Origin of the sequence: Marinobacter adhaerens HP15, from assembly GCF_000166295.1 — a bacterium.
Lineage (GTDB): Bacteria > Pseudomonadota > Gammaproteobacteria > Pseudomonadales > Oleiphilaceae > Marinobacter > Marinobacter adhaerens.
Map to the genome: position 1 here is coordinate 4,292,809 of NC_017506.1, position 114,224 is coordinate 4,407,032.

Consider the following 114,224-nt stretch of genomic DNA (forward strand, 5'->3'; position numbering starts at 1 on the left):
CCGGTACTGGTGCAGAAATTCGTCATCCAGGCCAAGGGCGACGCCCCGTTCCAGTTGCCTTAGCCGATCAAGTTGATGGTGAAGGGCCTTGGGAATGTCGCTTGCAGGATCGTCCCCCGCGGTTCTGGCTCTCTTTTTAAGCTTTCGTTCGAAGTGGGCGTAGCTGTAATCCTTTGGCGTTATCAGAGTCACCAGTTTGCCCTTGCCGCGACCAATCTGGCGCCAGTGTTTGATCGAAAGCCGGATGTGAATAACGCTGGCGGTGGGTAGCTGTTCTGGGGGCTGCTTCAGTAGGGACTGGGCCAGTTCCAGTAACGCCGGGTTGTGGCCGACCAGGGTAATCTGTGGAGCGTCCGCCTGCTCTTCAAGCCATGCGAGTAGTCGCCGATAGTCGAAGGTATATAGCGCACTCAGGGTATGGTAGCGCTCGGCTGCGACTGTGTCGGGCAGTATGCCTTGCAATGTCGCGACGGCCCGCCTGGCGCTGCTGCTGTATACCTCGCCTTCGAACGCGCCGACAGATTTCAGGGCATTTCCCAACGGCGCCAGTTGGCTGACGCCCCGTGCACTGAGGGGGCGTTCCCGGTCAGAAAGTGTTTCATCGGCCCAGCTGGACTTGGCGTGGCGTACCAGAAACAGGTGCTTCATTGGCCTACCTTCGTAGTGGTCCTTTAGTCTGATTCCCGCTCAAGACAATCGGGTTACTGCCGTTACTGTACCTAGCTGAAAATAATGGTGGAAGGTTTGTCCGTTGGCAGGCGGCTTGGCGAATCAGTACGCCTGCTGAAACCTGCCTTAACAAACTGGAACAGATCACGCCAAGTGGTCCGTGGATAATCCTCACCAACGGAAATTCCCTGGAGAGTTCGGAAAAATGAATGTCTTGAGTAAAGTGAAAATACGCTCGCGCTTGCTGGTGGCAGTACTTGTGCCGGTACTCGTTACGGCGGCAACATTGGCGTGGATCACCGCCAGTCAGATTCAGGCCAATGGTGAAGATGAGCTCAAGCGTCTTGAGAACAGCCTCCTGGAAGCACGGAAGGCTGGTTTACAGAATCTCATTGATGCCGCAGAGGCCGTGGTTCTGGAGGCCAAGAATGACCCATCGATGACGGAGGCGGAAGCGAAGGAGGCGGCAGCGGCGCGCCTGCGCTCGATCCGTTTTGATGAGACGAACTACGTGTTCGCCTATACCAGGGATGTATACAACCTGGCCTATGCCCCGGACCCTTCCAAAGAAGGACCGACCAAGAATCCGGTTGTCAGGGGGTTGGTGGCCGATCTGTTCGCCGCTGCCCGCGGTGAGGGCTTCTACGGCTATGACTGGATGAACCCTGCCTCCGGCAATGAAGAACCCAAGATGTCCTATTCCACCATTATCCCGGACTGGGACTGGATGATCGGTGCTGGTGTCTACATTACCGATATTGACCGGCAGGTCGCTGCTGCTCGCGAGGACATTGAAGCGGGTATGGTGGAGGCCTTGGGCTTTATCCTTCTGGTGACGGTTGTGGTTGTCGTAATTGCTTTGGTGATCGGCGTATTCGTTGGCCGTAGCGTGACCCGGCCGCTGAAGAACGTCAGCAACATGATGCAGGAAATTGCTGATGGTGAGGGCGATCTCCGCCAGCGGTTGCCGGATGAGGGTACCGACGAGCTGGCCGAGCTCGGTCGTCGTTTCAATGCCTTTGTTGTGAAGATTCAGGACACCATGCGAGAAGTTGGCGCCACCACGGATCAGGTGGCGTCCGCGGCGGAAGAGCTCAGCCGGGTCGCGAATGAAACCCGGGCCTCGGTTCAGGAACAGGGCTCCGAGACTGACCAGATTGCCTCTGCGATCAATGAAATGGCCGCGACCATCCAGCAGATTTCCGGCAATGCCAATGAGGTTGAGAGCTCGGCCTCGGACGCCGACCGCATGGCCCGTGAGGGTGGTGAAACCATTAGCAGTGCCCAGGGCGCGGTGAACAAGCTGTCCGAGGAGATCGAGGACACGGCCCGCAGTATCAACGCCCTTGCGGAAAAATCCGATGAGATCCAGCAGGTACTGGATGTCATTCATGCGGTAACTGAACAGACCAACCTGCTGGCTCTCAATGCGGCCATCGAAGCTGCACGGGCTGGTGAGCATGGCCGAGGCTTCTCGGTGGTTGCTGATGAAGTACGCCAGCTTGCAAAACGCAGCGCCGAGTCCGCTGATCAGATTCGTACCATGATTGACGGCTTTGTGACTGAATCCAAGGCATCGGTGGAGCGGATGAACAAATCACGCAACCGTTCAACGGAAACGGTCGAAAGGATCAATCATGCAACCAGCGCGCTGCGAACCATCGAGACCTCGGTTGGCAAGATTCATGATCAGGTAACTCAGATTGCAACAGCCTCGGAGCAACAAAGCCAGGTTGCCGAAGAGATCAACCAGAACGTCGTGCGGATCGTTGATGCTGCCCAGCGCAGTGATACTGGCGTAACCCAGACCAACGAGGCCAGCCACGAACTGGCGCGTCTGGGTGAGAGCTTGCGGGATCTGGTAGGGCAGTTCAAAGTCTGAGCGCGGCTCAGGGTGTTCTGCCGATTGGCGGAACACCATGAGGAAGCTATGATGGTCACGCGAAAGAAATACCTGTTTTCATACCAACAATAATGGAAGCCAACACAATGACAATCCGGAAAACACTGCTTGCGGCCATGGCCGCTGCAGCGACTGTGTTCAGCGTGTCCTCGGTGGCCGAGGAAAACTATACCTTGCGCCTTGCGCAAACCTGGGGGCCCAACTCTCCGGTACTGGGAGAGACAGTTCAGCATATGGCGGACATGGCAGAAACCATGTCAGACGGCCGCTTGCAGATTCGCATAGATCCGTCCAACAAGCACAAGGCGCCTTTCGGGATTTTTGATCTGGTGCGCAATGGCCAGTACGACATGGGCCATACCGCGTCCTATTACTACAAGGGCTCTATCCCGAACGCCATGTACTTCACCACCATTCCGTTCGGGCTGATCGCGCCCGAGATGTACGCCTGGTTCTACCACGGTGAGGGCATGGAGCTGATGCAGAAGGTGTATGAGCCCTACGGCATGCTCTCCTTCCCGGGTGGTAATACCGGTAATCAGATGGGTGGCTGGTTCCGCAAGGAGATTAACTCCCTTGAAGACCTCAAGGGCCTGAAGATGCGCACCCCCGGTTTTGCCGGCGAGGTTATGTCTGAACTGGGCGTTGCCGTGACCAACCTGCCGCCAGGTGAGCTCTATACTGCCCTCGAGCGTGGCACCGTGGACGCCGTTGAGTGGGTCGGCCCTGCCCTCGATTTCCAGATGGGCTTTCATCAGATCGCCAAGTACTACTATTCGGGTTGGCAGGAGCCGGGCGCGGAAGTCCAGTTCCTTATCAACAAGAAGACCTGGGAAGAGCTGCCAAAGGATCTGCAGGAGATCCTGCGGGTTTCCATGCGCACCGCTGCCTATGACATGTACATCCAGAGCACCCACCAGAGTGGTGTCGCCTGGGATCGCATGAAAGAAGACTATCCGGATGTGACTCACAAGGTATTCCCGCCGGAAGTCATTGATGCCCTGCGCAGCACCACTAACCGGTTGCTGGCCGAAGCCGCTGAGAAAGATCCGCTTGCGAAGGAAATTATCGATTCACAGCGTGACTACCTCAAGCAGGTTCGTCAGTGGACCAACATTTCCGACAAGGCCTATCTGAACAGTGTGGCTGAAGACTGAAGCCTGACAATACCTGAGAGCCCGTCGAAGGCTTGAGGGCTTTGTCAGTCAAAGGGGTGCCGGGGCTGTAATACTCCGGCGCCCCTTTTTGTTTGCGTCGGTTTCTGGAAAAATAGGCCGCTCATTCTTTGGGCAGCGCCGATGAAACAGACACTGCTATCCCTGAGCAATCTTTCCAAGCAATTCGGTGGCAAAACGGTGCTCGACGGTCTGGATCTTGAGATCTACGACGGCGAGTTCATTACCCTGTTGGGGCCTTCTGGTTGCGGTAAGACTACGCTGCTGCGCCTGATGGCGGGCTTTGAGCATCCTGACGAGGGCACCATTACCCTGGCGGGAGAAAATCTCACTCACACCGCCCCGGAAAACCGGCCGCTGAATACCGTTTTCCAGCACTACGCGCTGTTCCCCCACATGTCAGTGTTCGACAACGTGGCCTACGGCCTGAAGATGGAAAAACGTCCCAAGGACGAGATTCGCCAGCGTGTCGATGAAGCCCTGGCCATGGTGCAGTTGCAGGATTTTGCCCGGCGCAAACCCCATCAGTTGTCCGGCGGACAGCAGCAGAGGGTCGCCATTGCCCGCGCGGTGGTCAAACGCCCACGCCTGCTACTGCTGGATGAACCCCTTTCGGCCCTCGATTACAAACTGCGTCGCACCATGCAGGTGGAGCTGAAGCGACTGCAGAGAGAGCTCGGCATCACCTTTGTCTTTGTGACCCACGATCAGGAAGAGGCGCTGTCGATGTCGGATCGGGTGGTGGTGCTCAAGGATGGCCTCGTTCAGCAACTGGGAACGCCCCGGGAAGTCTATGAGCGACCGGCGAATCTGTTCACCGCGCGGTTTGTGGGTGAGACGAACTTTTTTCCGGGCACCGTTGAGTCGGTTCAGGACGGTTCCATTAAGGTGGATGTGTTTGGCCTCAAGCGAACACTGCGTCGTCCGGATTTTCCGGTGCAGGCCGAGCAGTCCCTGCATGTCCTGCTGCGACCGGAAGATATCCGGGTTCTCGAGCCTGACGACGAGAACGGCGTCGCAGGCAAGATTGTCGAGCGCAATTACAAGGGCAGCACGCTGGATTCGGTCATCCATCTCGCCGATGGCACCGAAGTTCTGGCCAGTGAATTCTTTGATGAAGATGACCCGGCGTTTGATTACCGGCTTGGAGAGCCCGTAAAAGTCAGCTGGGTTGATGGTTGGGAATGGCTGCTTCCAGAAGAAGCCAGCCAGAGGAGCGAAGAGGAACTGCCGGCCGATGCATAGCATTATGCAGCAGCCGTTCAAAAACGCTGTCCTGATTCTGGTCTGGGGCTGGCTCCTGTTCCTGGTACTGGCGCCGAATCTACTGGTGGTAGGCGCCAGTGTCATGACCCGTGACCCGGTCTCGTTTCTGTCGCTGCCCCTGAACCTGGATGCCTATCGCCAGCTGTTTGATCCGCTGTATCTGGACGTCTTCCTGCATTCCCTGTACATGGCGGCGATGACCACGCTGGTGTGTTTGCTGATTGGCTATCCGTTTGCCTGGGCCCTGTCCAAAGTGGGCAAGCAACGTCAGCTGGTCCTGATCTTCCTTCTGATCGTGCCGTTCTGGACCAACTCTCTGGTGCGCACCTACGCACTGAAGCTGATCCTCGCCACCAATGGGCTGCTGAACAGCGCCTTGATGTCGATCGGGCTTATCGATGAGCCGCTGCAGCTGCTTTACACCGAGGGCGCAGTGATCATTGGCCTGGTGTATCTGCTGTTGCCGTTCATGATCCTGCCACTGTATTCGGTGTTCGAGGATCTGAAGCAGGAGCTGCTGCTGGCTTCTCATGATCTGGGCGCGGGGCGGCTTTCCACCTTTGTGCACGTAATAGTGCCGCTCACATTGCCCGGAGTGCTGGCCGGCGTGATGCTGGTCTTGCTGCCGGCCATGGGCCTGTTCTTCGTTCCGGATATTCTGGGCGGTTCAAGAAACCTGCTGGTAGGCAACGTGATCAAGAACCAGTTTCTCGATGCCCGCAACTGGCCTTTCGGGGCTGCCGCCAGCATCGTGCTGACCGTGACCATGGCGTTTCTCATGTTTGCCCACCGGTTGAGCAAGCGGCGTATCGGTGAGGAGGGCGCGTGATGACAAAGTGGCTGCCCCGAACCTATCTCACACTGGTCTACCTACTGCTTTATGTTCCCATCGTGGTGCTGGTGGTGTTCTCGTTCAACGAGTCCCGCACCGGCTATGCCTGGGGTGGCCTCAGCCTGCGCTGGTACGAATCGCTGTTTAACAACCGGGCCATGGTCACCGCCATGTGGAATTCGCTCTGGCTGGCGCTGTCTGCGGCCACTGTGTCCACGGTGATAGGTGCCCTGACCGCCCTGGCCCTGCACCGGTACCGGTTCCGGGGCAAAAAGCTGCTGAACGGCATGCTGTTTGTGGTGATGATGTCTCCGGAGATTGTCCTGGCGATCTCCCTGCTAGCCCTCTTCCTTCTGGTAGGGCTGCAGCTGGGTTACGTTTCCCTGCTGCTGGCCCATGTCACCTTCTGTCTGCCGTTTGTGGTGATCACGGTCATGGCCCGGTTGAGTGGTTTCGATGAGAGCCTGCCCGAGGCCGCCCGGGACCTGGGCGCTTCTGATTTCACGATGACCCGCACCGTGTTGATCCCGGTGATCATGCCGGCGTTACTGGCAGGTTGGCTGCTAGGGTTTACACTGTCCCTCGATGATGTGGTGGTCAGTACGTTTGTCAGTGGCCCCAGCTATGAAATTCTGCCCCTTCGCATCTACTCAATGGTGCGCGTGGGCCTGAAACCCGAGGTGAATGCCCTGGGCACACTGTTGCTGGTGTTTTCACTGGTTATGCTGATGTTGTCTCAATGGATTCTGATAAGGAGCAAACGATGAAGAAACTGGCACTTGCCGGCTTGCTGGCGGTGGGGTTAACGGGGTGCAGTTCCGAGGAGCCCCAGGTTCTTAACCTCTATAACTGGTCTGAATATATGCCTCAGGAAGTCCTCGACCGTTTCACCGAGGAAACCGGCATCCAGGTGGTCTACACCACCTACGACAGTAACGAGGCCATGTATGCCCGTTTGAAACTGCTGGATGACAGTGCGGCTTATGACCTTGCGGTGCCGTCGACCTACTACGTTAGCAAGATGCGCCAGGAAGACCTGCTGCTACCGATTGATCGCAGCAAGATCGAGGGCTTCGATAACCTGGATCCGGAGCTGGTGAACCTGGATATCGACCCGGAGAACCAATTCTCCGTGCCTTATCTCTGGGGCACCACGGGTCTGGCCGTGGATACTGCAGATATCGAAGGTGAGCCTGTTACTGCCTGGGAAGACCTGTGGGAAGATCGCTTCGATGGCCGGGTGATGCTCACCAACGACATGCGGGAAGTTTTCCACGTTGGCCTGCGGGTGCTGGGCTATTCCGGCAACAGCACCAATCCGGACGAGATCGAGGCAGCCTATGAAAAGCTTGCCGAGCTGATGCCTTCGGTTCGCACCTTCAACTCCGATGCGCCCCGCATGCCCTACCTGGAAGGTGAGGCCGACGTGGGCATGATCTGGAACGGCGAGGCCGTGATGGGCAAGGACACCATGGAGTCGCTCGAATATGTCTATCCGGAAGAGGGTATCATTGCGTGGCTGGACAGCTTCGTTATTCCGAAAAACGCCAAGAATCCGGAAGCGGCCCATCAGTTCATCAGTTTCGTGCTGCAACCTGAAATCTCTGCGCTGATCAGTGAGGAAATCGGTTACGCCACACCAAACCTGGCGGCGCGGGATCTGTTGCCGGACGAGGTTGCAAATAACCGTGCGAGCTATCCGAACGCCACCGACATGATCAATGCCGAGTTCCAGACCGATATCGGCGACGATGCCCTGCAGGTGTATGCCAAGTACTGGGAAATGCTGAAGTCCGGTCGCTAAGGGCGCGGATACCGCATCGCGCTACGGAAAACGGAGGCTTCGGCCTCCGTTTTTTGCATCGGGTTTCACAAAACTGCAATACATGGTCTATAACTTCCTGATAACAAATGGTTAGCAAACTCTTGAACTTGCCATCAGTAAGGACACGTTATGATCATGCCCTCTCGCTCGACACGGAACCGTGCTTTTTTGCTGTCTGCAGCCCTGGCCTCTGCCAGCTTCTCTGCCAACACCCTGGCTGAAGAGCTGCGCCTGATTACCTGGGGTGGCTATGCTCCCGATGATGTGGTCGCCCAGTTTGAGGAGGAGACCGGCATCGATGTGAAAGTAACCCTCTCCAATAACGAGGACATGATCTCCAAGCTCCGAGCCACTGGCGGAGCGGGTTTTGATCTTGCCCAGCCTAGCCAGGACCGCATTGTTGGCGTGCAGCGTCAGTTCAATATCTACAAGCCCATTGATTTCAGCCGCGTTAACACCGATCAGTTGCAGCCGTCCATGGTCAAGGCGACCCAGGACTCCACTGAACTGGATGGCAAGTTTTATGGGGTGCCTTCGGTGTGGGGAACCAGTGGTCTGATCGTCCACAGCTCGGTGGCCGATACCGTGACTGATTATATCGACCTCTGTGATACCGCTGTTGAAGGCCAGGTCAGCTACCGACTCAAGCGGCCGACCCTGATCGGTTTTGCCTTTGCCATGGGGATGGACCCGTTTGCGGCCTATGACAATCGCGACGAGTACGAGACCATCATGACAAAGGTTGAGGACAAGCTGATTGACTGCAAGAGCAATGTGAAAACCTACTGGACCGGCGGCGACCAACTGCTGGCCCTGCTGCGCACCGGTGAAGTGAAAGCGGCCATGGCCTGGGATGCCGGCGGCTGGAAGCTCAACGCCGAAAACCCGGACATCCGGTTTGTGGCCCCCGAATCCGGTGCCCTGGGCTGGATTGATACCTTTGCGATTCCACGTCGCAGCGAGAACGAAGAAGCCGCCTACAAGTGGATCAATTTTGTGATGCAGCCGGAGATTGCGGCCCGTATCACCAATGCATCGGGCAACTTCACCGCCTCGAAAGGTGCCGATGAGTTTGTCAAAGCCGATCTCCGGGACGCTTACCGCGAAAGCTTTGATGACGCCGCCATCAACAATATCAAGTGGTATCCGCCGGTTCCGCCAGGCCTGGAAACCATGGAAGGTCAGGTGCTGGATCGCGTCCAGGCCGCGAACTGATTCCCATGGGAATGGATTCGGACCTGTTCTGTGAGGGACTGGTCCGCCGGTTCGGCAGCAATGCCGCGGTGGATCATGTGTCCTTGGACGTGCCTGCGGGCACGTTTTTCTCGATTCTGGGACCCTCCGGTTGCGGCAAGACCACGTTGTTGCGACTCCTCGCCGGGTTCGATAAACCCGATCAGGGAGACATCCACATCCGTGGCGAGCGTATGAACGATGTGCCCCCCAACCGTCGACCGGTGAACATGGTGTTCCAGCATCTGGCCCTGTTTCCCACCATGACGGTCGGTGACAACATCGCCTATGGGCTGAAGCGCCGGAAAATGCCTCTGGTAGAGCGGCGAAAGCGCATTGCCCGGGTGCTGGAGCAGGTGGGGCTGCCAGATCTGGAACACCGTAACCCCCAGGAGTTGTCCGGTGGCCAGCGACAGCGGGTGGCCCTGGCGCGCTGCCTGGTACTGGAGCCCACGCTCCTGCTACTCGACGAACCCCTCGGCGCCCTTGACCTGAAACTCCGTGAGCAGATGAAGGTGGAGCTCAAACACCTCCAGAAACAGTTCGGCACTACCTTCGTGTACATCACCCACGACCAGTCGGAAGCCATGGTAATGTCGGACCAGGTGGCCGTCATGCGGGACGGTCGATTCGATCAGGTCGCGCCGCCGGAAGAGCTCTATCGGGAACCGGCGACCCCGTTTGTAGCGGGATTCGTTGGCGATAATAACCGTCTGTCGGGAGAGCTTGTCTCGGTTCGCGACAGCCTGGCCGAACTCCGTCTGGATGATGGTGTACTGGTTCAGGGCAGAGTGGCATCGGACAACCTTCAGGCTGGCCACCGGGCTGAACTGTACATCCGGCCTGAATCTCTGGTTCTCTCCGGGGATGCGCTCAGTCCCGGATTCTCGTCGATGCAGGCGAAAGTGCGAACCACCCTGTTCGATGGCGCCAATAGTCGGGTCGAGGCTGAGACCTGCGGGCAACCGGTTTATGCCCGCCTGCCTCAGGATGGCTCGGCACCAAGGCTGTCTGTCGATAGTTCCATCCGGCTGGCCTGGAACCCGTCATTGGCCAGGGTCTTTGGAGCCGAGAGCCTGTGAGGTCCTCAGTCAGTCGCCTATCGCTCTGGTTATTGCTTACCCCGTTCCTGCTCTGGATCGTTTTGCTGGTGCTGCTGCCCCACCTGCAGATGCTACGGGTATCTTTCCTGGTCCGGGAAAGCTGGGACACCCTTGCCTGGGGCCTTGAGCAGTATCAGAACTTCTTTACCGAATCCTATTACTGGCGGACCTTTGTACGCACCGGGGTGATGTCGCTGTTCACGACCTTTCTGACGCTGATCATCGCCTTCCCCATTGCCTGGTATATTGCACGACTAGCCCGGGGCCGCTCCAAGGGCTTCCTGTTTCTGGCCTGCCTGATCCCATTCTGGGCGAGTGAGTTGGTACGTACTTACGGTTGGATGATTCTGCTGCGCGAAAGTGGGCTGTTCAGTTCCTGGCTTCAGGCCCTGGGCTGGGCGGATGGCCCGGTGGAGATGCTCTACAACGATGTGGCGGTCATCATCGGGCTTGTCTACAACGGCCTTCTGTTCATGGTTGTCCCACTGGTGACAACCCTTGATGGCATGGATGAAAACCTGGTGGAAGCCGGTTACGACCTGGGTGGCGGTCACGGCACTGTGTTGCGCGAAATTGTGGTGCCCTGGGCCATGCCCGGTATCGTTTCCGGATGCATCGTGGTGTTCATGCTCACTCTTGGCAGCTATCTGACGCCGGTACTCATGGGGGGCAAGGACAGCGCCTGGTTTACCGAGCAAATCTTCACCCAGTTTATCACCCGTTTTAACTGGGAGCAGGGGGCTGCACTTGGTGTGCTGCTATTGGTCCTGTCGTCGGTCATCGTGTGGCTGGGGCTGAAGATCTCGGGTCAATCGCTGCGAAAGGTGATGGGATGACGTTATGATTCGTTCGGTTCCCCGCTCCCGGCTCTTCGATAGCCTCTATCTGGCCTATCTGGTGGCATTTTTCGTGTATCTGGCCTTACCCCTGGTGGTCACCGCCGTGTTTGCCTTCAACGATGCGCCTTTTCCGTCGCTGCCATGGAAAGGCTTTACCCTGGACTGGTATTTCGCCGATGGCAGTGAGGGCCGCACCGGGCTTTTCCACGACGATGGTCTGCTCACAGCGCTCTGGGTCAGTGCCAAGATCGCCTTCTGGGTGACTCTGGTGAGCGTCGCCCTGGGGTGCGTCAATGCCGTGCTGTTTGAACGGGTACAGTTCCGGGGCAAGGAGTTCCTGTACCTGCTCATGTTGCTGCCACTGGTGATTCCCGGGGTCATTCTGGGGGTATCCATTCTGGTGTTCTACAGTGGTATGGCCAATGATGTTTCATCGGCCTGGGGTATCGAGCTGGATCTTTTCCGGCCTGGTATGACCCTCGTGGTGATGGGGCAGGTCACTTTCATCGCGACCCTGAGCACCCTGGTGATTGCGGCCCGGTTACGCAAGTTTGATCCCCAGCTGGAAGAAGCTGCCCTGAACCTGGGCGCTACGCCACTGGTGGCCTGGTTTACCGTAACCTTGCCCTGGCTTTTGCCGTCCATTTTCGGGGCTGCCGCCATGGCGTTCCTGATGTCATTTGAAAACTTCAATACCACCGTTATGCTCACAGGTAGTGACACGCCGTTGACGGTGGCACTGTTCAACCGTCTTCGGGAGGGGTCGACGCCCGTGCTCAATGCGGTGGCCCTGCTGCTGATGGTTGGATCCGCGCTGTTGGCATTGCTGGTGATGGGGCGTTCCTCACGTTAACGTTATCCGCCGCGCAGACGGGCAGCGAGACCGGACTCAACAGACAGCCGTCGGGAGGTCTCATGAAGTTCATTTTCGAAGTGCATATCCGGGAGGGGCACACCGCTGAGGAATACGCGGATGCCTGGGTCAGAGCCAGCGAAATCATTCAGCAGGCGCCCGGAGCCCGGGGTACCGAATTGCATCGCAAGATTGGCGACCCCAATACGCTGATTGCAATTGCCTCCTGGGAGAGCAAAGAGCAGCGCGACGCCATGGAGGGGCAGCACAACCCCGATGTGGCCGCCATCATCCGGAGTGCGGCGCCCTTTGTCGATATCAAGCCCATTGGTGAGTTTGAAGACCCGGAATGGGTGGTGAAGCCCAGAAAAGACTGATCAGCAGGCTTAGCAGCCCCCACCTTTTCAGCGTGCTGGGCTATAATCAACTCTCATCGCCAGATAACGCGGGTTCGCTTTCCTGATGTCATTGATAAGCCTGCTGCGCCTTTCAAGTGTGCTGCTCCTGGTTCTCCTTATGCCCGCGTTGGCTAACGGTGCATCGCAGCCGGTAACTCAGGGTTGGGAATACCGCTGGGGTGACTCTCCGTTTACCTCTGAAGGTGTTCCCCAGTGGGTGTTGCAGGATGCGCCGGAAAAGTGGAACAGCATTGGTTTCCCGTCCAATCCTCCTGGCCGCGAAGATCGTGAAAACGTTTGGTTCCGGGTGACTTTGCCCGCAGGGGAGTGGCAGGAGCCCGTTCTTTATATCTTCAGTGTCGATCTGATCGTGCAGGTCTGGGTCGACGGCGAGAAAATCTACCAGTATGGAGAGTTCGACGCCGAGGGTCGTGGCCGCTTTGAGGGCTGGCCCTGGCATGAAATCTTCCTGCCTGAGGGGTATGAGGGCAAGCCCGTATACTTCCGTGTGTTCTCCAACTACACGGACATTGGGCTGTGGGGGGAAGTCTCCATCATGGACCACCCGGACCTGGTGTTGTACATCCTCAAGAATTCCCTCGAAGCTCTCGCAATCGCAGGCTTCGCTACCCTAATTGCGCTGCTGGCGATCATTTTTGCGTTACTCCAGACGGAAAAGAAGACGTTTGCCAGTATTTCACTGTTCACCCTCGCTTCGGCCCTGATGCTGGTGTCAGAAAGCCAGGCCAGCCTGCTGATTGCTTACCAGCCGTTGATGTGGGATTACCTGGCCGCCGGTTCCTACTACATGCTGCCGGTGGCCCTGGCGCTGCTGCTTGAGCAATGGTTGACCAATCATCGCCCCTGGGTCATCAATCTCATCTGGAAAGTACATCTGGTATACCTGGTGGGTGCATTGCTCGGCGCGCTTGCTGGCGTGTTTGATCTGTCCTCGACATTCCCGCCATTCGATGCCCTGTTCCTTGTTTCTCTGGTGATCATTTTCGCCGTGGTGCTGCGTCGTATCCGTCGGATGTTGCGGGAACAACAGATATTGCTACTGGCCTTTGGCATTTTCTGTGTCTTGCTGATTGTGGATATGGCAGTTGCCCACGGGGTACTGCCGTGGGGACGAGTGCCGGTTAGCTGGGGTATGCTCCTGTTCTCCCTGGCGGTCGTGGTTATCTCTCTGTGGCACTATGCGGGAACCCAGGAAGCGCTGAAGCGGTTGAACGTGTCTCTGGAGGAAAAGGTGGCTGAACGTACCGCCAAAGCAGAGGCATTGGCCCGGCGTGAGCAGGCACGGGTTCGGATGCTGACCTTCGAAAACGAGAAAAACAGGATTCTGGGCGACGTTCTTACCGAACTCCAGGACTGTCTGGGCCTGAAGCAGGCGTTCGGTCTGCTTGTACGGGCGCTCCCGGATATCTGCAGCCCACTGAAAGGCGCCTTCTATCAAAGGGGTTCAAGCGACCGGTACGATCGCGTCGCTGTCTGGGGATTCAGCCGCCCAGTCCCTCTGCCGGTGTTGCTGGACGCCCGCAAAGGTCTGCCGGAACCCTCCAGGCTGCCGCAACTGAGACAGTGGCATGGCGCCGAAGGGGTAGATAGAGAAGTCGAGAGTGCCACGCTTTGCTTCTGGGTGAACGTGGAGTCAGCCAGCGCGGGTAACGTCACTGAAGGCATTCTGCTGCTGGAGGGGGATGGCGTTTTCGATAACGCAGAGAGCGAGTATGGTTCGGCCCGTCTTTTAGCGGCACTGGATCAGGCCATTCAGAGAATCAGTATTACTCTCTCCAGCATTGCTCTTCGGGAAGAGTTGCAGAAGTTTTCGTACGAGGATGGACTAACCGGGCTTAAAAACCGCCGCTACTTTGATCAGCTTTTCGAGCATGAGAGCGCTGTTGCACAGCGCAACGATCTTCCGCTGTCGCTGTTGATCATCGATATCGATCACTTCAAGAAGTTCAACGATACTCACGGTCATGAAGCTGGAGATAACGCCCTGAAAATAGTTGCGGGTATCCTCCAGAAACAGTTCCGTGAGAGTGATCTTGTTTGCCGCTATGGCGGTGAAGAGTTCGTGGTGGTGATGCCTGGAGCCACATCAGAAGCGGCAATGGATAAGGCAAGCCAGCTCAGTAGCGCAGTGAGGGACGTGGCGATCATTCATCGGGAGAAAGATCTTGGCGCACTGACAGTCTCGGTGGGTGTTGCCAGTTGGCCGGAAAGTGGCGAGAAACCGTTGCAGATTCTGACCCTGGCCGACAGGGCGCTCTACCGCGCCAAGGAAGCCGGCCGTAACAGGGTCGAAGTTTTTGGTTAGACGGTTAAACCACAAGAACCGGGCATTTCGCGTGAGATGCTACCCGATGTGAAACACTGCCCAGAAACAGGCCATCCTTGTCACTGTGCGTACCCTTGGTACCGATGACGATCAGGTCCACACCCTTCTCTTTCGCGAACTCCACAATGACTCTTGATGGTTTGCCGGCCTTGACGAAGCCGCGGACGTTTTTGCCGCCGCGCTCCGCAGCCAGTTGTTTCGCGTGATTCACCACATCCTTGGCGTACTCTGAAAGCACTTTATCCGGGATGTCCATTTCAGCCGGCCGTCCGATCGACAGGGATGCCTCAAAGAGGCTGTGATGCTTGTACACGCAAAGCAGGTAGATCTCTGCATCCGTCAGTTCTTGCAGCTCAATAGCCTTGCTCAAGGCCTCGAAGGAGGTCATTGAACCGTCTACTGCCACCAGAATCCGTTTGAACATGTCGCTCTCCTTTGTATTCACCCTCCAGGGTGGTCAGATCACCTGAAGGCCAGGTCGCGCAGGAACAATGCTATTTGCGGGAACGCAATCAAAAGCCCGGCAGCAGCTATCAGCATGAATACGAACGGCGGCGTGCCCCGAATAACCTCCAGGTAGGGGCGCTTGAAAATCGCGATGGCAGTGAAGATGTCACAGCCGAACGGCGGTGTCGCCGAGCCGATGGCCACCTGCAGGGTGATCAGCACACCGACCAGGACCGGGTCCAGGCCTGAAGCCTGGATTGCTGGCGCAAAGATTGGTGTAAGCACCAGAATCACCACGATCGGATCCACGAACATACAGGCAATAAAGAAGGCGACACAGATCGTAATCATCACGCCAACCGGTCCCATGTCGCTGATCCCGACTGAATCGAGAATCGCCTGGGGAATCTGGGCAAAGGATATAATCCAGGAGAAGCCGGTGCCCACGGCGACCAGGATAAACACGACTGCGGTAATCAGGCCGGTGGACTTTGCAATCCGGTAGATGTCAGCAAGCTTCAGTGATCGGAACACCACGAATTCCAGCAGGAAAGCGTAGAGCACGCAGACGGCCGCCGCCTCTGTCGGGCTGAAGATGCCACCGTAGATCCCGCCGACGATAATGACCGGGAAGAATAGCGGCCATAAGGCCTCCCGCATGGCCACGGCTCGCTGGCCCCAGGTGGACTTCTCCTCGGTGGGAAGCTTGTTGACATGGGCGTAGATCAGGCAATAGATCGAAAACATGAACAGAATCATGATGCCTGGCCCAATACCGGCAATGAACAGTTCCGCAATGGAGGTCTCGGAGATAACCCCGTAGATGATGAAACCGATGCTGGGCGGAATCAAAAAGGCGATGTCGCTGGAGTTGATAATCAGTGCCAGCGAAAACGAATCCGAATAGCCGGCTTTCAGCAGTTTTGGCCGCAGGGGGGAGCCAACAGCCACGACCGTGGCCTGGGTAGACCCGGACACAGCACCGAACAGGGTACAGGACGTGGCGGTACTGATGGCCAGACCGCCTTTTACGTGGCCGATGAACGCCATGACCATGTTGATCAGCCGGTCAGCGGATTGACCACGGGTCATGATGTCCGCTGCCAGAATGAACATTGGGACCGCAATCAGCGAGGCGGGCCGGATACCGCCCATCATCTGCTGGACGAAGGTGCCCATCTGGCCGAAGCCATCGAACATCATTACAAAGCCGACCACCGCACCTGTGATCAGCGGAACCATCATCGGGAAGCCCAGCAGCAGCAACCCGATCATGATCAACATCATTATAGTTGCCATGATTTCCTATCCTTCCTTAACGTCAGCTGCAGGGTTCATACTTCCGATTCTGTATCCGCGTAGCCGTCGACAACCCCAGTGGAAAGATAAACATCCTTGCTGGTGAAGTTCTTGATGGCCGTCAGGAGGTACTGAATACCTGTAATGGCAAAACCGATCGGGACCCAGATATAAATCCACCAGATCTCAAAGCCCAGGGCGGGCAGAATACGCCCACGACTGTAAAGGGTTTCTATGTATCCGAAGGAGTGGTAGCAAAGAAAGAACATCACAAGAGACGTGAACAGGGCGATGATGATCATCAAAACCTTGCGGCCCTTGACTGGCAGTGCGTCGTAGATTGCGGACATCCGGATGTGCCTGCCGTGGCGGGCTGCATAGCCGATGCCGGCAAAGGTGATGAGTATAATCAGGATCCGGTTGATTTCACCTGAGAAAAAGAGGCCTTCACCGAATACATACCGCGCAATGACATTCACACAGGTATTGATTGCCATCAGGATGACGCCAGCGGCCAGCATGAACGCCTCGACCTTGGCAATGATTTCATCGATGGTCCCCAGAAATCCGGGCAGGCCGGACTCGTAGGTGCCGGTGTCGTCTTCAAGATCCGGGGAATTCTCGGACATGGGGTCTGCTCCAGAGCATGTCGCTCCCTGCCGGTAGGGAATCCCCGGCGGGGCGGGGTTAGCACAGCTGCCCGCCGGCCGGAGCCGGCGGGAGTGGTTCCTCTAGTCTTAGTTGTTCTGAACTGCTTCCAGGTCTGCTTTGAACTGGTTCAGCAGTTCTTCGCCACTGTCGCCAGTCATTTCGATGAACTTCTCTTCCACCTGGGGCGCACGGGCCTTGAAGGCTTCGATCTGTTCGTCGTTCAGACGGGTGACGGTGACTTCATCGCTGGCTTTCTGGATCTTGGCCAGGGCTTCGTCTGCCAGACCATCGATGTGCACAATGATTTCTTCAAAGGCAAAGTCTGCAGCGTCCTGAACCAGTTTCTTGTCGGCGTCAGACAGGCCATTATAGAAATCCTGGTTGGCCATCATGGCAGTGGTGAACCAGCCGTGCTTGGTGAAGACCAGGTTCGGGGACACTTCATAAAGACCGCCGGACTCGATCCAGAAGATCGGGTTTTCCTGCCCCTGGATCATGTTGGTCTGCAGCGCACCATAGACTTCACCCCAGGGCAGCGGGGTCGGTGTCGCGCCGAAGGCAGAATAGGTTTCTGACAGAAGCGGGTTGGTCATGACCCGGATCTTCTTGTTGTTGAAGTCCTCGGGCTGGGTGACCGGCTCGTCAACCGTTACAACCATTTCCCCTTCCGGATACATCTTGAGAAGCTCCAGACCCTTCTCTGCGTAAAGCTCCGGGAAGTCTTCATTGATGGCTTTACTGGTGCGGAAGAATTCGATCACCGTATCCATGTCGGTCGGCATCAGGTAAGGAATAAAGAAGATCTGCGCTTCCGGAATCAGCGAGCCTGTAAAGCCGGGCGACTGGTTAACAAAGTTCAGAATACCTGCCTGGGTTTGCTCCATGATGTCGTCAGACTCACCCAGCTCGCCGAAACGGTATACCTGCAGGGTGTGGTCAGAGTTATCCTCAATGTATTCCTTGAACTTGTAGGCGAATACGTCCTGAACGTCGCCTTCGTACTCTTCGTGCGCATAGCGCCAGTTAGCGGCGTTTACAGAGTTCGCCATGGTCATCGCAGCGAATGCGAACGCTGAAATTCCGGCCAGTTTCTTGAACTTACTCATGCTGCTCATCGGGTTTTCTCCGTTCGTTTTTTTGCTGAAATTTATTGTTACATTAATAAAGACTGGCAAAACAAAGTGGTTTTCGCAAGAAAATGGCCAAAACAATCGTTTCAGCAGAGATGGTTTTGACCGTTTCGCAAGTTCATGAAATCACGGTCGATTCATATCTGAAAGGCAGGTTTGAAGGAATTCGCGGAATTCACTGACGACCCGATCAAGACTGTTTTCCAGTCGGTGCCCATCCGGCAGGACCAGAATCGGAAGGCCCTGATCACGGGCCAGATCAAGCACCGGCGCTACCGGTACCACGTCGTCATCCCAACCATGAATGATCTGACGGTGGTCCGCCTGGATCAGCGGGCTGGATTGGGGATACCGGGCCATCGCCAGGGCTGGCGCCAGCATGAAGCATCCCAGAACAGGCGTTTCCGAGGATGTCTGGGCGCAGACCCAGCCCCCCATGCTCGAACCGGCAAGGATGGTGTTTTCCGGCTTGGCATTGCATTCAGCCATTGCCTCGCGCATCTGGGCCAGCCGTGTCGCTGGATCCCGGGTGCTACTGTGATCAATCGCGTGGGCCTGAATGCCCGGAAAGGTTTCCGACTCGGCTTTCATGGCCTGGATCTTGGTGCTGCCAGGGCCGCTCTCCAGGCCGTGGGAAAGGAAGACGTGGATCGGGGTGTCTGTCATGATGAATGTTGCTCCGGTGCTGAACGCTTTAATCACCTGAATGATGAGCAGCAGGGCCTGCTCTGTCCACCGTGCTGGCTGAGCCATCGGTCCGGTTGCGGCGTATAAATGAAACTTAGTTGAACAGGGAATCCGGATCCATGAAACAGGTAAAACGAGGTCTGATAATTACCGCTTTGATTCTCGGTCTTTCAGGAGCGCAGGTAGTCATGGCGGACAGTTGTCCGGCGTTTCTCGATCATGAACAACGCAAGCTTCACTCAACAGACACGGTAAACCTGTGTGATCTCGCGGCTGGCAAACCCATGCTGGTGGTCAACACCGCCAGCCGTTGCGGATACACAGGGCAGTTCGAGGGGCTCGAGGCCCTGCACAAACAGTATTCGGAGAAAGGGCTGGTTGTGGTCGGCTTCGCCAGCGACGATTTCCGGCAGGAGGCAGATTCCGAAGCCGAGGCGGCCACCGTCTGTTTCAAGAACTTCGGAGTGACCTTCACCATGATCGCACCAGGAGCGGTGACCGGAGCCGAGGCCAACCCGGTGTTCCGGGCCATCAATGAGCAGAGCCAACCCCCGCGCTGGAACTTCACCAAGTATGTGATTGATCGTTCCGGCACGGTCGTCGACTCCTTTCCGAGCCGGGTGCGCCCACAGGATCCGGAGCTGATCGACGCGGTGGAATCTGTGCTTTAGGACAATGCCAGCCCGGCATTTCTGGTTTGCGCCAGGATGTCGAGCGCATGCCGGCGCCTCTCGGGGTCGTAGATATCCACCGTGAACATCAGCTCCTCGACCTCAATGTCCGAGAGAATTTGTCGCAGCTGTCTCCCGATCGTTTCGGCATCGCCAAGCAATTGCAGACCCAGAAAATCCTTCACACTGGCTTTCTCGCCTGCGTTCCAGAGCCCGTCCATGCTGTTTACAGGCGGTTTCATCCACAGCGGTTGTCCGCGGAAGAGGGCGAGAATGCGCTGGTAGCTGGTGGTAGCAAGAAACTCTGCCTCCTGAATGGAATCGGCCGGGACGGCTGGCAGGGCAAGCATGGCATAGGGTTGTTCAAGTGTTTCCGAGGGCTGGAAGTTGTCGCGGTAAACTTTGAGCGCTTCCCTGTAGAGTCGGGGTGCGAAATGTCCGGCGAAGGCATAGGGCAGACCGCGCATGGCGGCCAGCTGGGCGCTGTAAAGGCTTGATCCCAGCAGCCAGAGTGGCACATTGGTGCCCGCACCGGGAATGGCCTTCACGGGCTGCCCTGGCTGCAGGGGGCCAAGCAGGGACTGAAGCCGGGCGACATCCTCAGGAAACTGTTCAGCACCCAGGCCGTCGCGCCTCAGGGCCCGCGCGGTCACCGGGTCAGTGCCCGGCGCGCGGCCCAGTCCAAGGTCAATCCGCCCCGGGTACAGACTCTCCAGTGTTCCGAATTGCTCGGCAATGACCAGTGGCGGGTGGTTGGGCAGCATGACACCACCGGAACCGACCCGAATAGACTTCGTTTTGCCTGCGATGTGTCCGATCAGGACAGACGTCGCGGAGCTGCTGATGCCTTCCATGTTGTGATGCTCGGCCAGCCAGAAGCGCTTGAAACCGAGTTTCTCGGCCCGTTGGGCATAGGCCACGCTGTTGGCAAGCGTGGTGCCTACCGAGTCGCCTTCGCGGACGGAGGCCAGTTCGAGCAAAGAGTAGTCAGGACAGTCAGGCATGGAGCTCCCGCAGTAAAAGTGGAGTTTGAGAGATAGAAAACATGGTGTCTGCCGGCGCCTGTTTCAAGATAAGCCGCGAACGGTGCTACAGATCGATCACAATCGGCGGGTTCAGCGGTTTGAAACTGCCGTTACAGGTGCTGGCGTTTACGCACAGGCAATCGCCAATCTGTTCTTCGCCGTGGCCTTCGTGAATATGGCCAAAGATATGGAGTTTCAGGGACAGTCTGGCGATCCGCTCGGCCAGGGCCTCACAGCCAGGGCGCACGATGCCAGAAGGAGACTCGATTCGGTCGAGAATACCCGCGGGAGGTCCGTGGGTGATGAGGACATCGGTGTCTCCGGGGATGCGGGCCCAGCGCTCGGCAATGGCATCGCCCCGTTCCAGATTGAATGCCCAGTTGAAGAACACTGGCGTCCACGGGCTGCCCCAGAACTTCAGGCCGGCAAGCTCCAACGGGCTGTCCTGCAAATAATGAGCGTTACGCACCAGTTCCCGGGCCTCTGCCGGTTCGTCCTGGAAACACCAGTCGTGGTTTCCGGCAATCAGTATCTTGTTGGTATGGGGCAGCTCCGAGAACCACTGGTCCAGATCCTCGAGTTCGTCCAGTGTGCCAACCCCGAGGGAATCGCCGGCGTGAATCAACAGGTCGCCGTCCGGAACCTGGATCTGGCGGTGCATGCTGTGGGTGTCGGAGATGCAGACAATTCTCATGGTGTTGGCGGTTCCGGTCAGTGACATTCGCACATTTTTGTTTTGTCTAAGATAGCATTTACCGCCCGTTCAGCCTTCATGCTTTTCGAGTAATGCCATGCGATTGATCCTCAGCCGAAAAGGATTTGATTCTTCTGCCGGTGGATGTCCCAGCCCGGTCCTGCCGGATGGCTCGCTGTGCGTTTTGCCTATTCCTGATACCCGGTCCCGAATCCGCTATGACGATGTGGTTTTCGACAAACGCAGGCTCGGCAAGATTGCCCGGGATCTCACCGGTGGCCGAATCCGGGGTAGTCACGGTGCCCACCTGGATCCGGATCTGATAGCGGGTGCCTACCCCCGTGGAGAAGGCTGGCGACCTCTGCTGGGTCAGACTGGCTCAGCCCAGGGACACCTTCGCAATCAGGGCGTTGAGCCGGGAGATCTGTTTCTGTTCTTCGGCGTTTTTCGCCACGCCGAAATGCATAACCGGCGCTGGCGGTTTGTACCCGGATCCCGTCCGTTCCATGCCCTTTGGGGTTGGCTCCATATTGACCAGGTTCATACTGTTGACGAACTGGGTCCGGATGCCCTGCCATGGGCCCAGTATCATCCGCACCTCCACGGCGAGCCGGATCCAGGCAATACGCTCTACACGTCCTCACTGTCGTTTCCATTGGCAGGCGGCGCAGAGGTTTGGTCCGGCAGTGGCGTGTTTCCGAAGCTTCGCGAGGACCTGGTCCTGACCGCCCCGCAGAGCCGCCTGCCCACGCGGTGGCGCCTGCCCGCCGGGTTTTATCCCGGCGATAAACGGCCTCCCCTGAGCTATCACACCAGGCCGGACAGGTGGTGCCTGGAACCGCCCTGGTGCTATCTGTCTTGTGCTGCCAGGGGGCAGGAATTCGTGCTCGATCTCGACGCTTATCCCGAGTTGACGGACTGGCTTACGGGATTGCTCAGAACTGGCCGTGGCGGCCAGCACCCTCTTTGAATTTCCTGGCCCCGGCAATGGCCTCCTCAAAGACCACCGGATAGCCTCCGGCGCCTTCGGCTTCGAGGGCTTCCGGAGTCTCCAGGTCCCATTGGTGTATAGCGGATGCACGGTCTGCCCTGAGGCACTGTTGGGGGAATCCGGCCAAGGTCATCGCAAGTTCCTGCGCGGCTTGCAGTGCAGAGCCGTCCGCCACTACCCGGTTTGCCAGGCCCATCTCCAACGCTTCCTCTGCCGCGACGGGGCGCCCGGTGAGAATCATATCCATGGCCCGGCCGTGGCCCACGATTCGGGGCAACCGCACGGTTCCGCCATCAATCAGGGGCACGCCCCAGCGCCGGCAGAAAACGCCGAACACCGCGGACGCTTCCACTACCCGCAAGTCGCACATGAGCGCCAGTTCCAGGCCACCCGCCACCGCGTAGCCGGAAACCGCAGCAATCACCGGCTTGGATAAGTGCATTCGGGTGGGCCCCATTGGGCCATGACCTGTGCCGTGAGGATCAATCCGGTTTCGCCGCTGTTCATCACCGATCGCTTCCAGATCGGCGCCGGCGCAGAAATTGCCTCCGGCGCCACAGAGTATCGCCACCTTCAGGGCATCGTTCTCCTCAAATTCGGTGAATGCCCTGCGCAGAGCGTCGGCGGTTGGTCCGTCCACGGCATTGCGCCTGGCTGGCCGGTTTAGGGTGATGGTGAAAATGCCATCGTTGGCGCTGGTCAGAACTGCGTCATTGCTCATTGCTTTATCCTGCTCATTGATCTGTCCGGGTGATATTCACCTAAGATAGTAGAAGAGCGAATCTCAGGGAGAAGGGAATGTATCGGTACAGTCTGGGAAACCGGCGCTGGCAGTTTGCAACGCTGGCCGAGTTAATGGCGAAGGCAACCCCCGCGCGCTCTGGTGACCGGCTGGCCGGCGTCATCGCCCATACCGCCGAGGAAAGGGTGGTGGCCCAGATGGCTCTGGCCGAGTTGCCCCTGAAGACCTTTCTGACTGAAGCCCTCGTCCCTTACGAGCAGGATGAGGTTACCCGGTTGATTCTCGACGATCACGATGTCGGGGCCTTTGAGCCGGTTTCCCACCTGACCGTGGGCGACTTCCGGAACTGGTTGCTGAGCGATCTGGCCACGCCTGAGATCCTGGTACGCATCCGCGCCGGGATAACTCCGGAGATGGCGGCGGCTGTGTGCAAGATCATGCGCAACCAGGACCTGATCCTGGTCGCGCAGAAATGCCAGGTGCAAACCGCTTTCCGAAGCACCGTCGGCCTGCCGGGGCGGATGTCGACGCGGCTCCAGCCCAATCATCCCACGGATGATATAACAGGCATTGCCGCCAGCATTCTGGACGGATTGCTTTATGGCAGCGGCGATGCGGTGATCGGAATCAATCCTGCCACGGACAACGTGGCCCAGAGTGTCCGGCTGCTGCAGTTGATGGATGAGGTGATCCGCAAGTACGAGATTCCCACCCAGTCCTGCGTACTGACCCATGTAACCAATACCCTGGAAGCCATCGAGAACAGGGCTCCGGTAGATCTGGTGTTCCAGTCCATTGGCGGCACCGAAGCCACGAACAGGAGTTTCGGGTTTGATCTGGCCACTCTGGCCGAGGCCCGGGACGCAGCGCTGTCTCTCAACCGCGGCACGGTGGGTAAGAACGTGATGTATTTCGAAACCGGCCAGGGTAGCTCGCTGTCGGCCGATGCCCATCACGGTGTCGATCAGCAAACCTGCGAGGCCAGGGCGTACGCCGTGGCCCGCAAATTCGAGCCGCTTCTGGTGAATACCGTGGTCGGGTTTATCGGGCCGGAATACCTGTATGACGGCAAGGAGATCACGCGGGCCGGGCTGGAGGACCATTTCTGTGGCAAGTTGCTGGGCCTGCCAATGGGGTGTGATATCTGCTACACCAATCATGCCGAGGCCGATCAGAACGACATGGACAACCTGCTGACTTTATTGGGCGTGGCCGGCTGTAACTTCATCATGGGTATACCCGGCTCCGACGACATCATGCTGAACTATCAGACCACCTCGTTTCACGATGCCCTTTACGTTCGCCGGGTGCTCGACAAACGGCCGGCGCCGGAATTCGAACAGTGGCTCACCCGCATGCAGATTTTCCAGGATGGCGCGGGCAAGGTGCCCGCAGACGGGTTACCAGAAGCCTTCCGGAAAAGCCTGGCCAGTTTGCCCGGAGGGGTCGGATCATGACTGACCATAAGCCATCAGTAATCGCCAACCCCTGGCGCCGGCTCTCAGCCTGGACCGATGCACGGATTGGTCTTGGCCGGGCCGGTATCAGCCTGCCCACGCATGAGATGCTGGCGTTTCAGCTCGCCCATGCCCAGGCAAGGGATGCGGTCCATCTGCCACTGGATACCTCAGCGTTGATGAAGGACCTGGCCGAACTGACCGAGCGGAGAAAAGCGTTATTGCCCCATGAGCCGGTTCATCTGCAAAGTCAGGCCAGCGACCGGATAACCTACCTGCAACGCCCGGATCTCGGGCGCAGGCTCAGCCAGAAATCCTGTGAGGCGCTGGACCGCCAGGGCCACACCGGTGATTCACCGGTCGACCTGGCTCTCGTGGTCGCAGACGGCTTGTCCTCCTATGGCGTACAGGAAAACGCCGTGGGGTTTCTCGAGGCGCTGCTGGCGAATCTTGAGGCCGATGATCAGACCTGGGAACTGGCGCCCCTGATCGTTGTCTCTCAGGGACGGGTTGCGATTGGTGATGATGTCGGTAACCGGCTTAACGCCCGATGTGTTGTGGTGCTGATTGGTGAGCGCCCCGGCCTGAGTTCTCCAGACAGCCTCGGGCTTTACCTGACCTGGGCGCCGGAGCCCGGACTGACTGACGCCAGCCGAAACTGCATATCCAATATCCGCCCGGCGGGGTTGTCGTTCGAAGAGGCGAGCCGGCGGCTCGGGTATTTGCTCAGGGAGGCTCGCCGTCAGGAGGTTTCCGGCGTACCTCTCAAGGATCGCTCGGAAGAGACGGTTATTGATCAGGGTATTGGCAACTTCCTGTTACGCTAGATGAAGCCGTTGAACCATTCAGGGTAGGAGAATTCTCTTGCAGCAAGCCGAGTACTATGAAAACGACACCACACTCGCCCAATACCTGGAATTTCACTTTGGCGAGCGGTGGCACGGAGAGGCCAACTTCCCCAAGGCGCTGGCGGATGCTGCCATGCATGCGATGGATGGCAGGCCCCTGGATCGTGCGCTGGATATTGGTTGTGCCGTGGGCCGCACCAGCCTTGAGTTGGCCCGCCATTTCCGGCACGTGGACGGCATTGATTTTTCCAGGGCGTTCGTCAACAAATGCCAGGAAGTCGCTCGCGACAGAAGGGTGCGTTATGCGCGCCCGGAGGAGGGGGAGCTGGTAACCTTTCAGGACCAGTCTCTTGCGTCCCTCGGGCTGGAGGAGGCCGCTGAGCGCGTGTCTTTTCATCAGGGCGACGCCTGCGATCTGCCATCGCAGTTCACCGGGTATGATCTGGTACTCGCAGGCAACCTGATCGACCGGTTGTACCAGCCATCTCTGTTTCTGGAGACCATTCATGAGCGGATTAACGAACTCGGGCTTCTGGTGATTGCCTCACCCTATACCTGGCTGGAAGAGTACACGCCGAAGGAACACTGGGTTGGCGGGTTCAAGAAGAACGGAGAAGATTTCTCGACATTCGACGGCCTCAAGGAGATGTTGGCGCCCCATTTCCGGCTGTTGTTCGAACCCTGGAGCCTGCCGTTTGTCATCAGGGAAACGAGAAACAAGTTCCAGCACAGCTTCTCCGAGCTGACCGTCTGGGAGAAAGTAAGCCAGTAAGGATGCGGGAATTTTGAGGATGGCCTGAAGGCTGTCATCAAACTGTCACCGGGAAAGCATAGCCTGAAAACTCATCAGGACGACATGCATTGTGTTGTGCATCGTGTGAATGCTTTAACCGGGGACTTCCCCGGTTTTTTATGCCTGGATTAAGGGATCTGACAGGATGAGGACCATTGCGTTTTACAGTCTGAAGGGCGGTGTTGGCAAAACCGCCGCCGCCGTGAATATCGCCTATCTGGCCAGCCAGGCCGGCTATCCCACACTGCTCTGGGATCTTGACCCCCAGGGCGCCTCCAGCTGGTATCTGGCGGGGGCTGATGAGGTGAAAGGGCACAAGCTCTCGCACTTGCTCAAAGGCAAGACGCCCATCGCCGACTTTATCCATCAGAGTGAATACGAAAACCTCGACTTCATCCCGTCTCACACCAGTTTCCGCAACCTGGATGTAAAGCTGGATCAGGAGGATGGCAGCAACCTGATCAAACAGTGGCTGGCGCCGCTGTCTGAAGAAACCAGTCTCGTGGTACTGGATTGCCCGCCGTCGCTGTCCCGGCTTTCCGAGCAGGTGCTGAAGGCGGCCGACGAGGTGTTCGTGCCGGTGATTCCCACCTGGCTGTCACTTAACAGCTGGAAACAGCTGCAGGAATTCGCCAGGGACAAGAAGCTGAAGCCATCGAAGCTGCACCCGTTCTATTCCATGGCCGACCGCCGGAAGGGCCTGCACCGGGAACTGATCAATGCCCAGGATGAGATTCTGCCCAAGGGCCTGAAAACGATCATCCCGAACGCCAGTGTGGTGGAAAAGATGGGTGAGGAGGGCACGCCGGTGGAACTGCTGGCGCCCGGCTCGGTGGCCGCCGACGCCTACCGCCGGTTGTGGAAGGAGATCAATCGCCTGCTCTGAGGCCCTCATCGCATGCGCTCAGGATCGGGCGAGCTTGTCCCTCCGCAGGGAGCGCTCCAGTCGGCGGTGGCTCTCACTGCGTTCTGAGAGTACTTGCTGAACGTACTGGATGTGCTTGCCGGCCAGTTCCCGGGCTTCCTCGGCCCTGCCTTCAGAGATGGCTTCGTACAGCATCCTGTGCTGTTCCACCAGACCCTGCCGGGTCTCCGCCTCTCTTCGATACATGCCACCGATGTTGGTAACCACGTTGCTTTTCAGCATGTTGAACAGGTTTCGAATGGTGTGCAGGAGAATCACGTTATGGCTCGCCTCGGCAATCGCCAGGTGGAACCGGGCATCGGCTGCCCCTTCGGCTTCCAGGTCCCGGTTCCTGTCGCTGCCATAGCAGGCTTGCAGTGCCTCGTAAGCGGTTTTCAGGTGAGCCCTGTCGACCTCTGTCGCTCGCAAGGCTGCGTAATAGGCGCAGTCCGCCTCCAGTGTGCGGCGAAATTCCAGTAGATCCCGTTGTGCGTCTGGCCGGTTTTCAAGCAGAGGAATCAGCGGATCGCTGAAACTGCCGCCGAGGGACTCAGTGACATAGTTTCCTCCGCCCTGGCGGCTGATCAGCAGGCCTTTGGCGGTCAGCCGCTGAATGGCCTCCCGCAGGGAAGGGCGGGACACGCCGAACTGCTCCGACAATACCCGTTCCGGGGGCAGCCGCTCGCCCGGTTGCAGGGTGCCTTCCAGAATCATCGTTTCCAGCTGTTCCACGATGGTGTCCGCGAGTCTGCGTGGGGCGATCTGTCCGACGTCCATAAGAACGAATTTCCTGTCCAAGAATTTATTGGTAATACCAATACCACAGGGCGCGATTCAGGCCAAGTCCCGGTGTATCTGCGATGGTTAGACTGAAGTCTGCTGCGGAAAACTTTGACATCAGCAAGCGGTCTCGAATACCTTGGTTATTATTGTATGTCAATTGGTATTACCAATTTTCAGTTTGTCTGTCTGAGACTGTCTTGAGGCGCAATCAATGAGTCAGCTGTTTTACGATGCCGCTCCCAATGCCACCCGGGTATCGCCCGAGCGGGAAGCCGACCGGCATTACCCGGAGAAGCCGGAAGCGGTCACTCTGTTCGGTACCTGCGTGGTGGATCTGTTCTTTCCTGAGGCCGGGCTGGATACCATTCGCCTGCTGGAGCGGGAAGGTGTTCGCGTGCATTTCCCCCAGGAGCAGAGCTGTTGCGGGCAGCCCGCCTGGACTTCCGGATATCGGGATGAGGCCAAGGCAGTGGCCCGCGCCCAGCTGGATATCCTCGATCGATCGGGTCTGCCGGTCGTGGTGCCGTCCGGCTCCTGTGCCGGGATGTTCCGGCACCATTACCCGGCGTTGTTTGCCGATGAGCCGGACACGCTCAAGCGGGTAGAAGCGCTCGCCGAGCGCACCTTCGAGCTGACCGAGTTCCTGCTGAAAGTCTGCCGGGTGCAGCTGGCGGACCGGGGCGCGCCCAGCAAGATTGCACTGCACACCTCCTGTTCGGCCCGCCGGGAAATGAACACCCACCTGCACGCCCGCGAGCTCTTGCAGCAGCTTGAAGGTGTCGAACGTATCGATCACGACCATGAAAGCGAATGCTGTGGGTTTGGCGGCACCTTCTCGGTGCGAATGCCGGAAGTTTCAGGGGCCATGGTTAAAGACAAGACCCGTTCGCTGATCGACTCCGGCGCGGTTGAAATGGTGACCGCCGACGGCGGCTGCCTGATGAACATCAACGGGTCGCTGGAGAAACAGAAAGAGAGCTTCCGGGGGCGGCACCTGGCCAGTTTCCTCTGGGAGCGCACCAACGGCGACAACGCAGGGGAGGTGGCATGAGTCAGCGTATTCCGGTTACCGAGCTGACCCCGGACTTCCGGGGCCGCGCCGAAGAGGCCCTTGCGGACGGTCAGCTGCGCAACAATTTCCGTGTGGCCATGGACTCGCTGATGACCAAGCGGGCCAACGCCTTTCCAGATGCCGACGAGCGTGAAGGCCTGAGGGAACTGGGTAACCGGATCAAGGCCGGTGCCCTTTCCCGTCTGCCGGATTTGCTGGAGCAGCTTGAACAGAAGCTCACTGAAAACGGTGTCAAGGTCCACTGGGCGGAGACCGTCGAGGAAGCCAACAGCCTGGTGCATGGCATCATCGAAGCCCGCAAGGGCAGCCAGGTGGTGAAAGGCAAGTCCATGGTCAGCGAAGAAATGGAGATGAACGACTACCTGGCGGAGCGGGGCGTCGAATGCCTGGAATCCGACATGGGGGAATACATTGTTCAGCTCGACAACGAAAAGCCCTCCCACATCATCATGCCGGCGATCCACAAGAACGCGCGGCAGGTGTCCAAGCTGTTCCACGACAAACTGGGCGAGCCGGAGACCGAAGACGTTAACCAGCTGATCCAGATTGGTCGCCGGACCCTGCGCCGGAAATTCATGGAAGCGGATGTGGGTGTGTCCGGAGTGAACTTCGCCATCGCCGAAACCGGCACCTTGCTGCTGGTGGAAAACGAAGGCAACGGGCGCATGAGCACGACGGCGCCGCCCGTGCACATTGCGGTAACAGGCATTGAAAAAGTGGTTCCGAACCTGAGGGACGTGGTGCCCCTGGTGTCCCTGCTGACGCGCTCGGCCCTCGGCCAGCCCATTACCACCTACGTGAACCTGATCTCCGGCCCCCGCAAGCCCGACGAGCTGGATGGTCCGGAAGAGGTGCACCTGGTGCTGCTGGATAACGGCCGCACCGGCGCTTTTGCCGATGCCCAGATGCGCCAGACCCTGAACTGCATCCGCTGCGGCGCCTGCATGAACCACTGCCCGGTGTATACCCGGGTGGGCGGCCACACCTACGGTGAGGTCTACCCAGGCCCGATTGGCAAGATCATCACACCTCACATGGCCGGCCTGGACAAGGTGCCGGACCACCCCAGTGCGTCTTCGCTGTGCGGAGCCTGCGGCGAAGTCTGCCCGGTCAAGATTCCCATTCCTGAACTTCTGCAGCGCCTACGTCAGGAGAACGTGAAAAACCCGGAGCAACCGCAGCAGGTGAAAGGTGGCGGCGCCAAATATTCCCGGACGGAACGGTGGATCTGGCGTGGTTGGCAGATGCTGAATACCCGGCCGGCGCTGTATCGCAGTTTTCTCTGGGCCGCGACCCGATTCCGGGCGCTGGCCCCGAAAAAAGCCGGCCCCTGGACCGAGAATCACAGTGCGCCGGTGCCCGCCCGCCGCTCCCTGCATGATCTGGCGGCCCGGCACCTTGACCAGAACGGAGGTCGGCCATCATGAGCGCCCGCGCGAACATCCTTGGCAAATTGAGAAACAGCCTCGCCGGCACGACGCCCCGCCCCGACGAGTTTGATGAGCGGCTGGTTACAGCCCCCTGGCGGTACGCGCCGGAAGACCGGATCGAACGGTTGCGTAGCCTGATGGAAGCGGTCCACACTGAAGTGCATCCGTGCCGGTCTGACAACTGGCCGGAATTGGTGGCCGAACTTCTGAACAAACGCAACCTCACCAACCTGTTGTGCGCCCCGTCGAAAGAACATGGCCGGGCGCTGCAGGCTTACTTCGAGGCCACGGAGCAGAAGGTCGAGTTATTGGCCTACGATCAGCCGGTGGAAGCCTGGAAAGAAGAGCTGTTCTGGAGCGTGGAGGCCAGCCTGACCGGCACCCTTGGCGGTATTGCCGCCACCGGCACGCTCGTGCTCTGGCCGGATTGCCATGAACCGCGGCTGATGAGCCTGGTGCCGCCGGTACATATTGCCCTGCTCAAGGCCAGCGAGATTCACGACAATCTGTATGACATGATGGTGGCTCAGGACTGGGCGGCCGGGCTGCCCACAAATGTTCTGCTGGTGTCTGGCCCGTCCAAGACCGCGGACATCGAACAGGTGCTGGCCTATGGCGCCCACGGCCCCCGTGAGCTCATTGTGCTGGTTCTGGAGGATGCATGACTTTTACCCCGGAAGTGTTGGCCAATATCCGGCAACGGATTCCCGAAAACCGGGTCTTTAACGATCCGATGTCCACCCTTGCGTTCGGAACCGACGCCAGTTTCTACCGCCTGATCCCAAAGGTGGTGGTGCGGGTTCAGGATGAAGCAGAGGTTGTCGATCTGCTGGCCATCGCCCGCCGCCACAAGGTGCCGGTGACCTTCCGGGCCGCCGGTACCAGCCTTTCCGGACAGGCGATCAGTGATTCGATCCTGATCGTTCTGGGCGATCAGTGGAACGGCCACGACATCCGGGAAGAAGGCCGCCAGATTCGTCTGCAACCGGGTGTGATCGGCGCTCAGGCGAATGCCTGGTTAGCACCCAAGGGCTTCAAGATCGGACCGGATCCGGCGTCCATCAACGCCTGCAAGATTGGCGGCATTGTTGCGAACAATGCCAGCGGTATGTGCTGTGGTACGGCCCAGAACAGCTACCATACGCTGGCCGGAATGCGGCTGGTGCTGGCCGACGGGGCAGTGCTGGATACCGAGGATCCGGCAAGCGTTTCGGCGTTTCGCGACAGCCACGGTGATCTGTTGGCGGCCCTGAAAAAACTGGCCATCAATACCCGGGAGAATCCCGAGCTGGCGGAGCGTATTCGTCATAAATACCGCCTGAAAAACACCACCGGCCTGTCCCTGAACGCCCTGGTGGATTTTACCTGCCCACTCGACATCCTGACGCACCTGATGGTGGGCTCCGAAGGCACGCTGGGTTTCGTCAGCGCGGTAACCTACAACACCGTTCCCGAATATCCTGACAAAGCCACGGCCCTGTTGGTGTTCCGGGATGCGGAGAGCTGCTGCCGGGCAGCGTCGGCGCTGCGCTCACAACCGGTGGCGGCGGTGGAACTGCTGGATCGACGCAGCCTTCGTTCGGTGCAGTACAAGCCGGGCCTGCCGGACTGGATTCATGATCTGTCGGAAAGCGCCTGCGCGCTGCTTGTGGAGACCCGGGCGTCATCTTCGGAGATTCTGGATGAACAACTTACCCGAATCAGGCAGGCCCTCGCTGAGTTTCCGCTGGAGCAGCAGGTGGACTTTACCCGCGACGCCAAAGTGTCCGACCAGCTCTGGGCCATTCGCAAGGGCACATTCCCCGCCGTAGGCGCGGTGCGTCCGAACGGTACGACCGTAATCATTGAGGATGTGACCTTTCCTATCGATCAGCTTTCCGAGGGAGTCACCCGTCTTCAGGCGCTGTTCGTCAAGCATGGCTATGACGACGCGATCATCTTTGGCCATGCCCTTGAAGGAAATCTGCACTTCGTGTTCCCCCAGGGCTTCGATGACCCAGCGGAAGTCGCTCGCTACGAAGCCTTTATGCAGGATGTGGCACAACTCGTCGCCGTGGAATTCGGCGGTTCTCTGAAAGCGGAACATGGCACCGGTCGCAACATGGCGCCCTTCGTGGAACTGGAATGGGGGCATGATGCCTGGCAGTTGATGTGGCAGATCAAGCGGCTACTGGACCCGGAGAACCTGCTCAACCCGGACGTGGTGCTCTCGGAAGATCCGCAGATCCACCTCAAGAATCTAAAGCCTCTGCCGGAGGCGGATCCGCTGGTGGACAAGTGCATCGAATGTGGCTTCTGTGAGCCGGTGTGTCCGTCTGAAGGGCTGACCCTGTCGCCTCGTCAGCGCATCGTGATCTGGCGGGACATCCAGGCCCGCCGCCGTGTCGGTGAAGATACTGCCGAGCTGGAAAAAGCGTATCAGTACCATGGCCTGGATACCTGTGCCGCGACCGGTCTCTGCGCCCAGCGATGCCCGGTGGGTATCAATACCGGCGATCTGGTGCGCAAGCTGCGCAGTGAAAAGGCCACCGGTCAATCCATGGCCAATCAGTTGGCAAAGCATTTTGCCGGCGCCTTGAAAGCCACCCGTTTTGTGCTGGCCAGCGCATCAATGGCCGAAAGACTGCTGGGTGCGCCACTGCTGACCCGGCTCAGTGGCGGCGTTCGCAAGGTGTCTGGTGGTCGGGTAGCCCAGTGGGATCCGAGTCTGCCCCAGCCGGTGCGGTTTGTTTCACCGAAAGCGCCGGAACCGTCCGATGGCCGGCCCCGGGTGGTGTATCTGGCGGCCTGTGTGTCCCGGACCATGGGCCCGGCGCGGGGCGATAAGGCGCAGGAGCCGCTGATCGATGTCACTCGACGGCTGCTGGAGAAGGGCGGCTACCAGGTGGTGTATCCGGAGGCCCTGGACAGCCTGTGTTGTGGCCAGCCATTTGCCTCCAAGGGCTATCCGAACCAGGCGGCGACCAAGAAAGATGAGCTGATTTCGGCGCTGTTGCGGGCCAGCCGGAATGGCGTTGATCCGATCTACTGCGACACCAGCCCCTGTACACTGCAGATCCGCGAAGCCGCCGAAGAAGCCGGCCTGACGCTGTTTGATCCTGTCCGGTTCATTCGGGATCATCTATACGAGCGTCTGGACTTCGAGCCGGAGCAGACCCCGCTGGCGGTGCACGTCACCTGCAGCACCCAGCACCTTGGGGAGTCGCAGGGACTGATCGATATCGCCCGGCGGTGCAGCACCCAGGTGGTGGTGCCCGAGGGTATCCACTGCTGTGGCTTTGCCGGCGACAAGGGCTTCAATGTGCCCGAGCTGAATGCCCATTCTCTGAAGACACTGGCAGAGCAGACGGCCGGCTGCGAGGAAGGAATATCCACCAGCCGAACCTGCGAAATCGGGCTCAGCCGGCACAGCGGTATCGACTATCACGGCCTCGTGTATCTGGTTGACCGGGTCACGAGGCCGCGAGCAACTGCCTAGCGGTTATTTCATCTCGAAGCCGCATTTGCGCAGGAAGTCGCGCATGTGCGGTCGCAGTTTCGAGGTGAACAGCGGCTTGAGCTGCTCAGACCAGGTAGTGTCCTTGTTGCCACCGGTGCGTTCCCGATAGTACTCGTTCATGGTGCGATCGAACCCGGCGACCAGCTCCTCGTCCCGTGCATCGGAATAGTAATCTTCCCTGAGAATCGCCTCCACCGGCAGACGTGGCTTAACCTCCGGGTTCTGGTCCGGGTAGCCCAGGCACATACCGAACACCGGATAGACATGTTCGGGAAGCCGGAGAATTTCGCTAATGTCCGCGGGGTTGTTGCGTATGCCCCCGATATAGCACAGACCCAGCCCCTCTGATTCCGCGGCGATGGCCACGTTCTGGGCCATCAGGCTTGTGTCGATGGTGGCAACCAGAAGCTGCTCAGTCATCCCCCGCACCACGTCTGCCCCGGCCCGTCCGGCGGCATCGGTAGAGCGCCGCATGTCGGCACAGAACACCAGAAAGTCCGAGCAATCGGCGATGTAGTCCTGTCCGCCCGCGAGTTCGGCGATTTTCCGGCGGTTCTCCGGATCAATCACGTGAATGATTGAATACGCCTGCACGTGGTTCGAGGTGGCGGCGCACTGGCCGGCGCGGATCAGCTCCCGGAGCAGGTCCTCGGGAATTTTCTTGCCGGTAAATTTGCGTATCGAACGATGGGATTTCAGAAGTTCTATGGTCGGATTCATGGGGTCTCGCAGTGAGTGCATGGATGTCGAGTCAATCTGTGACAATTATCATACCAAACGCTACATGGCACGTGCGCAGGCCTGGGCGGGAAGCTGATACCCTGACGAATCCCATTGTATAGCCTGGAACGCTGTGCCTTTATGGATCTGAACATGCACCTGCCAACGCTGCTGGTCACTTCGATCATGATTAACCTCCTGATCGGCGGCATGCTCTGGGCAATCTACCATCTTCGCCACCGTGAACGTTGTTTCCTGCTCTGGGCGCTGGCCTGTCTCACTTTTGTGGCGGGCACGGCGTTAGCGGTAGTTAATGAGGTAACCGAAGCGCCCGCGCTCATGCAGTTTACGGTTCATCTGGCGCTTGGCGGGTCTCCCTTGTTGCTCCTCGCAGGGATACATGCCCTGATGCAGTTGCCCATGGCAGGCACCCGAGGTGCCTCCCGGTTTTTGTACGGAGCGTCTCTAGTCTATCTGTTCGGTTTGGTTGTGAGCACAGGGTGGGATCCGGTGGCTGCCAGATTCCTCACGGCACTTTTCTCCGCACTGGTCTTTAGCCTGGCGATCTATCGTCTGGCTTCCATTGAACGCAAACCGCGGCTGCCGCTGCGGATCCTGCAAACGCTGTTCGGCATCCACGGTACCCTCATGATGGCCCAGGTACTGGTGATTGCAGTCTCCGTGACAGGAAGTGCCCCGCTGGATCTGCACGGGCTGCTGAAACTGATTCTGGTGAACCACCTGTTGCTGGTGAGTGCGACGGCCATGGCGCTTCCGTTGCTGGCATTTACCCGTGCCGAACAGGCCCTGGTCGCGCTGGCAGAGCGAGACGGCCTTACTCAACTGTTCAATCGACGGGCCTTTTACCGGGAGGGTAATCTGGCGTTTGAAAAGGCGCGGGAAGACGGCTCACTGATCACCGTTCTCATGATCGACCTCGATCACTTCAAGCAGATCAACGACCGCTGGGGGCACGCCACTGGCGACGAGGTACTGAGAATTGTGGCGAACCTGATGAAAGCGGAACTCCGGGATGATGACATCATTGGCCGTGTTGGCGGGGAAGAATTTGCGGCCGTGCTTCGTAATAACAACCGCGAGGCGATTGAAGCTGTAACCGGGCGGCTGTTACAGCGCATTGTTGAGGCCGGTCGCGGGGTTGACGGTGTTCCGGTTCATCTGTCGGCAAGCATCGGAGGCGCCTCTCTTGCTCTCGAACATGCTGCCTTCTCAGACGTGATGGCTTCCGCGGACAGGGCGCTTTATCAGGCCAAGCACAATGGCCGCAACCGGGCCGAATTCGTAACGGCGTCAGCAGCCGCGAAACCCTGACGGCCGTTTGGCCAGAAACGCCGACACGCCCTCGGCAAAATCCTCGGTTCGGGTCATTTCAAGGAAGGCCACGCGCTCTGCCTCCAGATGGGCGGCCAACCGGTCACCGTTGGCACGATCGATCAGTTGGCGAAAGGCACCGAAGGCCCGAGTCGGTCCCTTGGCGACTTTTTCGATCATCCGGTTCACCCGGCTCTCGAATTCGCTGGCCGGGACGACCTCGTTGACCATTCCCCAGTCTTTTGCTTCGCCGGCATTCAAGGTCCGTCCCAGCAACATCAGCTCCGCCGCGCGACCAGCGCCCAACTTGTGGGCCAGGGCCCAGCTGCCGCCGCAATCCGGAACCGCGCCAATACCGTTGTAGGCGACCAGAAATTTCGCGTCTTCCTCGGCGATCACCAGATCGGCCATCAGCGTGAGACTGAGCCCTGCGCCGGCGGCGACGCCCCTGACCGCAGCGATAACCGGTGCGTCCATGCTGCGAAGAAGCAGGATGGCGGGATTGACGGCATCCAGGATCGCGCCTATCGCTTTGCCTGCCTGCTCTGACGTTCCGGCCATGCTGGACACGTCTCCGCCGGCCATGAACGCTCGCCCTGCGCCTGCCAGGACAATGCAGCGAACGCCGGAAAGGCTATTAATATGCTCGACTGCCGCAAGAAAGGCCTCTGCGAGGGGTACATTGATGGCGTTCAGGGCTTCGGGGCGATTAAAGGTCAACCTGGCTACCCCTGTTCCGGCATCAAAAGCGGTGGTTACCAGCGTGTCTGTCATGATGAATCGCCCTCCCTGTTCGGCAGGTCTGAAGATCAGAAACCTGCGTAATGATGATGGTTGTCGTTCGGGTATCAGGATAGAGCGGTTTGCCTAATGTTGCCTGAATGGACTACTTTAAATCTGGATCGGGGTTAACCCCGACGACAAGAAAAACAAAATTACAATCATCTTCGGGCGTGAGATGGGTATCGGCAGGGCGTGTTCACGTGCCTGACTACCCGGCGCCAGGGGTGCCGGGAGGTATAGTGAGCATCCTTGAGATCAGTAACCTGTCTCTGTCGTTTGGTGGTGTGAAGGCGCTGCAGGACGTGAGCTTTCGGGTGCCTGAAAACACGGTAACCACCATTATCGGCCCGAACGGCGCCGGCAAAACATCGCTGTTCAACTGCATTTCCGGCTTCTACAAACCCCAGCAGGGCACCATCCGCTATCAGGGGCAGACGCTGCCGGGCAGTATCAAGCCGCCGAAACGGGCAGCATTGGGCCTTGCCCGAACCTTCCAGAACATTGCCCTGTTCCGGGGTATGACCGTCCTGGACAATATCAAGCTGGGCGCCCACGTGCACATGAAGAGCGGACTGCTCAGTGCGCTGGCCTATTTCGGCCCCGCCCGGCGTGAGGAAATGGCTGTCCGTAAGGATGTGGAAGAGCGCATCATCGATTTCCTCGAGATAGACCACATCCGTCGCCAGCCGGTTGCGAGCCTTTCCTACGGCCTCCAGAAGCGGGTCGAGCTTGCCCGGGCGCTGGCCATGCAGCCGAAAGTCTTGATGCTGGATGAGCCGGTGGCGGGTATGAATCGGGAGGAAAAGGAAGACATGGCCCGCTTTATTCTCGATATTCGGGAAGAGTGGGGTGTCACCGTGCTGATGGTGGAGCACGACATGGGCATGGTCATGGATATTTCCGACCACATCGCGGTGCTCAACTTTGGTCAGGTCATCACCGAAGGCCTTCCTGCAGACGTCCAGAACAACCCCGAGGTTATCAAGGCTTACCTGGGCAACAGTGATATCGAGAGCCTTCGCAAAAAGCTCAATGCCGAGGGGGAGGCCGCCTGATGGATTGGTTGTTCTTCGGCGAAATCAGCCTGGCAGGCCTTGCCATGGGCGGCCTTTACGCCCTCATCGCCCTGGGCTTTGTGATCATCTATAAAGCGACGAGGGTGATCAATTTCGCCATCGGCGAGATCATGATGTTCGCGGCCTACCTGTTCCTGGCGTTTGCCGGTGGCATGGAAATGTCGCCCTGGATTGCACTTCCGCTGGCTGTCATCGGCGGCAGTATTCTCGGTGGCGTCATTGAAAAGACCATGATCCGGCCGATGCTGGGCGAGTCGCCGATTTCAGTGGTGATGGTGACCATTGGGATTGCGAGCATCCTGGTGGGTCTGGTGGAGTTCATCTGGACGGCGGATCCGCAGTTGCTACCCAATTTCCTGCCTCGCGAGCCGGTGTTTATTGGCGAGCTGTACCTGGCCCCGAAAATTGCCTACGGCTTTCTTATCGGGTCGGCCCTTCTTATTGTCTACCTGCTGTATTTCCGGTTCTCCCGGGGTGGCGTGGCCCTGCGAGCCACCGCCTCCGATCAGGCGGCAGCCTATTCCATGGGCATCAATGTGCGCCGGGTGTTCAACATGGCGTGGGTGTTTGGCTCTCTTGCGGCATCGCTGGCAGGTGTGCTGGTGGCGGCCACCGGGGGCCTCAGCCCGCAGTTCGGGATCATTGGCCTGAGTGTTCTCGTGGTGGTGATCGTAGGCGGCCTGGACAGTATTCTCGGCGCCCTGGTGGCCGGCGTGTTCATCGGCTGGCTGGAGACGGTAGCCGGTGCCTATCTGGGCGGTGAATACCGGATGCCGGCAACCTTCCTGGTGTTGGCGATAATCCTGGTGATCCGCCCCTACGGCCTGTTCGGCACCCACGAAATAGAGCGAGTTTAAGATGCGCATCGGTGACGCAAAACAGAGCTACGAGGCCGATGAGGCAATCTGGACCAGCCAGACCCAGAAATTGTGGCTGGGGTTCTTCCTGCTGATCTTGCTGGTATTCCCTTTTGTGGTGGACTCCTATCTTCTCTACCTGGGGTGCCTGGTCGGCATAGCGGTGATCAGTACTACCGGCCTTAACATCCTGACCGGTTTCACCGGACTGATTTCGCTGGGGCAGGCCGGGTTTATGGGTGTGGGCGCCTACACCGTTGCCTGGCTGTCGATTAACACCGCATTGCCGTTCCCGGTGACCCTGGTACTGGCCGGGCTCATGGCAGCCGCCGTCGGCATCCTCGTAGGCCTGCCCTCGCTTCGCGTCAAAGGTCTGTATCTGGCCATCGCGACTCTGGCGGCCAGCGTGTTCCTGCATTTCATCTTCGCCGAGTGGGAATCGGTAACCGGCGGGATGGGTGGCTTGAGCCTGGAACCGGCGCACCTGTTCGGTCTGACCTTCCAGAGCGATTTCATGATGTATTTCATCATTGTGCCCCTGGCGGTGCTGATGGTTCTGGCAGCCCGAAACGTATTCAGAACCCGGATTGGCCGGGCCTTTATCGCCATTCGTGACCGGGATATTTCCGCCGAGATCCTGGGCATTAACCTGCTGCGTTACAAGCTGATGTCGTTTGCGCTCAGCTCGTTCTATGCCGGGATCGCCGGCGGCCTGTTCGCCTATTTCTATCGCGTGGTCACGCCAGAGAGCTTTCCGCTTTCCATGTCCATTTTCTATCTGGCGGCCGTGATCGTCGGCGGTATGGGGAACTTGCTGGGTGGCATTCTTGGCGCTGCCTTCATGACCCTGGTGCCGGAAGCCCTGAAGCTGCTGACTGCCGCGCTGACGCCTTTCTATCCGAATGCGCCGGTGTTCATGTCGCCGATGCTGGAAATCATCTTTGGCGCCCTGATCGTGGGCTTTCTGATCTTCGAGCCCCACGGCCTGGCGGAGATCTGGCACCGAATCCGTCGCTTCTTCCGCCTGTGGCCGTTCAGGAATTAATTGTGTTTCAACGGGGTCGCTACCTGGGACCCATGCACCACCAACAACAAGAAGCAGCAAGGAGAAGAAACATGTTCAGAAACATCCTCGAAAAAGGTCGCCGGCTTGCCGGGCTTGGTAGCCTGGTCGCTGCACTGACCGTTGCTGCCCCGGCGATGGCTCAGGACAAAGAGCCCATCGTATTCGGTGGCTCCATACCGCTTTCCGGTGTCTTTGCCTTTGCCGGTATTCACCTCCATGCCGGTCTCACCGACTACACCGATTGGATCAACAGCCAGGGCGGCATCAATGGTCATCCCGTGGAATACGTCATGGAAGACACTGCCTATGAGGTGGACCGTTCGGTCGCGGCTTTCAAGAAGATCTCCGGCAGCAGCTCGCCGGCCACCTATTACGGCGACAGCACCGGTTTCATGAAGGCCATCGCCTCGGAGCTCAACAGCCAGGGCAACACGCTTATGAGCGGCGCGTCCTTCGCTACCGTGCTGACCGACAACGAAATCTATCCGTACCAGTTCATTCCGGGGCCGAACTACAGCCAGATGTTCGGCATCATCCTCGAGTACATCGCATCCCAGGGTGAAGGCGGCGATATGCCGAACGTGGCGTTTGTCTACAGCGATACCGAATTTGGCAAGGATCCGATCGAGAATGGCAAGGCCCGCGCTGCCGAGCTGGGCATCGAAGTGGTGGAAGAAATTGTCACCAAGCCCGGCAGTGTCGACGTCTCTGCCGAGGTGCTGAAACTGCGTCGGGTGCGCCCCGATTACGTGGTCTTCCACGGATATGTGCTGTCACCGATCAACGAATTCATGGTGCAGATGCGCCAGATGGGCCTGGATACCCAGTTCATGGGTACTTTCTGGTCCTCCGACAAGCTGATCATCGACAAGATGGGCGCGGATGCCGACGGCTACATGGGCGTCATGCCCTACAACTACTACGACAGTGAGGAAAGTGGCCCGATGCTGGATGCCCTGAGGGCCCAGGCCGAGAAGAGTGATCCGGAGGCCGGTTACCGTCCCACCGGGTATATCCAAGGCTGGTTCAACGCCATGGTCTGGACCGAAGTGATCAAGCGCACCCTGGATGCCGGCAAGGAGCTGAACGCGGACAACATGGCAGAGGCCCTGGCCTCCATAGAGGACTGGGACACCGGCGGTATCATCGGGATTCCGGTCACCGTGCGGGACATGTCTTTCCCGGTAGGCCGTATCTGGCGGGTGAACGCTGACAAAGGCCGCTATGAGCCGGTGTCGGACTGGATCCACCTCGACTGAGGGGCTGTATGGAAGCCTTACTGGAAATCGATAATATCGAGGTGGTCTACAACAAGTCAGTGCAGGTCCTTCGGGGCCTGTCACTGCGGGTGCCGAAGGGGGCCATTGTGGCGCTCCTCGGCTCCAACGGTGCTGGTAAATCCACCACCCTCAAAAGCGTCTCGGGGCTGCTGACCCTGGAAGACGGAGAGGTCACGGCCGGCGAAGTACGCTTCAGGGGTAAGGATGTAAAAGGCGTTCCGCCGGAGCGGCTTGTGCGCGACGGACTCTTTCATGTCATGGAAGGCCGCCGAGTGTTCGAGGACCTCACGGTTGAGGAGAACCTGATTGCCGCCACCTATGCGCTCAGTGGCAGTAAGCCGTCCCTGAGTGACAGCTATGAGCTGGTTTATAACTATTTCCCGAGACTGAAGGAGCGCCGCAAGCAGTTGGCCGGTTACCTCTCCGGCGGCGAGCAGCAGATGTTGGCCCTGGGTCGGGCGCTGATTGCACAGCCGGATCTGATCATGCTCGATGAGCCCTCCCTCGGTCTGGCGCCGCTGCTGGTGGAAGAGATCTTTACCATCGTGGCCAGAATCAACCGGGAACAGGGGACTGCCATTCTTCTGGTGGAACAGAATGCCGCGGTGTCACTGGCGATTGCATCTTACGGTTACATCATGGAAAACGGCAAGATCGTGATCGACGGCCCGGCAGACAAACTCACGGCGAATGAAGATGTTCAGGAATTCTATCTGGGTGTGGGTGGCAAGGAAGGTGAGGCCCGCAGTTATCGAGACATCAAGCACTACAAACGCCGTAAACGGTGGCTGTCATGACAACGCCTTCCATCCCTGATCTCACGCTGACACAGATGCTCCGGGCCCATGCCCGGGAGCGGCCGGACGCCCTGGCTTTGCGCCAGAAGGACTTCGGTATCTGGCAGGCCTATTCCTGGCAGGATTATTACCGGCGGGCCCGACACTTCGGGCTGGGGCTGCGTGCCATGGGGCTCGAACCGGGTGGCCACGTGGCCATTATCTCGGAAAACCGGGTGGAGTGGGTCATTGGCCAGATGGGCATCGGCCTGGTGCAGGGCATCTGTGTCGGGGTCTATCCCACCAGTCCCTGGAACGAGGTGGCCTATGTCCTGGAGCACAGCGACGCGGAATTTGTGATCTGCGAAGATCAGGAACAGACCGACAAGGTGCTGGAAGCCTGGCCAGATTTGCCCAAACTGAAGCACTGCATTGCCATTGATATGAAGGGCCTGCGCTATTATCCGGAGCCGCCGTCGGCATTCGAGGATATCGAGGCCAGGGGCCGGGAATTCGAAACGCAGCATCCCAACCTGGTGGATGAATTGCTGGACAGCCAGCAAATGGATGACACCGCCCTGATGATCTATACCTCCGGGTCCACCGGCCGACCCAAGGGGGCAATGATCAGCTGGCACAACCTGCACGCCGCGGCGCCGGGGCTGATTGAGCTGTTGCAGGCGGACGAACACGGCTCCAGCCTTTCCTATCTGCCGCTTTGCCACGTGGCAGAGCAGGCCTTTACCAACATTGCACCGGTCTATGTAGGCAGTACGGTCAGCTTCGGAGAGAGCCTGCGGACCATTCAGGAGGATTTGCGGGAGATTGCGCCGACCTTTTTCCTGGGGGTGCCGAGGATATGGGAGAAACTGCACTCGTCCATCTACATCAAGATTCAGGAGACCGGGCGTTTGCGGCAGGCGTTGTTCAACTGGGCGATCCGGGTCTGTTCGCCTATGGCCACGAAACCCCGCGCAGACTGGAACCTGAAGGAAAAATGCCTGTATGGCATCAGCTACTGGCTGGTGTTGCGCGCCTTGCAGAATTTTATCGGCCTGCGCCGATGCAGCATTGCGCTCACCGGGGCAGCCCCTATATCAACCGGCATACTGGAGTTCTTCCGGACCATCGGCATTCCCCTGGTTGAAGTATATGGCCAGACGGAAAGCACCGGCGTTGCCACAGCGCAACCCGTTGATGACGTGCGCCTGGGAACGGTGGGTGTGGCTGTGTCCGGGGTGGAGGTAACGCTTGGCGAGCACAACGAGATCATCATGCGCGGTGGCAGCATGTTCAAGGGGTATTACAAGAACGACGAGGCCACGGCTTCAACTTTGAAGGATGGCTGGCTGCACACCGGCGACGTGGGTGAATGGTGGGATGGCCAGCTAAAGATCGTCGACCGTCTGAAAGACATCATGATCACCGCCGGCGGCAAGAATCTTTCACCAACGGAGATCGAAAACACCATCAAGGCCAGTCCCTACATCAAGGAATGCATTGTGATCGGTGAGGCCAGAAAATACGTGTCTGCGCTGATCCAGATTGATTTCGATACGGTAGCCAAGTGGGCAGAGCAGGAGCGTATTGCCTACACCACCTTCCGGAGCCTGACCGAGCAGCCGCAGGTGAATGAACTCATCCAGGCAGAAGTGAACAAGGGCAACGACCAGCTACCACAGGTGGCGCAGATCAAACGCTTCCACTTGCTGACCAAGGAACTGGACCACGACGATGACGAGGTAACGGCGACCATGAAAGTCCGCCGGAGCAATATCTACGAGAAATATACCGAGGTGATCGAGTCGCTTTACGCCTGACAGCGAGGCGCCTAGAAACGGGCGCCTTCTTCAACCCGGATTCGTTCCATGTACTGGGTCAGGGCGGCGTTAATCAGTGCCAGAACCAGGAACAGCAGGATACCCTTGGGCACCAGGGCGTGAATTTCCGGGTTGGGCGCGGTGCTGGCGGTGACCAGGATCAGGCCCAGAATGTTGCGGGCCAGCCGCATGGTGAGCATGGCGCACAGATACCCGGACTGGAAAGCCGATTCTGCCCCCCTGAGCAGACGGCCGAAGGCCGGCATCAGGTGCACGGTGTTAAACAACAGGACAGAAAAAATAACTAATTGAAGAACACTGTAAATGGTCATGACCAGAGACTACCCAACGACAACAGTACTGGTTGAAAAACGGTCGAAATTATCCCTGATTGGACAGATTTAATCCAGTTCATGCCCGTGCCGGCTAATAACTGCTGTTCAGAAGGTCGTGGTAGTCACTCCGAAATCTCTGAAAACTCAAATAGTTATTTCTGTGGTCTACCAGATTTGCCGAATTGAATGCTTCCACAAAGGCCCGGGACTCTCCGGTGCTGATCTCACCATAGAATCCACCATCCCAGTCAAGCACCTGCACCATTTCCAGTAATACCGTCATCGCAAGGGCGCCATTGGCCTTTTCCAGGTAGCGGTAGGCCAACCCGTAATGCTCGAACCGATAGGGGAAGTTTGCAGTGTCACCGGGAGTCACGTCCCAGAGAGGATCGTAGTCATAGTGCTGATAGACCTCTGCAATTGGCTCTCCTGCCACAGCAACGGCCTGTCCCTCTGCAAACCAATAAGGCAGCAGACTGTAACTGGCGTCATACCGTGACAGGTTTTGCTGGACGAAATGGGCCAGTTCGTGGGCGACGATGTTTCCCGCCTCGTAGGGCCATTGGCCGTAGTACGGATTGAATGCCACGGCGGCCATCGAGGCAGACACAAACTCGCTGTGCGGCACCTCGGGGCTGAGGCAGCCGATCACCTGGCGGGGATAGGCAACTGCGGCGCTGCGGTCCTGGACAAATTCGGACCAGCGCAACTGGAACCGGGCCAGTACGCCGTCGATTCGGCGCTCAAGCTCTGAAGCCGCGGCCCGGAACGAGGTTTCACTGTAGGCCGGCGAGCCATAGACCCGCACCCGACCGCTATGGGTTTCGAAATACAGAGGTTCATTTTGGCATGCTTCGGTATAGCGGGTGAGTGACCAGGAACTCGTAGGGTAGTGCCTGCCAGTATCCCGTGCGTCGTAGAAAAGCCCCGAGACGAAGCCCCCGGACTCCGGGTAATGGTGACTGTCAGAGGTGGTGACCTTGCACCCGGTCAATGCGAGCAAGAGAACACCGAGTATCAGCATGGCTTTGCTGGTTGCCATAAACGACTCCGAATCGATCCTGTTATTCAGGATCATCGCAGGGTTTTCGGGAAGGCTCCGTCAACGGGGTGTAAAAATCAGGTAAAGCGAGCTAGCGTGTTGATAGATATGGATGAGAGGGAACGGATACATGGATTACATCGCTCCTGTCAGCAGCGCCATCATGGCGATCGTCTGGATTGTCTACTTCCAACTGTTTTTCCTGCAGTACAAACGAAATAATCGCCCATACCTTGTTATTCACCACGCTCAGAACGAAAACCCGGATGCCCAGTGTCTCCTGGTGAACATGGGCAAGGAAACGGTGCACGTGCAGTGCGTTCAGGTGGTTCTCTACACCCGCGCGGGCGAAGAGAAAATTATGACGGTGACCGAGTATCGTCGTGTCGGCGCGGATGATGCCAACGTGCACCAGGTGCTGCGCCAGGGCCCGTTACAGCCCGGTGGGTATCTGGTGCTGGGCTCGTTCAGGAACATCATCCTGGGACGTCGCAGTGAAGAAAGCGAAAGCGATTACCTGTTCGAGGACATCACCGGCGTTGAAATCCGGGCCGCCGTGATCCACGGGCCCACGAAGTATCCGGTGGGTGTACGGCGCAGCTTTTCTCTGAGTCATGAAGGAAGGCCCGAGATCTTTCCCCGCAACATTCACAGCGAGCAGCTGGTGCGCCGGAAAGATCGACACCAGGTGAGACGCTGGGTTGAAGAGGAATTGCAGCCCGAGCGCAAGGGCAGTTCGGAATCTGACGACTCGGACCAATCCGGACCAGAAAAGTAAGAGTGGCTCAGAGTAACATTGTGACTATTGGAATGTTCGGTCAGTACGCCCCGCGGATCAGATCAATCCCTGGCGTCAAAACCTCACGCCACGCAGCATCCAGTTCAGGTGTGTATTCCGGGTCATGCAGGCGGACGGTTTTCAGGAGCGAATCCAGCCAGAGGGAATACCATTCGGGCTTGATGTCGTAATGTGAGCGGCTATGACTTTCACCAAGCGCCTTAAGTTTTCTGTCAGACATTCCGCGAGCATGCAGGATCAATTGCATGATGCCGTTGCGTAGCAGGTGGCGTTGAGCGGCCATATCCGTTTTTACAAAACGTTCCCTGATAATGTTCGAGCTGGCCATGAAGAAGTCGTAAAAGTCGACAAAGAAAGCATCCCGGTTGCAGCAGCGTCCGTAGCTCTGAAAGACGAGGTCCGTTTTGTTCATGTGCAGTAAGTGTCCTTGCCTGATCTGTCGGTGATGAAAGCGAGGCGGGAGGATACTTGGCACGATGAGCACTTTCAGTTGAAATTTATTACTGGTTTTCCGAAATAACTGTCGCTGAATCAGTCATATAGCTGGTCTACGGGTTGCGTTTCCGCTCCTAGTTCTTGAGGATGTGGTTAAACACTCGCCATTAACGCAATGGAGGCATTTATGTCACTGAAAGACGAACTGATCAAAAAGGCCGAAACCCAGCTGGAAGAGTGGGAAAAGCAAGCCGATTCCCTGAAAGCCAAGGCCAAAGCCAAAGAAGCCGAAGCCGAGAACGAAAAGGCGAGCGCAGATATTCAGCAGAGCACGTCCGATGCATTGCGTTCGGTTGAGAATAAAATTTCTGATGGCCGAAAAAAACTGGACGAACTCAAGCAGAGCGGTGAAGACAACATCGACAGCCTGCGCGAGCGGCTTTCCGATCTGATTGGCCCTGACAACAAGCGCTAGGCCGCTTGGCTCAGGAACGGCAGGCTACGTCTACTGAAACTGGGTGTAGCAGCGCTGTCGTTTGGTTTGCCAGCCCCGCCATTGGGGCTCGCGGTGATGGAGCCGATAACGCTCCATCACCGCCATGAACCTGCCCATGTAATCGCATTGACCCGAAGCCGGCAACCACTCATCGGGGCCACGTCCATCCCTCAATATCCTGTCAGTCTGACTCATTCTGATCTGGTTCTCCGGGTCTTCCAGAAACCGCTCCTTCATCGAGGGTGTCCACTGATCAGCGCCCAGCTCTTTGGCAAATACCAGAGGTACAACCTGGGTCTTCGCCAGGTTTTCCGAAGCAGCCGGTTCCTCCCTTGTCGCCGCCGCCAACACAATCAGAATCGCTGCAATGAACAGGGCCAGCTTGGTGTCTTTCATGACTCATCTTGCTCGTGGTTTAGCTACACCAAAACCTACGCGCAGGTTGGGCAAAGGGCTTACCCGGATCCGGACAAAACTTTGTGACTCGACAACTCCGAATTGCTGGATGCAACGTAGGGTAAAGCTCACCTGTATTGCAGATAGACCGGTCAGGAGCGGAAACGAGTATGCCCGAAGGTCCCGAAATACGCCGTATGGTCGATGACATTCATAAGGCCGTTGGCGGTAAGACAGCGCAATCTGTGTTTTTTGCGTTTGAACACCTGAAGCCTTTCGAGAATGCCCTTCGGGGACGCAGAGTCGAGAGAGTGGAGGCGCGGAGCAAAGCCGTGTTGGGTTTTTTTGAGGCCACAGATGAAGACGGGCCGTGGTGCGTTTACAGCCATAACCAGCTGTATGGCAAGTGGCGCATGGGCAAACCCGATCGGGAACCGAGTACAAACCGGCAACTGCGATTTGCCATTATCGGTCCGAAGAAGGCGGCCCGGTTGTACAGCGCCTCCGACATCCAACTGGTTCGGCCCGATGAATTGAGCGAGGTGCCCTATCTGTCACGGCTGGGCCCGGACCCTCTCAATCAGGAGGTCAGCATCGATCAACTGTTGGCGGTGTTTGATGACAAGCGATTCCGGGGCCGGAACCTGGGTGGTTTGCTGCTGGACCAGGCGTTCGTTGCCGGAATCGGTAATTACCTGCGCTCGGAAATCCTCTTTGAGGCGAGGGTTTCACCGCGGGCACGGCCTCGTGATCTGGACGCCGATCAGCAGTCGAGATTGGCGGAGGCGATTCTGACTCTGGTTCAGCGAACCTATCGATTAAAGGGCATCACCAATCCGCCCGACCGTGCAGAGCGGCTCAAACAGGAAGGATGGACGTTCGGGCAGCGCCGGCACATGGTGTTTAACCGCGATGGTGAACGCTGCCACGATTGCGCGTCGCCTCTTGTTAAAACCATGATGGCCAGCCGGCGGCTGTATTATTGCCCTGAGTGCCAGGGTGTGCTGGATTAAGTGAATTGTTCGGTACAGGCCCGTCCCAACCGATCGTGAACGGCCAGCCACTGGCTTTCCCGTGGCGGAAGCTCAATCACGATCCGATCCACGTTCGCCTTGTCCATGGCGTGCATGGCGGTATAAAGCATGCGAGCGTACTCGTTCGGATCGGCGCTGAGCATAATGGACTCGGATGCCAGTTCGCCCGGGGCAGACTGCCACCAGATAACGCCAATCTTTTCGCCTGCCGGTGTGACTTCGGGCAGAAGTCCGGCGAACCGATCCGTGGCTACTCCAACGGTAGGTGTGACCGGCTGGTAGTGGCGCTTTACGCTCCCCGGTACGGCCTGGCTGGCCGCTTTGCCCGGGGCGAGCGCGATTCCGAGGCAGGCTTCGATATCGCTCTTTGCGATCTGCCCGGGTCTGGCAATAACTGGCGTGTCGCCGGTCAGATCGACAATGGTGGATTCAATGCCTACCGAACAGTCGCCGCCGTCCAGAACTGCCTCGATTTTTCCGGACAGTCCCGCGAGTACGTGCTCTGCGTTGGTCGGGCTGATCCTGCCATAGGGATTGGCTGACGGGGCGACAAGATCCCTGCCAAGCCGTTGCATGGCCGCCAGCGTGGCCGGGTGCGCCGGCATCCTGACCGCCACACCCGGATTGCCGCCGGTAATGAAATCGCTGACGCCGCTTTTCTTCGGCAGTAGCAGCGTAAGCGGGCCGGGCCAGAATGCCTGGACCAGCCGCCTGGCAGTGTCCGGAATCTGGTCGACCCAGAGACTGATCCGGTCCGGTGATGCCACATGCACTATCAGCGGGTGTCCGACCGGGCGCTGTTTCGCCTCGAACACTTTCCGGACCGCCTGATCGTTGCTGGCATCGGCCGCAAGCCCATACACGGTTTCGGTGGGTATAGCGACGAGGTGGCCGGCAAGAAGCAGGCTGGCGGCTTTCTCTAGGTCGCCTGATTGTGTTGCGTCTAACTTGATGGTTGCGGGCATAAGGTCTCAGGGGTTACAGGTTGGGCAAAAATCAGGTTCCGTTGTCACAGCCTCCACGGGGCGCGACTCTGAGTGGTCGCAGGCGTGGCAGGACCAGACAAAAGACCTTGGCCGGTCTGTCGGCGTATCGCACGCACTGCATGGCAGGCCTCTCTCAATATCGGTTATCCAGAATCCCGGCAGGGAACACCCTGGGCACAGGCTCTCCATTTTGTTGCGAAGGTTTTCTGCCGCCAGTGCAATATTGGCCATTCTGCCAGGCGACTCATGGGCTCGAAGGTCGTACTCGATAAAAACCTGTCCAGACGGCGAGGCATTCCGGAGTGCTCTGAACAGGGTATGGATTTCCTGGTGGTCGCGCAGCCCTTTGTAAATCTCCGGGTGCCCGGCATGCTCGGGCCGCATTACCAGGCCCTGGCCTGCAGGGCATCGATCCAGAAACATCTGCAAGTCCTCAACGGAGCGGATGCTGGCCTGCTCAAGACCAAAAGGCGCGCTGTGCTCGCCAAAGAGGGTAAGGCCGTGCTCCGGATCAAACAGGCAAACGACCTCCAGATTGATGCAGAACAGACCACCGCCAAAAGCCCCCTCGCTACCGAGGCCGATACGATTCTCGCCCTGCGCCGCGGCAATTCTGGCTTTCTCGAGCGCGGTTTCCTTCTGACCGGCGAAACGTTCTGTTTCCCGGGTAAAGGTCCCAAGGCGATCGGTGTCGAAGCTGCTGTCGCAGGTTAACGCCAACCCGAGCGGTTCCAGTGGCCGCGCAATGGCGGGCAACTTGCCGTGCCGGGTTAGCAAAACCGCGGAGCGGCCGCCCCAGATCGACATCAATCTTCTCCGCTTTGACCGCCGGTGGAACTTGAACGAGTGGCTACAGGCTGCCACTCATTCCGGTACAACCTCTCGATCGAGGTCTGCTCATCGTTGATCCGGAACAGGTACAGCCAGTCGTTATCGATCAGCTCCTGCACAACTTTGTGTTTTTGCGCGATCTCGGCAATGGCTTCCCTCGGTGCCGCCAGATAAACGCTCAGGCGCAAGGGCTCGTGAACCCAGCGCTTACCATCGTGTACTGACTGCAGCGGCAAACCGATTCGCAAATCGCCGCCGTTGCCCTCGAAAACGCCCAGGTGGCCGCCAACCACGTTGTGTAGGACCTTGTTGCCGCTACCGTAATGCAGATTGTCGGTAACAGACATGAAGTACTGGAGGTTGATCCAGTGGGTGACCACCATTGGCGCGGTCATGATCAGTTCGAGGATGTTAAAGCCTTCATCCTCGCGCCAGCGGTAGTCGTGGAGGAAACTGCGGCCACCCAGATCCAGGTGTCGCGTGGCCGAGCGAGGCGCCACGATAAAGCTGGCGTTGCCGGCAAGCCCCCATTCCGGCCGTACTTCGGACCAGTCCTGGCTGCGCTTTTTGATGGCGCTGTCAACATCGCTCTCGTTTGCGATACCAAGCCGCAGGGCGCGTTCACGACGTGCCTGGGCGCCGGCATTGGCCAGGAAACCCCGGATCTCGTCAGGAACATCACCTGAGCACTCGACCTCGTCGGTGGTTGTGTTATGCAGTGCCCCCACGAATCGGGTTTCGGAGGGGATCGAAATCCCCTGCTTAGCCAGGGCCGCACGCACGTCCTTGTCGTTCAGGATGCCGGCAAGTACGCGAACGTTTACCGAACCGGTCTGTCCGCCGCAGGCGCCGCAGTCGAGGCCCGCTGCATGGGGATTGTTACGCGTACTGCTGCCGTGCCCGACAAGGAGAACGGTGGGCGCAAAATCATGAGTCAGGGTCATGGCCCGAAGAATACCCCCGGCCAACTCCGCCTTCTCCGCAGCGCCCAGCAGGGTTCCGTTCTGGCGGATCTCGAACTCGGTCTGTCCCTTATGGAGTTGATCAACCGGGTTATCCGAGGACTTGCCAAAAAAGGTTTTGCGAACCATGCGTCCCAGACCTGCGAGGCCCATGCTCTCGATAAAGCTGAAGCTCGCCGGGCCGGCGTTGGAAAACTGTGACCAGTGGGAGTGGTTGGCTAATGATTGCCGGCTGAAGCTGTCGGCGGGTTCGGCCTCAGTAACCTCGAGCGCCGGCGCCAGCAAGCCCGGCAATTGTGGCCGGCAAAACCCGGTGCCCTTGGGTCGATAGGAGATCGGGAGGCCGAAGAACCCGGCAAACCCGAGGGTCTGAATAGCGGGATTCTGGGCTTCCAGCGCACGACGATAGACCTCCGACCGAACATCGATGCAGAAGGCCGCCTGTAACTTGAGCGGCTGATCGTCCGACGAGGGATTTTCAGGCCTGGTAAGAAGCTTTTCAGCCATCTGTGACTGGTAGGCCGACTCAGCCTCTGTTTGCTGGCGCCAACCTGTGGTTTGAGATTGCTCGTGGGTCTGCAGCATCTCTGGCCAGGTATCCCACTGTTTGAGCCAGCGTTGCTTCAGTTCGGCAAAAATGGCCCCGCCAACGTGTTGGACGTGCCGCCATATGGCGAGCTCCCAGGCCAGTCGGATGGCCAGTAGACCCGGCAGCAGGTCTTCCTCGTGGCCACTGAGTCGCGCTTGCCACCGCAAGTAGGCGGCCCAGGATGACCAGCCGTTGATATCCAGGAGGAGCGCATGGGCATAATCCGGCGCATAGTCCGGTTGTGATGCCAGGGCGTCGAGAGCATCGGTAATCAGTTTTTCATGCTGGTCCGGTAACACCTGAAACTGCGAGGGCAGGGATGGTTCGCCCATAACAATGGCGATGCCGCGGTCAGCCCGGGTCATTTGCAGCCAGCTATGGTAAAGGTCCTGGGCATCCGCCTTGAAATCACCGGCATCCAGACGCTGGAAATAGTCGCCGCAGAACTGGCTTATCTGATGCACAACTTCATCCTGCCAGCCTACCTGGTGGGCGGTGTCGCGATTGCGATCCAGCTGGGCGCTCAGATTCTGCCAGTGTTCGGGCATGCTGGCGGTCTCCGCGGCCGCCGGGCCGTTGCCCTGTCCGGCAAGCGCGGCCTGATTCTGGCAGCAGGTGCCATTGAGTGCCGCCATGCGTGAAGCGACCCTGGTGAATGGCAGGTCCCGCATTTCCCAGAACGGATTCACGGCGATCATCTGATCCAATGGCCAGGAGGGCGCGATTCGCGCGCAGGCATCGGTGACGGCCGCCTGCCAATCTGGTGTATGGGTGGTTGCTTCGGTGGTGGCATTAAGGCTCGACGCTAACATTATGCGGACTCCCTGGAACCAGAGGTTGAAGAGACGCTGACCACCGCTCGCGGCCGCACGACATCAGGCAGTTTGGCAGGCCATATTTTCAGGGTCAGACGGGTGGACCACTCATCGAGGTAGCCCGCGGCGAACAGGAACCGATAAAGCCTGGCGCCTGCGGGTGAGAAACGGTGGTAGCGAATCTGGTAGTAGCCGCGTACCAGTATTGCGATAAGGGCAGCGACAAAAACCACTTCCAGCAGGCTTGCCTGGCTTTCCGGTGGCGCAAGCAGCAAACCGAAGAAGGTTTTCTGTAGCCAGTACAGTGCCCAGAAGGCAGCACCAATAACCAGGCCTCGGGCAACGGTGAGAACCCCGCCGCCGGCTGACAGGAACTCTGAGAGCAGAATCGTCAGGGCGATGCCTGGCACAATCCATGAAAACATGTGCGCCGTGCCGGCCTCATTGGACAGGAAAACAGTCGGCAGCATGAACAGGCCCGCCAGGGCGGCAGCGGCCAGCCACTGTTTTGCCCCGGGCTCATTGACGGCAACCAGGCGTTTTTTCATCGACAACTCAACGGTATTGCCGGCGTTCAGGAAGGTGTGAGCCTTGTACGCGGAATGCGCAACCAGATGCAGGAGCGCCAGCTCGTACAGCCCCAGAGCGCACTCAACCAGCATCCAGCCCATCTGGGAGCAGGTAGACCAGGCCAGCCTTACCTTGATGGAAATACGAGTCATCATAACAAGGCTGGCAAACACCGCCGTGGGGCCTGCCACGGCAAGCAAAAGCCACTGGGCTGCGCTTACTTCGGAAATAAGCGGTGCCATCAGAATCATCAGGAAACCGCCAAGGTTCACAACGCCGGCGTGAAGCAGGGCAGAAACCGGCGTGGGTGATTCCACCACCTGAATCAGCCAACCGTGGAAAGGCATCTGTGCGCATTTGAGCAAAGCGGCCACGGCCATCAAAACCGCAGCGATCTGGGCGCCGGCGGGCACCTCTGTTGCACCGGATACCTGGGCCAGAATCCGATCAATAAACGGCGTGTCGTACTGGACATAAAGCAGGAGGAACGCCAGCGCCAGGCAGAGCTCCGCAATTCGCGCAAAAATGAATTTTTTGTGCGCGGCCAGGGCGGCGCGCGGGCGATCAGGAAAGAACATCAGCAACTGGTGCAGGCTTACGCTGATAGCAATCCAGCTGACGAGGAACACCAGCAAATGATTGGTGATGGCGATCATGGCCACGCTGGCGAGGATCACCTGAAGCCAGATCATGAAACGGCGCTGGCCGTGATCCCCCGCAAGATACCTCTCCGAGAAGCGTCCCAGCACCATTCCAAGCAAAGTGATCAGCAGCAACATGATTGAGGCCAGAGGCGCGTGACTGAACCAGACGCCATCGACCGGCCACCACCAACTTCCGATTGCGGCGGCCAAAGCCGATACAAAGGCAAGCTTGAAGGTCAATGACCGTGCGAGAAGGTTGCTCTGGTTGGTTGCCAATCCTGTCGCGACTGCGCCGGCACCGAAAAGCAGCGGTACCAGCAGTGAGAACAAGGATTCGATCGCCTGAACATCGAACATGCGAGGACCTCGGAATCAGGAGTATTTAGTACGCGTAGTATCCGAGGCTTTCGCTGTGAACAAAAATATATATATCTGATCGTTTCGTTCGTTACTAAAGAATGATTGCCGGGTATGGAAACTGGGTCAGGTCCTGTAAGAGTCCAATTGAGACTTCAGTCTTTCAGCGAGTTGTTTCAATGTTTCTGACGCCTCATTGGTTGATGCGGCGTTCTCCTGGCTGCTGCCAGCCATTTGCCGAATGTGCTCAAGGCGCTGGTTGATGTCCTCAGAAACCTGGCTTTGCTGCTCGGCGGCGCTGGCCATTTCAATGTTGGTATCCCGAATGGTTCGAACGCTCTCGCGCAGTGCGTCGATCGCGTTACCGGTTTCGCGGATCATGTCGTTGGTTTCAGTAGCCAGCTGGCTGCCAACCTCAATAACGTTTGTTACACCGGCAACGCCTTCCTGTAGGTGATTGATCTGGTCCTGGATCTCCTTGATTGATTCCTGGGTTCGACGGGCCAGGTTCCTGACTTCGTCGGAGACCACAGCAAAACCTCTGCCGTGCTCCCCGGCTCGGGCTGCCTCAATCGCTGCGTTCAGGGCCAGAAGGTTGGTCTGTTCTGAAATGTTTTCGATGACGGAAAGAATATTACCGATGTTATCCGATGCAGCTCTCAGTGAAGCGCTGGTTTGCACGGAGCTCTGGTTGTTTTCGAGCTGGCTCTGTATTTTTGCGGTGGTTTTTGCAATGAGCGACTGGCCACTTTCGGCCAGACCATCCGCCTCTTTTGCAATGTTTTCGGCCCTGGATGCGCTTTCGGCAACGGTTTGAGCGGTTGCTGTCATTTCATTCATGGCGGTTGCAACCTGCTCTGTCTCCTCGGTTTGTTGCGAGACAACGGTTGCGGAGTCCGATGCAATGCCCCTGAGACTCGACGAGGCCTCAAGCAGGCTTTCCGACGAGCCTTTGGTGTCTGAAATCGTGGTTTGCAACCGATCAAGCAAGCGATCAAAGCCCTGGGCCATGACATCCAGTTCGCTCTTGCCCGTTGCATTGAACCGCACAGTGAGGTCGCCCTCTCCACTGGCAATGTCGTTGATGGCATCAATCATTTTTTGAAGAGGTCGGGCCACAACCAATTGTGCGAGGGCACTCAGGCAACCGATCAGCACCAGTCCGCCGATCAGAATTGCAATGATCGTCTTGATAGTCTGATTGCGAACCATGGCCCCCACTTCGTCTTCTGAATAGCCGGTTACAATCTGGTACCCCCAGGGATCAAACGCAGTGCGTTCAAGGTTCCAACCGTCCGGCTCGGTTTCCAGCAGGTTTTGCAGTGGATCGGGCTCAATTGAGTTGGAGTGCATGCGGAGTCGACCCTTGTCGTCCACCAGGGCGAGAAACCCCCTGTCCAAGAGGCTGGATGAGGTGATGGCCGCTTCAAGTTCTTCAAGGTCCGCTGAATAGCCCACATACCAGATGCCGATAATCTGGTTTGAGGCGTTACGGATCGGGCTGTACGCGGTGAGGTAGGGGTTGCCGAGGATATCGACCTGCCCGAAGTAAGCTTCGCCCCGGCTGATGGCCTGCCCGGCGGCGCCCGCCATATTCAGCTTGGTACCGATGGCACGGGATCCATCATCTTTCTTGACGTTCGTGGAAACCCTCACGAAGTCCTGCCCGTCGCGAACGAAGAGTGTGGCTGTGCCGTCCATGACCTGGGTAATCCCGTCCACCAGATCAAAATTGTTGTTGATCATGGTGTCGCCCAGAAACAGTGCTGGCGCCGATTTGCCTGCGACGGGTTCCGTTCCCTGAACCCTGGCGGTTCCCATTTGCTGACCACGCTCAATCAGCAGATTCAGAGAATTCTTCACCCGTTTTGACATGAGCTCGTCGGTGATGGAGAGCATTCCGGTGATCTCCTCGACAAGATCACTCTGCCTTTCAGCGACGTCTGCCGTGATCGTTTTCTGCGTGTTCAAAGCGATCACAATGCTTGCGAGCAATGCGATGACCAGCAGAACAACGGCAATCGAGACGATGAACAGTTTTCTGATAGACATTCTGATTCCCCAGAATCTATAAGCCGGACGGAGTATTGGAGCACGCAAACCACTGCGATCTTTTTTTATATCGGCCGGGATCGGTGCTTCGTTAATCATTATTTCGTCATTCGTGAATGATTCCAGAAATTACGACGCGTATGTGCTGCCAAGAGAGCAGAAATGTCGCTCCGGAGGCACAGGCCTGGCTGCGGGTTTGTAAAACCTTCTTGCAATCACCATATTTCGGCGTCCACGAAATGATCAATCGATGGGGCTCGAGCTCATCGTTCAATGGCCATTCCTGGACGACGCGTGCAAGAAGTGAAAACCGGAAAAGACCGAGGCAAAGAATTGGATTGTGAAAAAAAGGGCGCTTTCCTGGCTCGAAGGAAAAAGCACTCGACCCTGACCGCCGGGGTTTATTACCCGAAACCCGAAGCCATTGCAGCCGACTACTGGGGTGTCTTCGTTGATAATACGCCCTACATATTACTGGTGCCTGACGAAGAACGCAGTGCCCGTGAAAAGGCCGAACGGCTGGCTGAATCCGCGAATTTCCGCACGTTGCTTGAAGCAACCCTGACAGCCTGTGAGCGTATTGAAGCGAAACCTGTTGATGGCAGCGCAGTGGATTGGGGCGCGCCCCTCACCGTGATAAGCGCCAGTCGCTCTGGCGACGTTGAGACGGGGACAAGAGAGATCGGCGAGGTCAGGGCAATCCTGATGCCCGGTTGTCATCAGGCCGTGGCAGACACCCTGTGTATCGACGATACGCTGGCGACTGTGATCGATTCGAAATTCCCGCAGGTTTCGAATTTTGACGATCTTCCAGAACTGTCGGAGCGAGACGTGAAAATGTCGCTGGGTAACCTGGAAGCCCGCAAGCATCCACGAGGTGGTCACTAGGGGCAGGTGCTCGCCGGGATTTCCGGAGTTTCCTGGAGGGGAATTGCGCAATCTTCCGGCAATGCGTCGGTCAGCTGCATCAACAGATCTGTTGTGTGGCTCATTTGCTCGCTGAGTTGACTGTAATCAGTGCTATGCTGATTCTCTGACTGCTGGGCGGCAAGCTGGTACTGCTTTTCGAGGATCAGGTCCTGCAGGAATCTTATTTGCCGGGCAGTCAGCATGACCGGTCGACTGTCGTCGCTCATTGTTTGGCCTTTTCGTCTGTATTAAATAGAGATGAGGGTAGGGTTACGGTGGTTTGCTTGCTATGGATCTGACGCAGGTCTCGATCCTGTTTGTTTACAACGTGGTTGTCTGCGGCGAACGAAGAAACGCGTCCATCGCATCGGTACCAAGGGGGCGACTGAAGTAGAAGCCCTGGGCATCACATTTTGCCTGCTTGAAAAACGCCACCTGAGCCTCGGTTTCAACACCCTCGGCAATCGTTTTCAGTTTGAGGGTTTTTCCCAAACCAATAATCGCACGCACAATGGCTTTGTCTTCTTCGTCATCCGGCAAATCCATCACGAAAGACCGGTCTATTTTCAATTTGTCGATGGGCAGTCTTTTCAGGTAGCTCAGGGAGGAAAAGCCGGTACCGAAGTCGTCAATGGCGATGGTGATGTTTCTCTCTCTGAGTGCGTGAAGCTTCGGTATGGCCCTTTCGGGTTGGTGCATGAACGAGCTCTCGGTTAACTCCAGTTCCAGATGCTCTGGAGGCAATCCGGATTCGTCCACAATCGCTAACACCTCGGCAAGAAAGTTCTCATCGTGAAACTGCGATGCAGCGACATTGATAGAGATGCGTCCTATGTCCAGGCCGGCATCCAGCCAGGCTTTACCCTGGTGGCAGGCGGTTTGGAGCACCCACTGTCCAATGTTTCTTATGGTGCCATTTTGCTCGGCGATCGGTATGAAGCGATCCGGTGTAATCAGTCCCTTGTCTGGATGCTGCCAGCGTATCAGTGCTTCCATACCGGTGAGTTTTCCAGGCTCCAGATCAAACTGGGGCTGATACTCAAGGAAGAGTTGATTGTCAGAAACAGCCCTCCTGAGCGCATTCTCGAAGAACACGTACTCCAGTGCCCGGGCGGTCGATTCGCTCGAATAGAATGCATAGGTGTTTCTGCCGTTCTCTTTGGCCTGATACATCGCTGCATCGGCGTCAGCCAACAGTTCTGCCGCATCATTGGAGTCCTGTGGGAAGAGGCTGATTCCCATGCTCACGGTTACCCCGATCTCGACACCGTCCATGGCGAACGTCTCTTTAAACGCTTTCATCAGAGTGTCGGCGACCTGTCCGGCATGTTCCGCGCCTTCAATGTCTTCCAGAAGAACGACGAACTCATCACCTCCAAGGCGTGCCGCCGTGTCGGAAGCACGTAGCTGCTCCCTCAGGCGAGCAGCTACGTGCTTCAGCAGTTCGTCCCCCGTGGGATGGCCCATGCTGTCGTTGATGTTTTTGAATCGATCAATGTCGATGAACAAGACCGCTATAGAACGGCCGGTTCGCTCCGACAGACGGATGCTCTGTTGCAATCGGGAATTGAAAAGGAGGCGGTTTGGCAGACCCGTCAGGGGATCGTGGTGAGCCAGATAATCCAGCTTTTCCTGATGGGCTTTCAGTGTAGAAATGTCCGAAAATACCGTCACATAGCCGACCGGCTCGTCTTTGTTGAGAATAGTGCTGATGGTCAGTAGTTCCGGGAAGACACTTCCGTCTTTCCTGCGGCTCCAGATTTCACCACGCCAGTGCCCGTTTTCCCGAACACTTTGCCAAATGGCATTGAAGAAGCTTGGATCGTGTTTTCCCGAATCGAGAAGGTCGGGCGTTTTGCCGATGGCCTCCTCTTCCGTATAGCCCGTAATCTGGGAAAAGGCGTCATTAACCTCAATGATCCTGTTATCCAGATCGCTGATCATCACGCCTTCAACCGTGCTCTGGAACACCGTCGCCGCTTGACGCAGCTTGTCATCAGCGATGCGCGCCTCTGTCACATCAATAGCAACTGCATAGATCAACCCCGCCTCGGGGGATGTCACTGATGACCAGGACAGCCAGCGGTAGAAGCCGTCTTTGTGCCGATACCGGTTTTCAAACTCCGATGACCCTTCGCTGTTTTCTATCACTCTGCCGGCTTCGCTCAGGGTTTTCTCACGGTCCTCCGGATGGACAAACTCGATGAAAACCTCTCCTTCCAGTTCGTCGCGACGATAGCCCAGCTTTGTTTCCCAAAGTCCATTGACCCGCACGAACTTGCCCTCGAAGTCGACCATCGCGTTCATTGTCATGCGCTGATCGAAGAAGCTGTCCAGTGCTTCCTGGGTCTGACGTTCGCGTGTTACATCAATGATCACGCTATTCCAGCATATGTCTCCATTTTCGCGCTGTTTGGGAGTGCCGGTACCACTCAGCCATTTCACAACACCAGATGCTGGCTTGATCCGCCACTCGTGTCTCCAGAAGGTCATGGTTTCCGCAGAACCACGAATCGACCGGGCCAGTCCCTCGACATCCTCAGGCAGAATCATTTCCCATAGTGGGCCTGGATCCCGTTTCAGTTCTGCCGCTTCAATCTCCCACAGATCAACACACCCCCGGCTGATGTAGCTCAACTGGTCGGTGCCGTCAGGATGGAGAATATACTGAAAGATTGCCCCGGGGATGCCGTCGGTAAGCTCCAGGTAAAGGGCGTTTTCCTCGCCTGGCGTGGAAAAGAGTGGGTCTGAACTCATCGGAATGCCAATTATTAGAGAGCCTAATTAAAGATAGGCTGTTGGAGTTTGATTTTCCAAGAGGGCGTGGTGAAGTGCAGGGAAAGATTGAACGTTCAGTTGCAGTTTATGCCAGGGAAATACGGTAACGGGTGACGCCAGCTTCTTCCTCTCGGGTCCATTCAATCCGGTGGCCGGTGATATCACAGAGGGCCTGAAGGTCCTTTCGGCCGGTGGGATCATCCGCCAGGAAATCGACCAATGTTCCGCTGGGCAGGTCTTTGGTCCGTTTTTTGAAACGCAGGATGGGGAGAGGACATACCAGACCGACGGCGTCGATCTGGTATACCCCGGACTGATCAGTCAAGGCGCACACTCGTTGGACTGCTGCCCTGTTCGGCTGCCGACCAGCCGAACTGATTCAGCACCATCGGTGCAGCAGTAGCAATCAGAAGAGCTGCGACAAAAGCGGAAATCATGACTTTCACGACGAACCTCCTTTGCCTTGTTTGGCTTCAACCTCAGCGACCCACAGGTCGTGGTGCTGACGGGCCCATTCCAGGTCCACCTGGCCGTTGCCCATGGCGTCAAACGCGCCCTCCATACCAATGGAGCCGATGTAGATGTGGGCAATGATGGCCAGCATCATCACAAACGCTACAATCGAGTGCCAGATGTTGGCGTATTGCATCTCTTCATGTGGCGTGAGCTCAGTCGGGAAGCTGGTTCCAATGATGCTGTTGATGATACCGAAGGTGTCGGCAAACATCGGCATGTGGAAAGGGAACAGCAGCGATAGCCCGGACAGGGAAACGGAGGCGCCCAACACCATCACGGTCCAGAAAATGATCTTCTGGCCAGCGTTGAATTTCTTCGCCGACGGATGCCCTTTGGTAAAGATGCCCCCGCCCGCTTTGAGCCATTGCCAGTCCAGCTTATTGGGAATGTTGTGGGCTATCCACATTACGAAGGTCATCACCAGTCCCAGCATGAAAGACCATGCGATGTTGTTGTGGACCCACTTGGAGCCGGCAGCGATGGTTGCAAAGGCGTCGTGGCCGATCACCGGAATCAGGAAGCTACGCCCCATCAGCGTTAATAGGCCTGTGATGCCGAGTGCGATGAAAGAGCCTGCGAGCAACCAGTGTCCGAATCGCTCGATGGCTTTGAACCTCTGAATGGTTGTGCCCGCAGGCCCTCCATCAATCATGATCTTGCCGCGAACGAAATAGAAGACAACAAGCAACGCAAGGAAGCCGAGTATTGCGCCCCCACCGTACGTGATGATCGGACCTTCGCGCAGTTGATACCAGGGCATGCCTGCGTCCTGAATCATTACCTCGTTGGCAGGGCCAGGGGACTGAATTCGGGGATCGATCTCGTTATAACGGATTGAACGCCAGACATCGGCATCCGAGCGCCCGCCATTCGTGCCCAGAGGCGCAGTGGTAGGTGCTGCGTTTTCAGGATTGCCGAGGTTTTCAGACCGAAACGAATCATCCATCTCCAGCTGTTGCTGGCGGCGCATGATGTCCTCGAGGGTTTGGGCCCCCCCGGTCGCGGTCCGGTCAACCGTAGGGGACTCTTGTGCCCACACAGGGTTGAACAGCAGTGTCGCCAACACGAGGAGGGCGGCACTAAAAAGTTTTGTTTTCATTAGAGCACTCCAACGGAATGAACAAGAAGAAATTGTCGTCTTGACCGACGTCGGGGCCCCGAAGGGCCCCGCATGAGTCAGGCCAGTTTATGCACCTTTCTTCTCGTAGGCTGTGCCCCATCCCCAGGCGCCGGAACCGAAACCACGATTCACAACACGCTGGCGATAGATGTCCGCCACCTCGTTGCCGTCACCGGCCAACAGGGCTTTGGTCGAGCACATTTCCGCACAGATCGGCAGTTTACCCTCAGCAATACGGTTACGACCGTATTTCTGGAATTCAACTGTGGAGTTGTCTTCTTCCGGGCCGCCTGCACAGAACGTGCATTTGTCCATCTTGCCGCGGCTGCCAAAGTTGCCCGCTTGTGGGAACTGGGGCGCACCGAACGGGCAAGCGTAGAAGCAATAGCCACAACCGATACAAAGGTCCTTGGAGTGCAGTACTACACCGTCTTCGGTCTGGTAGAAGCAATCCACCGGGCAGACGGCCATACAGGGGGCGTCTGAACAGTGCATGCAGGCTACCGAAATCGAACGCTCTCCTGGCTTGCCATCTTCGATGGTTACCACTCGGCGACGGTTGATGCCCCAGGGGACCTCGTGCTCATTCTTACAGGCCGTTACGCATGCATTACATTCGATGCAGCGCTCGGCGTCGCAAAGGAATTTTGCTCTTGCTTGTCCTTCAAGTGCCATGGTCTACACCTCTTGTTATGCCGGCATAATCGAACATAGGGTGGCTTTGGTCTCTTGCATCTGAGTGACCGAGTCATACCCGTATGTTTGAACTGTGTTGGTGGATTCGCCCAGAACGATGGGGTCGGCGCCCTTGGGATACTTGTCCCGCAGGTCCTTGCCCTGATAGTGCCCGCCGAAGTGGAATGGCATGAACGCCACACCCTCGCCAACACGCTCTGTCACCATGGCCTTCACCTTGATCTTCGACCCTTCCGGACCGGACACCCAGACGTCATTGCCGTCGCGAACATTCAGATTGTTGGCGTCGCGTGGGTTGATCTCGATGAACATGTCCTGCTGCAGTTCTGCCAGCCAGGGGTTTGAACGGGTTTCGTCACCGCCACCCTCGTATTCGACCAGACGGCCGGAGGTAAGGATGATCGGGAACTCCTTGCTGAAGTCGTTCTTCTGGATTGACTCGTACAAGGTCGGCACCCGCCAGAACGTCTTGTCCTCGTAGGTCGGATAATCCGCTACCAGGTCGCGACGTGTGGTGTACAGAGGCTCACGATGCAGCGGCACCGGATCCGGGAAGTTCCAGACAATGGCGCGTGCCTTGGCGTTGCCGAAGGGCGCACATTCGTGTTTGATGGCTACGCGCTGGATACCACCAGACAGGTCTGTCTTCCAGTTGGTTGAGGCGCCGGCGACAGCTTCAATGCTGGCTCGCTCCTCAGCCGTCAGGTCACCATCCCAGCCCAGGTCCATCAGCATCTGCATGGTGAACTCGGGATAGCCGTCCTTGATTTCCGAATTCTTGGAGTAAACACCGTCCGCCAGAATGTTCTGGCCGTTATGTTCAACACCAAAGCGGGCCCGGAATGTCAGGCCGCCTTCGGAAACCGGCAACGACATGTCGTACAGGTTGGCGGTGCCCGGGTGGTTCATCTCCGGGGTGCCCCAGCACGGCCACGGCATACCGTAGAAGTCACCATCGCAAGGTCCACCGGTCGCTCGCAGGGTGGTCTTGTCGAAGTGGTGCTGGTACTTCATGTGTTTCTTGAGTCGCTCCGGCGACTGGCCGGTATAGCCGATGGTCCACATGCCGCGGTTGAACTCGCGGGTGATGTCTTCAATCGACGGCTCATTGCCATCAATGGCGATGTTGCGGAACATGCGATCGGTGAAGCCGAACTTGTCCGCAAACAGTTTCATGATTTCATGATCGACCTTGGAGTCGAACAGCGGCTCTACCACTTTTTCACGCCACTGCAGAGAACGGTTCGACGCGGTTACCGAGCCGTAGGTCTCGAACTGGGTGGTCGTGGGCAGCAGGTAGGCGCCTTCCTTGCGATCGTGGAGTACGGCAGAAACGGTCGGGAAGGGATCCACTACAACCAGCAGGTCGAGTTTCTCCATGGCTTCCTTCATTTCTGTCATCCGGGTCTGGGAGTTGGGCGCGTGGCCCCACAAAACCATGGCCCGGGTGTTGTCTGGCTGCTCAAGGTTTTCCTTGGCTTCCAGAACACCGTCAATCCAGCGGGAAACCGGAATGCCCTTCTCGTTCATCATGGCCCGGGACTTGCCGTCTTTATCCCAAACGGCAAAGCGACCCTTCAGGTAATCCAGATCCTCTTCCCAGACACGGGCCCAGTGAGCCCAGGAGCCTGCTGAAAGACCGTAGTAGCCGGGCAGGGTGTCAGCGAGTACGCCGAGGTCCGTTGCGCCCTGAACGTTGTCGTGGCCACGGAAGATGTTGGTGCCACCACCTGCGACGCCCATGTTGCCAAGGGCCAGCTGGAGCACGCAGTAGGCGCGGGTGTTGTTGTTACCGTTGGTGTGCTGGGTACCACCCATACACCAGATAACCGTGCCGGGGCGGTTGTTGGCCAGAGTGCGGGCCACACGCTCAAGCTGTGCTCCGGGGGCGCCGGTGACACGCTCAACTTCCTCGGGATTCCAGCGCTTCACTTCCTCGCGAATGTCTTCCATACCGTACACACGGGTACGGATGAATTCTTTGTCTTCCCAGCCATTTTCGAAGATGTGCCAGAGAATACCCCACACCAGCGCTACGTCGGAGCCGGGGCGGAAACGTACAAACTCGTCGGCATGGGCCGCTGTGCGGGTGAAACGCGGGTCGCACACGATCAGCGGGGCGTTGTTCTCTTCCTTCGCCTTCAGCACGTGCAGCAGCGACACCGGGTGCGCTTCGGCGGGGTTGCCCCCGATAATGAAGATCGCCTTGGACTTGTGGATGTCGTTGTAGGAGTTGGTCATTGCGCCGTAGCCCCAGGTATTGGCTACGCCGGCTACGGTCGTGGAGTGGCAGATACGAGCCTGGTGGTCCACGTTGTTGGTGCCCCAGTAGGCCGCAAACTTACGGAACAGGTAGGCCTGCTCGTTGTTGAACTTTGCGCTGCCCAGCCAGTAGACCGAATCGGGACCGCTTTGCTCACGAATTTCGAGCATCTTGTCGCCGATTTCGTTGATGGCGGTATCCCAGGAAATCTTCTGCCACTGGCCGTTGACCATTTTCATGGGCGACTTGAGACGACGCTCGCCGTGGGCATGCTCCCGTACGGAAGCGCCTTTGGCGCAGTGAGCACCCAGATTGAAGGGGCTGTCCCAGCCTGGTTCCTGGCCAGTCCACACGCCGTTCTGAACTTCGGCTTCTACGGTGCAGCCAACCGAACAGTGCGTACAAACCGATTTCTTGACGACCACTTCTCCGCCACCGGTTGCCGGAGCCGCAGCTTCAACCCGTCCCGATGTCAGCGACAGTGCCGCCAGACCACCCACTGCCACGCCAGACGTTGTCAGGAACTGACGACGGTCCAGAGTCTTGGCAGCGAGAGAAGAAAGCAAAGAGCCTGCACGGGAGCCTTTCGCTACCCCGTTGGTCTTCTTCCTCAACATGTCGTTTACCTCTCTCTTTATTATTCTCGTTTTTTCGGAAAGCCGAGTCTCTCAAGGGCCTTTCGCAACCTCGATCAACTCAAATCCCCGTTAAAAGCGAGCCGATTCGAAATACTTACGTGTGTGTTCGGTATCACGTAAACCGCGGCTTTTCGGAACGTCTGTTCTGACGACCTCGGCTGCGGCGTTCGGTGCAACCGTCATTGCAACGGCAGCTGGAGCTGCTGCTGCAGCCATTTGCAAGAAACGGCGACGGCTGTTTTCACGCTTCGGGTTGTCCATTGGACACCTCCCCCTGGGTTTATGGGACCTTGAGATCCCGGTTACTGAATTGCAAAGGCGTCGGCTTCTACCGCCATGAAGGCTCGACCGAGCGAACCCACTGGTGCGTAAAAAATGGCGCTTTGCGCTTCTTCCAAGTCGGTAAAAAACAAGGCTGCCCACTTTGCCAGGTGGGCATCAAAAAATGCTTTTTGCGACGGCAGTCCGCTGTCGCATGGAAATTCCCCGGTGATGATGCCCGCCATGATTTCGCAGAGGGTGCCGATGTGATCTTCCGGCTCCTTTACGTCGCTGCGGGATTTGATACCGCGGGTCATGAGATCCGTACGCAGCTCCGCCAGGGGCTTCTCATTCAGGAAGCCGGTGAGGTAGTAGCTGGCATAGGGGAGCAGTTCTCCGCGACCGAGTCCGACAAACAGATTGTTGAACTCTCGCTCGGCGTCATACGGGTTGGTGCGTTCGGCGAGGGCTGCCAGGTTTTTGCAGGCCGAACCGAGGGGCGTCTCGTCGCCTTGTAATGAAGCCAGCCCTTTCAGCAATTCACTGGAGGGCGGGTCTACAAGCAGGACGCCAAGCAGCTGATAGATCTGGGCCCTGGCACGATCTTCTTCAGAGATCGAACGCGGGCACTGGATTTCCGCAGTGTTACTCAATTCCTGTTCCTTCTAATTATTATGTGCGGCCTGTCACGCTATTCTAGTACACAATCCAGAATATTGGCCTGACCGACCTTTAATTTGCTAATAGCTGAAACGTATTCTGCTAATAGTCAAAACGCATACGAGGACGGAATCGTGGTTCCGGCTCCTCTTCTGAGTAGGTCGCCTCTTCTTGGGCAAGCTGCTGCTCGGGAAGTTCCGTCGGCGTTGCCATATCTTCCAGTTCGGGACTGTCCTCAGAATCCGGTTCCTCGGCGGTTGTGGAATCAGGCCCTGCCAACGATGAGACTGCCTGCTTTTCCGACTGATCGTCCACGACGTCCGCGGCTTTTTTGGCTTTGTCGACGAGCCCCTCTCCAACCTTGTATAGAGTTTTCACTGTCTGTCCGGCCGTCGAGGCCAGTGTGTAGTCCTCATCGTAATCATTGAGGCCGTCCAGAACGGCCAGTACCGGGTTCGATTTCCAGAGTCCCCTCAGGGCCTTGCGGCGGAGGAACTCCGGAATTTCCTTGCGCATGAATCCGGTGATGTCCGTACCCAGTTCAATGTTTTCCGGGTCAGGCAGGCCATACTTCTCTAGCAGCTCGTGTTCCGGCAATGCTTCATTGATTGCCAGTTCCTGCTCCTCCGGGGCTGGCTCAGCCTCGATAACCGGAGGAGGGGATGGTTCCGGGCGCTTGGCGGCTTCGGCCTTCTTGCGAGCCCAACGCTGGAGTCTTGATTCGGCCATTACTGAATTCTCGGCTTTTTGATGTTCGCAGGGGCACGGTAGACGTCGCTTTCCTGGCGAATGCGCGGGTCGCCCTTGGCATCCTCGGCGCCATCAACGCGAACTTCATCGCGGCGACGTTTCTTGAACGGCTCCTCGATGTAGTGCATGTCGATAAATTCCTTGATCCAGGCCGCCATTGATTCGGGAATAGGAACCGCCTCAACTATACTTTCGCCACTATCAAGGGCATCCAGTGCTTCATGGGCGCTGGCCGTAATAGTGCTCACGACCCATCCGGAGGGCGACTGGCTCGTTACATCTCTATCCATGATGATCCATACGGATGGAACGGCCATGTTCAGTGAGACCAGATAGCCTTCGACGTCGGCCCGAAAAAGCTCCATCGTAACGGTGCTCGCGTGGTAATCGACCACGTCTTCCTCGCGAACCAATTCTTTCCAGAATGCATCAGGTGCACCAGGTATAACGGCAACCGGCTTCCAGATTTCTTTTACCCAGCGAGTGACGCCCGGGGATCGACGAACGACAGCGCCAACCCTCAGCTCGCGTTTCCACTGTTCTGTACGACTACTCATGGTGCTTCTCATTTTTTGTTATAGCGTAAAACTAGCAGGGCACAAAAGATTATCCAATTGTCCAAAAGATAATGCCTGTGGCATGCTCGAAAAGCGATACGTAAGCGTATACGTATAAAAACAACGAAAGAGTCAATTTCCTGATGACGGCACATAAGACCTTATTACTATGCAGCTGCGACAAATCACAGACCTTCGATTCAGAGGCTTTGCGCAAAGCCGCAGGCGCTGAGCAGGCGATTGCAGTTGATCAACTGTGCGGCAAGGAATTGAGTGTTGCCGCCGAGCATCTGGGCGCCAGCAATGATGTCCTGATTGCCTGTGGCCAGCAGGCCGCCTTGTTCGAGCGCCTTGCGGAGGACGTTCACGCCGAGATCCAACACGCCGCGCCACTCCAATCCATTGATATCAGGGATCGTGCTGGCTGGAGCGCCCCCGACGCGAAGCCCGAGCGCCTGCATGCGAAGCAGGCAGCCCTGATTGCCGCCGCCCAATTGCCGCCGCCCATGGCGCCGGCGAAAACCATTCAGTCCAACGGCGTGTGCTGCATCGTCGGTCCTACCGAGAAGGCAATCCGGATGGCCGGACTGGTGCAGGACGAACTGGGTGTTACCTGTATTGTTAATGATGCCGGCCCCATCCAGCTGCCATCTGCCGCTTACGACGTGGCCAAGGGCCAACTGACGGGAGCCTACGGTGCACTTGGCAATTTCAAGCTGGAATTCGCCCACCTGCAACCCTTGCACCCGGCCGGTCGCGGTGAGCTGGGTTACGAGGCGGCCAAGCCCACCGCCCGCAGCGAATGCGATGTGTTTATCGATCTGCGGGGCGGCGCCCCGGCATTTCCGAGCCACGAGAAGCGCAACGGCTACTTCTGGGCCGATCCGGAAAAGTCCGGCGAGCTGGAGCGCATTGCCCTGACGGCAAGGGAAATGGTGGGTGAATTCGAAAAAACCGTCTATTTCAGGCTCGAAGAGTCTCTGTGCGCGCACTCCCGGGCCAACAAGCCTGGTTGTACACGGTGCCTGGATGTCTGCCCGACAGAGGCTATTTTTTCCTTCGGGGATCACATCCAGATTGATTCGGATATCTGTGCCGGTTGCGGCTCCTGCGCTGCCGTCTGTCCCACCTCTGCAGTGACCATGAATGAGACGCCGTTCGAGGCGATCACCAAGGCTGTGGAAGTGATGGCCAAAGTCTACCGCGAGCATACCCACGAATCGCCCCGCCTGGTCTTCCATACCCTGGAAGCTGGCACAGAGGCCATTGCCAACCTGGCCCGCTACGATAATGGTCTCGCGGATGATCTGATCCCGATGGGGCTGGAACATGTCGACCGGATCGGCCACGCTGAAATCATGGCGGCGTTTGGTGCCGGCTACGCCGAGGTTCTCATCCTTGCGGACAACGAGCTGGATCGCCGTGCAGTGACCGCAGAAGTGGAGCTGGCCCAGGCCATGCTCAAGGGTACCCACAACTCGCCGAGCCGGATCAGGGTTATTTCCGCCATCGAGCTTTGCGACGCCGGGGACAATGCCGGTCGCGTGAGCGACCCTGTGCTGCTGGTGGGCGGTCGCCGGGATATCACCCGGGTGACAGTGGCCGCCATGTCGGAGAAAATCGAAGAGCCGATTCCGTTGCCCAAAGGCGCGCCTTACGGTGCCATCGAAATTGATTCCGATAAATGCACCCTCTGCCTTGCCTGTGTATCACTATGTCCGACCGGCGCCCTTGGTGACCATCCGGATCGGCCCGAGGTGCAGTTCACGGAAAACGCCTGCGTCCAGTGTGGTATCTGCGAGAGTACCTGCCCGGAAACCGCCATCACCCTGAAGCCCCAGCTTGATGTGTCCAAGGCGGCGCTCAGTGCCCGGGCGTTGCACGGTGAAGAGCCCTTCGAATGCATCAAGTGTGGCACCCCGTTTGGTGTAGCCAGCACGATTAACCGCATCGTCGAGAAGCTGGAAAACCAGCACTGGATGTACAAGAACTCTGATAACGTGCAGCTCATCAAGATGTGCGATGACTGTCGGGTCAAGGCCCAGTTCCATGGCAGCACAGCGCCCATGGCCGGTGGCGAGCGCCCGCGGGTCCGCACCAGTGATGACTATCTGGACAGTTAAAAACAACAGGACACACCATGGTTGAGTACACCGAAGTAGGAAAAAATCCGAATCTGATCGGAACTGACGCTCCAAGGCCTCAGGACAAGAACCCGAGGGGCGTCGATCGCATCATTGCCATTGCGTCGGGCAAGGGCGGCGTTGGTAAATCGACCGTGTCGTCCAACCTGGCGGTGGCCCTCGCCTCGAAAGGGCTGAAGGTCGGCTTGCTGGACGCTGACGTCTATGGCCCGAGCCAGCCCCGCATGCTGGGGGTTTCCGGTCGTCCGTCCAGCCCGGATGGAAGCACCATCCTGCCGCTGAGAAATCACGGCGTAACGCTGATGTCCCTGGGCCTGATGGCACCGGAGGACGAGGCTATCGTCTGGCGCGGGCCGATGCTGATGGGCGCCTTGCAGCAGATGATGAACCAGGTTGAATGGGGCCGGCTGGACGTGCTGCTGGTGGATCTTCCGCCGGGCACCGGTGATGTCCAGATGACCCTGAGCCAGAAGTTCTTCGTGGCGGGTGCGGTCATTGTCTCGACACCTCAGGACATCGCCCTGATGGATGCTCGCAAGGGCATTGATATGTTCAAGCGAATGGACGTTCCGCTGTTCGGGCTGATCGAAAATATGGCGTCGTTTATTTGCGATGGCTGTGGCAAGGAACACCATCCCTTTGGGCACGGCGGCGCACGAGCCGAGGCAGAGAAACTGGGCTCGCCCTTCCTCGGAGAGATTCCCCTGGATCTCGATATCCGGTTGGGATCGGACGGCGGAGTTCCGATTGTGGTCTCGAAGCCTGACAGCCCCCAGGCCCAGGCTTTCCAGCGCATCGCCGATGAAATTGTCGCCTCTGACGTCTACGCCCGGGCCATCCAATGATCGAATCACCCCAGTTCCCACCGTTACTAACGGGAGAAGTGGTGCCCAGACACATGGACCCGTTTGATAAAGCCGTCAGCCGGGCGATCGCGGGCGTCGATTCCGGCACGGTGTTCTACTCCGAGCAAGACGACACCCTGCGCGCAGCCCTGGTCCTGGCGCCCGAAACACCGCTTGAAGAGGCGATTCAGGCAGTCTATGTGGCCCAGATCGGCCTTGCCGAGAGTCTGGGCGCGCTGGCCCCGCCCGAAGTGCCGGTGTACTTTGAGTGGCCTGACCGCATCAAGGTAAACGGTGCGCTCTGTGGCAGTGTTCGTTTCGCATCGGATGTGTCTGATCCCAAGGCCTACCCCAACTGGCTGGTGATTGGAATTGAGGTGCCTTTTATTCCGAAGACGGACCAGCCGGGAGAAAACCCGGATGAGACCTGTCTGTATGAAGAAGGCTGCATCGAAATCACACCCATGGTCCTACTGGAAAGCTGGTCCAAGCACACGTTGCTGTGGCTGACCTACTTTTTGGACAGCGGCTTTGAGCGGGTACACAACGAGTGGCGGCCAAGGTGCGACACCTTGGGCAAAAGGATTGAACGGCCCAGACCAGGTACCTTCGTTGGCCTGGATGAAAAAGGCCGGATGCTGTTGCGTCAGGATGTCATGACCGAGACGCTGAGTTTGATCGAATTCGCGGAGCACGTATGAAACTGGCCCGAACCCTTCAGTTGGATATTTCCGACGAAAACGTATTTGAAAAGCCTGCACCCAGCGGTGAGTGGGCGATCTCCGGTGGCTTCGAGTTTTCCAACTGGACTGAGGGAGACCTGAAAGGCAAAGCCCGTCAGGCGTTCAGTAACGGCTGGTACAGCATTGAATCAGGCGGGCGCGCCAGTTTCGTGGGGGTCTGCAACATTACCGAACCGGAACTGGAGCATGTTCGCCGGACTCTAGCGCAGACCTTTGTTGACCATTACGGCGCGCCGGATATCGACGCGGCCTACCCGGTTGCCTGTGAGGAAATCGACCAGATGCGCAGCATGTGCGAGGACTTCGAGGACAACACACTGTTGATGGTCAGCCGCACCCTGACCGAGCTGGGTGTCGAGGAAACCTACCGTTCCCGGGGGCCTCAGGATGCCTCACTGGAAGCGTTTGCGGTTCACGGCAGCGTCGACTGACTACAGACCGAAGCTGCCGTATGGAATAAACCGCACGGGAGTGCCCGGCTCAATCTGCTGGGCACTTTCATCCAGTTCCACCAGCCCCTCGGACCAGGCCAGGCCGGTCACCCGGCCGGAGCCTTCCGAACCGAACACCTCTACCTGCCCATCCCGAACCCGTGCCCGCAGCATCTCGCTGCGCCCGGGCTTTTTGTTTTTCGAAAAATTCGCCGGCATCACGTAGGCCTGGGGTTCGAACCATTCACCGCCTGCAAGTAATGCCATTGCAGGGGCACCAAAACGCAGGGCACAGACCCAGGCGGCGACCGGATTGCCCGGCAGGCCCACCACAGGCGTGCCCTGGAACATGGCGAGGGCCAGCGGGCGGCCAGGTTTGATGGCAATGCGCCAATTGCTGATGTCGCCGTGGGCTTTCAGGGTCTTCGACACGTGATCTTCGTCACCGGCCGATACGCCGCCACTGGTGAGGATCAGATCGCACTCTTGCGCCCCTGTTTCCAGAGCCGATTTGACCTCGTCAGCCCGATCGAGTGCATGACCAAGGTCCACCAGCTCGTAGCCCAGTTGCGAGACCAGGGCGCTGAGCATCGGCCGGTTGGCGTCGTAGATTTGCCAATCAGTGACTGTGGCACCCACCGGTTTTACCTCATCGCCGGTAGACAGAACGCCAACCCGCAGCTTCTGGTAGACGTCGACCGACTCCACCCCAACGCTGGCGAGTACGGAAATCTGCGTGGGTGTCAGGCGAGTTCCTGCGATCAGGATTCGATCCTGTGCCTGGATGTCTTCACCGGCTTTGCGGGCATTGGCGCCCGCTTTCAGAGTGCCGTTCAGATACAGCTGGCCATCCCGGACTTCGCAGTCTTCTTCGAGGACCACTGTGTCTGTCCCGGATGGAATGACTGCGCCGGTGAGAATCCGGATCGCATGTCCCGCGGGAACCTGGCCTTTGAAAGGCTCGCCGGCGGCACTGCGACCATCGACCAGAGGCAGTGTGCAGGGAACATCCGTTACAGGGCCCGCCAGTGCATAGCCGTCAACCGCCGAGTTGTTGCTTGGTGGGTGCGCCCGGGGAGCGTAGACGTCGCTTGCCAGGATACGGCCGTTTACCCGGGATAGGGGAACGGCGTGTTCAGTCTCCACCACAGGGTGCAACCGTGAACGCAAACGCTCAAGGGCCTCTTCGACCGGGGTCCAGTTGACGCCGGGGGGCAGGGCAAAGCAGTCGTTGCGAAGCGGTTTCATGGATCTTCGGCTCCTGGTTATGCCGTTCAGGCTTGCTTGCGGTTCAGAATAAAATCAGCGATGGCGGGAATGTCGTTGATGTCGAAAACGGGCCCCGAGAATTCGGCAGCGTAGTCCGACGCCACAGCAACAATGCTCGGGTCCTCGGTGAACAGCGGTGACCTCGAACCTTCTCGTCGATGCACTTCGATCTTGGCGTGGGTGTGGGTTTTGAATCCCTCCACCACGACCCAGTCACAGGGGCTCAGTCGTGCCAGCAATTCATCCAGCGTCGGTTCCGCCGCTCCCCGGAGTTCGTGCATGATGGCGAAGCGCTGGCCACCAGCGAGGATGACCTCCCGGGCGCCGGCGTCGCGATGCTTGTAGCTGTCTGTTCCGGGTTGATCCACATCCACCATGTGGTGGGCGTGCTTGATCGAATTGACCGTTAACCCCCGACTGGACAGCTCACGAATCAGGGCCGAGGCCAGGGTGGTCTTTCCGGAGTTTTTCCAACCTACAATGCCGATGACGTTCACTTCAGATTCTGCTCCGCCCAGGCCAGATCTTCCGGCGTATTGATGTTGAAAAAGTCGCCCTCGTTGAACACCACCAGGGTTTCGCCCTGGGCCTGAGTCCACTGGCGGATCTTGCGAACCCCATCGTTCAGGGCCGCCCGAAGGTTGTGGCGCAAGGATACCTGCCAGCGACCAAAGGTTGGCTGTGGCAGTCGACCCCGCTCGGGGTCCGGCGTGGCTGCCAGTACCACCGGGGTATCATATCCGGCCAGTCTTTCGGCCAGGTCCCGGGGAAAGGAGGGGGTGTCCGCGGCAACGCTGATCAGCCAGTCATGGCCCTGCTCGGCCGCCCAGTCCATGCCAGCCAGTACACCGGCCAGCGGGCCGGGAAAGCCCTCGATGGAGTCTGCGACCACTGGCAAACCCAGATCGTCAAACCGATGGATATCGCCGTTGGCATTCAGTACCACCGCGTCGACCTGCGGCGTGATTCGCTCAATAACCCGCTGGATCAATGACTGGTCGCCGAGCATAAGGCGGCCTTTGTCGCCGCCGCCCATCCGGTTTGCCTGGCCGCCGGCCAGGATGACTGCGCAATCGGTCACGCCGTGCCTCCGTCAATCATGCTGAGCCCCTTTTCGACGCAGCTTTTTGTCTTCATCGGGAACCTGCGAGAGGTCCTGATCGAACACCAGGCGGTGTTGGCCGCTCAGACAGGTGAATTTCTTGCCTCGCATCCGCCCGATCAGGGTCAGCCCGACTTGCCGGGCAATATCGACGCCCCAGGCGGTAAAGCCGGAGCGGCTGATCAGAGTGGGAATGCCCATGAGCGATGTCTTGATCACCATTTCCGAGGTGAGTCGCCCGGTGGTGTACAGCACTTTATCGGCCGCAGAAATATTGTTCAGGTGCATCCAGCCAGCAATCTTGTCCACGGCATTGTGGCGCCCGACATCCTCCATATAGGCGAGGATTTTCTGGCCCTGGCACAGCGCGGTGCCGTGGATGGCGCCGGTCTCCATGTACAGGCTGGGTGTGTGGTTGATCTGGTAGGAAAGGTCATAAAAGGTGCTGGTGTGTACCGGAGTGTCTGGCAAAGATAGCCCTTCCAGTCCGGCCATCATATCGCCAAAGACCGTGCCCACCGCGCATCCGGAGGTACGGGTTTTCTTTTCCAGCTTGTCCTCAACATCAGTAACGCTGGAGGTTCGAACCACGGCAACCTCAAGTTCCTCATCAAAATCGATCCCGGTGACCTCATCGGTCTCTTTCAGCATGCCCTGGTTGAGCAGGAAGCCGAGGGCCAGGTACTCGGGGTGATCGCCAATGGTCATCGCCGTGACGATCTCCTGGCTGTTCAGGTAGATGGTCAGTGGGCGCTCTTCGATCACGCTGATCGATTTGGCCTCGCCGTTTTCGTCAACGCCTTCTACCGGCCGGGAAAGCCGGGGATCCGTGGGATCGGGAAGTATGGGATCAATCGTCATTTTTGTTATAGCCGTTTCATGAATGCCGCAGAATGGAAGTTGTACGGAGATTGGCAGAGATTAGCTTATTTGGCATTCGGGAAAAACAGCTGCTTTCAGCCAATAAAAAACCCCGGCATGGCCGGGGTTTTCTATTGGCGTAAAACCGGGTCAGGCCGGGGGCCTTAGAACTTTGCCCGATTTGTCCTACTGGGCGTTCGGGAAGAACAGTTGCTGCCCGTCTACCTTGAAGTCGGCAATTGCCTTTTGTCCATCGTCGGACAGCAGCCAGTTATGCCATTTTGCGGCCATCTCATGCTTGAGATGCGGGTGCTTCTCTTCAGAAAGCAGCAGGCTGCCGTACTGGTTGAACAGCACTTTGTCACCTTCGAAGAGCAGCTTCAGGTTCTGGCGGTTTTCAAATGCGACCCAGGTTGCGCGGTCTGACATCACATAGGCATCCATGGCGGCGGCAGTGTTGAGGGTGGGCCCCATGCCGCTGCCCAGTTCGCGATACCAGCTGCCGCCCGGTTCAATACCGGCACTTTCCCACAGGCGAAGTTCTGCACGGTTGGTGCCACTGTCGTCACCACGAGAGGCAAACGGTGCCTCTGCTTCAGCAATGGCAGACAGCGCTTCAGCGGCGGTCTTCGCTGCGCTGATGTTGGCCGGATCATCGGCAGGGCCAATTAATACAAAGTCGTTGTACATCACGTCGGCCCGCTCTGTGGCGTAGCCGTTCTCCACAAAACGTTTCTCGCCTGCGGTGTCGTGTACCAGAAGGCTGTCGGCATCACCACGGCGAGCGATTTCGAAGGCCTGGCCGGTACCAACGGCGACAACGCGCACTTCGATGCCAGTGGCGTCCTCGAACTTTGGCAGGATCGAATCAAACAGGCCCGAGCTCTCAGTTGAGGTTGTCGAGGCCAGCGTTATGTAATCTTCGGCGTGGGCGCTGAAGGCCAGGCCCATGGTAGTGACGGCTGCAAGAACCAGATTAAGGGTCTTTTTCATCTTGTTATCTCCATCTTGGGTTTCATTCATCGGGTGAGCAGTGGATTGGTCGGGTTTTATGGTGGCGCATCAGGCGACAAGTTCACCGGAAATAAAAGCTTGTGCCTGGCGCGACACCGGCGTTTCAAAAAACACGTCTGCAGGCGTGTGCTCCTGTACCTGGCCACCAGAGAGAAACAGAACGTCGCCGGCAAGCCGCCTGGCCTGGTGCAGGTCATGGGTTGTCATCACAATGCGTGTGCCCTGGTCATGAAATTCCTTAACGGCGGTTTCCACGGCCTTTATCGCAGCGGGGTCCAGTGCGGAGGTGGGTTCATCCAGAAACAGCACTGCCGGTGAAAGCGACCAGGCACGTGCCAGTGCCAGGCGTTGTTTCTCGCCGCCGGACAGCACCCGCGCAGGCGTGTCGGCGCAGGAGGAGAGGCCAAACCGGGCCAGGGCTTCGAGAGCCAGCTCTGTGCGCAGCTTGCGTGGCACATTGTTGACCGCCAGTGCGTGCCGGAGGTTGGCCAGCGCCGAACGGCGCAAAAGGATTGGCGTCTGAAAAACCATGGCCTGGCGGGGCGCACTGGCGCCTGACCAGCTCACGGCGCCCTCCGTCGGTGTCAGCAGGCCGTGCGCCAGTCGCAGCATGAGGCTCTTGCCGGCGCCATTGGGGCCCATTACCAGCGTGGGGCCGGGGCCATCGAGCGTGAACGAGCAGGGACCAAAAAGCCGGTGCCCGAAAGGGTTGAACTCAACGTTTTCAAAACGCAGCGAAGGGGGTGCGCTGAGCTCGATCGAATTGTTGAGAGGCACGTTCAACGAAGTCATTCCATGCGCCTTTTTGCCATTTCACTCAGAATGTAGGCCGTTGCGTTGATGGCCATAACCAGGGTCAGGAGCACGATGCCCAGACCCAACGCCAGGGGCAGGGCGCCCTTGCTTGTTTCCAGCACGATGGCTGTGGTCATGACCCGCGTTACACCATCAATGTTGCCGCCAACCATCATCACGGCGCCTACTTCGGCGCTGGCCCGCCCGAACCCTGCGAGCAGAACGGTCAGCAGGGCGAAGCGGGCATCCCACAGCAGGGTGGGCATCATGCGCGCCCTGGACATGCCCAGAGAGACAAACTGTTCCCGGTATTCACCAAGCAACTCCTCCACTTTTTGCCGGGAAAGCGCAGCGAGAATAGGCAATACCAGAATCACCTGCGCAATCACCATGGCGCCGGGCGTGAACAAAAGCCCCAGCTCCCCGAGAGGCCCGGCCCGCGACAGCAGAAGGTAAACGCCAAGCCCGGCCACAACCGGAGGTAATCCCATGAGCGCATTCAACGCCACAATTACCCCGCCGCGCCCGGGGAACTGCCACAACGCGACTGCCGCACCGAGCGGAAAACCCAGCGTTGCCGCGATCAGGACTGCCAGAAGCGAAACCTGCAGCGAAAGCACCACGATCTGGTACAGCGAGGCGTCGAGATTCACCAGTAGCGACAGCGCTACGTAAAACGCATTATCTTCCACAGCAGCGTCTCCTTAGTGTTGAGCATCGTGGCGTTTTTAACTACGCTTTGCACAGCCTGCTGAAAAATATGCAGCCAAAAACAGTCTGGTGCTTTTGCCCGATCCGCCGGAGAAACCGATGTCCCTTCCCGCCTATCTCACTACGGCCGAGGCCGCCGAGTATCTGCGCCTGAAAGAACGCAAGGTCTACGATCTGGTCAGCCAGGGTGTCATTCCCTGTGTGCGAATTACCGGAAAGCTATTGTTCCCACGCCAGCGTATTGATTTGTGGCTGATGAACCATCTGGAAGGGGACGACGCGATCAGTGCGCCAACCCCGCCGGTGCTGGTGGGTAGTCAGGACCCGCTGCTCGAATGGGCGGTAAAGGAGAGCAACGCAGAGCTGGCCATGTTGTGCCAGGGAAGCGGTGATGGGGTGCAGCGGCTGGTCGATGGTCGGGCCATGCTCGCGGGTATGCATATCTGGCACGCCGAGAGCGAGCGTTATAACGATCCGGCAACCCTGGGTTTGACCGGGATGCGAGACCTGGTGCTGATTCGTTGGGCCAAGCGACAGCAGGGCCTGCTCCTGGCGCCGGGCAATCCCCACAAACTGACACAACTGGAGGATATCGCGCGGCCCGGTCTTCGCCTGGCCCATCGACAGCCGGATGCCGGTGTCAGTCATCTGTTGCAGAGCCTGCTTGCCCGCCATCGTATCGAGGGCAGTCAGCTGACCTGGGCCGAGCATCCTTCACTCAGCGAGGATGATCTGGCCCTGGCCATTCGCCAGGGGGAGGCGGACGTGGGCATAGGTATAGAAGCGGCGGCAAGGCGGCAGGGCCTGGCGTTTATCCCGCTGCAGCAGGAGCATTTTGACCTGGCCATGCGCCGGCGTCATTACTTCGAACCCGCCATGCAGCGATTGCTGGCTTTTGCCCGCAGTGAACGATTTGTTCAGCGAGCGGAGGCATTGGGTGGTTATAATATCAGTGAGCTTGGAAACGTTGTGTACAACGCCTGAGCAAAAATAATAAACAGGCAGATCAAGCAGGGGCCTGCATGGGGTCAATCGGAAACAGAACTGTCAAAGAGTTCAGCGGCGCTTTGGGAGACATTGGTACCCTGCTGCCACTGAGCCTTGGTGCTATTGGCGTGGCCGGGCTGGCGCCGGTACCGGTTCTGCTGGGGTTTGCCCTCTTCTATATCGCCACCGGTCTGTATTATCGACTGCCGGTGCCTGTGCAACCCATGAAAGCGGTGGCCGCGCTTCTTCTTACCACCCAGGTCAGCGCCCAGAGCCTCGTTGCCAGTGGTGTTCTGATCGGCGCGATTCTTCTGATTCTCGGTTCAACCGGGTGGATCAACCGGGCTGCGCGCCTGGTACCGGGGTCGGTGTTGAGCGGCCTGCAGTTGGGGCTGGGGTTGTTGTTGGCCAGCATGAGCCTGGAACTGATGACTACCTCTTTGCCGTTGGGGCTCCTGGTCCTTGCGTTGCTGGCCGTCACCCTGAAACTTTTCCCCAGTTGGCCTGCGGCATTGCTTGGTCTTGCCGTGGCGATGGTTCTCGGTGCGCTGCTGGGCTCCCCCGGGCTACCGCTACCCGCCGATCCGGCGATTTTCTCGATGCCGGAGCTGCCCTCAATGGATGACTGGCAGCAGGGATTTTCCATCCTGGTGCTGCCACAACTGGCGCTGACCATCACCAACGCGATCGTTCTGACGGCCCTGGTGGTCGGGGATTATTTCGGCGACCAGTCCCGGGTTTCGCCTGCGCGTCTTTCCGTTACAACCGGCCTGGCCAACCTGTGCCTGGTTCCGTTCGGTGCCTTGCCCATGTGTCATGGCGCTGGCGGTGTTGCAGCACACTATCGGTTCGGTGCCCGCACGGGCATTGCGCCGGTCCTGCTGGGCGTGGGTTTGCTTCTGGTGGCAATCGTACCCGGCGGGTTGTCGTTTATCGCGGCTGTACCCGCGGCCGGTCTTGGCGCCTTGCTCATGGTCGCAGCTGTTGAGCTTGGCCTCACCAGGCGTCTCTGGACCGCGAAACCATCCTGCTGGCCGGTGATCGGAATCACCGCACTGATTACCTTCTGGGCCGACCCGTTTTTCGGATTCCTGGCCGGGGTGGCGGCGGAGACGTTCCGGACTGCCTGGTTGCGGGGACGATTCAACGGTGTGCATCAGGACTGAGAGAGCTGCCTCAGTCTCCCAATACCCCCCGAATGCCAACGTTTTTATCCTGCGGATCAAACAAAGCGCCCGGATTCAGGATGCCCTGAGGATCCAGGAAGTGCTTGCCCGCCGCCAGGGTCTGACGAAACAGCGGTGATGTCTGCTGCTCATAGCCAAAGCGATGATCCCGGCCAACGGCGTGGTGATGGGTGACGGTAGCGCCTTGCTCGGCCAGCACTTCCATGGAGATGCGCTTGAGCTGTTTCCACTTTTCCAGGGCTTTGCCCAGATCGCCGGTGGTGTCGCCCACGCAATAAAAAGTGAAATAGGGTGCGGGACCGTCCGGGTAAACGTGAGTAAAACGGCAGGAAAAGGAAAACGGACGTTGCGTGATCTCCCTAAGCGCGGTCTCCATGGTGGATTTTACCGCCTTGTAGAGCTCCGGGAACTTGTCCCAGGTAATCGCGGTTTCGAAGGTGTCGGCAATCATGCCCATGGCTGTCAGGCGGTTACGCCAGTAGGGCATGCGAATAAAAGCATTACGCCACGACTCGGCCTCGCTGGCCCCTTTCTCTGAATGATCCGGGTTATAGGAAATGCCATCTTTTTGCAGAACGCCGCCATGCTCCTCGGCAATAGCAACGGCCCTTTCGATTTTCTGGTCTTGGGGATGGTCTGCGGATTCGAAGCCAAGAACCAGAACGGCGCAAGGCCTGTCAGCAATCCGGTTGATGATCACTTCGGCTTCATCGAGCAGGCGGCAGTTGGATGGAAACAAGCCCGATTGCGCAATCTGCCGGACCGCATCGACGCCTTTCATAAAACCGTCAAACCGCACCGAGGCCGTTGCTCTCCAGGTGGGACGGTGCTGCAGTCGCATGGTTGCCTCGGTAATGATGCCCAGGGTTCCCTCCGAACCACAGATCATGCGATCTGCCGAGGGACCGGCACCTGAGCCGGGCAAGGCCCGGGTCTCGATAATGCCTTTGGGCGTGATCAGCCTGGTTGCTTCCACCATGTCTTCAATGTGGGTGTAGACGGTCGCAAAGTGCCCGCCAGCGCGTGTGGCGAGCATGCCTCCCAGGCTCACAAAGGGAAAGCTCTGCGGATAGTGGCGCAGCGTCAATCCGTGCTGTTTTAACTGCCGCTCAAGATCCGGGCCTTTGATACCAGCCTGAATCCGTGCCCGGCGGCTGACCGGATCGATCTCCAGAATCCGGTCCAGGTTCTCCATATCAACGCTGATGGTCGCCCGGTAGCTGTCGCCAACATCGGGCTCAACGCCGCCACAGACGCTGGTGCCGCCACCAAAGGGGATAAGTGCAATGTTGTTTGCGGCCGCATAGCTGAACAGTTGCTGGATGTCGTCTTCGGTTTTGGGAAAGGCAACGGCGTCGGGCGGATTATGTACTTGCCGCATCAGCATCCGGGCCATATCGGCGTAGGACTTTCCGTAGCTGTGCACCAGACGGTCGTAGGGCGTCGTGGAAATAATGTCTGACAGGTGCTCGGGAATCGTTGGTAATCGGGACGCGGGAAGCTCGAAGTCTTCAACCGCTGGTGGCTCAATCTCCACCAGACCTTCCGGTACAAACATTTTCGTGACCGTTTCGATCATGGCATGTTCGTCCGGGTGCAGATCCTCGTCCTCATAGCCCCAGCCCCAGAACCGCAGGGGTTTGCGAAGTGACTTGGTGCCGGATTCAGGCATCTGGTTCTCCATCTGTGAAGGGGCTGCCCCGTTACTCTGAACACTTCATCCTTTGAAATGATATCCTCGTACACCACTATCAGACACGCAAATAAATCCTGAATGCCGCTATCCTTCAGGCCACCTTTAATGAGGAGTTCGAGCCTTACCCATGAAAGTTATTATTCGTTATTTTTTCCGCACCCTGCGTCTGGTACTGACGCCCTTTATGCTACTCAGCGAAAAGCTCAGCACGCCAGAGAGCGTGAATCGAAGCGCTGAAGAGCAGGCCCGTGTCGATGAAGCCAGCAAGGATCTCGCCCTTTACCAGTTCAAGGCTTGCCCGTTCTGTATCAAGGTAAGAAAGGAAATTGCCAGGCTGGGTCTCAACATCGAAACCCGCGACGCCCAGCATGACCCGGAGCATCGTGCGGCGTTGGAAGCCGGTGGGGGTCGTGTCAAAGTGCCCTGCCTGAAGATTCGGCATGAGGATGGCAGTGCAGGTTGGTTGTACGAGTCTGGTGAGATCAAGGCATGGTTGCAGGAGCGGTTTGAGCCGGCCTGAGTGCGTTTATTGATGGAGTGGGCCTGGTCAGCCACTCAGCATCATTTCTCCGGAATGGTCGACTCCAGTGAAATGTCGATAAGCTCATGCTGAAGCTTTTTCAGAAGGTGAAGCAGGCTGACACCGTCATCAAAACTCATCCCTTGCATGGCCTGTCTGTAGAACTCGGCAATCGAGTCTTGCAGCCGGTCCCAGAAAAGCCGACCAGACTCGGTCAGAACGACCAGTCTGGCTCGGCGATCCTGGGGGTCCGGTATCCGGACGACATGCCCGTCCCGCTCCATTCGTTTGAGCACTCCGTCGAGGTTTTGTCGACTGACGTAGAGGTACTCTTTCAGTTGATTGAATGAGGTGCCGTCTTCGAAGCCTTCCCGCGACAGTGCGCCCAGAACCGCCCACTGCACGGCGCTGATGCCCATTTCATTCTGAACCTGGCGCTGGAGAATGTTTCCGGTCTGGAACAGGCGGAAAAACAGGCGGTTGGGTATGCCTCCGGATTCATTGACGATCATCTGCACTCCTGTAATGCCCTGCTGGCGGCTGAACCGGTGAGGGCGGTTTTCGGCGTCCTGAATCACGGAAGGCATGGGACGCGTCACTTTGGCAGGTATTCGCGGGCGATAATGTTTTTCATGATCTGCGCGGTACCGTCACCTATCTGAAGGCCCAGAACATCCCTCAACCGTTGGGCGAAAGGCAGATCCTCACCCCATCCGGTATGGCCATGGGCCAGCAGGCACTGTTTGACCACGTCGAAGGCGAGCTTTGGCCCCCACCACTTGTTCATGGCTGCTTCTGCGTTGTGGGGCCGATTGTTGTCCTTGAGCCAGAGCGCATGGTAGCACTGCATGCGGGCCGCATGAACATAGGTCTGGTATTCGGCCAGCGGGTGGGTCAGACCCTGGAATGCAGACAGGTTCTGGCCGAAGGCGGTACGCTCGGTCAGCCACTGCCAGGTTTCATCCAGGGACTGCTGGGCCACCGCCAGGCATTGCAGGCCGATCAGGGCGCGGCTGTAATCGAAACCCTGCATCACCTGTTTGAAGCCTTTGCCCTCGTCGCCCATCATCTGGCTGGCGTGAACTTCCACGTTATCGAAGAAGATGGAGCCGCGGCCGATAGCGCGCTGGCCGTTGTCTTCGAAGCGGGTTGTGGTAATGCCCGGGCTGTCCATCGGAACCAGAAACGCGCTGATGCCGGAAGCGCGCTGTTCCACCGTCCCGGTGCGGGCAAACACCACCGCCACATCGGCCTGGTCGGCCATGGAGATGGAGGTTTTTTCGCCGTTGAGCACGTAGACGTCGCCCTTTTTCTCCGCTTTCAGACGCAGGTTGGCAGCGTCGGAGCCCCCGTGGGGTTCGGTCAGCGCGATACAGGCTACTTTCTGGCCGCTGGTCATACCGTGCAACCATTCTTTGGCAAGGTCGGGCGCGGCGTGGCTCGCGATAATCTGGCCGTTGAGGGAAGTCAGAAGGGGAATGTAGCCAACGTTGAAATCCCCTTTTGAGATCTCCTCGATGATCAGGCCGCTGGTAACACAGTCCATGCCGCTGCCGCCGAATTCCTCCGGTAGCTCGCCACCGAGCAGTCCCATCTCGCCGAGTTGGCGGATGACGTCCTTTTCGATAATCCCTTCCTGGTCTCGCTTGCGATAGCCCGGAGCCAGAACCTCGGCACTGAAGCGGGCCACAACCTCGCGAATCGCGTTCTGTTCTTCATTGAAACCGAAATTCATGATGCTCTCCGGGCTATCTGGCCGTTACTTGTAGTACTTGCGGAATTCCGGCTTGCGCTTTTCCAGGAAGGCGTTCACGCCTTCTTTGGACTCGTCGGTGTCGTAGTAGAGGCTCAGGGCCTGCATGCCGAGGGCGCCGATACCGGCAATGTTGTCGCTGTCGGCATTGAAAGAGCGCTTGGCGATGGAAATGGCCGTTGGGCTTTTTTCCAGGATTTCCTCGCACCACTTCTGCACTTCCTCGTCCAGTTGCTCTGGCGGAACCACGGCGTTGACCAGGCCCCACTCCAGCGCCTGCTGAGCGGAATACTTGCGGCACAGGTACCAGATCTCCCGGGCCCGTTTCTCGCCCACGACTCGGGCCAGGTAGGCGGTGCCAAAGCCGGGGTCCACTGAACCCACTTTGGGGCCGACCTGGCCGAAGATGGCGGTTTCCGAGGCAATGCTCAGATCACAGATCACGTGCAGCACGTGGCCGCCCCCGATGGCGAAGCCATTGACCCGGGCGATCACCGGTTTTGGCACTTCGCGAATGGTGCGCTGAAGCTCTTCCACCGGCAGGCCGATCAGGCCACGGCCGTCGTACTGGCCCTCGTGTGCGCCCTGGTCACCGCCGGTGCAGAACGCTTTTTCACCGGCGCCCGTGAACACGATGACGCCGATATCCTTGTTCCAGCCGGCGCGGTTAAACGCGTCCAGCAGTTCCATGCAGGTCTGTCCCCGGAAGGCGTTGTAGCGGTCCGGCCGGTTGATGGTGATGGTGGCGACGCCGTTGTTTTCGTCGTATAGGATGTCTTCGTAAGTCATGGTCCGTTCTCCTGAATCGTGTAACGGGTTGCTTAGCCGGCCATGGTCAGGCCGCCGGATACGCTGATCACCTGGCCAGTGATGAAGTTGGCGTCGTCACTGGCGAGCAGGGCGATGAGGCCGGGGTAGTCCTCCGGTTGGGCCAGGCGCTTCATGGGCACCGCGTTGCGGAAGGCTTCAAGCAGCTTCTCCGGGTTTGGGGCGGTTTCTGCCACGCCCTTGAGCAAGGCGGTGTCGGTGGGGCCGGGGCAGACCACGTTCAGACACACATTCTTGGTGGCCAGCTCCCGCGCCACGGTCTTGCTGAAACCCACCAGGCCGGCCTTGCAGGCGGCGTAGACGGATTCTCCGGATGAGCCCACCCGGGCCGCGTCGGAGGCGACGTTGATCACCTTGCCGCCGCCGGCAGCAATCATTCCTGGCAGCACGACATGGTGCATGTTCAGGGCGCCGGTGAGGTTCACAGCGATCAGCTGGTCCCAGAGTTTCGGCTCGGTCTTCAGGAATGGCATAAAGCGGTCGAAACCGGCGTTGTTGACCAGCACGGTGGGTACGCCCAGATCGCTTTCGATGGCGGCCACGGTGTCAGTGATCATGGCGTAATCGGTGATGTCGGCGGCGTAAGCTTTTGCCCGGCCTCCAGCTTCGGTAATCAGGTCTGCCGTGGCCCGGGCGGTGCTTTCGTCGCGGTCCAGCACCGCCACCAGGCTGCCTTCCTCAGCAAAGCGCAGGCACACGGCACGACCAATGCCGCCACCGCCACCGGTCACGATGACTGTTTTTCCCTCGAGGCCTCTCATGATGACTTGCTCCTGTTGTTGTGAGATCAATGGGATTAATGGTGTTTGTTCGGTTCCAGGCGAACGTTTCTGGCCTGCTCGCGCAGTTTGAATTTCTGGATCTTTCCGGAGGCCGTTCGAGGCATGGCCTCGATCACTTCCAGGTATTCAGGCAGGTAGTTTTTGGACAGTTGCTGTTCGGTCAGGTAGGTCTTGACCTGTTCCAGGGTCAGGTCGGTGGCGTTCTCATCCAGGGTGACATAGGCGCACAGGCGCTCACCCAGGCGTTCGTCCGGGCAACCGACCAGGGCGACATCGACAATGCCCGGGAACTTGTAGAGCAGGTTCTCTACCTCCACTACGGGAATGTTCTCACCGCCTCGAATCACCACGTCCTTGGTTCGGCCGGTGATGCGGATGTAGGCGTCTTGATCCATGCGAGCGAGGTCGCCGGTGTTGAACCAGCCGGATTCGTCCACGCCATAGAGTTCGGGGCGTTTGAGATAACCGACAAACAGGCTGGAGCCGCGAACCAGCAGGCTGCCTTCTTCACCGGCAGGCAGTTCGTTGCCCTGGAAATCGGTGACTTTCACTTCCATGAAGGGCATGGCCTTTCCGTCGGACTGGCTGGCCCGCTCGGCTGGATCTTCCGGGCAGGTCATGGTGACAGCGCCGTTTTCGGTCATGCCCCAGGCGGAGACGATCTTTGCCTTCAGTACCTTGCCGGCCTGCTCAACCACGGCGCTCGGGATCGGTGCGCCGGCGGAGACGAAGATCCGCAGGGAATCCAGTTCACCTTCGTGCTTGGGTGCGGTCTTGACCAGATCGGCCAGGAACGGAGTGGCGGCCATGGTGAAGGCCGGCTTTTCGGCACCAATCACCTTGCAGACATAGTCCGCGTCCCAGATGTCTTGCAGGATGGCAGTGGTGCCCAGATAGACGGGCATCATGATGCCGTACATGAAGCCCGTCTGGTGGGCCAGGGGGGAAGCCATCAGTACCTTGTCATCGGAAGTCAGGTGCAAGCGGTCGGCGTAGGGTCGAACATTGGAAAACAGCGTGTTGGAGGTATGCATTACGCCTTTGGGCTCACCGGTGGTGCCAGAGGTGTAGAGGATCTGGATCGCATCGTCGGCGGTGAGTTGGCGTTCTGCGAACAGGCTCGTGATGTCCTGCTGTTTTTCCCAGGGCGTCTCCATCAGGCGTTGTTCGAAGCTGCGTTCACCTTCTCCGCCGATGACCAGCAGCGTTTCCAGAGCCGGCAACTCCCCGCGAATACCGTCAACCATCGCCTCGTAGTCAAAGTCCCGGAAGACCTTTGGAATCACCAGCAGTTTGGCTTCGCCATGCTTGAGCATAAAGCGGAGCTCCCGCTCACGGAAAATGGGCATGAGCGGATTCAGGATGGCGCCGATGCGCATGCAGGCCAGATGCAGGGCCGTGGTCTGCCACCAGTTGGGTAGCTGGCAGGCCACCACTTCCCCCTTTCCGATGCCCATAGCCGCCAGGCCCGCTGCCATGCGAGTGACTTTGTCATTGAGTTCTCGATAGGTGAGGGCGTTGCGGGTGTCGCTGGTGACCTGATAACCGACGATGGCTTCCCTGTCCGGGGTGCTGGCGACCGCTTGGTCGAAGTAGTCGGTAATGATCTTGTCGTTCCACGCGCCGCTTTTGATCATCGCGGCACGGCGTTCCGGATTAAGAGTGATGCCTGTATCCATCTTTTTCACCTGTTCGTTCCGGTTTTTGTTATTAAAAGGCCTGGCTGAAGCTGAAATCTGGTCCAGCCTCATTAGCTTCACAATACGCCTCGCCAAAATAATATGTCAACATGTTGCTTTAAAAGTGCAAGGCGATGGCCATTTCCTTTGCCAGTTATTCTCAGGTGTTCAATACGTTAGACAGGACGACGGATGCCGCGATGGTGGTTCATTGAAGATTTGCAAATTCCAGAATCAAGGCGCGCAATTTACCTGCCGCCGGTGAAAGCGGTCTCCCGCAGCGTTGCAAGACACCATAACGGGTCCGAAGAGTTTCAATCCCGGTTACAGAAACGGTTGTCACCTTTCCGCTTTCAAGCAAGTCAGCCACGATAGGCCTGGGCGCAATACTGATGGCCTTGCTGCCGGTAACAATGGCCGCGAGCATGGCAATATTGTCGCATTCTATTCTCCGTTTAAGCCCGCCTTGTTGGGCGCTCATGGCCTGGATATTCCGTTCCATATCTTCAGGAACACGGGTCATGGCCAGGGGATAATCGAGCAAATCGCCCCAAACGACCCCTTTTTTCCGGGCCAACGGGTGATCATGGCGACAAAACACAACAACCTCGGGCTGCGGCAAATGGGTAATGTCCAGGTCCGGATCGCCAGACAATTCGCCGGTATCGGCCACAAACAGCTCTATCTCATGATCCAGCAGCGCAAGGCGTAAGTCCTGCCAGTTATCTGTTCGAATGTTGAGGCGGATTCCCGGGTATTGATCCACAAACCGGGCACAGACCTTATCCATCAGGGCCAGCGCCGGATAGGGGCCAGTTCCGATACTCAATTCGCCTGTCTCAAGCTCGTCGATGGCCTCGACTTCCTGCCTTAAAGATTCTGCCGCGGCCAGCAGGCCCCGGACATGAGGCAGAGCGGCCCGCCCATGTGCGGTTAAAACCACTCCGAAGCGCCCCCGATCGAACAGTCTTGCCCCGAGTTGGCGTTCCAGTTCCTGGATGCTGCGGCTTAACGCCGGTTGAGACAGGTGCACGACCTCAGAGGCGCGAGCAAAACTGCCGCACTCAACCAACGCCATGAAGTGCCGGATGTGTCGTGTGTCCATGGCACTATATCTATGCGTTTTGCGCATGTTAAGTCAAGAAACATTGCATTGGATGAACGGAACACCTCGCTTCAAACTGCAGTTACGTGGCGCACGATTCAAAACCAACAAAACCCAGGTGCCGCCAAAAAGAGGAGATTCCGCATGCTACCCCTATTCAAGAAGGCCATGCTGGCAGCGTTAGGTGCCGGTTTGCTGTTCCCGGCGATCGCTCAGGCCGAAACCTCCAAGCCGGCAACTGCGGTGACAGCAAAGGTTAACCAGGCAGTCCTTAACGAGCTGCCGTTTGCTGACACGCGATCATTTGAGGATGCGCGCCGTGGTTTCGTGGGTGCGCTGCCGAATGGTCGGGTAGTGGACGAAGAGGGGCATGTGGCCTGGGACATGGAGCCCTACGCCTTCCTCAATGGTGATTCAGCGCCGGATTCCGTTAACCCAAGCCTGTGGCGCATGGCGCAGTTGAATGCGATCCATGGGCTGTTCGAGGTGGTGGATGGCATGTACCAGGTCCGCAACATGGATCTGTCCAATATGACCATCATCGAGGGCGACAGCGGCCTGATCGTTATTGATCCCCTGCTTACGCCCGCCACGGCCCGCGCCGGTCTGGAACTCTATTACCAGCACCGAAGCAAAAAGCCCGTTGTGGCCGTGCTTTATACACACAACCATGCGGATCATTTCGGGGGTGTGAAAGGTGTGGTTAATGAGGAGGATGTTCGGGCCGGGAAGGTGCGGATCTATGCTCCGGAGGGGTTCATGGAGCATGCCATTGCAGAGAACGTGATCGCCGGCAATGCGATGACCCGTCGTGCCACCTACCAGTTTGGCGCCGGCTTGCCTCCAGGGGTTAGAGGTCATGTTGACACCGGACTTGGCAAGGCATTGGGTAGTGGCGGGCTCAGCCTCATTGCACCCACGGATACGGTACCTGACAACGCCAACCTGACCATTGATGGCATTGATATTGAGTTCCAGATGGCCCACGGCACCGAAGCCGAATCTGAGATGATGATGTATTTCCCCCAATTCAGGGTGCTCAACACCGCCGAGATCACCAGCCAACACCTGCATAACATCTACACCATCCGCGGAGCCGCGATTCGGGACGCCAATTCCTGGTCCAAATTTATCGATAAGGTGCTGGTTCGCTTCGCCGACCGCGCGGAGATTCTGGTGGCCCAGCATCACTGGCCGATCTGGAACCCGGAAGACATCACGCATTTTCTGGAAGTTCAAAGGGACCTGTACAAACATATCCATGATCAGACGGTTCGTATGATGAACCGTGGCATGTTGCCCGGGGATATTGCTGAAAACCTGCAGTTGCCTGAAAGCCTGAACCAGGAATGGTCAGCGCGCGGTTATTACGGAACCGTCAGCCACAATGCCCGCGGTGTATATCAGCGCTACATGGGCTGGTATGACGCCAATCCCGCCAACCTAAACCCTTTGCCACCTCGTGAAGAATCGAGACGCACCATTGATTACATGGGCGGCGAGGCGGAAGTGCTCCGAAAGGCCCGTACAGACTTTGCCGACGGCGACTATCGCTGGGTGGCATCAGTAATGCGACATCTCGTTTATGCCAACCCTGAAAACCGTGAAGCGCGCGAACTCGGGGCGGACGCTCTCGAGCAGCTTGGCTATCAGGCTGAGGCAGGCACCTGGCGCAGTGCCTACCTTGTTGGCGCGCACGAATTGCGCCACGGCGTGATTACACCGAAACATGTGGGGCTGCAGCCAGACCTGATGCAGGCGCTGGAAACCAGCATGTTTTTTGATGCCATGGGGTAAGGATTGACCCGGAAAAAGCGGCCGGAAAGCACCTGGTGATCAACTGGTCCATCACCGACAAGAGCGAAGATTATCGGCTGAACCTCCAGAACGCCACGCTGACCCATCGGTCGGGGGAGCTGGACGAGCATGCCCACGCCAGCGTGAGTATGTCCCGAGCGGTTCTGGACAATATCCTCCTGCAAAAAACAAGTTTCCCGGAGGCGGTGCAGGCCGGCGATATCCAGGTTGAAGGATCAGTGGACGCCTTCTTTGGCCTGCTGCAAATGCTTGAGCAGCCGCCATCAAACTTCGCCATCATTGAACCGGTGGCGGTGCAATGATCTACAACAGCTTTGATTACATCGTCGTCGGTGCTGGCTCTGCCGGCTGTGTACTGGCAGACCGCCTGTCAGCCGACGGCCGATATTCTGTCTGCGTGCTGGAGGCCGGGCCCGGCAAGGGTTCGTTCACAATCCGGACGCCGGGCGCTTTTGCTGCCCACATGTTCATCAAGACATACAACTGGGCGTTCAACGCCCGACCCGACCAGCAACTGCGTGGTGGCCAGCCTCTGTTTACCCCTCGTGGCAAGGGGCTTGGGGGGAGTTCGTTAATCAACGGTATGTTGTATGTGCGGGGCCAGAAAGAGGATTACGACGAGTGGGAGGCTCTGGGTAATGAAGGCTGGGGCTATGCCGAGATGTTGCCTTACTTCCTGAAATCGGAACACCACGAGACACTGGCCGGAACGCCTTATCATGGCAAGGGCGGCAACCTTTATATCGGTGCCCCGGAAACGGCCGAATATCCGATGTCTGGAGCCTTCGTTGATGCGGCCCGGCAGACCGGTTTTCCCTACAGCAGTGATTTTAACGGCGCCGAACAGGAAGGTGTGGGGTATTTCCATCTGAACATCAAAAACGGCCGCCGGTTTGGTGTCGCCGATGCGTACCTGAAGCCCGCGATGAGCCGCCAGAACCTCACCGTGCTTACCGAAGCGCGAGTCAAAAAACTGGTGCTCGAGGGGAATCGGGCCGTTGCAGTTGAGCTTCGCCACAAAGACAGCGACCTTGTCTTGAATGCGAACCGGGAGATCATCCTGAGTGGTGGAGCTATCAATTCACCACAGTTGCTTCAGCTTTCCGGCATCGGGGATCACGATGCGCTGGAAAGCCTCGGTATCCGGTGCCGGCACGAATTACCGGGAGTGGGCAAGAACCTCCAGGAGCACGTGGATGCCTGTGTGCTGGTCTCAAGCCGGAAAAACAACGGCTTCACGGCCTCGCTCGGCGGCCTGCTGAAAATGGTCCCGGATACCATCCGATACTTCCTCAGTAAACGGGGCAAGCTCGCTAAATCCATCACCGAGGCTGGCGGTTTTATCAAATCCAGTGACAGCGTTAATCGCCCGGATGTTCAGCTCCACATGCTGCCGCTGCTGTTTGATGATAGCGGTCGGGACCTGAAACTCATGTCCAACCCAGGTTATTCAGTGCATGTCTGTGTGCTGCGGCCGAAGAGCTCAGGCACCGTAACCATAACGTCGGCCGATCCGTTTGCAGCGCCGGAAATCGACTACAACTTCTTTGCCGATCCCGATGACTGCAAAGTCATGGTGGATGGTATCCGCCAGGCCCGCCGGATTCTCGCGGCGAAGGCCTTTGACGATTATCGGGGTGAGGAACTCCACCCGGGCGCAGATCGCCAGTCTGACGAGCAGATCATCGAAAAGGTGAAGGAAAAGGTGGGCCTGGTATACCACCCGGTGGGCACCTGCAAAATGGGAACTGACAGGATGGCGGTCGTGGACCCACAACTCAGGGTGCACGGGCTAGGGGGCCTCCGTGTGGTGGACGCGTCCATCATGCCACGGCTGATTAGCGGCAATACCAACGCGCCTACGATTGCCATCGCCGAAAAGGCTGCTGACATGATTCTCGAAACGGCGGCAGGTTCCGACACCTGATCGAAAGGTTTATTCACTGGCATTAAGTGGCATCCACGGTCCGGTGGGCATTCTCCGTGTCATTTCACAGAGAACTGCGCCCAGCAGCTCAGATCACGAAGCGGATAGGAGGTCGGGCAGGAGTGCCACATATGTGTAGGCACAGGAAGTGCCCCAGCGTTTGCGAACGTAAAAACATCAAGGTTCAGACAAAGCGGTCCCAGGGAACAGCGTCCTCCTGGAACGGTCGGGCAATCAGGTAGCCCTGCACTTCATCGCTCCCGACTTTTTTGACTAATTTGAGCTGATCCTTTCTTTCAATATTCTTCAGAATAACGCGCACGTCCACTTCGCCAAGGCGTGCTTTGATTATTCTCAATTGATCCTGCTCGTGTGCTTCGCGGGCCTTCCAGGAAAGCAAACCTGCATCAACCTTGATGGCATCGAAGAAATCCACACCCGCGGGGTTAAAGAGATTGAAATGCTGAGAGCCATAGCCATCGATGACAATTTCAACGCCGAGTTTCCGGATGGCTGCAAGTGTCTCGGGGGAAGTTGCCAGTGCACGCTTGAATGCCGATTCGTCGATCTCTATTCCGAGTCTGGATGCCCTGATTCGACTGGTGGAGAGCCTTTGGCGCAGATGCATCAGCATTTCCTCCGAAAACAGCTCTCTTGTGCTCAGATTGATTGATACTGCGACATTTTTGCCCTTGTCGATTCGGGCCTCCATAAGCTGAATGACCTGATCGATCACCCATATATTGAACGGGAGTGACAAGCGGGTGTTTTCAATGAAAGCCAGGAATGATCTGGGGTACAGCGTTTTCCCGCCGCGATCCCAGCGAACCAGGGCTTCCATACCGGTGAAGCGCCCGGACATGGTGTCCAAACGTGGCTGGTATTCGAGAAACAGCTCCTGATTTTTCAGTGCCTTTCCGACATCATTGATGGTGACGCCTGCATCGTCAGATTTCCAAGACTGCCGAGTTTCAGTCGTTGAACTTTTCGAATCTGATGCTCCGGCCTGCTTCTCCCGTGCGGATTTTGAACCGGGCTGAAGCTGCCTGATATCTGCATCCAACAACAGGTCGGAGACATCTGAGCGATTGAAACCCTCCAGGAGCTCTTTAATTTCCTTCGCAGAGTACTTTTTGGATAGGACTGAAAAAATGAAATCTTCGTCAGTCACGGAATCCAGTTCTTTTGGGCCCTCGACGCGTTGGCTGACATGCCGGAAGAAATCCTCAAGCAACTGGGCCACAGTTTCTTTGCTGGTTATTTCAAGTAGGCTTTCAGCATTTTCAAACTTGATGAGGTATTTCTTTCGGTCCGGGTCGACGTCATACCCATCGTCGCTTGACGATGTTTGCAGCTGAACACTGTGTTCGCTCGACCCCAGGGCAGCATCAGAGTCTTGAGGTGCGAGGGTGTGCACCATTTTACGAAAGAGCCCAATAACGAGAGCGATGACGATCAGCCAGAACAGGTAGACGATGTCTGCGAACAGATGCTCGCTGCTCGTCCTCAGGTGGTACAAGATGCCGAAAGTAACGATGCTGGTTGCAACGCCAGACGCCATCCCCAGAATGGCCGAGGCCACCACAACAGGGGCCAGCAAATAACTGATCAGAGCTACGCCGCTTTCGCTTGAAACGGAGAGCGCCCAAATAATCAAAAAGAACTGGCAGGCTGCCGCGAGTATGGTCAGGAGAATAACCCGATCCACTGACCATTTCTGGGTTGCAGCTGTGAGCGATATCAAAAAGCCGGTCATAAACTCGATCGTCGCTTAAAGAAAGTGGTCGATTTTTAGTGGCTTGGAGAAAAGATAGCCCTGGCCGATTGTGACACCCTCCTCAAGGAGGATTGCTGCCTGGTTTGCGTATTCAACGCCTTCAGCGATCACATCGAAACCGAATTGCTTTCCGAGGGATACAACAGAGCGAATGATGGCAAGATCATCATGATTGGACTGGTTCAGATTCATGACAAATTCCCTGTCAATTTTCACAACGGATGCTCCCAGGCGCCTGATGTAAGAGAGGCTGGAGTAACCGGTACCAAAGTCGTCGAGAATAATGTCAAAGCCTGCCTCTCGCAGAGCAGCCAGGTTCTTCGCTGCCGACTCGTATCCGTCGATTGAGAGGTTTTCAACGACTTCGAGGCTGACTTTCCCCTTCACATCACAGATAGCGGTTGCGGTATCAATGAACGCTTGGATGAACTCCCTGTCCAGCAGCGAGAAGGGCGACAGGTTCATCGAAACCTTGATGTCACCATAGCGCTCCCAGATATCTGGCAGATCATTGCAGATTTGCTCCAAAAGATTGAGCGTCAGCGCATTGATGTAGCCTGAGTTCTCACATAAAGGGATAAAGCGCCCGGGCGAGACAGTGCCGTGTTCCGGGTGGTCCCAGCGGGCAAGCGCTTCGAATCCAACGACATCCTGGGTCTCAAGGTTTAGCTGGGGCTGGTAGGCAACGTAAAACTCTTCCCCCTGAAGTGCCGTCGGTATATGTCCTGCCAGGAGCTGATCAGCCTGGGCGCGCCGCAAGTCGCTGTAGGTAAACTCAACGACACGATTTCGACCCTCGTCCTGCGACTGAGCCAAAGCGAAACTGCAAAAGCGAGTGCTTTCGTCAATCAGAGAGTAGGGCAGCCTGCTAATGAAGCCGCCGTTGAAGGTAAGTTGAAACATCTGCCCATCAATCCTTACCGGTCTCAGAGTGCTTTCGCAAAGACCTTCCAGCGTCTTGTCGAAGTCGTCTTCACCGTCTTCCTTTGAGGGTACAATGACGATGAATTCTCCCTCTCCAGCACGCGCGAGAATCGCCTCGTTGCAAAGCTGCATTTGCAACCGATCCCGAATTTCGAGAATGGCCGTGTCTGCCGCACTGTTACCCATAAACCCGCGCAGGTTCGCAAGGCCGTTGACGCTGATCGTACCCAAGGATATTGACGCCTGCTCTTCAGGTTTATTCATCGCTCCCATTTTTATCAGCTCCACTGCCATGGCGGGAGTCGGTAACTGAGTCAAGTCATCGTATGGAAAGTGAAACGGGACGTTCCTGTTGTTGCGATCCAGATCCTTAATATCATTCTGGATACCCAGGTAATGAGTCACAGACCCTTTTCCGTTGCGAATCGGTGTCAGGTAGAGGTCGTTCCAGAAAGCCGCGCCGTCCTTCCTGTAATTTTTGATGACGATGCGATGGGTTTTGCTTTGCGCAATCGCAGACTTGATGGAACCGATAACGGTCTGACTGGTTTCTTCTCCCTGAAGAAAGCGACAGTTCTTGCCCATGATTTCCGGCCGCTCGTACCCGGTGAGGGAACAAAAAGCATCATTGCAGTAGATGATGGGGAAATCCTCTACGCAGCTGCTTATGACAATTCCGCTGTTCGAAGAATCAAAGCATTGAAGTGCAATGTCAGAAATCGATTCCATGCAAGTTACCCGTCAGTTTTGATGCCGTTTCTTCCTTCAGACTTTGCTTCATAAAGGAGCTGGTCTGCGTGTTTGAGGACTTTATTTGCGCTGCTTTGAACAGCGGAAAATTCAGAGATGCCCGCACTGAAAGTTAGTGCAACGTCTATGCCATCGATTGTCTGGAGTTTCGACCTGGTCTTCCTGAGTATTTTCTTTCCGACTTCCAGGGCAGATTGAACTCCGGTGTTCGGTAGAATAATCAGAAATTCTTCGCCGCCCATTCGACCGAAGGTATCGACCTTTCTGACATTCTTGCTCACCAAGTCTGAGAACTGGCGTAGCACAAGGTCACCGAAATCATGGCCATGCTCGTCGTTAATCGCCTTAAAGTTGTCAATGTCGATCAGAATCACGCTCGAACGTTCCTGGTAGCGGTCGAAGCGTTCAGACTGGTCGCGCAGGAACTCGCTGAGATATCGGCGATTAAAGACCCCGGTCAGGTAGTCCTTGCTTGCTACTTCTTTTAGCTCAAGCTCAAGGTTTTTTCTATCGTCTATAGCAATCGTGATGCCATTCCATGTCACGCTTCCGTTTGGTTGCAGTTTTGGAATGGCAGTCCCCTCAAACCACCGAGTTTTGCCTTTGACCGTTGTTCGGTATTCAGCTTTCCAGTGAGTCATCGTGCGCTTCGATTCGGCCAAACTCTCGCGAACAAAAGGCAGATCTTCGGGCTCGATAATATCGAACGCCAAGTCCGGGTTGGCCAGGAATTCCCTGTTTTCAATTCCGAAAAACTCTTTGGTTTTTATGCTGATATAAGAAAAGTAATGACTTGAATCCGGATACACTGTGTAAGAGAAAACGATGCCAGGTAATGAATCGGCGAAGTTTTCGAAAAACAGTTCTTTGGTTAGCCTGTCAGTCACATCTTTGAACGTTGCATAGCGACACGAAATTCCCTCCTTCGCGGAACTCTCGCAGACGGTTGTCTCCAACCACAGGATTTGTTCATCGCTCCCTATCAGCCGGCACAAAAACGTACCGTGATCATGAGCCATCGGTGGCCTTTTCGGGTCCAGCTTTTCGAGAAGCCTGGCGATGTCCTGTGGGGTCATCAATTCCGAAAGGTTAATTTCAGTGCCCCTTTTGGAAGGCCCCAAAAGACCATGGAATGCCTCGTTTACAAGGACTTTTTCTGTTGTAGCGTCCCACCGCATGGAGGCAACACTGTCAGTGAATTCGGACGGAAATTGACGATCAATTTCGAGCTTCGGCGCTGAGGGTCCCGGTACTGGAGATCTACCGGCCACGCTGTTTATCCATGTACGCGAGGTCCTTGTGTGTAGTGAAAAGTTGCACAGGCTACAGAAATAGGTACGCACGTCCTGTGGGTAGTTACCAGTATCGAGGTGCGACATTTTGTCGCAGTAGGTGGGTTCGTATTTTTATGAAGTCTTTAAGTGGTGTGCGAGATTCCACGCGGCTTCAATCAGTCAGAAACCATAGAGTCGTTTTATAGAGGGTTGTCGACCGCCCGGGTAGAGGGCTATTTCGATCAAAGGAGAGGTATGTTCATCCTCGGCATGGTGCTCGACTGCTGCCCTTGCGTATCTTTAGAAGTATGGATTTTAGGAGGTGCAATCATGCGATCGGGTCGCAAGATGTCCGTCAACGTGCTGCCCTCCAGAAGCCTTTCTCCAGGTACCGGTCTGAGCACGGTTTTTTCGCTTTTAAACAAAAGCGAACATTCGAGTCAGGGCTTTTATCCGGAGTCTCCAAGCCAATCACAGCCATTTCATCCAGTATGATGGGGAGAGCAAATGGTAGACGCTGAATGATTACATGGCAGAGATAGTCATGCTCGGCTAAGCTATTGTTTTATCAATTGATGTGCAGCGCGGTTGATGGCTCAAAGTCAGTAATAATGACGCAGTGAAATTTCTGCAATGATAAAGCGCGCTGCCTAATTGCTGTTAGGCACCATTTTATGTCAGTTACGAAACCATATCGCCGGACATGCCGCCAGTTTGTAGATGGCAGCTATGCGGAAGGTGGACGTTGGCAGTACCTTCTTCATAAAAAGTTCGCCAACGAGCCGCAGCACTTTATCCGAGCGTTTTTGATGCTCCAAGATGATTTGGAAGAGCTCTTTACGTTCATTGAGCCTGCGGATCAAAACCTGAACGCCTACTCGCATCGAACCCAACAGCTACTGACAAGGTGCTGCATTGAAATCGAAGCAAATTTGACAGCAATTTTGCTAGAGAATAACTATCCGAAAACTAGTAGTGACCTAACCATGAAGGATTACAAGTTGGTCGAGTTTTCACACCGGTTATCTCATTATCGGGTTCGAATACCAGGATGGCGCGGCACACAGGGAACAAGAATGCCGTTTTCGCCGTGGGGTGGATCTACTCAAGATCCTTTGCCTTGGTATCAGGCCTATAATCAAGCCAAGCATGACCGGCACGCTCACTTTCACCTGGCGACTTTTGATGTGTTATTGGATGCCATATGTGGACTAGCGGCACTTCTGGCTGCTCAGTTCCATCAAGAAGACTATTCACCACAAGAGAAAACACTTGGTGTCGGGGCTAGCTACAGTTACGACACCGATGATGGAATGTCGACGAGCATTGGGGGCTTCTTCAGAATCGAATTTCCAACAAATTATCCCTTTAGCGAGCGCTACGATTTTGATTGGGAAGCGCTTCGACAGTTGCCTGATCCGTTTGATGAATTCGATCACGCTGCTTATGCCTAACCAGTGCAGGCACGGCGACGCCCATTACATTGCGCCTTCGGCTCCATTTCACGGGCGCGCATGCTGCAAGCGTTATATGGATGGGGAGAAATGAGTGTCTAGGCAGGTTGCGCTAATTGCACGCTGGAATGAGAAAGCTACCGATTTAGGGACCCGGCTGCTGGCGCTTTCTTGTTTTGATAACAACCGCTTCGTCAATGGTCGGAATGCCATTGAGGACGATGTGATGTCCTTCGAGTCATTGAGCCTTGAGATCACTACCGAAGTTATCGATTTACTCCACGAGTATTGCTTTATTTTGCGCAAACTAATCGAAAGAGCGGATTGTGTGGCTCAAGCCAAAAAACTTTATCCGCACCAAGGCGAAGAATCTATCAGTATCAATAAAGACGGTCCTGATGAGCGAAAGGTAATGCTTTGCCAAAAGGATTTGTGGTGGATTTTGGGGAGGGTTATTCACTCTCAGTCTGTAGTGGTGCTGGGGGGAGACACCAATCTGCTTCGGGTATACGGTGATGGCAAAACTCGAAGCTACAGCGATGGCTATTGTTATGTTTCGGTCGAGTCGGATTTTGATAACGAGGTACAGCACATTCTCCACATTCCTTCGCTGGTCCACGTTTTTTCATTCTCGGCCCTAGCTATCGAGATAAAGGAAGTGGTACGCGAGAACACCATATAACCAAGGGCTGCAGCCGACTGGTTTTCTGCTGCTCCAAACCGGCGGCGGAGCCCGGGCGTTAGATTGCCTTCCAGCAGGATGCTCTATATGAAAACACTTGCAAAGCTATGGCGAGAAGTACGGTCAGCGAGTTCAGTTGCACTTGCAGAACTGGAATCCGCACCTGGACCTAAACCAACTTCTCAGATGTGCGAATTTCTAATCCTTGGGGAGGATCAACGTATTGAGCTACACATGGGGGTCGACCCAATCGCACTGATGAGGAGTGTTTGGATGACTTGCGTCCACCGAAGACGTCAAGGCGGATCGACAGTTGCCATGCAGTTGGTGCGTACATTGACACAGAGGTATGAGCGAACGATATGGCGCAAAATCAGCGAAATTGTCCTAGCAGTGCGTCTCACATATACGTTTGATCGGAAGGACATTGCCCGTATTTATCTATGGGTGGCCTACTACGGCTGGAACATGCACGGATTCCAGCAGGCTTTCGAGGGGATCTCGAAGGCCACTGGCAACGACTCAAAAATCGGCGCGGCGAATCTTGTGGCGCGCCTTAAATACCCACAACCACGTCATCTAGATGAACGGCAACTCGGTCGAATTAGCCGCAGAGTTCACCATCTTCTCGCGCTTGATTCGGGCTCTACAAAACGCGGTACTTTCTCAGGCATTGCAAATCATGGAACCATTTCGAATTCCTGATCCGCTTCGTAATCTTAGAGGCGCACATCCAGAAGCGGAGGCGGTGCTCGCAGCCGCACGTAGTGGTGGCAATAGCTCATGTGTCGCATTGGCGCGCCTATGGCTGACGGAAGGAATCCCATATGCGTTCGCTGAATGCCCGGCGGTTTTCGAGGTGCTGCGCGGATGGTTGGCGACCCGGCTTGACGTCGATCCTAAAGAAATCTCGCTTACGGGAAGCGCCAGAATCGGCAGCTCGATCTCTCCTGGTAAACAAGGAATTAAGTTCTCGCCAAGTTCCGATCTTGACTTATTTGTCGTGTCAGAATCACTGTTCGGAAAGTTACGGGATGAATTCAACCAATGGACTTACGAGTTCGATGGTGGGATCGTCAAAGCTGCGAATTCTCGGGAGCACGCTTTCTGGAAGGACAATGCCGCGCGCGGAATCGGGCTTTTGGCCCGAGGATTTATTGATCAAAAAATGATCCCAAATCTGTCCAATTATCCGACTGTAAAGAGCATTAGCCAGGGTATGTGGCTGTTGACAGAAAAACTCCGGCTAACTGACGGGGCGCCAACGCCAACGCACGCATCCATCCGCTGCTATAGATCTTGGAACCATGCAATTCAGCAGATCTCACTGAACCTAGGAAGCATAGCGTGAGTCGTTGGAGGAACTGGCATCTAACAAGTGAATCCAGGTGACGACTACGGCGCACCTGATTCAAGCATTAGCTCTAAAAAATTAGGATAGAGATGGACTGGAAAGAATACGAAAAGGAGATTTTCGACCATTTTAAGGGCCAATACCCGACCGCCGAGATTAGCTTGGATGCACGGAAAACCGGACTGTATTCAAAGGCTGAGCGCCAAATCGACATTTTGATCGAGCAATACGTAGCTGGAAACCGGATCACCATCGCTATTGACGGGAAATATCTGAATAAGAAGGTCGATGTCAAAGCAGTCGAAAGCTATATCGGCATGCTTGAGGACATTGGAGCCCACAAAGGCTTGCTAGTCTCGAAAGAGGGATTTTCGGAGGCAGCATACAACAGAGCACATTTCGGGCCCACCGAAATTGAATTGGACATCCTTAACTTAGAAGAACTTAGACACTTCCAATCGTATGGTGCGATTCCATATGCTGGAGACTGTGGTGCTTTAATTCCTGCTCCATTTGGCTGGGTTGTCGATATTCAAACCACACCTGCCTGGCTGGCGACGGTCTATCAGCAAGGCCGCACACTAGATGACGCCATGAAAGATGGTGAATTCATGTATGTTCAGTTCTGGAATCGCCGACAGGGCGGCCATGAGCTAGGGGACTTGCTAAACCTTCAAAAGGAAAATCTGCTGAAAGTTGATCCGGAATGCGTGATCGAATTTCTACCAACGATTAAACGAAAAGACGCCGAAACGAAGCTTCGGGTTGCTCATGTAAGTCAATATCCATCGCCAGAATACACGGGATTTGTACAGTTTACGGATTTTATTTTCTTCTGTGTCTTGTTCTCTCCAGAAAATAGGTCAAAAAGCAACATCCGGAAATTAGAAAACATCATGGAAGCGGTGAGACCTATTAAAATTGAACAACATAAAGCTAACCAGTAGCGCAAGCTGACCGCTTTTCCGGCGCAGTAGCGCCTCCAAATCGGCCGCTTCGCATGGCGTTATGTGGTTTGGGCCTCAGAAAAGGGAGTTTTATGAACGTTTTTAAGCACGGCTTGGTTGCTTGTTTTTTAATCGCTCTCGCCGGGTGCCAATCACCCATGAGTGACATGATGAACAATAACTTTGTGGCTATCACGCCTGAGCCAGTGCCTGAAGGTCTTGCGGGTTCATGGACAGGTAATATGGGTCCTTACCTTGTCACTATGAAATGGCAGTCCGATGGGCATGGTTTGTTCTGCTATTCCTACGGCACCGCTGACGTCCTACAGAAATTAAAATTTTCCGGGGGCAAGATACAGATTCAGGACGGCACCAAGCTGATACTGAAGGAGCAGAATCCTGAATCCATTACGGTCTATGCTCCCTATGCTGCCGGCAAAGACACGGTCCTCCTCACCGATCCGGACTATAAAAATGCCTCGGGCTTCTGTGCCAAGGCGGTAAACACATAACCAGTCGCACCAGGACACAGTCTGTGGCCGCTGGACGCCCATGACTGGTCAGCGTCATGTTTTTCTATAAATTTGACTCAATTTCAGCTAACCGTGCTAGGAAAAGCCTCAAAAACCAGAGGCTACGGGGGCTATGCTGCTGCATCCTGTAGGAGGCACCTAGAAAGAGCATGGGAGCTCAGGGAGAGGATGCCCGAGGTTTCGGTATTTTTGGCAATTACTGCGGAAGAGGAAGCGGCCACGGCTATTTTTCATGCTCTCAGAAAACGAAAGTATGATCACGCGGATAAACTCAAGGGTTGGGATCATAGATACAAAGCAGGTGTTTACCCCTTTCTTAGGCTAATTGGGGACGTCCTCAGTCCTCCAGAGGGCTCTCTGCCTCTTACACTCTATTTCGACGAAGAGGATAAGGCCAAAGCCGATATTCTTAGAATTAGAATGCCAATTAGTGTTAAGGATGGGCTGCAATTCTATTTGATTCCTGAGCCACCTTTAGGTCTGGTTTCGACAGGCCCAGATGGAAAAGTCAGGGATTACGCCAAAGAAGTCAGAAGCGTTGCCTCCGAAAAGGGTATTGAGTCTATTTATAAATATATAAAGGGATTGGCGAATGAAAGGAATAAAATGCTTTACGCCACGGACTCTTCGCTCCCAAAAGTTGAAGATGCAAGCGCGGCATATAAGCGACATTCCGGTGCAGCACTATTGAACTTAATCATATACCTTCTTATTGAGCCGCATAAGAAACAGAGCCTTCCGCAAGAGGCTCTTGATGCATATCTGAGAATTCTTAACAGGATCGAAGAGAACGAAACATAACCAGGCAATGCACGCGACGAGCGGGTGCATTGCGGCGTTGACCGCCCATCCTGAATGTCCGCTTTGCGACCGAGCCGAGCTAAACAAAAGCGAACATTCGCGTCAGGGCTTTCCTCCAGAGCCTCCAAATTAATCATAGCCGTTTCATCCAGTATGGTTGGAGGAGCAAATTGCAGACGCTGAATGATTACATGGCAGATATGGTAATGCTCGGCTAACGTACTTTTTTATCGATTTATGTGCAGCGCGATTAGTGGTTCAAAGTAAGTAAAAATGACGCGGGTGCTCTCAACCTTCGTGTGTCTCAGGATCAGTTGCACCTTCATCAGAATCCTCGTGTGCAGGTAACTCAGTAAAGCTTTCATGCGACGCACTGTGTGCGTACCATTCTTGCCCAAGCCATTCACAAAATTTCGGACGCGCTAAGGTCAGAATTCGGAAAACTGCTCAAGAAGACCGGGGTTGGTTGTGTGCCGACGGCCCTCAGCGATGTCATCTGCTGGATCCTGATGTAGTGCGACCTTCACCTTCACGCGCTGCAGAAGGAAGCTGCTCCGGTATTTTTCGTTTACGCCGATTGCCCCCGTGACGGAGTCGTTAACGAGATCAAGAGCTTCCTGGAACTTACTCAGCTCAAGTTTCACCTGCGACAAATTATGAGCCAACCAGATCCAGCCGCTCTTGTCTTCGATTGCCTCAAGGATAGCCTCTGCCTCCTCGTAGCGGCCAAGTTTATAAAGCGACTCTCCCCATTTGCGTTTCTGATAGGGGTTGGGGGCCTTCAGAGTCTCGAACGCTTCTAGAGCGCGGTTCAGGTAAGTGGGGTGGTCATCGACGCTTGCTGCGAGCAGCATGATCTCTGCGTAGCTGCCGCGGCTCTGGTCATCGTCCAGCATCAACGGTGTAGGTTCAGGCAGACGCGCCAGTACATTCTGGACCCGCTCCGGCGCATGCCAAACCAGCGCGCGGACGAAGCTCGCGACAGAGTGATAGCCTTGCGGTATGCCGATCGCAGCACTGTACAGCGCTTCCGACAGAAATAACTCTTCATGCTGTTCGATGAGTTCGCCAGCCCAAGTTTGACGCGCGCCATTGAGTGCATCGCCTAGTGCCATCAGCAGTGAGGGAGACACGCTGCCGTTGTCCTGTTTCGTAGCGATGATTTCTGATGCATAACGCTGTGCCGTCTCATAGCACTGATGCCTGCGGCTGCAAGATCGCACCAGTTGAAGTTTGGCTTCATTCAGGGAATAACTGGCGACCACCTCTTGGAACAAGTGCTCGGCTTCGGAATGCTTCCCCAAGCTACGGAGTGTCTTTGCATGATGGTACTTGATTTCTGCGGCTTGACGGGCATCGAGGTCAACCATGGCTGCAAGGTCGTCATAGGCTTGCACGATCGTCCCTAGCCATTTTATCGCAGCCTCTTCCCCTGATATATGCCGGAAATAGCGCTCCTTAGCTTCGATTGACTCGAGAACTACCAGGATCGCGACCTCGTTTTTAGCCGCGCTCAGCGACCTGAGCCGATTTGCATCTTCCAGTGGGTTGGGCAGCAATTGGTTCTGAATGGCGCTGCCCATCCAGACCATCGACAATGCGTAGAGAAAGGCCGGACGCCGATCACCTTTCTCGACATTTCTGGCAATCTTGTCCTTCAGCTGCGATGCGATCAGCTGCAGGCCATGTCCATGCCCACGGATTTGCTGGAGAATGAACTCATCGAGCTTACTATCGATTTGTCTCGCCTTCTCGTCGGTTAGCCAATTCAACGACTTCAGCGCCGTGAAGACGATATCGTGGATTCGGATTGACGCTTCACTTTCAGGCGCGGTCAGCCCGTGACGCTCGAACGCTCTCAAGCGTAGCGGTCCAACAACGAACTTGAAGAACGCGCGATCGCAGTGGCTCTGGCCCGCCCATTGGAACAAACACAGCTCTTCCTCTAGTGCCGGTTTCAACCGTCCTAGAATACGGTCAGCGAGCCTTGCGCCGCCAACCGGCAGTTTGGCTACGTTGACGCAGTCCTCGGCAAGATCGCTCCACGAAACGCCCTCGTGCGCGGCGGCATTAAGCATCACTAGGCTAAGAGGATGGCCGCCGACTGCGCGCCAGATAGTCTGGAACGCCTTTTTGGACGGCTGGGTTTTTAGCCCTTTGCCGAGCAGTTCGCGAGCCAGCGTCTCCTCCATGGTAGGCATAGCGAATGCTCCAGGTGAGGGTGTTTGCCGTGTGATCAGAATCCGAGAGTTCGGCCCACACAGTGCGGCTAGTTGGTCGATCGCGAGACTCGAGCTGGCATTGTCTATAACTAGGAATGTGCGGTTTCTGCGCAGCAGGGCGCTGACATTACGCTCAGCACCGCCGCGCTGAACCGGGACCGACGAGAGTCGCTCGACACCGTCGATGTCGCGACCGCTGACCCAAAACCTGTATTCGAAATAGCATTCGTTGCGCAGTAGACACGCGGCTGCGGCTTGCGACTTCCCAATGCCGCCAATGCCGCCGATCTCAACACACGCCGTTTTTTCGAGCCTCCGATCAAGTTCAGTGTCGACTGCGCTATTTGGTACGTAAAGAGCGCTTATTGGCGGCGCGCGCAACGAGGCAGGGTGGTCATCTCGAATATCGGCCAGAACTGGCAGATGCTGGGCAAGGTCGTCGATTGCGTCGTCCCGCAGCATCAGCGTATCGATGATGGCCTCAGCGATCGACCGGCTATCCATGAGATGGAGGTGTCTCCCATTCATCCGTGTCTGCTGTAATGCTGTGTTGACCATCGCTTCGATTACGCCGGTTTGCGCACGCTGGGAGCTCAGAAGATAGATGTCCTCGGCGCGCGGCGCTAGGGATAGGGTGTGATCGAGATCCCCCCAAGGCTTGGTCATCGCACCGGAGAAGTATCCCTGCACGATCGAAGCCTCGACGACCAGGCTCCCATCTTCCGACACGGCATCTAGCGCACCACCGACTGGGCTGCCGCCGACCGACGACCCTCGATGTACGAGCTTCACATCGCGCAGATACTCAATAAACACGACCCCGAACCGCTCGAAGATCGAGCCCGGCGCCAAGATGCCAAGCGAGTCAATCACTCGCTGGATAAGCAGATTACGGGTCTGCGGGTTCATGGAAAGCTCCGGGTTTCAGATCTATCGCGATGGGCGACGGTCGCTAAGTGTGTTGCCGGAGGTTGTCATAGCAAAGGTTCGACTAAGCGCCAGATGTCTCGCGCCACCCCATCCGGTGACTGATTTGCGTCGATGACATGGCAGCGTTCCGGCTCCTGGTGTGCCACCGCGATGAGAGCTTCGCGGATGACTGCGAAATCCCGCGCCGCTTCCGCCGGGTCAAGAACGCCGTCGCGGCGCTGCTCCCGCCGGCCATGAGCTACGGCAAGGGGAAGGTCTAGGATAATCGTAAGATCTGGGAGTGTGGGGCCCACGACAATGTCGCGGGTCGACCGGAACAGCAGGTGGAGATCAGCATCGGACACCGCGACTTGAAGAGCGTAAGTCGAGTCGATGAAGCGATCAGAGATGACCCACTGGCCACTAGCTAATGCTGGCCGGATAACACTGCGCACATGATCAAATCGGGCAGCGCTTACCAGCAAGAGCTGCTCTGTCGGAGCGAGTGGTCGGTCAGAGTGCGTTAGAATCGCACGGACCTCTGCCCCCAAATGGCCTCCATCCGGTTCCTTTGTCTGTAGTACCGATTGGCCGATATCTCTAAGATGCTCAACAAGTAGTTTAACTTGCTCGGTCTTCCCGCTACCGTCAATGCCCTCGATACTAATAAATGGCATGCAAATCCTTCATTAATAAAAATCAAACACGCAATGGTGTTTAATGAATCGCTCGAATACAGTTACATTCGTATCTGCCGGTATGTTATCGCCCAAGAAGCGCGATCATATACTTGCGCGCCGGCAACTCTATCTTAATTACGGTGCATTATCGCTGGCAACGACCCTAGATACCATGGGAACCTCCACCTTGTTGGTGCACGGCGAGCACCGCGAACCCGCCGATGTCCTAGACATGTTGCTGGATAAAGGAGTATTTCCGTCTCGGTTGCCGATAATGCTATCCATCCCCAGCTTCTACGCTCTACCATGGGCGCAGACTTTTTGCAGGCTAGTGCGCGACATTGATCCGGACGCTAGGGTCATTGTCGGTGGGCGTTGGGTAGTCGGCCCGGATCCTGACTGGTTGCACGCGAAACTACCAGAGGCTGATTTGTTGGTTCCCGGTCTGGCAGAACCGCTAATAGCGAGCCTGCTCACGAACGCGCCGGACCTACGCCTCCTGCCTGCCTCGAAGCCAGATGTCGTCCTAAACCATACCTTGGTATCAGGCTTCGAGCGCTATCAACCGAGCATTGAGGCATCACGTGGTTGTGGTATGGGGTGCTCGTTCTGCGAAGAGCGGGATATCCCTCTAGAGAAGTTGGGTGAACCGCAGCAGTTTGCTAGAGCGCTTGCGGCAGTTTCTAGTCAGTATGGGGACAGCGAGATTCGGCCCTATTTTCAATCATCGATGTTCGTCCCCAATGAGAAATGGGCCACCGGTCTAGCGAAAGCATTCCAAGCCGACGGCCTCAATGTGGCGTGGCGGACGGAGAGCCGCGTCGATGTCCTTACGCCTGAAACGATTGCCTGTCTTGCCGGGGCAGGATTGAAGGTGCTCGATCTGGGGCTCGAGACGGCCTCCCCGACGCAGATTCTAAACATGCGCAAATCCCGCCATCCGGACCGCTACCTTGAGCGAGCGTCTATTTTGCTTAAGGCGTGCAGCGATCACGGTATCGCCGCCAAGGTCAATGTCTTGCTTTACGCCGGGGAAACGACCAAGACTCTTGAGGAAACGCGTTCGTTTCTCGATGATCACAAGAGTTCTATTGCCGGAGTTTCGGTTGGCCCAGTCGTGGCGTATGGCCCACCGAAGACCGCGAATATTCTTCTGAATGAGTGGTCGAGGAGCGGTGCTACGCCGGTCGACCCAAGTAGCGCGAACGACAGCGGGATATCAATGATTCATCTCAGTCATGATTTTGACGCAAAATCGGCTGAGGCCGCGAGCTTGCATTTGTCTAGGCGCTACATGGATGCAAAGGCATATTTTTACCTGAAGAGCTTCTCATATTATCCGCGCGATTACGCGCGCGCAGACTTCGACCGTGACGTTGCTGCAAGCGATACATCGCAGTTGCCGTTTCGCACAGCCGAAGGAATAACAGGGGCAGACACTCGAGAAAAAGCCACACACAGGGGGCAGGCCTCCCTTGCAGTGACTGAGCAAGTTCGTTAAACAGATATGTAAGAATATAGAACACCTAAAAGATTCCTTGCCCCCCCTTCGCTTTTAGGGCTCTCTGGCGGAATGAGTGGAATCATCCCCAATTCCATTCTCCAGCGGAATGGAGGCTAATTATAAATGTCAGCCTGGCAGTGGCGGCTACCAGCGGGGCCAGAGAAACGAGGCACAGGTACTCGGAAAAGGCCCAGGGACAGGCACTGACGGGAAGCGGTGGGGCCGTCAGCCGAAAATTTGGTCTGGGTCTGGTAGCGTGAAGCATAAGTTCATTTGTCGCATCCTGCGGGGTGTTTTCGATCAAAGTGAATCCACAAATCCGGGTGCCGAGATGTGGAGCAGCCGGTCAAGTTGGTAGCCAGAGATCGAAGTATGCTGTTGTCTCGCACTAACCAGGCCAGTCATACGACGGCTTTTCCATTCCGCCTTCGGCTCCCTTCCAAAGCCGCGTATGCTGAGCGACGTTAATCGTCCTACCTGAATGTACGCTTTGCGACCAAGCCCGAGCAAACAAAAAGCGAACATTCAGCGGACCGGGGTAAGTCCACAGTGCGATTGACCTGCCCCCAATTATTGAACCGCTTACTGCCTGGTAAGTTTGGTTTGTTTTTTCCTGGCCCGTTTTCGCGGGCCTTTTTGTATGGTTCGCAAGTGCAACCGGATGATGCGTTTTCGTGGTAAACTGCAACACTCCCGCCAAGTGTTTTCTTGACTCCCCATATTATAAAAATTTGTGTTATTATAACCAAATCGTATTTCACGTTTAACGTGCAGCGTTATAAGGTGGGTGATCATGATCAAGAGCTTTAAGTGCAAGCACACAGAGGAGCTTGTAAAAACAGGTAAGACTCGGCGTTTCAATGCAATCCAGCGAACGGCCGAGCGTAAGTTACAGCAGCTGCTAAGCGCTGAAGCTCTTAAAGATTTAAAGTCTCCGCCCGGGAATAGACTTGAGCCGCTTTCTGGAGACAGAGAGGGGCAACACAGCATCCGGATCAATGACCAGTGGCGGTTGTGTTTCCGCTGGACAGATGAAGGGGCGGAAGACGTGGAGATTGTTGATTACCACTAAGGAGGTCGCGCAATGGTTACTGTAGGTATGCGCCCTATCCATCCAGGAGAGATTTTACTTGAGGATTACCTTGAGCCTCTTGGCATGAGTGTGAATGCGCTTTCAAAAGAACTTTATGTTCCTGCACAGCGCCTGAACGAGATTGTTCGCGAGCGTCGTGGTGTGTCCGCGGATACGGCCATGCGTTTGGCCCGTTACTTTGGGACTACCGAGCAGTTTTGGCTCAATTTGCAGACTGACTACGATCTGCGCCGTGCCCGTGAGGAGAAAGCCGACCAAATCAATAAACTGATTACGCCTCGTAAGCCTGGCCATCACGCTGCCTGAACTCTACTCTTTGCCGCTCTTGGTCTCCAAGACGTAAGCGATCGCCGAGGTTCTCCCTTCAGCGCTGGCTGATCGGGGTTCGCTCTACTTAAGCCTGGCCAGCAGAAAACAGGCTTTTTAACCATACTTATGGTTCCTATCCCTCAAAAGAGGGCTACACCATGACATTTCCAATTGGCAAATCTCCCTGGAATAAGGGAAAGCTCGTGGGCCAAAAACTTCCTCTCAAACTGGAACAGATCTGGGCTATACGTATTCGATTAGAAATCGCAAAGAACATCCGCGAGTTGGCGATGTTCAACATGGCGATTGATTGCAAACTCCGATCCTGCGATATGGTTAAGCTTCTGGTTCGAGATATTTCCAGAAACGGAGAGGTACTGGATAGGGCCCAAGTCATTCAGCAGAAAACCAGTCAACCTGTCCAGTTTGAGATAACGAAAAAGACGCGCGAATCGGTTGAAGCGTGGATCAAATTGCGCGGTCTTACAGGTATGGATTATCTGTGGCCGAGTCGGATGAGACAGTTTGACCACATCACTACTCATCAATATGCCCGTCTCGTCAAAAAATGGATTACCAGCATTGGACTTGATCCTTCAGTCTACGCAACCCACTCAATGCGACGTAGCAAAGCGACATTGATCTACAAGAAGACCAAGAATCTTCGAGCGGTGCAGTTGCTATTGGGACACACAAATATGTCCAGTACCGTGCGATACCTTGGTGTCGAGGTGGAGGATGCTTTGGAGATCGCGGAGAGTATTGAGATTTGATGGGGTAAAGCTGCCCTCAAGCGTAGATTACTGGTGATCGAAGCTTCTCTCGGAGTCAGGCGATGAGCAATTTCGGGCTCTGCCAGGGCCCCTCCATTGCCTAAACAAAAGCGGACATTGGCCTGGCTTTCGGGAAATTGTAGGCTGACTCAAAACCACGTTCATTGTTGACCCGTCTATAACTTCATAGTTTACCTTCTATCTGTAGTAGCAAAGTTGGGGGTGTCATGTATCGAATCTCAGAGCTGGCTGCACAGCTCAATCTATCCCGATCAACTTTGTTGTATTACGAAAAAAAGGATTGATCACTGGCAAGCGTCAGTCGAACGGATATCGATTTTACGGGGAAAAGGACCTCCAGCGCCTTCGACTGTTGCAACAGCTACAAGCCGGGGGGCTGAGCCTTCAGGAGTGCAAGGACTGCCTCGATGGCAAGCTCGATAGAGGCATGCTGCAACGCCGAATGGTGCAGTTGAATGCTGAGATCGAAGCAAAGCAGAGAGCCAGTCGCCTGCTTTCTGCATTGCTCGGTAAAGGCTCGTTGCGTGCCTGGCACCAGGTAACTGACCGGGTCGCACCCGACGCCTACCTAGATTGGATTAAACAGCAAGGCTTCAGTGAGCGGCAAGCCCTGCATTTGAAATGGTTATCTAAAGATATGAATCAACATGACCAATACATGGCCGACTTTATGGCCGTTTTCCAGGGCCTTGACCGTTGGGGACCAGGTTCTGAAGAAGATACTGTTAAAGCTCTGGCCCGAGTGCCTATCGTACCAACTCAAGTTGTTGATATCGGCTGTGGCAAGGGCCTTGCCACTATCATACTTGCCGAAAAGACAAAGGCTCAGGTCGTGGCCGTGGACAATGAAGCAAGCGCAATAGAGGCGTTGAAACAACGGCTTGTTGAGCAAGGCCTTCAAGACCGAGTGAGAACCGAATGCGCAAGTATGACGGATTTGCCATTCCAGACTGGCAGCTTCGATCTCGCTTGGGCAGAAGCGTCGGCCTACGTTATGGGCTTTGAGAAAGCGCTTACAACCTGGAAAAAACTCTTGAAGCCAAAAGGCTGCATCGTGGTGAATGATTTGGTTTGGCTGACAGACACGCCAAGTCAGACCGCCGTGGACTTTTGGCATCAAGAATATCCTGACATGCAATCAGTTACTTTACGTGAGCAACAAATCCGGCGGGCGGGATATACGGTAATTGATCATTTTTCCCTGAGCCAGCAGGCATGGGCAAATTGTTATGAACCTTTGCGTTCACGCCTCAATGAATTGAAGCCTCAGATGGCCGAGTCGACGGCACTGGCCGACATTGATCGAGAAATTGGAATTATTGACCAGTATCTCGGTGAGTTTGGTTATGAGATGTTCATCTTGCAGGTCGATTAAACAGAACGGCTTGCTCCATCTCGAATGTCCGCTTTGCGACCGATTGCCCTATTTGGAGGAAGAAACCCACTTCTTGAGTCATACTTAAAGGCCCCGCCCTGAATAGGGGTTGTACGGCCTCCCGTCACCCTCTATCAACCAACCTCACGAGAGGCAATGGTATGACTCACTTCAACCTATTACTCCCAATCACCCTGACGATGCTCGTTCTTGTGCCCACCGTCGGTGCACAAGATCAAGAAGCACAGCCGCTTCTCTACCAGACAGGCGACCCCACCGAATGGCCTCCCGAGCTGGACGCAGTCATCGCCGCGCCGGAAAATCACACAGTGCTCCTGGAAAACGAGCGAGTGCGCGTGTTCGAAGTTACCCTCGCCCCCGGTGAACTGGAGAACCTGCACCATCACCGTTGGCCCAGCGTTCTTCACATCACGGAGGCGGGTCACTTCATTGACCGCAACGCGGACGGCGAAGTCATCTTCGACTCCAGGGAGATGAGCGGGCCGCTAACGTTGCCGCTGACGATGTGGAAGGATCCGGAGGCTCCTCATTCCGTCGAGAACCTGAGTACTACGCAGAGGCTCAGGCTCCTCCGGGTCGAATTGAAGCAGTAGGGGGCGCTAATTCGGCAGGCCGGGGTTCTGGCGGCGCTCTCTCAGAGCTTCGCCACCAAGCCGTCTGACCAGTCGCTTAGGCGCCGTTCCGGCCGTAAGCCGCCACTGAGCGCCCTAATCAGGGAGCTCTTAAGCTTATGCGTTCGGATTAAAACCTGAATGTTTGCTTTGCGACCGCCGGTTACGAATAAATAGCGGTCAATTATTTGCGCACCGCAACGAAAAGCAATTCGTTTTATCCTTCCAGAAAATATGGAAAATAGAAATATCGATCCTGGACCAACAGAGCGAACAGCGTGGAATACCTCGTTTCGATGTGGGAGCTGGCTAAAGCCGGTGATAAGCAAGGTGTCGTATTTTTCATCGCCCTTTACTGCTTTTTGATAATGAGTCTTTCACTCATAGGCCAGTTGAGAATGCGACAGTGGCCTTCAGTCAGAGGCAAATTGCTGGATGGCGGCACCCGCACCTTCGGCGGGAGCGATCGATATGACGCTGATACTCGATATGTTGTTAGCGCGCTCTATGAATATGAGGTCGATGGCAAAAGGTATCAGGGCAAACGTGTCTCACCTTGGATCTTCGTCACCAATCGAAACGCTAGGGGTATTCTCGATCATCAGTTCAAAAGTGTGGATCGGCACGGGGACTTAATTAAGATTTTCTATAACCCGAACAACCCGAAGAAAAGCACACTGTTAAAGCCCGGTAAATTCGGACTTTGCGTATCTTTCGCAATTTGGATAGGCCCGCTGCTAGCCTACGGGGCGTCTTTTCATTAAACCTCGCCGATGATGCCGGCAGCTGAAACTGAGATCTGAACGTCCGCTTTGCGACCTGACCTCCTCAAATTTAAAAGGCGGGCGTTCCCGCCTCTGACCTTTCGGTCCATTTAGGGCGCCCCTGGGCAGGTGATAAGCCTGAATAGTCCATTTGCAAGAGTCGCTGGGAGAAAATACGACCAGATGTTTAGCATAATTGATTTTCTAATCGCCTCAACCTTCATCTGCATGGTTATGGCTTTAGTCGTCTGGTCGCAGGTCAAACCAGATTCAAAGGCCGATAAACAGGATCCTGAGATACGTGCTCAGCGGGCAGCCGCATTTTTTGCGCAGGCCGGCCATTGGGCAAGCTCGGCAGTAAACTTCGTCATAGGTGTTTTGCTTGGGGTCGCAATCAACGACTTGGTTCGATTGATGTTTACCGGGGCCTGGGCTGCAGTATTTAGCATTGTCGTCTTGTCTGCTGCACTGTTTTTTATCGTTTTTTTGCATGACCGATTGGGTAGAAAACTCTTTCCGACTGGGATTCGGCCAGCTCGTGAACCAAAGGGAGTGAGTAAAAAACCGCTGTTTCGGCGTCTTAGTCTGCCTACAGGTCTTGTTCTTGGGGTTGTCGTCGCCAGTCTCGGCCTGGATGATTGGCTCTTATGAGGTCTCCATTGACCCGAAGTGGCTGCGCTATCGAGATGGTGAGGTGAATCCGTGAAAGGGTCCCGTTACTGGGTGGTTATGCACCGGCCTGAAGTGACCGGGTAACAGCAAGGCACCATACAGGCACAGCCAAATAAAAAAGGCCTGCGTTTTCACGCAAGCCTTCGAAAATAATGGCGCGCCCGATAGGATTCGAACCTATGACCTTTGCCTCCGGAGTGCACTCTTCTTTGGTGTTCTAAGGAGGGGTTAATCGACTTAATTTGAGGTGGTTCAAATGGTTAGGTTTCAAGTTGCGCCTTCTAGAAAACCCTTTTAATACCAATGTTTACACGATTAACGCCGAATCTGGGCACAGGGTTGTCCGGTTAGAGTTGGCAAAAACCTACCATAGCGACCGCTGCCCTCGACCCTTGATTTCGTACTTTACTCGCCCAGTTTTACTTAAACAACTACCTGAATTTTGTCCGGTTGCAGCTGCGTTGAATTGGACATAGTTCAGCCAATTTGGACTTACATCCTAGGAGCAAAAACGAATACTACTCGTAAATTCCTGTCAAACATGGTCAATGATTGACCATGTTTTGGGCTGAAGCCTATATAATCCTCTCCTTTCCATTACCGCCGTCTTTGTTTCGTGCTGATTTCAGCACCTGTGAGTACCTGTTTTTGAATACTTACAACCTGCCCACTCTTTCCGATTACAAATGGTTCCTGAATACTCTTCCCGAAGCGGCCCTTGTCGTTGACGATCGCGGTGAAATCCTTATTGCTAATGAAATGGCCAAGCGGGTATTCAAATCCAACGGTGATAGCTTCCACGCAAAGCATGTCTGGGAACTCATTCCAGTTGAGAAGCGCGAAGGTCACGACGATAAGATGGCGAGCTTTCATAAATCTCCAGAGAAGGAGTCACGGATCGCAAATTCTGCGTTGGAAGCTGTGCGAGGGGACGGGACACGCTTCGCCATCGTTATTATTCTGAGGCAGATTACGTTAGCGTGCGGAAGTTACACCCTGGCGATTTGTCAGGATGTATCTGAGCAGCGTTACCTTGTGACCGGGTTGCGGAATGAACTGGACCAGGAACGACTGCTTGCCCGGACAGATCCCCTTACGTCGATTGCTAACATTCGGAGCTTTCGGGCAGAGCTTGAACGCTCCATCGAACGTCTTTCTCGCTACGGTCGACATTTCACGCTAATCAGTATTGATCTGGACAACTTCAAGCCGATTAACGATGAATACGGTCATGCAGAGGGAGACAAAGTGCTCATAGACGTGGGGGATACTCTCAAGTCTGGCCTTCGTAGCGGCGACTTCCCGGCACGCATCGGTGGCGACGAATTTGCGGTGTTGCTTCCTGATACGGATTTCGACGCGGCCAGGAAGTTTATCCCGCGCCTGGTCGAGACCCTGGAGAACAAGATGAAGAAGAATGACTGGCCGGTGACGTTTTCACTTGGCGTGGTGACCTTCAATGAAACACCCGGTCGAGTCGATAAAGCCCTGATGGTGGCTGATGAAACCATGTACCTCGCGAAACGGTCTGGCAAGAACAGAGCCGCAATGCGCACTTTTCAGTAAGGCCTCCAGTCAGTTGAGCCAGAAAAAGCCGGTAGAGATGAACGCCAGTGTGGCATCTGCAACAGAGGAACAAACCGAAGTGGTTGAAAAGATCAACCAGAACATCACTCAAATTAATGATCTGGCCGGCCTGAGTGCCGATCGCTCTAGAGCTATTGATGGTATAAGCGACTCGCTTGAGAGGTATGCCAAGGAACTTGAAAATCGGACAGGAAAGTTCAATTTGGCAGTTCGGTTCTTGAGG

At 56.7% G+C, this 114,224-nt stretch carries 110 protein-coding genes and 1 pseudogene (2 of these 111 only partly in view); 60 read left to right on the forward strand and 51 right to left on the reverse strand.

What is annotated here, in order from left to right:
- A protein-coding gene (locus HP15_RS20030) for a CHAD domain-containing protein (RefSeq protein ID WP_008177188.1) crosses the window boundary here: on the reverse strand, positions 1-648 show its 5' end (the start). 705 nt of this gene lie to the left of the window's left edge; only the first 648 of its 1,353 coding nucleotides appear in the window; its start codon is at positions 646-648; its stop codon lies off the left edge, out of view.
- A 226-nt stretch (positions 649-874) separates the two neighbouring features.
- On the opposite strand from HP15_RS20030, the gene HP15_RS20035 reads away from it, so the two are divergent.
- The 12 genes from HP15_RS20035 (at position 875) to HP15_RS20090 (ending at position 14,422) form a co-directional block, all read left to right on the forward strand.
- Entirely contained in the window at positions 875-2,551 is a 1,677-nt protein-coding gene (locus HP15_RS20035; RefSeq protein ID WP_041645953.1) for a methyl-accepting chemotaxis protein, read from the forward strand.
- Between the two features lie 107 nt (positions 2,552-2,658).
- Positions 2,659-3,729, forward strand: coding sequence for a TRAP transporter substrate-binding protein (locus HP15_RS20040; RefSeq protein ID WP_169702193.1), 1,071 nt, complete (start codon positions 2,659-2,661; stop codon positions 3,727-3,729).
- A 141-nt stretch (positions 3,730-3,870) separates the two neighbouring features.
- The gene (gene potA / locus HP15_RS20045; protein ID WP_008177198.1) at positions 3,871-4,992 is read left to right on the forward strand and encodes a spermidine/putrescine ABC transporter ATP-binding protein PotA; all 1,122 of its coding nucleotides are present in this window, start codon (positions 3,871-3,873) and stop codon (positions 4,990-4,992) included.
- Positions 4,985-5,842, forward strand: coding sequence for a spermidine/putrescine ABC transporter permease PotB (gene potB / locus HP15_RS20050; protein WP_041645954.1), 858 nt, complete (start codon positions 4,985-4,987; stop codon positions 5,840-5,842). The genes potA and potB overlap by 8 nt, the downstream gene beginning before the upstream one ends.
- On the forward strand, positions 5,842-6,612 hold the full coding sequence (potC, locus tag HP15_RS20055) for a spermidine/putrescine ABC transporter permease PotC (protein WP_041645956.1): 771 nt from the start codon (positions 5,842-5,844) through the stop codon (positions 6,610-6,612). The genes potB and potC overlap by 1 nt, the downstream gene beginning before the upstream one ends.
- Complete coding sequence (locus HP15_RS20060; RefSeq protein ID WP_014579176.1) at positions 6,609-7,649, forward strand: extracellular solute-binding protein; 1,041 nt, start codon at positions 6,609-6,611, stop codon at positions 7,647-7,649. Before potC ends, HP15_RS20060 begins: the two co-directional genes overlap by 4 nt.
- A 156-nt stretch (positions 7,650-7,805) precedes the next feature.
- Positions 7,806-8,885: an extracellular solute-binding protein gene (locus HP15_RS20065; protein WP_049784533.1), complete on the forward strand. Its 1,080-nt coding sequence runs from the start codon at positions 7,806-7,808 to the stop codon at positions 8,883-8,885.
- A 5-nt stretch (positions 8,886-8,890) separates the two neighbouring features.
- Positions 8,891-9,985, forward strand: a complete 1,095-nt coding sequence (locus HP15_RS20070; protein ID WP_041645958.1) for an ABC transporter ATP-binding protein — start codon at positions 8,891-8,893, stop codon at positions 9,983-9,985.
- Entirely contained in the window at positions 9,982-10,842 is an 861-nt protein-coding gene (locus HP15_RS20075; protein ID WP_041645960.1) for an ABC transporter permease, read from the forward strand. The genes HP15_RS20070 and HP15_RS20075 overlap by 4 nt, the downstream gene beginning before the upstream one ends.
- A gap of 4 nt (positions 10,843-10,846) precedes the next feature.
- Positions 10,847-11,698 carry an ABC transporter permease gene (locus tag HP15_RS20080; protein WP_014579180.1) on the forward strand — a complete coding sequence of 284 codons (852 nt, stop codon included), beginning with the start codon at positions 10,847-10,849 and terminating at the stop codon, positions 11,696-11,698.
- A 62-nt stretch (positions 11,699-11,760) separates the two neighbouring features.
- Positions 11,761-12,075 (forward strand): antibiotic biosynthesis monooxygenase family protein, encoded by a 315-nt coding sequence (locus tag HP15_RS20085; protein ID WP_014579181.1) that lies wholly within the window; start codon positions 11,761-11,763, stop codon positions 12,073-12,075.
- A gap of 85 nt (positions 12,076-12,160) precedes the next feature.
- Positions 12,161-14,422, forward strand: a complete 2,262-nt coding sequence (locus HP15_RS20090; protein WP_014579183.1) for a diguanylate cyclase — start codon at positions 12,161-12,163, stop codon at positions 14,420-14,422.
- 4 nt (positions 14,423-14,426) lie between these two features.
- Here HP15_RS20090 and HP15_RS20095 read toward each other — a convergent pair whose 3' ends face one another.
- The 5 genes from HP15_RS20095 to HP15_RS20115 all read right to left on the reverse strand — a co-directional run bounded on the left by HP15_RS20095 (position 14,427) and on the right by HP15_RS20115 (position 18,723).
- The gene (locus HP15_RS20095; protein ID WP_014579184.1) at positions 14,427-14,867 is read right to left on the reverse strand and encodes a universal stress protein; all 441 of its coding nucleotides are present in this window, start codon (positions 14,865-14,867) and stop codon (positions 14,427-14,429) included.
- Between the two features lie 38 nt (positions 14,868-14,905).
- Complete coding sequence (locus HP15_RS20100; RefSeq protein WP_041645962.1) at positions 14,906-16,189, reverse strand: TRAP transporter large permease; 1,284 nt, start codon at positions 16,187-16,189, stop codon at positions 14,906-14,908.
- Positions 16,190-16,224: 35 nt separating this feature from the next.
- A complete protein-coding gene (locus tag HP15_RS20105) occupies positions 16,225-16,818 on the reverse strand; it encodes a TRAP transporter small permease (RefSeq protein ID WP_008177210.1) in 594 nt (197 codons plus the stop codon).
- Between the two features lie 108 nt (positions 16,819-16,926).
- A complete protein-coding gene (locus HP15_RS20110) occupies positions 16,927-17,955 on the reverse strand; it encodes a TRAP transporter substrate-binding protein (RefSeq protein WP_041645964.1) in 1,029 nt (342 codons plus the stop codon).
- A gap of 141 nt (positions 17,956-18,096) precedes the next feature.
- The gene (locus HP15_RS20115; RefSeq protein WP_014579187.1) at positions 18,097-18,723 is read right to left on the reverse strand and encodes a YqiA/YcfP family alpha/beta fold hydrolase; all 627 of its coding nucleotides are present in this window, start codon (positions 18,721-18,723) and stop codon (positions 18,097-18,099) included.
- A 53-nt stretch (positions 18,724-18,776) separates the two neighbouring features.
- Here HP15_RS20115 and HP15_RS20120 point away from each other — a divergent pair, with 53 nt between their 5' ends.
- Positions 18,777-19,328, forward strand: coding sequence for a glutathione peroxidase (locus HP15_RS20120; protein ID WP_041645966.1), 552 nt, complete (start codon positions 18,777-18,779; stop codon positions 19,326-19,328).
- Here HP15_RS20120 and HP15_RS20125 read toward each other — a convergent pair.
- Positions 19,325-20,332: an LLM class flavin-dependent oxidoreductase gene (locus HP15_RS20125; RefSeq protein ID WP_041645967.1), complete on the reverse strand. Its 1,008-nt coding sequence runs from the start codon at positions 20,330-20,332 to the stop codon at positions 19,325-19,327. The genes HP15_RS20120 and HP15_RS20125 overlap by 4 nt on opposite strands.
- Before the next feature lie 85 nt (positions 20,333-20,417).
- Positions 20,418-21,074 (reverse strand): metallophosphatase domain-containing protein, encoded by a 657-nt coding sequence (locus HP15_RS20130; protein ID WP_008177220.1) that lies wholly within the window; start codon positions 21,072-21,074, stop codon positions 20,418-20,420.
- A 70-nt stretch (positions 21,075-21,144) separates the two neighbouring features.
- Between HP15_RS20130 and HP15_RS22420 the strand changes: the two genes are divergently transcribed.
- Positions 21,145-22,017 (forward strand): Nmad3 family putative nucleotide modification protein, encoded by an 873-nt coding sequence (locus HP15_RS22420; protein ID WP_041645969.1) that lies wholly within the window; start codon positions 21,145-21,147, stop codon positions 22,015-22,017.
- Here the strand turns inward: HP15_RS22420 and HP15_RS20140 are convergent.
- Positions 21,983-22,759, reverse strand: coding sequence for a crotonase/enoyl-CoA hydratase family protein (locus HP15_RS20140; RefSeq protein WP_014579191.1), 777 nt, complete (start codon positions 22,757-22,759; stop codon positions 21,983-21,985). The genes HP15_RS22420 and HP15_RS20140 overlap by 35 nt on opposite strands.
- A gap of 77 nt (positions 22,760-22,836) precedes the next feature.
- Here HP15_RS20140 and HP15_RS20145 point away from each other — a divergent pair, with 77 nt between their 5' ends.
- From HP15_RS20145 to HP15_RS20160, 4 genes are all read left to right on the forward strand, one after another.
- Positions 22,837-24,237, forward strand: a complete 1,401-nt coding sequence (locus HP15_RS20145) for an ethanolamine ammonia-lyase subunit EutB (RefSeq protein WP_014579192.1) — start codon at positions 22,837-22,839, stop codon at positions 24,235-24,237.
- Positions 24,234-25,064: an ethanolamine ammonia-lyase subunit EutC gene (gene eutC, locus HP15_RS20150; RefSeq protein WP_014579193.1), complete on the forward strand. Its 831-nt coding sequence runs from the start codon at positions 24,234-24,236 to the stop codon at positions 25,062-25,064. Before HP15_RS20145 ends, eutC begins: the two co-directional genes overlap by 4 nt.
- Before the next feature lie 37 nt (positions 25,065-25,101).
- Positions 25,102-25,857 (forward strand): putative 4-mercaptohistidine N1-methyltransferase, encoded by a 756-nt coding sequence (locus HP15_RS20155; protein ID WP_014579194.1) that lies wholly within the window; start codon positions 25,102-25,104, stop codon positions 25,855-25,857.
- 166 nt (positions 25,858-26,023) lie between these two features.
- Positions 26,024-26,764 (forward strand): ParA family protein, encoded by a 741-nt coding sequence (locus HP15_RS20160; protein WP_008177229.1) that lies wholly within the window; start codon positions 26,024-26,026, stop codon positions 26,762-26,764.
- 18 nt (positions 26,765-26,782) lie between these two features.
- On the opposite strand, the gene HP15_RS20165 is transcribed toward HP15_RS20160, so the two are convergent.
- Entirely contained in the window at positions 26,783-27,559 is a 777-nt protein-coding gene (locus tag HP15_RS20165) for a GntR family transcriptional regulator (RefSeq protein ID WP_041645971.1), read from the reverse strand.
- A 217-nt stretch (positions 27,560-27,776) separates the two neighbouring features.
- Between HP15_RS20165 and HP15_RS20170 the strand changes: the two genes are divergently transcribed.
- From HP15_RS20170 to HP15_RS20185, 4 genes are read left to right on the forward strand one after another with little or no spacing between them, the layout of a single operon-like run.
- A complete protein-coding gene (locus tag HP15_RS20170) occupies positions 27,777-28,616 on the forward strand; it encodes a (Fe-S)-binding protein (protein ID WP_014579196.1) in 840 nt (279 codons plus the stop codon).
- Entirely contained in the window at positions 28,613-30,064 is a 1,452-nt protein-coding gene (locus tag HP15_RS20175) for a LutB/LldF family L-lactate oxidation iron-sulfur protein (RefSeq protein WP_014579197.1), read from the forward strand. The genes HP15_RS20170 and HP15_RS20175 overlap by 4 nt, the downstream gene beginning before the upstream one ends.
- On the forward strand, positions 30,061-30,732 hold the full coding sequence (locus HP15_RS20180) for a LutC/YkgG family protein (protein ID WP_014579198.1): 672 nt from the start codon (positions 30,061-30,063) through the stop codon (positions 30,730-30,732). Before HP15_RS20175 ends, HP15_RS20180 begins: the two co-directional genes overlap by 4 nt.
- Positions 30,729-33,545: an FAD-binding and (Fe-S)-binding domain-containing protein gene (locus tag HP15_RS20185; protein ID WP_014579199.1), complete on the forward strand. Its 2,817-nt coding sequence runs from the start codon at positions 30,729-30,731 to the stop codon at positions 33,543-33,545. The genes HP15_RS20180 and HP15_RS20185 overlap by 4 nt, the downstream gene beginning before the upstream one ends.
- A 3-nt stretch (positions 33,546-33,548) precedes the next feature.
- Here the strand turns inward: HP15_RS20185 and nfsA are convergent, their stop codons facing one another.
- Positions 33,549-34,286 (reverse strand): oxygen-insensitive NADPH nitroreductase, encoded by a 738-nt coding sequence (gene nfsA / locus HP15_RS20190; RefSeq protein ID WP_014579200.1) that lies wholly within the window; start codon positions 34,284-34,286, stop codon positions 33,549-33,551.
- Between the two features lie 141 nt (positions 34,287-34,427).
- Here nfsA and HP15_RS20195 point away from each other — a divergent pair, with 141 nt between their 5' ends.
- Complete coding sequence (locus tag HP15_RS20195; RefSeq protein WP_014579201.1) at positions 34,428-35,618, forward strand: GGDEF domain-containing protein; 1,191 nt, start codon at positions 34,428-34,430, stop codon at positions 35,616-35,618.
- Here the strand turns inward: HP15_RS20195 and HP15_RS20200 are convergent.
- Positions 35,598-36,392 carry an enoyl-CoA hydratase/isomerase family protein gene (locus tag HP15_RS20200; protein ID WP_014579202.1) on the reverse strand — a complete coding sequence of 265 codons (795 nt, stop codon included), beginning with the start codon at positions 36,390-36,392 and terminating at the stop codon, positions 35,598-35,600. The genes HP15_RS20195 and HP15_RS20200 overlap by 21 nt on opposite strands.
- A gap of 248 nt (positions 36,393-36,640) precedes the next feature.
- Here HP15_RS20200 and HP15_RS20205 point away from each other — a divergent pair, with 248 nt between their 5' ends.
- The 6 genes from HP15_RS20205 (at position 36,641) to HP15_RS20230 (ending at position 43,276) form a co-directional block, all read left to right on the forward strand.
- Positions 36,641-37,456, forward strand: coding sequence for an ABC transporter ATP-binding protein (locus tag HP15_RS20205; RefSeq protein WP_014579203.1), 816 nt, complete (start codon positions 36,641-36,643; stop codon positions 37,454-37,456).
- Positions 37,456-38,334 (forward strand): branched-chain amino acid ABC transporter permease, encoded by an 879-nt coding sequence (locus HP15_RS20210; RefSeq protein ID WP_014579204.1) that lies wholly within the window; start codon positions 37,456-37,458, stop codon positions 38,332-38,334. The genes HP15_RS20205 and HP15_RS20210 overlap by 1 nt, the downstream gene beginning before the upstream one ends.
- Position 38,335: 1 nt before the next feature.
- The gene (locus tag HP15_RS20215; RefSeq protein WP_014579205.1) at positions 38,336-39,379 is read left to right on the forward strand and encodes a branched-chain amino acid ABC transporter permease; all 1,044 of its coding nucleotides are present in this window, start codon (positions 38,336-38,338) and stop codon (positions 39,377-39,379) included.
- 71 nt (positions 39,380-39,450) lie between these two features.
- Positions 39,451-40,659, forward strand: a complete 1,209-nt coding sequence (locus tag HP15_RS20220) for an ABC transporter substrate-binding protein (protein ID WP_014579206.1) — start codon at positions 39,451-39,453, stop codon at positions 40,657-40,659.
- Between the two features lie 8 nt (positions 40,660-40,667).
- Positions 40,668-41,477 carry an ABC transporter ATP-binding protein gene (locus HP15_RS20225; RefSeq protein ID WP_014579207.1) on the forward strand — a complete coding sequence of 270 codons (810 nt, stop codon included), beginning with the start codon at positions 40,668-40,670 and terminating at the stop codon, positions 41,475-41,477.
- Positions 41,474-43,276: an AMP-dependent synthetase/ligase gene (locus tag HP15_RS20230; RefSeq protein WP_041645973.1), complete on the forward strand. Its 1,803-nt coding sequence runs from the start codon at positions 41,474-41,476 to the stop codon at positions 43,274-43,276. Before HP15_RS20225 ends, HP15_RS20230 begins: the two co-directional genes overlap by 4 nt.
- Positions 43,277-43,287: 11 nt before the next feature.
- On the opposite strand, the gene HP15_RS20235 is transcribed toward HP15_RS20230, so the two are convergent.
- Together HP15_RS20235 and HP15_RS20240 are read right to left on the reverse strand one after the other, a co-directional pair.
- A complete protein-coding gene (locus HP15_RS20235) occupies positions 43,288-43,608 on the reverse strand; it encodes a hypothetical protein (protein ID WP_014579209.1) in 321 nt (106 codons plus the stop codon).
- A 94-nt stretch (positions 43,609-43,702) separates the two neighbouring features.
- Positions 43,703-44,653, reverse strand: coding sequence for a hypothetical protein (locus HP15_RS20240; protein WP_169702194.1), 951 nt, complete (start codon positions 44,651-44,653; stop codon positions 43,703-43,705).
- 130 nt (positions 44,654-44,783) lie between these two features.
- On the opposite strand from HP15_RS20240, the gene HP15_RS20245 reads away from it, so the two are divergent.
- Entirely contained in the window at positions 44,784-45,431 is a 648-nt protein-coding gene (locus tag HP15_RS20245; protein ID WP_014579211.1) for a hypothetical protein, read from the forward strand.
- 40 nt (positions 45,432-45,471) lie between these two features.
- Here the strand turns inward: HP15_RS20245 and HP15_RS20250 are convergent, their stop codons facing one another.
- Positions 45,472-45,864, reverse strand: a complete 393-nt coding sequence (locus HP15_RS20250; RefSeq protein WP_014579212.1) for a globin — start codon at positions 45,862-45,864, stop codon at positions 45,472-45,474.
- A 210-nt stretch (positions 45,865-46,074) separates the two neighbouring features.
- Between HP15_RS20250 and HP15_RS20255 the strand changes: the two genes are divergently transcribed.
- Positions 46,075-46,362: a hypothetical protein gene (locus tag HP15_RS20255; RefSeq protein ID WP_041645974.1), complete on the forward strand. Its 288-nt coding sequence runs from the start codon at positions 46,075-46,077 to the stop codon at positions 46,360-46,362.
- Positions 46,363-46,392: 30 nt separating this feature from the next.
- Here the strand turns inward: HP15_RS20255 and HP15_RS20260 are convergent, their stop codons facing one another.
- Positions 46,393-46,779, reverse strand: coding sequence for a hypothetical protein (locus tag HP15_RS20260; protein WP_014579214.1), 387 nt, complete (start codon positions 46,777-46,779; stop codon positions 46,393-46,395).
- Positions 46,780-46,949: 170 nt separating this feature from the next.
- Here HP15_RS20260 and nei point away from each other — a divergent pair, with 170 nt between their 5' ends.
- Positions 46,950-47,792, forward strand: a complete 843-nt coding sequence (nei, locus tag HP15_RS20265) for an endonuclease VIII (protein ID WP_041645976.1) — start codon at positions 46,950-46,952, stop codon at positions 47,790-47,792.
- On the opposite strand, the gene HP15_RS20270 is transcribed toward nei, so the two are convergent.
- The 5 genes from HP15_RS20270 to HP15_RS20290 form a co-directional block, all read right to left on the reverse strand.
- Complete coding sequence (locus HP15_RS20270) at positions 47,789-48,778, reverse strand: L-threonylcarbamoyladenylate synthase (protein WP_014579216.1); 990 nt, start codon at positions 48,776-48,778, stop codon at positions 47,789-47,791. The genes nei and HP15_RS20270 overlap by 4 nt on opposite strands.
- 6 nt (positions 48,779-48,784) lie before the next feature.
- Complete coding sequence (locus tag HP15_RS20275) at positions 48,785-49,606, reverse strand: DUF6671 family protein (RefSeq protein ID WP_014579217.1); 822 nt, start codon at positions 49,604-49,606, stop codon at positions 48,785-48,787.
- On the reverse strand, positions 49,606-51,993 hold the full coding sequence (locus tag HP15_RS20280; RefSeq protein ID WP_041645977.1) for a YbcC family protein: 2,388 nt from the start codon (positions 51,991-51,993) through the stop codon (positions 49,606-49,608). Before HP15_RS20280 ends, HP15_RS20275 begins: the two co-directional genes overlap by 1 nt.
- The gene (locus tag HP15_RS20285; protein WP_014579219.1) at positions 51,993-53,567 is read right to left on the reverse strand and encodes an NADH-quinone oxidoreductase subunit L; all 1,575 of its coding nucleotides are present in this window, start codon (positions 53,565-53,567) and stop codon (positions 51,993-51,995) included. The genes HP15_RS20280 and HP15_RS20285 overlap by 1 nt, the downstream gene beginning before the upstream one ends.
- 126 nt (positions 53,568-53,693) lie before the next feature.
- Positions 53,694-55,619 carry a methyl-accepting chemotaxis protein gene (locus HP15_RS20290; RefSeq protein WP_014579220.1) on the reverse strand — a complete coding sequence of 642 codons (1,926 nt, stop codon included), beginning with the start codon at positions 55,617-55,619 and terminating at the stop codon, positions 53,694-53,696.
- A 333-nt stretch (positions 55,620-55,952) separates the two neighbouring features.
- On the opposite strand from HP15_RS20290, the gene HP15_RS20295 reads away from it, so the two are divergent.
- Positions 55,953-56,507 (forward strand): hypothetical protein, encoded by a 555-nt coding sequence (locus HP15_RS20295; RefSeq protein WP_227499676.1) that lies wholly within the window; start codon positions 55,953-55,955, stop codon positions 56,505-56,507.
- Here the strand turns inward: HP15_RS20295 and HP15_RS20300 are convergent.
- The 11 genes from HP15_RS20300 to HP15_RS20345 form a co-directional block, all read right to left on the reverse strand.
- A complete protein-coding gene (locus tag HP15_RS20300; RefSeq protein ID WP_014579222.1) occupies positions 56,504-56,755 on the reverse strand; it encodes a hypothetical protein in 252 nt (83 codons plus the stop codon). The two genes, HP15_RS20295 and HP15_RS20300, sit on opposite strands and share 4 nt — an antisense overlap.
- 94 nt (positions 56,756-56,849) lie before the next feature.
- A complete protein-coding gene (locus HP15_RS20305; protein WP_014579223.1) occupies positions 56,850-59,285 on the reverse strand; it encodes a sensor domain-containing protein in 2,436 nt (811 codons plus the stop codon).
- A gap of 106 nt (positions 59,286-59,391) precedes the next feature.
- On the reverse strand, positions 59,392-59,631 hold the full coding sequence (locus HP15_RS20310; protein WP_008177271.1) for a sulfurtransferase TusA family protein: 240 nt from the start codon (positions 59,629-59,631) through the stop codon (positions 59,392-59,394).
- Complete coding sequence (locus tag HP15_RS22950) at positions 59,624-59,752, reverse strand: membrane protein (protein ID WP_014579225.1); 129 nt, start codon at positions 59,750-59,752, stop codon at positions 59,624-59,626. The genes HP15_RS20310 and HP15_RS22950 overlap by 8 nt, the downstream gene beginning before the upstream one ends.
- On the reverse strand, positions 59,749-60,921 hold the full coding sequence (locus HP15_RS20320; protein WP_041645981.1) for a formate dehydrogenase subunit gamma: 1,173 nt from the start codon (positions 60,919-60,921) through the stop codon (positions 59,749-59,751). Before HP15_RS20320 ends, HP15_RS22950 begins: the two co-directional genes overlap by 4 nt.
- Positions 60,922-61,008: 87 nt before the next feature.
- The gene (gene fdh3B / locus HP15_RS20325; RefSeq protein ID WP_041645983.1) at positions 61,009-61,617 is read right to left on the reverse strand and encodes a formate dehydrogenase FDH3 subunit beta; all 609 of its coding nucleotides are present in this window, start codon (positions 61,615-61,617) and stop codon (positions 61,009-61,011) included.
- Between the two features lie 15 nt (positions 61,618-61,632).
- Positions 61,633-64,518 (reverse strand): formate dehydrogenase subunit alpha, encoded by a 2,886-nt coding sequence (locus HP15_RS20330; RefSeq protein ID WP_014579228.1) that lies wholly within the window; start codon positions 64,516-64,518, stop codon positions 61,633-61,635.
- Positions 64,519-64,608: 90 nt separating this feature from the next.
- Positions 64,609-64,800 carry a twin-arginine translocation signal domain-containing protein gene (locus HP15_RS22055; protein WP_081449860.1) on the reverse strand — a complete coding sequence of 64 codons (192 nt, stop codon included), beginning with the start codon at positions 64,798-64,800 and terminating at the stop codon, positions 64,609-64,611.
- Between the two features lie 41 nt (positions 64,801-64,841).
- Entirely contained in the window at positions 64,842-65,453 is a 612-nt protein-coding gene (locus HP15_RS20335; RefSeq protein ID WP_008177286.1) for a TorD/DmsD family molecular chaperone, read from the reverse strand.
- Positions 65,454-65,562: 109 nt separating this feature from the next.
- Positions 65,563-66,189: a DUF3306 domain-containing protein gene (locus HP15_RS20340; protein ID WP_014579229.1), complete on the reverse strand. Its 627-nt coding sequence runs from the start codon at positions 66,187-66,189 to the stop codon at positions 65,563-65,565.
- The gene (locus tag HP15_RS20345; RefSeq protein WP_041645986.1) at positions 66,189-66,767 is read right to left on the reverse strand and encodes a DUF3305 domain-containing protein; all 579 of its coding nucleotides are present in this window, start codon (positions 66,765-66,767) and stop codon (positions 66,189-66,191) included. Before HP15_RS20345 ends, HP15_RS20340 begins: the two co-directional genes overlap by 1 nt.
- Before the next feature lie 143 nt (positions 66,768-66,910).
- Between HP15_RS20345 and HP15_RS20350 the strand changes: the two genes are divergently transcribed.
- Genes HP15_RS20350 through HP15_RS20365 form a run of 4 tightly spaced genes read left to right on the forward strand, consistent with a single transcriptional unit; the run spans position 66,911 to position 70,930 of the window.
- Positions 66,911-68,890: a 4Fe-4S binding protein gene (locus HP15_RS20350; RefSeq protein ID WP_041645988.1), complete on the forward strand. Its 1,980-nt coding sequence runs from the start codon at positions 66,911-66,913 to the stop codon at positions 68,888-68,890.
- Positions 68,891-68,907: 17 nt separating this feature from the next.
- Positions 68,908-69,756 carry an Mrp/NBP35 family ATP-binding protein gene (locus tag HP15_RS20355; protein ID WP_014579232.1) on the forward strand — a complete coding sequence of 283 codons (849 nt, stop codon included), beginning with the start codon at positions 68,908-68,910 and terminating at the stop codon, positions 69,754-69,756.
- Positions 69,753-70,457 carry a biotin/lipoate--protein ligase family protein gene (locus tag HP15_RS20360; protein ID WP_041645989.1) on the forward strand — a complete coding sequence of 235 codons (705 nt, stop codon included), beginning with the start codon at positions 69,753-69,755 and terminating at the stop codon, positions 70,455-70,457. The genes HP15_RS20355 and HP15_RS20360 overlap by 4 nt, the downstream gene beginning before the upstream one ends.
- Entirely contained in the window at positions 70,454-70,930 is a 477-nt protein-coding gene (locus HP15_RS20365) for a DUF6505 family protein (protein ID WP_014579234.1), read from the forward strand. Before HP15_RS20360 ends, HP15_RS20365 begins: the two co-directional genes overlap by 4 nt.
- Here the strand turns inward: HP15_RS20365 and HP15_RS20370 are convergent, their stop codons facing one another.
- The 7 genes from HP15_RS20370 to HP15_RS20400 all read right to left on the reverse strand — a co-directional run bounded on the left by HP15_RS20370 (position 70,931) and on the right by HP15_RS20400 (position 76,663).
- The gene (locus HP15_RS20370; RefSeq protein ID WP_014579235.1) at positions 70,931-72,178 is read right to left on the reverse strand and encodes a molybdopterin-binding protein; all 1,248 of its coding nucleotides are present in this window, start codon (positions 72,176-72,178) and stop codon (positions 70,931-70,933) included. It abuts the gene before it with no gap.
- Positions 72,179-72,204: 26 nt separating this feature from the next.
- Positions 72,205-72,696: a molybdopterin-guanine dinucleotide biosynthesis protein B gene (gene mobB / locus HP15_RS20375; protein WP_014579236.1), complete on the reverse strand. Its 492-nt coding sequence runs from the start codon at positions 72,694-72,696 to the stop codon at positions 72,205-72,207.
- Positions 72,693-73,280, reverse strand: coding sequence for a molybdenum cofactor guanylyltransferase MobA (gene mobA, locus HP15_RS20380; RefSeq protein WP_014579237.1), 588 nt, complete (start codon positions 73,278-73,280; stop codon positions 72,693-72,695). The genes mobB and mobA overlap by 4 nt, the downstream gene beginning before the upstream one ends.
- A 12-nt stretch (positions 73,281-73,292) precedes the next feature.
- Positions 73,293-74,162: a formate dehydrogenase accessory sulfurtransferase FdhD gene (gene fdhD, locus HP15_RS20385; protein ID WP_014579238.1), complete on the reverse strand. Its 870-nt coding sequence runs from the start codon at positions 74,160-74,162 to the stop codon at positions 73,293-73,295.
- A gap of 186 nt (positions 74,163-74,348) precedes the next feature.
- On the reverse strand, positions 74,349-75,155 hold the full coding sequence (locus HP15_RS20390) for a substrate-binding domain-containing protein (RefSeq protein ID WP_041645991.1): 807 nt from the start codon (positions 75,153-75,155) through the stop codon (positions 74,349-74,351).
- 69 nt (positions 75,156-75,224) lie between these two features.
- The gene (locus HP15_RS20395) at positions 75,225-75,968 is read right to left on the reverse strand and encodes an ABC transporter ATP-binding protein (protein ID WP_014579241.1); all 744 of its coding nucleotides are present in this window, start codon (positions 75,966-75,968) and stop codon (positions 75,225-75,227) included.
- A complete protein-coding gene (locus HP15_RS20400) occupies positions 75,965-76,663 on the reverse strand; it encodes an ABC transporter permease (RefSeq protein ID WP_014579242.1) in 699 nt (232 codons plus the stop codon). Before HP15_RS20400 ends, HP15_RS20395 begins: the two co-directional genes overlap by 4 nt.
- Before the next feature lie 118 nt (positions 76,664-76,781).
- Between HP15_RS20400 and HP15_RS20405 the strand changes: the two genes are divergently transcribed.
- Positions 76,782-77,666: a helix-turn-helix transcriptional regulator gene (locus HP15_RS20405; RefSeq protein ID WP_041645993.1), complete on the forward strand. Its 885-nt coding sequence runs from the start codon at positions 76,782-76,784 to the stop codon at positions 77,664-77,666.
- Positions 77,667-77,704: 38 nt separating this feature from the next.
- Complete coding sequence (locus HP15_RS20410; RefSeq protein WP_014579244.1) at positions 77,705-78,835, forward strand: putative sulfate/molybdate transporter; 1,131 nt, start codon at positions 77,705-77,707, stop codon at positions 78,833-78,835.
- 10 nt (positions 78,836-78,845) lie between these two features.
- Here the strand turns inward: HP15_RS20410 and HP15_RS20415 are convergent, their stop codons facing one another.
- Complete coding sequence (locus tag HP15_RS20415) at positions 78,846-80,528, reverse strand: FAD-binding oxidoreductase (protein ID WP_206076538.1); 1,683 nt, start codon at positions 80,526-80,528, stop codon at positions 78,846-78,848.
- 151 nt (positions 80,529-80,679) lie between these two features.
- On the opposite strand from HP15_RS20415, the gene HP15_RS20420 reads away from it, so the two are divergent.
- A complete protein-coding gene (locus HP15_RS20420; protein ID WP_014579246.1) occupies positions 80,680-81,072 on the forward strand; it encodes a glutaredoxin family protein in 393 nt (130 codons plus the stop codon).
- A 41-nt stretch (positions 81,073-81,113) separates the two neighbouring features.
- On the opposite strand, the gene HP15_RS20425 is transcribed toward HP15_RS20420, so the two are convergent.
- From HP15_RS20425 to HP15_RS20450, 6 genes are all read right to left on the reverse strand, one after another.
- Entirely contained in the window at positions 81,114-81,659 is a 546-nt protein-coding gene (locus HP15_RS20425; RefSeq protein ID WP_228732823.1) for a MarR family winged helix-turn-helix transcriptional regulator, read from the reverse strand.
- Positions 81,660-81,667: 8 nt separating this feature from the next.
- On the reverse strand, positions 81,668-82,807 hold the full coding sequence (gene aliB, locus HP15_RS20430) for a cyclohexanecarboxyl-CoA dehydrogenase (RefSeq protein ID WP_014579248.1): 1,140 nt from the start codon (positions 82,805-82,807) through the stop codon (positions 81,668-81,670).
- A gap of 24 nt (positions 82,808-82,831) precedes the next feature.
- On the reverse strand, positions 82,832-83,614 hold the full coding sequence (locus tag HP15_RS20435; protein WP_014579249.1) for an enoyl-CoA hydratase-related protein: 783 nt from the start codon (positions 83,612-83,614) through the stop codon (positions 82,832-82,834).
- Positions 83,615-83,646: 32 nt separating this feature from the next.
- Positions 83,647-84,414 carry an SDR family NAD(P)-dependent oxidoreductase gene (locus HP15_RS20440; RefSeq protein ID WP_041645996.1) on the reverse strand — a complete coding sequence of 256 codons (768 nt, stop codon included), beginning with the start codon at positions 84,412-84,414 and terminating at the stop codon, positions 83,647-83,649.
- Between the two features lie 35 nt (positions 84,415-84,449).
- Positions 84,450-86,114 (reverse strand): AMP-binding protein, encoded by a 1,665-nt coding sequence (locus tag HP15_RS20445; RefSeq protein ID WP_041646483.1) that lies wholly within the window; start codon positions 86,112-86,114, stop codon positions 84,450-84,452.
- A 208-nt stretch (positions 86,115-86,322) separates the two neighbouring features.
- On the reverse strand, positions 86,323-87,219 hold the full coding sequence (locus HP15_RS20450) for a LysR family transcriptional regulator (protein ID WP_041645997.1): 897 nt from the start codon (positions 87,217-87,219) through the stop codon (positions 86,323-86,325).
- Between the two features lie 144 nt (positions 87,220-87,363).
- Between HP15_RS20450 and HP15_RS20455 the strand changes: the two are divergent.
- Together HP15_RS20455 and HP15_RS20460 are read left to right on the forward strand one after the other, a co-directional pair.
- Positions 87,364-89,339 (forward strand): annotated as a pseudogene (locus tag HP15_RS20455) (alkyl/aryl-sulfatase).
- The gene (locus HP15_RS20460) at positions 89,336-90,964 is read left to right on the forward strand and encodes a GMC family oxidoreductase (protein WP_014579255.1); all 1,629 of its coding nucleotides are present in this window, start codon (positions 89,336-89,338) and stop codon (positions 90,962-90,964) included. Before HP15_RS20455 ends, HP15_RS20460 begins: the two are co-directional and overlap by 4 nt.
- 184 nt (positions 90,965-91,148) lie before the next feature.
- On the opposite strand, the gene HP15_RS20465 is transcribed toward HP15_RS20460, so the two are convergent.
- The 3 genes from HP15_RS20465 to HP15_RS20475 are packed head-to-tail and all read right to left on the reverse strand — an operon-like array spanning position 91,149 to position 95,686.
- A complete protein-coding gene (locus HP15_RS20465; protein ID WP_014579256.1) occupies positions 91,149-92,720 on the reverse strand; it encodes an EAL domain-containing protein in 1,572 nt (523 codons plus the stop codon).
- A gap of 15 nt (positions 92,721-92,735) precedes the next feature.
- On the reverse strand, positions 92,736-94,394 hold the full coding sequence (locus HP15_RS20470; protein ID WP_014579257.1) for a putative bifunctional diguanylate cyclase/phosphodiesterase: 1,659 nt from the start codon (positions 94,392-94,394) through the stop codon (positions 92,736-92,738).
- Positions 94,395-94,399: 5 nt separating this feature from the next.
- On the reverse strand, positions 94,400-95,686 hold the full coding sequence (locus HP15_RS20475; protein WP_169702195.1) for a GGDEF domain-containing protein: 1,287 nt from the start codon (positions 95,684-95,686) through the stop codon (positions 94,400-94,402).
- A gap of 258 nt (positions 95,687-95,944) precedes the next feature.
- Between HP15_RS20475 and HP15_RS22425 the strand changes: the two genes are divergently transcribed.
- The 8 genes from HP15_RS22425 (at position 95,945) to HP15_RS20510 (ending at position 101,460) form a co-directional block, all read left to right on the forward strand.
- Entirely contained in the window at positions 95,945-96,184 is a 240-nt protein-coding gene (locus HP15_RS22425) for a hypothetical protein (protein ID WP_169702196.1), read from the forward strand.
- A 179-nt stretch (positions 96,185-96,363) separates the two neighbouring features.
- Positions 96,364-97,143, forward strand: coding sequence for a hypothetical protein (locus tag HP15_RS20480; RefSeq protein ID WP_014579259.1), 780 nt, complete (start codon positions 96,364-96,366; stop codon positions 97,141-97,143).
- Between the two features lie 94 nt (positions 97,144-97,237).
- A complete protein-coding gene (locus HP15_RS20485; protein ID WP_014579260.1) occupies positions 97,238-97,825 on the forward strand; it encodes a hypothetical protein in 588 nt (195 codons plus the stop codon).
- 186 nt (positions 97,826-98,011) lie between these two features.
- On the forward strand, positions 98,012-98,530 hold the full coding sequence (locus HP15_RS23090; protein ID WP_041645999.1) for a transglycosylase domain-containing protein: 519 nt from the start codon (positions 98,012-98,014) through the stop codon (positions 98,528-98,530).
- Complete coding sequence (locus HP15_RS20495) at positions 98,508-99,176, forward strand: hypothetical protein (RefSeq protein ID WP_014579262.1); 669 nt, start codon at positions 98,508-98,510, stop codon at positions 99,174-99,176. The genes HP15_RS23090 and HP15_RS20495 overlap by 23 nt, the downstream gene beginning before the upstream one ends.
- Positions 99,177-99,268: 92 nt before the next feature.
- Positions 99,269-100,126, forward strand: coding sequence for a restriction endonuclease (locus HP15_RS20500; RefSeq protein WP_014579263.1), 858 nt, complete (start codon positions 99,269-99,271; stop codon positions 100,124-100,126).
- Positions 100,127-100,218: 92 nt separating this feature from the next.
- Complete coding sequence (locus tag HP15_RS20505; RefSeq protein ID WP_049784509.1) at positions 100,219-100,638, forward strand: J517_1871 family lipoprotein; 420 nt, start codon at positions 100,219-100,221, stop codon at positions 100,636-100,638.
- 93 nt (positions 100,639-100,731) lie between these two features.
- Entirely contained in the window at positions 100,732-101,460 is a 729-nt protein-coding gene (locus HP15_RS20510; protein ID WP_169702198.1) for a hypothetical protein, read from the forward strand.
- 428 nt (positions 101,461-101,888) lie between these two features.
- Here HP15_RS20510 and HP15_RS20515 read toward each other — a convergent pair whose 3' ends face one another.
- Positions 101,889-104,591, reverse strand: a complete 2,703-nt coding sequence (locus tag HP15_RS20515; protein WP_014579266.1) for a tetratricopeptide repeat protein — start codon at positions 104,589-104,591, stop codon at positions 101,889-101,891.
- A 65-nt stretch (positions 104,592-104,656) separates the two neighbouring features.
- Positions 104,657-105,268 (reverse strand): dTMP kinase, encoded by a 612-nt coding sequence (gene tmk, locus HP15_RS20520; protein ID WP_041646001.1) that lies wholly within the window; start codon positions 105,266-105,268, stop codon positions 104,657-104,659.
- A 43-nt stretch (positions 105,269-105,311) separates the two neighbouring features.
- Between tmk and HP15_RS20525 the strand changes: the two genes are divergently transcribed.
- The 10 genes from HP15_RS20525 to HP15_RS20570 form a co-directional block, all read left to right on the forward strand.
- Positions 105,312-106,772 carry a B12-binding domain-containing radical SAM protein gene (locus HP15_RS20525; protein ID WP_014579268.1) on the forward strand — a complete coding sequence of 487 codons (1,461 nt, stop codon included), beginning with the start codon at positions 105,312-105,314 and terminating at the stop codon, positions 106,770-106,772.
- Positions 106,773-107,568: 796 nt separating this feature from the next.
- A complete protein-coding gene (locus tag HP15_RS20530) occupies positions 107,569-107,847 on the forward strand; it encodes a type II toxin-antitoxin system RelE/ParE family toxin (RefSeq protein ID WP_011786639.1) in 279 nt (92 codons plus the stop codon).
- Between the two features lie 12 nt (positions 107,848-107,859).
- Complete coding sequence (locus HP15_RS20535) at positions 107,860-108,174, forward strand: HigA family addiction module antitoxin (RefSeq protein WP_041646003.1); 315 nt, start codon at positions 107,860-107,862, stop codon at positions 108,172-108,174.
- Positions 108,175-108,335: 161 nt separating this feature from the next.
- Positions 108,336-108,950, forward strand: a complete 615-nt coding sequence (locus tag HP15_RS20540; protein ID WP_014579271.1) for a tyrosine-type recombinase/integrase — start codon at positions 108,336-108,338, stop codon at positions 108,948-108,950.
- Positions 108,951-109,251: 301 nt separating this feature from the next.
- A complete protein-coding gene (locus tag HP15_RS20545; protein ID WP_014579272.1) occupies positions 109,252-110,346 on the forward strand; it encodes a MerR family transcriptional regulator in 1,095 nt (364 codons plus the stop codon).
- Positions 110,347-110,507: 161 nt separating this feature from the next.
- Positions 110,508-110,960: a cupin domain-containing protein gene (locus tag HP15_RS20550; RefSeq protein WP_041646005.1), complete on the forward strand. Its 453-nt coding sequence runs from the start codon at positions 110,508-110,510 to the stop codon at positions 110,958-110,960.
- Positions 110,961-111,256: 296 nt separating this feature from the next.
- Positions 111,257-111,742: a DUF3592 domain-containing protein gene (locus HP15_RS20555; RefSeq protein ID WP_041646007.1), complete on the forward strand. Its 486-nt coding sequence runs from the start codon at positions 111,257-111,259 to the stop codon at positions 111,740-111,742.
- Between the two features lie 183 nt (positions 111,743-111,925).
- Positions 111,926-112,393, forward strand: coding sequence for a hypothetical protein (locus HP15_RS20560; protein WP_041646010.1), 468 nt, complete (start codon positions 111,926-111,928; stop codon positions 112,391-112,393).
- A 579-nt stretch (positions 112,394-112,972) separates the two neighbouring features.
- Positions 112,973-113,980, forward strand: a complete 1,008-nt coding sequence (locus HP15_RS21755; RefSeq protein ID WP_049784510.1) for a GGDEF domain-containing protein — start codon at positions 112,973-112,975, stop codon at positions 113,978-113,980.
- Positions 113,981-113,993: 13 nt separating this feature from the next.
- Positions 113,994-114,224, forward strand: the 5' portion of a protein-coding gene (locus HP15_RS20570; RefSeq protein ID WP_014579277.1) for a hypothetical protein. It continues 39 nt past the right edge of the window; 231 of the gene's 270 nt are visible here — the first part of the coding sequence; its start codon is at positions 113,994-113,996; its stop codon lies beyond the right edge, outside the window.

What these genes read in the sequence shown, in the direction of transcription:
- HP15_RS20035 (WP_041645953.1), top strand. Translation starts at nt 875, where the DNA reads ATGAATGTCTTGAGTAAAGTGAAAATACGCTCGCGCTTGCTGGTGGCA.
- HP15_RS20040 (WP_169702193.1), top strand. Translation starts at nt 2,659, where the DNA reads ATGACAATCCGGAAAACACTGCTTGCGGCCATGGCCGCTGCAGCGACT.
- potA (WP_008177198.1), top strand. Translation starts at nt 3,871, where the DNA reads ATGAAACAGACACTGCTATCCCTGAGCAATCTTTCCAAGCAATTCGGT.
- potB (WP_041645954.1), top strand. Translation starts at nt 4,985, where the DNA reads ATGCATAGCATTATGCAGCAGCCGTTCAAAAACGCTGTCCTGATTCTG.
- potC (WP_041645956.1), top strand. Translation starts at nt 5,842, where the DNA reads ATGACAAAGTGGCTGCCCCGAACCTATCTCACACTGGTCTACCTACTG.
- HP15_RS20060 (WP_014579176.1), top strand. Translation starts at nt 6,609, where the DNA reads ATGAAGAAACTGGCACTTGCCGGCTTGCTGGCGGTGGGGTTAACGGGG.
- HP15_RS20065 (WP_049784533.1), top strand. Translation starts at nt 7,806, where the DNA reads ATGCCCTCTCGCTCGACACGGAACCGTGCTTTTTTGCTGTCTGCAGCC.
- HP15_RS20070 (WP_041645958.1), top strand. Translation starts at nt 8,891, where the DNA reads ATGGGAATGGATTCGGACCTGTTCTGTGAGGGACTGGTCCGCCGGTTC.
- HP15_RS20080 (WP_014579180.1), top strand. Translation starts at nt 10,847, where the DNA reads ATGATTCGTTCGGTTCCCCGCTCCCGGCTCTTCGATAGCCTCTATCTG.
- HP15_RS20085 (WP_014579181.1), top strand. Translation starts at nt 11,761, where the DNA reads ATGAAGTTCATTTTCGAAGTGCATATCCGGGAGGGGCACACCGCTGAG.
- HP15_RS20090 (WP_014579183.1), top strand. Translation starts at nt 12,161, where the DNA reads ATGTCATTGATAAGCCTGCTGCGCCTTTCAAGTGTGCTGCTCCTGGTT.
- HP15_RS20095 (WP_014579184.1), bottom strand. Translation starts at nt 14,867, where the DNA reads ATGTTCAAACGGATTCTGGTGGCAGTAGACGGTTCAATGACCTCCTTC.
- HP15_RS20100 (WP_041645962.1), bottom strand. Translation starts at nt 16,189, where the DNA reads ATGGCAACTATAATGATGTTGATCATGATCGGGTTGCTGCTGCTGGGC.
- HP15_RS20105 (WP_008177210.1), bottom strand. Translation starts at nt 16,818, where the DNA reads ATGTCCGAGAATTCCCCGGATCTTGAAGACGACACCGGCACCTACGAG.
- HP15_RS20110 (WP_041645964.1), bottom strand. Translation starts at nt 17,955, where the DNA reads ATGAGCAGCATGAGTAAGTTCAAGAAACTGGCCGGAATTTCAGCGTTC.
- HP15_RS20115 (WP_014579187.1), bottom strand. Translation starts at nt 18,723, where the DNA reads ATGGCTCAGCCAGCACGGTGGACAGAGCAGGCCCTGCTGCTCATCATT.
- HP15_RS20120 (WP_041645966.1), top strand. Translation starts at nt 18,777, where the DNA reads ATGAAACAGGTAAAACGAGGTCTGATAATTACCGCTTTGATTCTCGGT.
- HP15_RS20125 (WP_041645967.1), bottom strand. Translation starts at nt 20,332, where the DNA reads ATGCCTGACTGTCCTGACTACTCTTTGCTCGAACTGGCCTCCGTCCGC.
- HP15_RS20130 (WP_008177220.1), bottom strand. Translation starts at nt 21,074, where the DNA reads ATGTCACTGACCGGAACCGCCAACACCATGAGAATTGTCTGCATCTCC.
- HP15_RS22420 (WP_041645969.1), top strand. Translation starts at nt 21,145, where the DNA reads ATGCGATTGATCCTCAGCCGAAAAGGATTTGATTCTTCTGCCGGTGGA.
- HP15_RS20140 (WP_014579191.1), bottom strand. Translation starts at nt 22,759, where the DNA reads ATGAGCAATGACGCAGTTCTGACCAGCGCCAACGATGGCATTTTCACC.
- HP15_RS20145 (WP_014579192.1), top strand. Translation starts at nt 22,837, where the DNA reads ATGTATCGGTACAGTCTGGGAAACCGGCGCTGGCAGTTTGCAACGCTG.
- eutC (WP_014579193.1), top strand. Translation starts at nt 24,234, where the DNA reads ATGACTGACCATAAGCCATCAGTAATCGCCAACCCCTGGCGCCGGCTC.
- HP15_RS20160 (WP_008177229.1), top strand. Translation starts at nt 26,024, where the DNA reads ATGAGGACCATTGCGTTTTACAGTCTGAAGGGCGGTGTTGGCAAAACC.
- HP15_RS20165 (WP_041645971.1), bottom strand. Translation starts at nt 27,559, where the DNA reads ATGGACGTCGGACAGATCGCCCCACGCAGACTCGCGGACACCATCGTG.
- HP15_RS20170 (WP_014579196.1), top strand. Translation starts at nt 27,777, where the DNA reads ATGAGTCAGCTGTTTTACGATGCCGCTCCCAATGCCACCCGGGTATCG.
- HP15_RS20175 (WP_014579197.1), top strand. Translation starts at nt 28,613, where the DNA reads ATGAGTCAGCGTATTCCGGTTACCGAGCTGACCCCGGACTTCCGGGGC.
- HP15_RS20180 (WP_014579198.1), top strand. Translation starts at nt 30,061, where the DNA reads ATGAGCGCCCGCGCGAACATCCTTGGCAAATTGAGAAACAGCCTCGCC.
- HP15_RS20185 (WP_014579199.1), top strand. Translation starts at nt 30,729, where the DNA reads ATGACTTTTACCCCGGAAGTGTTGGCCAATATCCGGCAACGGATTCCC.
- nfsA (WP_014579200.1), bottom strand. Translation starts at nt 34,286, where the DNA reads ATGAATCCGACCATAGAACTTCTGAAATCCCATCGTTCGATACGCAAA.
- HP15_RS20195 (WP_014579201.1), top strand. Translation starts at nt 34,428, where the DNA reads ATGGATCTGAACATGCACCTGCCAACGCTGCTGGTCACTTCGATCATG.
- HP15_RS20200 (WP_014579202.1), bottom strand. Translation starts at nt 36,392, where the DNA reads ATGACAGACACGCTGGTAACCACCGCTTTTGATGCCGGAACAGGGGTA.
- HP15_RS20210 (WP_014579204.1), top strand. Translation starts at nt 37,456, where the DNA reads ATGGATTGGTTGTTCTTCGGCGAAATCAGCCTGGCAGGCCTTGCCATG.
- HP15_RS20215 (WP_014579205.1), top strand. Translation starts at nt 38,336, where the DNA reads ATGCGCATCGGTGACGCAAAACAGAGCTACGAGGCCGATGAGGCAATC.
- HP15_RS20220 (WP_014579206.1), top strand. Translation starts at nt 39,451, where the DNA reads ATGTTCAGAAACATCCTCGAAAAAGGTCGCCGGCTTGCCGGGCTTGGT.
- HP15_RS20225 (WP_014579207.1), top strand. Translation starts at nt 40,668, where the DNA reads ATGGAAGCCTTACTGGAAATCGATAATATCGAGGTGGTCTACAACAAG.
- HP15_RS20230 (WP_041645973.1), top strand. Translation starts at nt 41,474, where the DNA reads ATGACAACGCCTTCCATCCCTGATCTCACGCTGACACAGATGCTCCGG.
- HP15_RS20235 (WP_014579209.1), bottom strand. Translation starts at nt 43,608, where the DNA reads ATGACCATTTACAGTGTTCTTCAATTAGTTATTTTTTCTGTCCTGTTG.
- HP15_RS20240 (WP_169702194.1), bottom strand. Translation starts at nt 44,653, where the DNA reads ATGGCAACCAGCAAAGCCATGCTGATACTCGGTGTTCTCTTGCTCGCA.
- HP15_RS20245 (WP_014579211.1), top strand. Translation starts at nt 44,784, where the DNA reads ATGGATTACATCGCTCCTGTCAGCAGCGCCATCATGGCGATCGTCTGG.
- HP15_RS20250 (WP_014579212.1), bottom strand. Translation starts at nt 45,864, where the DNA reads ATGAACAAAACGGACCTCGTCTTTCAGAGCTACGGACGCTGCTGCAAC.
- HP15_RS20255 (WP_041645974.1), top strand. Translation starts at nt 46,075, where the DNA reads ATGTCACTGAAAGACGAACTGATCAAAAAGGCCGAAACCCAGCTGGAA.
- HP15_RS20260 (WP_014579214.1), bottom strand. Translation starts at nt 46,779, where the DNA reads ATGAAAGACACCAAGCTGGCCCTGTTCATTGCAGCGATTCTGATTGTG.
- nei (WP_041645976.1), top strand. Translation starts at nt 46,950, where the DNA reads ATGCCCGAAGGTCCCGAAATACGCCGTATGGTCGATGACATTCATAAG.
- HP15_RS20270 (WP_014579216.1), bottom strand. Translation starts at nt 48,778, where the DNA reads ATGCCCGCAACCATCAAGTTAGACGCAACACAATCAGGCGACCTAGAG.
- HP15_RS20275 (WP_014579217.1), bottom strand. Translation starts at nt 49,606, where the DNA reads ATGTCGATCTGGGGCGGCCGCTCCGCGGTTTTGCTAACCCGGCACGGC.
- HP15_RS20280 (WP_041645977.1), bottom strand. Translation starts at nt 51,993, where the DNA reads ATGTTAGCGTCGAGCCTTAATGCCACCACCGAAGCAACCACCCATACA.
- HP15_RS20285 (WP_014579219.1), bottom strand. Translation starts at nt 53,567, where the DNA reads ATGTTCGATGTTCAGGCGATCGAATCCTTGTTCTCACTGCTGGTACCG.
- HP15_RS20290 (WP_014579220.1), bottom strand. Translation starts at nt 55,619, where the DNA reads ATGTCTATCAGAAAACTGTTCATCGTCTCGATTGCCGTTGTTCTGCTG.
- HP15_RS20300 (WP_014579222.1), bottom strand. Translation starts at nt 56,755, where the DNA reads ATGAGCGACGACAGTCGACCGGTCATGCTGACTGCCCGGCAAATAAGA.
- HP15_RS20305 (WP_014579223.1), bottom strand. Translation starts at nt 59,285, where the DNA reads ATGAGTTCAGACCCACTCTTTTCCACGCCAGGCGAGGAAAACGCCCTT.
- HP15_RS20320 (WP_041645981.1), bottom strand. Translation starts at nt 60,921, where the DNA reads ATGAAAACAAAACTTTTTAGTGCCGCCCTCCTCGTGTTGGCGACACTG.
- fdh3B (WP_041645983.1), bottom strand. Translation starts at nt 61,617, where the DNA reads ATGGCACTTGAAGGACAAGCAAGAGCAAAATTCCTTTGCGACGCCGAG.
- HP15_RS20330 (WP_014579228.1), bottom strand. Translation starts at nt 64,518, where the DNA reads ATGTTGAGGAAGAAGACCAACGGGGTAGCGAAAGGCTCCCGTGCAGGC.
- HP15_RS22055 (WP_081449860.1), bottom strand. Translation starts at nt 64,800, where the DNA reads ATGGACAACCCGAAGCGTGAAAACAGCCGTCGCCGTTTCTTGCAAATG.
- HP15_RS20340 (WP_014579229.1), bottom strand. Translation starts at nt 66,189, where the DNA reads ATGGCCGAATCAAGACTCCAGCGTTGGGCTCGCAAGAAGGCCGAAGCC.
- HP15_RS20345 (WP_041645986.1), bottom strand. Translation starts at nt 66,767, where the DNA reads ATGAGTAGTCGTACAGAACAGTGGAAACGCGAGCTGAGGGTTGGCGCT.
- HP15_RS20350 (WP_041645988.1), top strand. Translation starts at nt 66,911, where the DNA reads ATGACGGCACATAAGACCTTATTACTATGCAGCTGCGACAAATCACAG.
- HP15_RS20355 (WP_014579232.1), top strand. Translation starts at nt 68,908, where the DNA reads ATGGTTGAGTACACCGAAGTAGGAAAAAATCCGAATCTGATCGGAACT.
- HP15_RS20360 (WP_041645989.1), top strand. Translation starts at nt 69,753, where the DNA reads ATGATCGAATCACCCCAGTTCCCACCGTTACTAACGGGAGAAGTGGTG.
- HP15_RS20365 (WP_014579234.1), top strand. Translation starts at nt 70,454, where the DNA reads ATGAAACTGGCCCGAACCCTTCAGTTGGATATTTCCGACGAAAACGTA.
- HP15_RS20370 (WP_014579235.1), bottom strand. Translation starts at nt 72,178, where the DNA reads ATGAAACCGCTTCGCAACGACTGCTTTGCCCTGCCCCCCGGCGTCAAC.
- fdhD (WP_014579238.1), bottom strand. Translation starts at nt 74,162, where the DNA reads ATGACGATTGATCCCATACTTCCCGATCCCACGGATCCCCGGCTTTCC.
- HP15_RS20390 (WP_041645991.1), bottom strand. Translation starts at nt 75,155, where the DNA reads ATGAAAAAGACCCTTAATCTGGTTCTTGCAGCCGTCACTACCATGGGC.
- HP15_RS20395 (WP_014579241.1), bottom strand. Translation starts at nt 75,968, where the DNA reads ATGACTTCGTTGAACGTGCCTCTCAACAATTCGATCGAGCTCAGCGCA.
- HP15_RS20405 (WP_041645993.1), top strand. Translation starts at nt 76,782, where the DNA reads ATGTCCCTTCCCGCCTATCTCACTACGGCCGAGGCCGCCGAGTATCTG.
- HP15_RS20410 (WP_014579244.1), top strand. Translation starts at nt 77,705, where the DNA reads ATGGGGTCAATCGGAAACAGAACTGTCAAAGAGTTCAGCGGCGCTTTG.
- HP15_RS20415 (WP_206076538.1), bottom strand. Translation starts at nt 80,528, where the DNA reads ATGCCTGAATCCGGCACCAAGTCACTTCGCAAACCCCTGCGGTTCTGG.
- HP15_RS20420 (WP_014579246.1), top strand. Translation starts at nt 80,680, where the DNA reads ATGAAAGTTATTATTCGTTATTTTTTCCGCACCCTGCGTCTGGTACTG.
- HP15_RS20425 (WP_228732823.1), bottom strand. Translation starts at nt 81,659, where the DNA reads ATGCCTTCCGTGATTCAGGACGCCGAAAACCGCCCTCACCGGTTCAGC.
- aliB (WP_014579248.1), bottom strand. Translation starts at nt 82,807, where the DNA reads ATGAATTTCGGTTTCAATGAAGAACAGAACGCGATTCGCGAGGTTGTG.
- HP15_RS20435 (WP_014579249.1), bottom strand. Translation starts at nt 83,614, where the DNA reads ATGACTTACGAAGACATCCTATACGACGAAAACAACGGCGTCGCCACC.
- HP15_RS20440 (WP_041645996.1), bottom strand. Translation starts at nt 84,414, where the DNA reads ATGAGAGGCCTCGAGGGAAAAACAGTCATCGTGACCGGTGGCGGTGGC.
- HP15_RS20445 (WP_041646483.1), bottom strand. Translation starts at nt 86,114, where the DNA reads ATGGATACAGGCATCACTCTTAATCCGGAACGCCGTGCCGCGATGATC.
- HP15_RS20450 (WP_041645997.1), bottom strand. Translation starts at nt 87,219, where the DNA reads ATGGACACACGACACATCCGGCACTTCATGGCGTTGGTTGAGTGCGGC.
- HP15_RS20460 (WP_014579255.1), top strand. Translation starts at nt 89,336, where the DNA reads ATGATCTACAACAGCTTTGATTACATCGTCGTCGGTGCTGGCTCTGCC.
- HP15_RS20465 (WP_014579256.1), bottom strand. Translation starts at nt 92,720, where the DNA reads ATGACCGGCTTTTTGATATCGCTCACAGCTGCAACCCAGAAATGGTCA.
- HP15_RS20470 (WP_014579257.1), bottom strand. Translation starts at nt 94,394, where the DNA reads ATGGAATCGATTTCTGACATTGCACTTCAATGCTTTGATTCTTCGAAC.
- HP15_RS22425 (WP_169702196.1), top strand. Translation starts at nt 95,945, where the DNA reads ATGTTCATCCTCGGCATGGTGCTCGACTGCTGCCCTTGCGTATCTTTA.
- HP15_RS20480 (WP_014579259.1), top strand. Translation starts at nt 96,364, where the DNA reads ATGTCAGTTACGAAACCATATCGCCGGACATGCCGCCAGTTTGTAGAT.
- HP15_RS23090 (WP_041645999.1), top strand. Translation starts at nt 98,012, where the DNA reads ATGTGCGAATTTCTAATCCTTGGGGAGGATCAACGTATTGAGCTACAC.
- HP15_RS20495 (WP_014579262.1), top strand. Translation starts at nt 98,508, where the DNA reads ATGGAACCATTTCGAATTCCTGATCCGCTTCGTAATCTTAGAGGCGCA.
- HP15_RS20500 (WP_014579263.1), top strand. Translation starts at nt 99,269, where the DNA reads ATGGACTGGAAAGAATACGAAAAGGAGATTTTCGACCATTTTAAGGGC.
- HP15_RS20505 (WP_049784509.1), top strand. Translation starts at nt 100,219, where the DNA reads ATGAACGTTTTTAAGCACGGCTTGGTTGCTTGTTTTTTAATCGCTCTC.
- HP15_RS20515 (WP_014579266.1), bottom strand. Translation starts at nt 104,591, where the DNA reads ATGAACCCGCAGACCCGTAATCTGCTTATCCAGCGAGTGATTGACTCG.
- tmk (WP_041646001.1), bottom strand. Translation starts at nt 105,268, where the DNA reads ATGCCATTTATTAGTATCGAGGGCATTGACGGTAGCGGGAAGACCGAG.
- HP15_RS20525 (WP_014579268.1), top strand. Translation starts at nt 105,312, where the DNA reads ATGAATCGCTCGAATACAGTTACATTCGTATCTGCCGGTATGTTATCG.
- HP15_RS20530 (WP_011786639.1), top strand. Translation starts at nt 107,569, where the DNA reads ATGATCAAGAGCTTTAAGTGCAAGCACACAGAGGAGCTTGTAAAAACA.
- HP15_RS20535 (WP_041646003.1), top strand. Translation starts at nt 107,860, where the DNA reads ATGGTTACTGTAGGTATGCGCCCTATCCATCCAGGAGAGATTTTACTT.
- HP15_RS20540 (WP_014579271.1), top strand. Translation starts at nt 108,336, where the DNA reads ATGACATTTCCAATTGGCAAATCTCCCTGGAATAAGGGAAAGCTCGTG.
- HP15_RS20550 (WP_041646005.1), top strand. Translation starts at nt 110,508, where the DNA reads ATGACTCACTTCAACCTATTACTCCCAATCACCCTGACGATGCTCGTT.
- HP15_RS20560 (WP_041646010.1), top strand. Translation starts at nt 111,926, where the DNA reads ATGTTTAGCATAATTGATTTTCTAATCGCCTCAACCTTCATCTGCATG.
- HP15_RS21755 (WP_049784510.1), top strand. Translation starts at nt 112,973, where the DNA reads ATGTTTTGGGCTGAAGCCTATATAATCCTCTCCTTTCCATTACCGCCG.